A 115,343-nucleotide genomic window follows, 5' to 3' on the forward strand; every position below is an offset into this window, starting at 1 on the left:
AGCAAAAAAAAGAAAGACGCCAGTATATTCCCCCACAATCTCACCCGTGGAAACTAGAATCTTTCAAAAGATATCTTCGCAGTGTCGGAAAAACACTCGAAGAGTACGAAGCTGAACAAACAGCTTAGGACTAATTTTAACAAATTCGGTCACATTAATGCAAGCTTTTGCGAAGTAAAAGCTTGCATTAATGTGAGCCTTGGTTTTAGGACATTTTAACTTTCGCTTGACAATTGGAAGACTTGATGTAAGCAAACGAAGTTCTCTATCCGGAGCAGTAGTATGGAGAAGATAAAAGGTTTTTCATGGCTGATTTTTTAGCATAAAAAGGTTTTCAATATAAGCATAAAAAGGTTTTCAATATCAGCTTTTCTTTTAGTCTCTAATCCGATAGAATGGGATAGGGAAGATAGAATTTTGGAGAGTAGGTAATCAAATGAAGAAGAAAATCCTTTTTTTTGATATTGACGGCACACTATTAAATGACGAGAAAAAAATACTGACAAGTACTAAAGAAGCGCTGCAGGAATTGCAGTCTAATGGTCATGAAATTGCAATAGCAACAGGAAGAAACTATGCTATGGCTAAAGTCGTGATCGATGAGCTGGACTTGAAAAATTACATTGTTTGTAATGGATCAGCTGGGTTTTTCCATGATGAACAAGTATACGAAAACCCTTTAGATGCGGCTGATTTTGAAAGATTACTGACGGTAGCCGATCGAAATCAACATCAAATGGTGTATGAAACACCTTTTATGCTTAAAAGACGAGATGAATTTGTCGATGCGAATATCAAAACCGCTATGGAAGCAGTAGGCTTTGGAGTACCGGAATACAACAGTGACTTTTACAAAACGAATAAGCTTGTTCAAGCGCTGTTGTTTTATCGTGAAGAAGATCAAGCAATTTATGAAAATGGACAATTTCCTAAATTCAAATTTGTCCGTTGGCACGATGCTGGAGTGGATATATTGCCTCGTGGTGGATCAAAAGCTAAAACCATTCTTAAATTATCTGCTGATCAAGGTTTTGAGAGAGAAGATATCATTGCTTTCGGAGATGGATTGAACGATTTAGAAATGATCACAGAAGTAGGCACAGGTGTGGCAATGGGAAATGCTCTTGAAACGATCAAACTACGTGCAAATAAAGTAACGGCTAATAACAATGAAGATGGCATTGCGATTGCATTAAAAGAAATGAACTTGATTTAGCTGAAACAGTTATTTTCCTATCGGAGATGACTAAAAAGGGGACAAACATTATGAAGATGGTTGCTTTGCTTCGAGGAGTCAATGTTGGCGGTAAAAACAGAGTGCCGATGCAAGAGTTGAAGAAGTGCTTTTTGGATGCAGGCTTTACAGAAGTCGCTACATATATCAACAGTGGAAACATCGTATTTGAAGCGGATTGGAAAAGTAGAGAACAAACGCTTCAAGATTATTGTCAGCAGATCATTGAAGCAGCATTTGTTTTTCCGGTGATCGTTGCGATTGTTACAGCTGACGAATTAGCGGAGGCAATTCAACATGCTCCATCATGGTGGGGAACAGATCCTGCTATGAGACACAATGCTTTATTTGTCATTTATCCGGCCTCGGCAGAAGACGTATTGTCTGGAGTGGGGCCTATAAACAATGATCTCGAAAAAGTGTCTTACGTAGGCACTATCCTTTTTTGGAGTGCTTCAGTAGAAAAATACAGGCGAACGCGGTTTTCAAAAATCATTGGGACAAAATCCTATCAACAGGTAACGATCCGCAATGCAAATACTACTCGAAAATTATGGGCTATGTCCCAAGAGCAGATAGAAAAATAAAGACTTTATGAGCAAAAAACAAGTGTACAAAAACAACATCAGTGGTATAATAAGGGTGTTGTTTCTGGGGGTATAGCTCAGCTGGGAGAGCGCTACGCTGGCAGCGTAGAGGTCAGGGGTTCGAGCCCCCTTATCTCCATACTATCATTTAAAAGAAGCCGTTAAAACTTGGGCAGGACTAATGTGCTGCATGTTTTAGCGGCTTTTTTGCTTCTCCTGTTAAAAGATAAAGTAATTTAATCGCAATTATGCTACAATTGAACGTGTGTTCCCTCGTGTAAAAGAGGGATTTCTTTTGTTGAGCGAAGACATTTTTGTGTGCAGGTATTTATCAACGAGACCTAGCCGCAAATGATTATTTTTAGACATCCTCCCTGAATAGTAAGAATGAGAATTTTTTTGTTTAGTGTTAAAGGTGTTTACTTTTTGAAAGGAGAAAAGATGCAGTACAAAACACATTTAGTCGTTACTTATGCGGCTGCTTTACCAATGTTGGCCTCTTCAGATTCTTTAACGATAGGAAATCTGGCTGTTTTAGGCATAGGAGCGCTATTTCCTGATATTGACCATCCGGGATCTTTTATAGGTAAAAGACTGCCGATAGTGAGTGACGGAATGAGGAAATTATTCGGGCACAGAGGAATTGTCCATTCTTTAGCAGGAGCCGTTTTTTTTACAGCGGTTTTTCGGTTTCTGTCAGTGACGTTTGACTGGCCGATCGATTGGGCGACTTGGTTCTTAATGGGCTTTTTCGCTCATTTAGTAGAAGATTCTTTTTCGAAGTATGGTATCGCTTGGTTGCAGCCTTTATACAATAAAAATATTCAATTTGGACTAAAGCGAGTATATTATACAACTGGCAGAGGAAGTGAATGGGCTATTTTCATCATTGCTTCGGCAATTTTAGTGTATCAAATTGTGCAGACAGATTTATTTGCACAACTCACTTTTCCATTGCCCGAGATTCAAAATGTCTTAAACCAAATCAAAAATACGTATTTTATTTAATTTGTTCAACACAAAAAGGGGACGATTTTTATCGTCTCCTTTTTGCTGCATTATTTTCATATGAATAGAAAGATTAAGAAATCACGTTTGTTCCTTCTTCTAAATCAAATGGATTTTCTTCGTTGATGCGATCGTAGAACATCACACCGTTCAAATGATCAATTTCATGTTGGACTACCATAGCTGCATAATTTTTCAAACGTACTTTTTGTTTTTCGCCATTTAAATCGTAATACGTCACAGTTATTCTGCTGTGGCGTGGAACATAACCAGACACATCGCGGTCAACAGATAGACAGCCTTCACCTTCAGCTAAGCAAGAAGACTGAACAGAGTGACTGACGATTTTAGGATTGACCATAACAGTACTTAGAATATATTCATCACTATTTTCTTCGATTCCGGGAATATGAACAGCCAGCATACGGATGGATTGATTGATTTGAGGAGCGGCTAAACCTACACCAGCTCTTAACTCATATTTTTCTGCTATTTCCGGATCTTGACTATTGACTAAGAATTCCATCATTTCATGCCCCGTGTCAATAACTTCTTGTGATAAAGGGAGTTCTAGTTCTTTGGCAACGAGGCGAAGAGTAGGATGGCCTTCTCGAATAATGTCTTTCATTGTAATCATTACTATTTCACTCCTACTAAATATAGGGATTTCGTACCCCTTAAGATTATTTTCAACTCTTTCATTTTAACAGGAATGAAGGGATATTGCACGAGTATTTGTTCTTTTTATCTTTGATGAAATGTGCGATAATAAAAAAGTCATCTTTTCAACAAACTTTTATATTTTAATGGATAGGGGAAATTTTATGTCAGATGCAAAAAAATATATTGAAGAAGTGTACCAAGAAGTAAGCGAAAGAGATTTTTATCAGCCGGAATTTTTACAAGCTGTTCGCGAGTTTTTTGACTCTATTGAACCTGTCTTGGCGTCACATCCCGAATTGATGCAACAAAATATTTTAGGACGTTTAGTGGAGCCTGAGAGAATTATCCAATTTAGAGTTCCCTGGGTAAATGATCAAGGGGAAGTTGTTGTCAATCGAGCTTTTCGTGTTCAATTCAATTCAGCGATTGGTCCTTATAAAGGTGGTATGAGATTTCACCCTACAGTGAATCAAAGCATCGTCAAATTTTTAGGTTTTGAACAAATCTTTAAAAATAGTTTAACAGGATTACCTATCGGCGGAGGGAAAGGCGGCAGCGATTTTAATCCAAGAGGCAAGTCCGATGGAGAAGTCATGCGTTTTTGCCAAAGTCTAATGACTGAATTGCAAAAATACATTGGTCCAGACACGGATGTTCCTGCAGGAGATATTGGTGTAGGAGCAAGGGAAATCGGTTATTTGTATGGACAATACAAAAAATTGAATGAATCTCAAAACGGTGTATTAACTGGAAAACCTCTATTGTATGGCGGAAGTATCGGAAGAACTGAAGCGACTGGTTATGGATTGGTTTATTTTACTAAAGCTATGTTAAAAGATGCAGGAAAAACGTTTAAACACCAAAAAGTAGTCGTTTCCGGAAGCGGAAATGTAGCCATTTATGCGATGGAAAAAGTGAAGGAATATGAAGGTGTCGTAATCGCTTGTTCTGATTCTGACGGTTACATTATTGATGAAGCAGGAATTGATATCGAACTTGTAAAAGAGATTAAAGAAAAGAGACGTGGCCGTATCTCTGAATACGTTGCTCAACGTCCTGAAGCAGAGTACTTTGAAGGAAATGTATGGAACCACAAAATAAACTATGGTATTGCCTTGCCATGTGCTACTCAAAATGAAATATTTGGTGAAGCTGCAGAAACCATTATTGCAAATGGAGTTTATGCGCTTGCAGAAGGTGCTAACATGCCCACAGATTTAGAAAGTTCTAAGAAATTGCAAAAAGCTGGTATCTTATTTGGACCGGCTAAAGCGGCAAATGCTGGTGGAGTAGCTGTGTCTGCTCTGGAGATGTCCCAAAACAGCCAACGATTAAGCTGGGAATTTGAAAAAGTGGATGCTGAATTAAAATCCATTATGAAAACTATTTACCGACAAATTAGTGAGACTGCTAAAGAATATGGTATTGAAGGTGATTTTGCAGCTGGTGCAAATATTGCCGGATTCAACAAAGTGGCTTTTGCTATGTTAAGCCAAGGGATAGTCTAAATAGAAAGAAGCAAAAGGAAGCGGAATAAAAACCGCTTCCTTTTCTTGTGCGCCGTTTCGTGTAATAAATATTAACGAAAAAAGCAGAGTGTTTTTCATTCAGCTGTAAGATTGGATCGGAAAGTATAGACAATTTAAGGTTTTGGAATGAAAAAAATCTTGAAACGCTAGTAAATGGTACAGGAATTTCCTGTTTATATAACAGATATTGTGAACAGGCGTACTAATTATCTGCGCTCTTAAGTCATGCCTTGAATGAATGGAAGAAAAGCGTTACCACTCCTTATTACGAGGAAGTTTTCTATAAAACAGAAAAAGAGATTTGTTTTAATAAAGAGGAAACCTTCTTGTTTTAGATAAAAGGACCATTTAGTTTATTAGTGTAATATAAAGTGCTTGCAAAATAGTTTAAAGAGTGATAAATTTGTAGAGTAAACGGACTGAATTAATACAGTTTTTGAAATCTGTATTAATGGTTTGGAAATTAGATTGTTATAAAAGAGAGGAATGGGTATTAAATGGCTAACAATAAACAACCTGTAGATTATGAAGCGTTGTTAAGTGCAATTGATGCTGCTTATCCAATGGTACAAATCTTAGACAAGGACGGAAATGTCGTAAACGAAGACATTATGCCTGATTTAACTGATGATCAGTTAGTAGAATTAATGGAGAAAATGGTGTGGTCTCGTATCTTACATGAACGTTCAATGGCATTAGCTCGTCAAGGACGTTTAGGTTTCTATGGACCTACTGCTGGTCAAGAAGCATCTCAACTTGCAAGTCATTATGCATTTACTAAAGAAGACTGGTTGTTCCCAGGCTACCGTGATATCCCGCAATTGATTCAACACGGGCTTCCTGTTAGCAAAGCATTCTTATGGTCAAGAGGACATGTTGAAGGAAACAATTATCCAGAAGATTTACACGCTATGCCTCCACAAATCATTATCGGGGCTCAAATCATTCAAGCGATGGGTAGCGCTGTTGGTCAAAAATTAAACGGCGATAACGCTGTAACATTCACCTATACTGGTGATGGTGGTTCTTCACAAGGAGACTTCTATGAAGGAATCAACTACGCAAGCCGTTACAAAGCTCCAATCGTATTTTACATTCAAAATAACGGATATGCTATTTCAACTCCTCGCGAAAAACAAACTGGCGCTAAAACATTGGCCCAAAAAGCTGCAGCAGTTGGAATTCCAGGTATCCAAGTAGATGGTATGGATCCATTAGCAGTTTATGCTGTATCTAAACAAGCTAGAGAATGGGCTTTAGCAGGAAATGGTCCTGTTTTAATTGAAACAATTACTTCTCGTTTCGGTCCTCACTCAACTTCTGGAGATGACCCAACTCGTTACCGTGAGCAAGAAAGTTTCGATTACTGGGCACAACGCGACCCATTAATCCGTTTCCGTAACTTCTTGACTGCTAAAGGTCTATGGACTGAAGAAAAAGAAGAAGCTTACATTGAAAAAACTAAAGAAGAAATCAAAGAAGCTGCTAAAGAAGCAGACAAAGCACCTAAACAAAAAATCTCTGGTTTCTTGAAAAACATGTTTGAAGAACCAGGACAAGTAACGCAAGAGCAAATTGCGAAGTACGAAGCAAAGGAGAGTAAATAAGCATGGCACAAAAAACAATGATTCAAGCAATCACTGAAGCCTTAGATCAAGAAATGGCACAAGACAATAAAGTGATGATTTTCGGTGAAGACGTTGGTAAAAACGGTGGAGTTTTCCGTGCTACTGAAGGACTAAGCGATAAGTATGGTGAGGACCGCGTAAGCGATACTCCACTATCTGAATCAGCAATTGGTGGAATGGCTATTGGTTTAGCTCTACAAGGTTTCCGTCCAGTACCTGAAGTTCAATTTATTGGATTTATCTTTGAAGTAATGGATTCAATCGTTGCTCAAGCAGCTCGTACTCGTTACCGTATGGGCAGCACTCGTATTATGCCGATTACTTTCCGTATGCCGTTTGGTGGAGGAGTTCATACTCCAGAATTGCACGCCGATAACCTTGAAGGATTATTTGCTCAATCACCAGGTTTGAAAGTAGTTGTTCCTTCTAACCCGTACGATGCAAAAGGTCTATTGATTTCAGCTATTCGTGACAACGACCCAGTTGTTTTCTTAGAACACATGAAACTTTACCGTTCATTCCGTGACGAAGTTCCTGAAGAACAATATACAGTTCCTCTAGGAAAAGCTGCTGTGGCTCGTGAAGGTAAAGATGTTTCTGTTATCACTTACGGCGCAATGGTTCGTGAATCATTGAAAGCTGCTGATGAATTAGAAAAAGAAGGCATTTCTGTAGAAATTATCGACTTGCGTACTATATCTCCATTGGATATTGAAACAATCGTTGCATCAGTTGAAAAAACTGGACGCGCGGTAGTTGTTCAAGAGGCTCAACGCCAAGCAGGTGTTGGTGCAACCGTTATTTCTGAAATCTCGCAACGTTCTGTTTTATCTCTTGAAGCTCCTGTAGGATTTGTAGCAGCTCCTGATACAATTTTCCCATTTGGTCTTGCTGAAGACGACTGGAACGTTAACGCAAAAGATATCTTGGAACAAATTAAAGAAACTGTAAACTTCTAATATAGAAGAGTAATTACTTTATTAAAAAGAAGATTTTTAATAAAATATGAATGAATGGACTTTGATAAAAAAGGACATTCATTCATGTGTTTGTTATCAAAAAGTGATTTAACAACTACAGTGAGAGAAAGAAAGGAAGAAATAAAACATGGCTTTCAAATTTAAAATGCCAGATGTTGGCGAAGGAATGGCAGAAGGCGAAATCGTAAAATGGTTAGTCGCTGAAGGAGATACAGTAGAGGAAGAAGATTCAGTTGCTGAGATCCAAAACGATAAATCTGTTGAAGAAATCGCAGTTCCAGTTTCTGGAACAATCAAAAAAATCTTAGTAGCTGAAGGAACAGTAGCAAGTGTTGGTGACGTATTGATTGAAATCGATGCTCCTGGATACGAAGATGACAGTGAAGAAGCAGCAGCTCCATCTACTCCAGCTTCTCCTGCAGTAGAAGAAAAAGCTGTTGACCCAGCAACTTCTGGATCAACTGGTTCTTCAATCTACAAATTCAAAATGCCAGACGTTGGTGAAGGAATGGCAGAAGGGGAAATCGTAAAATGGTTGATCGCTGAAGGAGACACAATTGAAGAAGAAGATTCAATTGCTGAAATTCAAAACGATAAATCTGTTGAAGAAATTGCTTCCCCAGTATCAGGAACAATCAAAAGCATTTTAGTTTCTGAAGGAACAGTAGCAAGTGTGGGCGATATTCTTGTTGAAATCGATGCTCCAGGATATGTTGATGAATCAGCTCCTGCAGCTGAGGCTACTGCTTCAACTTCAACTGAAAGCAAACCTGCTGCATCAACACCTCAAACTGGTGAACGTAACGAGCGCGTATTGGCTATGCCATCTGTACGTCAATTTGCACGTGACAACGATGTAGAAATCGCATTAGTTACTCCATCTGGTAAAGGCGGACGTACAACTAAAGCTGATGTACAAAGCTTTATGGCTGGTGAAACTGCTGCTCCAGCTAAAGAAGAAACAGCTGCAGCAACTCCAGCTAAAGAAACAGCAAGTAAAAAAGAAGCAGCTCCAGCTGCACAACCTTTCTCTTCTTCTATGGAAGAATCAGAAACTCGCGAAAAAATGACTGGTATGAGAAAAGCTATTGCTAAAGCTATGGTAAACAGTAAACAAACTGCTCCTCATGTTACATTACATGACGAAGTGGAAGTTTCTAAATTATGGGATCACCGTAAGAAATTCAAAACAATTGCTGCTGACAAAGGAACGAAACTTACGTTCTTACCGTATGTTGTTAAAGCATTGTCGGCAACAGTTAAAGCTTTCCCAGTAATGAATGCATCAATTGATGATGCAACACAAGAAATTGTGTACAAAAACTACATTAACATCGGTATTGCAACAGATACTGATAATGGATTGTACGTACCAAACGTTAAAAATGCTGATGCAAAAGGTATGTTCACTATCGCTGATGAAATTAATGAAAAGGCAGCTCAAGCTCACGAAGGTAAATTAGCTGCTGCAGATATGAGAAACGGTTCAATCTCAATCAGTAACATTGGTTCAGTAGGCGGCGGCTGGTTTACTCCAGTAATCAACTACCCAGAAGTAGCTATTTTAGGTGTTGGAACGATTGCGCAACAACCAGTTGTGAATGCTGAAGGCGAAATTGTTGTTGGACGTATGATGAAACTTTCATTAAGCTTTGACCACCGTATTGTCGATGGAGCTACCGCTCAAAAAGCAATGAACAACATTAAAAGATTATTGGCAGATCCAGAATTGTTATTAATGGAAGGTTAAGGTGAAAATTACATGGTAGTAGGAGATTTCGCAGTAGAATTAGACACAGTTGTCGTAGGATCAGGCCCCGGCGGATACGTTGCGGCTATTCGTGCAGCACAATTAGGACAAAAAGTAGCGATTGTTGAAAGAGAATACATTGGAGGCGTTTGTTTAAACGTTGGATGTATCCCTTCAAAAGCATTAATAAGCGCGGGACATCGGTACCAAGAAGCTCTAGATTCATCAGTTTTTGGTGTTTCTACAGAAAACGTCACTCTTGATTTTACTAAAACTCAAGAATGGAAAGACAACAAAGTAGTGAACACGTTGACTAGCGGTATCGAAATGTTGCTTAAAAAGAACAAAGTAGAAATTTTACGCGGAGAAGCATATTTCAACAATGATCACACAATGCGTGTGATGACTGAAATGAGCGCACAAACTTACACGTTCAAAAACGCTATTATCGCAACTGGTAGTCGTCCAATCGAAATCAAAGGATTTAAATTTGGTGGACGCGTGATCGATTCAACTGGCGGTTTGAACCTGAAAGAAGTACCTAAAAAATTAGTTGTTGTAGGCGGAGGCTATATTGGTAGTGAATTAGCTGGAGCTTATGCTAACTTGGGTGCTGAGGTGATTATTCTTGAAGGAGCAGGTTCGATCTTAGGCGGTTTTGAAAAAGACGTCGTTAAATTGGTTGAAAAGAACTTCAAATCTAAAGGGGTTACTGTTGTTACAAAAGCAATGGCTAAAGAAGCTGTTGAAACAGACAACGGAGTTACAGTTAAATATGAAGCAAATGGAAAAGAAGAATCTGTTGAAGCTGACTATGTAATGGTAACTGTAGGCCGTCGTCCAAACACAGACGATTTAGGTCTAGAAGCTGTTGGAATCAATATGACTGACCGTGGCTTAATTGAAGTTGACGCACAAGGGCGTACTAACGTTGATCACATTTATGCTATCGGAGACATCGTTCCTGGGGCTGCGTTAGCTCATAAAGCAAGTTATGAAGCTAAAGTAGCTGCTGAAGCTATTTCTGGTAAAAAAGTTGCTGTTGACTATCGTGCTATGCCAGCAGTTGCGTTTACAGATCCTGAAATTGCCATCGTTGGTTTGAATGAAAAAGAGGCTAAAGAAAAAGGATTAGATGTTAAATCAGTTAAATTCCCATTAGCAGGTAACGGTCGTGCTCTCTCTCTAGACGCGACAGAAGGATTTGTTCGTTTAGTAGTTACTAAAGAAGACAATGTTATTGTCGGAGCTCAAGTTGCTGGAGTTAGTGCAAGTGACTTGATCGCTGAATTAGGTTTAGCTGTTGAAAGTGGTATGAATGCGGAAGATATTTCTCTTACCATTCATGCTCACCCTTCTTTAGGCGAAGCTGTAATGGATGCTGCTGAAGCAGCATTGGGTATGCCAATTCACATGTAAAATTGTTGCAGTTTCGGTATTTGTGTAAACTACCGAGTTGAAATTTTTGCTTGAATCTATCAAAAAGAAGCTGGGACCTTGTCTCAGCTTCTTTTTGTGTAAATTAATTCTCGTCTTGCTACATCAATAAATACCCTCTCGTGTTTATCGACAAATATAGGAGAAAGCTGAGTAAAGCAATATCATTCCTTTTTTGTTATAATAAAAAAGAAGAAAAACGATAAAAATGAGTAAATGAGGATAGTAATATGGAAAAAAATTATGAGTATCCATTAGATTTAGACTGGTCAAAAGATGAATTGGTAGATGTGGTTCAGTTATGGAGGTTAGTAGAGTTGGCATATGAAAAGGGCGTTGAACGAGAAGTGTTTTTAGCGCAGTATGCATTGTTTAAAAAAGTAGTTCCCTCTAAAGGGGAAGAAAAAAGTTGGGGCAATAAATTTGAGGCTGCTTCCGGTTATTCATTATATCAAGTAGTCAAAGCTGCAAAAGAAAGCGAAAAAAAAATCATTCGCTTATAATGTAATAAACAATAGTTGAAATTTGAAAGGCAGAAAATAAGCTGCGCTATTCTAAATCAAATGAGAGGATGTAATCAGTTGGATCAAGTAGAAAAAAGAGATCGGCTCATAACAGAATGGATTTTAGAAGCAGGGGAAAAAATTAAGCACTCTTTTAAAGAGACGATTCAAGTAGAAGAAAAAACAAACCGCAATGACTTAGTAACAGAGATGGATAAAAAAACAGAAAAATTTTTGATTGATAACATTCAACAACATTTTCCAGGTGAACGTATTTTTGCGGAAGAAAGCAATAATAAAGACATTCAAGACTTGTCAGGAAACGTTTGGATTATTGATCCAATTGATGGAACACTTAATTTTGTCAAACAGCACAATGATTTTGCTATCATGATTGCATTATATAAAGACGGCGTAGGACAGATGGGTTATATTTATGACGTTATGAAAGATGAATTGTATTCTGCAATCAAGGATAATGGAGTTAGTTGTAATGGACAACCAGTGGGTGAAATCAGCGATATAGGGCTGGAAAATGGATTGGTAGCTATCAGCAGTCTTTTATTGTCTGGGAATAACGATACTGTCCGTAAGATCGGTCGTAAAAGCAATGGTGTTAGAATGATAGGATCAGCTGGTCTTGAAACCATCTATGCAAGCACTGGGAGAATTGTGGCATATATAGCTGCGTCATTAGCGCCATGGGATATTGCCGCTGGAAAATTGATTGCTGAGGAACTCGGTTTAATCTACACTCAACACGATGGAAGCACTATTGATTTGTTGAAAAAAAATCCGGTTGTCGTTGCTACTCCTGCAGCCCATCAAACAATTATTGAGATGCTCAATAACGAATCGTAAGCAGCTTGATAAATGTTTTTCATAAAAACGGTCACGAAAAGTTTTCTTTTGTATACGTTCCTTAAAAAAATGAAAGTTTTTCTTTTCAAAGCCCCGTTAAAGTGTTACACTATGAAAGTTGAAAGTTGAACATTGCACGTTTTCATAGCGTTTTCATTAGCGGGGACGATGAGAAATAAGACAATCTAAAAATGATTTCAGTCATTAGAAAAGTTTGGCTTTTTAATTTTTGCTCAATGGATGTTGAACAAAAAGTAGTACATGATTTAAAAAGAAATCTTGGAGGAATATATCAAAATGAATAGAAGAGAAAATCTTAGAAATATCGCAATTATTGCCCACGTTGACCATGGTAAAACAACATTAGTAGATGAGTTGTTAAAACAGTCTGATACTCTTGACGCGCATAATGAACTAGCAGAACGTGCTATGGACTCTAATGCCATCGAACAAGAGCGTGGTATCACTATCCTTGCGAAAAATACTGCTGTTAAATACAAAAATCACCACATTAATATTATGGATACACCAGGACATGCGGACTTTGGTGGAGAAGTAGAGCGTATCATGAAAATGGTTGATGGTGTAGTTTTAGTTGTTGACTCATATGAAGGAACAATGCCTCAAACACGTTTTGTATTGAAAAAAGCTTTGGAGCAAAAATTAACTCCAATCGTTGTTATCAATAAAATCGACAAACCATCTGCACGTCCAGCTGAAGTTGTAGATGAAGTTTTAGAATTGTTTATCGAATTGGGAGCAGACGATGATCAATTAGAATTCCCAGTTGTTTATGCTTCTGCATTAAATGGAACAAGTAGTTTATCAGAAGATCCAAGTGAACAAGAAGCTTCTATGGATCCTGTTTTTGAAACGATCTTAAAAGAAATCCCAGCACCAATCGATAATAGCGACGAGCCGCTACAATTCCAAGTTTCACTATTGGATTATAGTGACTACGTTGGTAGAATCGGTATTGGTCGTGTCTTCCGCGGAACAATCAAAGTTGGAGACCAAGTTGCTCTAAGTAAATTAGACGGAACAACTAAAAACTTCCGTGTAACTAAATTGTTAGGTTTCTTTGGATTGACCCGTGTTGAGATCGACGAAGCGAAAGCTGGAGATTTGATTGCAGTTTCTGGTATGGAAGATATCTTTGTTGGGGAAACAGTTACTCCTGTTGACCACATCGATCCACTACCTATCTTGCACATTGACGAACCAACATTGCAAATGACGTTCTTAACAAATAACTCACCTTTTGCAGGTCGTGAAGGTAAATGGGTAACTTCTCGTAAGTTAGAAGACCGTTTGCTATCTGAATTGCATACTGACGTTTCTTTACGTGTTGACAATACAGACTCCCCAGACGCATGGATCGTTTCAGGTCGTGGAGAATTGCATTTGTCTATCTTGGTAGAAAACATGCGTCGTGAAGGTTACGAACTGCAAGTTTCACGTCCTGAAGTTATCGTTAAAGATTTTGATGGAGTGAAATGTGAACCATTTGAACGTGTTCAAATCGACACCCCTGAAGAATACATGGGTTCTATCATTGAGTCATTAAGCCAACGTAAAGGTGAAATGATTGATATGGTAAACAATGGTAACGGACAAGTAAAATTGATTTTCTTAACTCCAGCACGTGGTTTGATCGGATATTCAACTGAATTCTTATCTATGACTCGCGGTTACGGAATTATGAATCACACGTTTGACCAATATCTTCCAGTGGTTAAAGGAAACATTGGCGGACGCCGTAATGGAACTTTGGTTTCTACTGAAACTGGAAAAGCAACCACTTATGGAATTATGGGTGTTGAAGATCGCGGAACGATTTTTGTTGAACCAGGTACTGAAATTTATGAAGGTATGATCGTTGGACAAAATAGTCGTGACAATGATATCACCGTTAATATTACTAAAGAAAAACAAAAAACAAATATCCGTTCAGCAAACAAAGATCAAACAAACGTGATTAAAACTCCGCGTAAATTAACACTAGAAGAATCACTACAATTTATTGCAGATGATGAATATTGTGAATTGACACCAGAAAGCATCCGTTTGCGTAAACAAATCCTTAACAAAAACGAACGTGAAAAATCTGCTAAGAAAAATAAAATGAAATAATAAGCCTCTTCTTATTTCATGAGGGCTGAACTGTAAAAAGTTCAGCCCTTTTTTTGCTTGTTGAAATAACCTAGATAATTAAACTCTCTTTTAAAAAAAATAGGAATCAAAGTAGCTGTCTTATTGTTGCGGGGGCTTTTTGTTGTTATAATAAACTCATTGGTTATTGGGAAGATGATAGGGTGAAGCTACAGAGAAAAAATTCAGTACAGGACACTGACGATAAGTGGTGTATAATGAATACTTATAAGCTCTGATTGAATGGTCAATGGAAGAAACAAACCACCCTATTCCTGTACTAAATAGCTTATAAAGCAATTAAGATCAGACAGACCATAATTTAAAAAGGGGGCTAAGGCTAAATTAGCCGCTTTCATGAAGAAAATAAGTTATCTTGACTATTATATCTTGATACCTTACTTGGTGTTGACCAGTATAGGAATCTTAATGGTATACAGTGCCAGTAGTTTTATAGCGTTGCAGAATTTTGATAACGCACAATATTATTTTATCAGACAAGCAATATTTGCAGGAGCTGGATTGTTCTTTTGTTTCTTCGCGTATATGCTTCGGCTAGAAATCTTAAAACATAAGGCCTTTGTTATTTCAGCCATTAGCATTATTGTAATCATGTTGCTGTCTCTTTTGGCTTTTGGAGAAGAAATCAATGGAGCAAAAGGGTGGCTCGATTTAGGACCTCTTGGAAGAATACAGCCAGCAGAATTTGCTAAAGTAGTGGTTATTTGGTATTTTGCTTTTATTTTTTCAAAAAGACAGCAAAGGTTTGTTCAAGATCTAAGAGAAACAGTCAATGCCTTTTTAGCACCTTTGTTACTGTTCGTGATTGGGATCGTATTTCCTATCATCTTACAGCCGGATATTGGGGGAGCTATTATTATACTGGCGATAGGAGTAGTAATGGTTTTAACCAGCGGAATCTCTTATAAGTTTGGGTTAGGTCTTGCAGTTGCAGGTAGTACCGTTATATGGGGCGTAATGGAATTGATTCGTCGCTTTGGGACTAGTCTGCCTTTTATTGAAGGCTATCAATATGACCGATTTTTAGCATTTTGGGATCCTTTTGCTGTTTCTGAATCGACAGGGCTGCAATTGGTCAACTCTTATTACGCGTTAAGTCGAGGTGGTTTGTTTGGGGTAGGGATTGGAGAAAGTGTCCAAAAAACTGGTTATCTGCCTGAACCTTACACGGACTTTATCATGTCGATATTAGGTGAAGAATTAGGACTTGTAGGTGTTTTAAGTGTTGTTCTGCTGTTTGGATTTTTAATTCTGCGCATTTACTTAATCGGTATTAAAACCAAGGATTCTTTTGGCTCATTGGTATGTATTGGAATTGCTACCATGTTGCTCATCCAGTCGACCATTAACTTGGGGGGGATCTTAGGATTAATGCCTATCACTGGGGTTACTTTTCCGTTTATTAGTTACGGAGGATCCAGCATTTTGATTCTTTCGGTTTCAATAGGAGTCGTATTAAATGTGAGTGCTACCTCAAAAAGAAGAGAATTGATGACAAAAACAACACAAGGCAATACATAAAAAAAATAATTGCTGGCTAGTTGTGGCAAACATTCTGCTTTAGAAAGGTTTGCTGAACAACTTGAGTCCAATAAACGAGGAGAGATAGCATGAAAAAAGTCTTAGTAGCTAACCGAGGAGAAATTGCAATTCGTATTTTCAGAGCTCTTACAGAATTGCAAATAGATACGGTAGGGATTTATGCGCAAGAAGATGAAAAATCAGTCCACCGCTTCAAAGCGGATGAAGCTTACCTAGTGGGAAAAGGAAAAAAACCGATTGAAGCTTATTTGGATATTGAAGATATCATCCGTATTGCTAAAGAAAGCGGCGCAGAAGCTATTCATCCAGGTTATGGATTTTTATCTGAAAATATTGATTTTGCTCGTCGTTGTGAAGAAGAAGGCATTATATTTATTGGCCCTCAATTGCATCATCTGGATATCTTCGGAGATAAGATCAAAGCTAAACAAGCCGCTTTAGAAGCAGGACTGCAAACCATTCCTGGTACAGATGGTCCAGTAAACAACTTAAATGAAGTAAAAGAATTTGGAGACCAACATGGTTATCCAATTATTATTAAAGCTGCTCTTGGAGGCGGCGGACGTGGGATGCGTGTAGTCTATGATAGCTCAGAATTAGAAGAAAGCTTCCAACGCGCTCAAAGTGAAGCTAAAGCCGCTTTTGGTAGTGGAGAAGTATATGTCGAAAGATATGTACAAAATCCAAAACATATTGAAGTGCAAATATTGGGAGACAAACAAGGGAATATTGTTCATTTATATGAAAGAGATTGTTCTGTCCAAAGACGTCATCAAAAAGTTGTGGAGGTGGCACCGTGTGTGTCCATTTCTGAAGAATTGCGTCAAGAAATGTGTCAATCTGCGGTTCAATTGATGCAACATGTTGGATATGAGAATGCTGGTACAGTGGAGTTTTTACTAGAAAATAATCAGTATTATTTTATTGAAGTTAATCCACGTGTTCAAGTAGAACATACAATTTCAGAAATGATCACAGGAGTAGATATTGTCCAAGCCCAAATCTTGATTGCTCAAGGATTGGATTTGCACAAGGATATCCATATCCCTCAACAAGCTGATATGCCATTAATGGGAGCTGCTATCCAATGCCGTATTACGACTGAAGACCCATTGAACAACTTTTTACCGGACACTGGTAAAATCAATACCTATCGTTCTCCAGGTGGTTTTGGAATTCGTTTAGATTCAGGCAATGGGTTCCAAGGAACAGTTGTAACACCGTTCTTTGATTCTCTATTGGTAAAAGCTTGTGTCCAAGCGAGTACTTTTGAATTAGCTGCTCAAAAAATGATGCGCGCTTTAAAAGAATTCCGTATTCGCGGAGTAAAAACAAACATTCCGTTTATGCAAAATGTGATTGCGCACGAAGAATTCCTTTCTGGAAATGCTAAAACAACGTTTATCGACTCTACTCCAGAATTGTATCAATTTTCAGCAGTTCGTGACCGTGGAAACAAAACGATGGCATATATTGGAAATATCAGTGTAAATGGATTCCCGGGAATCGATCATGGTCAAAAACCATTCTTTGAAGAACCACGGAAGCCTAAACAACTGATTTTACCGAAAGAACCGATGATTACTGCCAAACAACTGTTGGACACAAATGGTGCAGAAGCGGTTAGTTCATGGTTAAAAGAACAACAAGCTGTCCAGTTGACGGATACTACGTTTAGGGATGCTCACCAAAGCTTATTGGCCACTCGCGTACGTACTCAAGACTTCTTAGAAATCGCTGCGGATACTCAAAAAGCTTTGCCGCAACTCTTTTCTACTGAGATGTGGGGCGGAGCTACCTTTGATGTGGCTTACCGTTTCTTAAATGAAGATCCATGGGATAGATTAAAAAAACTGCGTAAAGAAATGCCGAACGTATTGTTTCAAATGTTGTTTAGAGGCTCTAATGCGGTAGGATATCAAAATTATCCAGACAACGTGATCGAAGCTTTTATCAAACAAGCAGCTGCCAACGGTATTGATGTGTTTCGTATTTTTGATAGTTTAAACTGGATTCCGCAAATGGAAAAAAGTATTCAAGCTGTAAGGGATAACGGGAAAATTGCTGAAGGAACGATTTGTTATACCGGAAACTTCCTAGATCCGGCACAAACGAAATATACATTGAATTACTATAAAGAAATGGCTAAAGAACTTGAACAACTGGGTTCTCACATGATTGGAATCAAGGATATGTCGGGCATTCTAAAACCGCAAGCAGCCTACCAGTTAATCAGTGAATTGAAAGAAACGATTGATCTGCCGATTCATTTGCATACTCACGATACTAGTGGGAATGGTATTTTCACTTATGCAGAAGCCATTCGAGCAGGCGTTGACGTCATTGATGTTGCTACTAGTGCAATGAGCAGCAGAACGAGCCAACCAAGTATGAGCAGCTTGTATTACGCGACTGAATCAAGCGACAGACGTCCAAAAATTGAGATTGATAACGTGGAACAAATTGATCACTACTGGCAAGATGTCCGCCGATATTACAAAGACTTTGAGATCAAAGTTACCGGGCCTCAAACGGAGGTCTACCAACATGAAATGCCTGGTGGTCAATACACCAACTTGCAACAACAAGCAATCGCCGTTGGTTTAGAATCGCAATGGGATGACATCAAGAAAATGTATACCATAGTGAACCAGATGTTTGGAGACATTGTTAAAGTAACACCGTCTTCTAAAGTAGTCGGTGATATGGCTTTATTCATGGTCCAAAACAAGCTTTCTCGTGAAGATGTATTTGAAAAAGGAATGGAGATCGATTTTCCAGATTCTGTCATCAACCTGTTCATGGGAAATCTAGGTCAGCCTACAGGAGGTTTCCCTGAAGAGTTGCAACGCATCATTCTAAAAGATAAGAAACCTTTTACAGAAAGACCAGGAACACTGGCAGAAAATGTCGATTTTGATACAGTTAAACAAGAACTGCAAGAAGCGATCGATAGAGAACCAACGATGGAAGAAGTCTTGAGTTACTTGATGTATCCTCAAGTGTTCTTAGATTATACGCAATCATACAATCGTTATGGGGATGTGACATTGTTAGATACTATGACATTTTTCCACGGAATGCGTACAGGTGAAACAATTGAAGTCCAAATTGAAAAGGGGAAAACGCTGATCATTACGTTAAATCAAATCGGTGAACCTAATTCAGAAGGTATGCGCGTATTGTACTTTGAATTAAATGGTCAAGGCAGAGAAATCGAAATCAAAGACTTGAGCATTACCAGTACCACAGCATTACGCAGAAAAGCAGAGCCTACAAACAAACAACATGTAGGTGCGACAATGTCTGGATCTGTTTTAGACATTTCTGTGAAAAAAGGCGACCGTGTAATAAAAGGCCAGTCTTTGATCACTACAGAAGCCATGAAAATGGAAACGACAATTAAAGCAACCACAGAAGGTGTTGTCGATCAAATTTACGTTGAAGTGGGCGATGTGATCGATTCGGGTGACTTGTTGATCGAAACAGTAGCTAGATAAGCATCCAAAATAAAAAGTGATTTAATGGAGGGAAATAGAGATGAAAACAGTTAGAAAAACGTTCGTATTATTTATTGTTTTTCTATTGGGATCTTATCTTTTCCCTCTTATTTTTCATTTTGACCGAGCAGAACCGATCGTCATTCCGGAAGAGTCTTCTAGTGAAGAGTTGGAATCTGCATCTGGATTAGAACCATCAGACTTGGAACAGACGCTTGTTCCAGCAGCTGGTTTTTCTAATTATGTAGGCATGGCTGTAGATGATTTTATAGTAGACTATGGAGATCCTTCTGTAATCAAAACTATAGCGGATGACAGCGAATTATGGATCTATGGCACCGAAAATACCCATTATCTGCAACTGACAGTCACTAATTATGTTATCGCTGAAATCTTAGTATTGGGTTCAGCTGTTGAGATCCCTCCATTTGAAATGGGGATGGAGCGAGCGGATATGTATCAAGTAGCTTCATTTGATCCAACATTTGAAGTCCGGTATGAGAATCAGCTGGTTCAAATCAATCTAAATGAAGACGAACTGAATAATCAGCCTTTAGTAGCCTTTGACAATCAAACGTATGCAATTTTGACGATGGACAGTCACACGAATACCATTGTGGGAATCCACTATATGAACAATGAAAGTTTGATTCATTCGGGATTATATGAAGTCAGTACTTTTTCATCACTTACTGAAGAGGCATTTGTTCAAATGAATCAGGCTATTCAAGAAAAGGTTAAGTCGGATCAAATTCTTCAATACATCAACATTCTGAGAGAAAAAATGGGCTTAGAGGCATTGGAATACAGTCTCGTTTTATCTGCTGTGGGAAATGAATTGTATGACTTTAATGAACTCACACAGGAGAACGAAGAAGCTGCTATGGAACCCGCTTCACAGCAAGAATCTAGTAATGATGCATTAGTCATTAATGAAGAGGCATCGGTAGAAACCGTTGAGGAAAAAGAGCAAACTGCCGGTACAGATTCTGAAAATAAACAATCTACACAAGAGACTCCTCAAATCAATCTGCTAGATGAAAGTACCATTCAAGCCTATTTAAATGAAGAGGAGATCCAATTAGATAATGTCAGATTGTTGTACCAGCCTGTTCAAACAAATCCTTCTATTTATGTGCTGCAGTGGTTTACTTTAGCTGAATACCGTGAAATTGTGATGGATAAAGCTATGAAACGAATAGGTATTTCATTTAGAGGAGACGAATTATTGCTGATACTAGATGACGGTTCTGAAATCGAGTTGTAGTAGTGTGACTAGAGTTGTATAATGTAGAAAAATAAAAACACTTTATCATTGAAAAGATCGTGTCAGGGATTGGAGGTACATTATGGAATTAAATATTAATGAAAGACAAGGGATCATCGTTTGGGTATATAGTTTAAAACATATGAAAACTTTGAAGAGACAAGGATTAATACATTATGTTTCCAAGCGGATGAAGTATGTCGTACTTTACGTAAACCGATCAGAAATCGATTTAACTGAAAAGAAGCTGAACAGTTTTCACTTTGTGCGTAAAGTAGAACGTTCTTACCGGGCGAATGTCAATATGGACTTTGATCATGTTTTAGGTGAACTCAGTCAAACAGCTGAAGATAAAACAACTGAAGAAGCCTTTAGCGGGTTAGGACAAGCTACCCCGTAATGTATAGAACTAAGGAATACATCGTTTTACGGTATTCCTTGTTTTGCATTTGCCAAATACCATTGAGAGGAATAAATTGTGTATGAGAGTGATTTCTGGAGAGTATGGAGGAAGAAGATTAAAAGCGGTACCTGGTAATAGTACCCGACCAACAACAGACAAAATAAAAGAATCCTTGTTTAATATGATTGGTCCTTATTTTGATGGTGGACAATGCTTGGATTTATTTGCCGGGTCGGGTGGATTGTCTATTGAAGCAGTCTCAAGAGGGATGGATGGAGCGGTGTTGATTGATAAAGCTCCTATGGCGATCAAAACGATTCAAGAGAATATTGCTGTTACTAAAGAAGAAGAAAAATTTACAGTGATTCGCAGTGATGCGACTAGAGCTTTAACAACGCTGAAAAGCAAAAAAATGCGTTTTGATTTAGTTTTTTTGGATCCTCCGTATGCAGAACAACAAATCCCCGCACAAATAGCTCAAATGCTTAAAAGGGAGCTGCTCTCTTCGAATGCATTGATTGTGTGTGAAGTAGACAAAAATGTTGCTCTGCCAGAAGAGATTCATCAGGCAAAACTGTATAAAAAAGCACAATATGGAATCACCACTATAGGGATTTACGAACTAATGATAGAAACGGAGGAAAAAGATGTCTAAAATTGCGTTGTATCCAGGAAGTTTTGACCCTATTTCTAACGGGCACATTGATATAATCAAACGTGCAGCTACATTATTTGACCGTGTTATCATTGCAGTAGCCACCAATACTTCGAAAAAAGCGTTGTTTACAGAGGATGAAAAAATCCAATTGATCCTGGAGAATGTAGCATCTTTATCCAATGTTGAAGTTGTTAAACACTCTGGAGGTCTGACTGTTGATTTGGCGGATGAGTTGAATGTTGATATTCTGCTCAGAGGCTTACGAAGTGTGAAAGATTTTGAATACGAAGCGGATATTGCGGCAATGAATAAAACGCAAAACAGCCGAGTAGAAACTGTATTTCTAGCATCAGATGAACGGTATCGGTTCGTCAGTTCAAGTTTGATTAAAGAAGTGGCTATGTTCGGAGGAGATATATCGGGTTTAGTACCGGATAATGTCAACGTGGCGATGAAGAAAAAATATGAAATAGAGTAGTTTTTGGTAAATAACGGGCACAGGATGTGTGGGAATGAATAAAAAAATCATCAAAAGTATCAGTGTAATCCTCATTGTAGCAGCTGTATTTTGGGCGTTGTTTATGCCTATGCCATACTATATTGAATCTCCAGGATCAGCTGTTCATTTGAATGAACTGGTCCAAGTCGATAATGAAGCGGACCAAGAACCAGGGAGTTACATGCTGACCACAGTGGCGGTTCGCAGAGCGACGCCTTTGACGTACTTAACAAAATTTTTGCCTTTTCATGATGGTTACACTGAAGAAGAATTGTTCGGGACAACCACGACATCTGAAGAATACAATAACCTTCAGCAATATTATATGACCAGCTCCATCAATAGTGCTGTTCAAGCAGCATTTGAAGTAGCCAATGAACCGTATGAATTTTCATATAATGGAGTGTATGTCATGTCTGTTTTAGAAAATTCCCATTTTGAAGGGCTGCTTCAAGTCGGAGATACGATCATTGCTTTAGACGGGAATACTTTTAAGAGTTCACAAGAATTTATTGAATACGTTCAAAACCAAGAAGTTGATCAAGCTATCGAAGTGACTTACCAAAGAAACGGAGAAGAAAATACCGTTTCTGCTCCATTGATGGAAATGGAAGAAACTAAATATCCTGGATTAGGGATCAGTTTGGTGGACAATACTTCCATTACTACTGATATTCCAGTAGAAATAGATTCTGACGGCATTGGCGGTCCATCTGCCGGCTTTATGTTTGCTTTACAAATTTATACGCAACTCGTTAATGAAGAGTTAAGGAACGGCCATGAAATTGCCGGTACTGGAACGATAGCAGCTGATGGAACCATTGGGAGAATCGGCGGGATCGAGAAGAAAGTTGTTGCTGCAGACGATGAAGGAGCTACCATTTTCTTTGCTCCAGATGATGAAATTGATCCAGTGATCCTAGAAAATTATCCTGATCTAAAAAGCAATTATGAAGAAGCTTTAGCGGCTGCAAAAGAAATAGACACTGACATGACAATTGTACCGGTAAAAAATATTCAAGATGCGGTCGATTACTTGAATCAACTAGATTAAACCAAGAACAACCAAAAAGAAGAGGTTTGTAAAGAGCGAAGACGACAAAGGTCTCTGCTCTTTTTTTGCTTTAAAAATTTTAATGAAAAGAAGCTCTTTTTCGTATAGTTAGAAAAAGGAGAAATTATGGGACAAAAACGGAAAGTCAGGTGCTAAAAGATGTTGCAAAAGTTCAAAGAAAAAATAATGACAGTTCCATTATGGAACGGTGCAGCTGTTGGTATAATGGGACTCCTATTTTTTGTTGTTACGTTATTTCTATTCATGAACTCAAAAGATGAAACGACATCAGAGATGGGAGTGGAGGAGACGACTGAACAATATTTGATGGAGCCTATGCAAGAGGAAGAATCTATGAAGGCAGAGAGTGCAGAAGGGATAACTGAAGAGGGACAAGATCTATATGTAGATGTAAAAGGAGCTGTGAGCAATCCAGGAGTTTATCAAGTAACCTCTGATATGCGGCTGATGGATGCAATTGAACTAGCTGGAGGATTTTTGATCTCCGCGGACCAATCTCAAATCAACTTAGCTTTAAAATTAACAGATCAAATGGTGGTGTATGTACCTCTCATAGGAGAAGAAGCAAAAGAAATCACTGATGAAACCAGCTTAAGTGGAAATTTAAACGGAAATGAGAGTGAAGAAAAAGAAGGAACTGTAAATATCAACACAGCGGATGCAGTAGAGTTGCAAACTTTAAATGGCATAGGAGAAAAGAAAGCAGAAAAGATCATTCAGTATCGTGAAGAAAATGGTTCATTTCAATCCACTGATGAATTGAAAAACGTGTCTGGAATCGGAGACAAAACTTTTGAAGCACTGAAAGACTTTGTAGTAGTAGGTTCTCAGTAACGAAGACTAAAAGTCTTGTTGCAACTCATTTTGGGCTTTTGTATACTTGAAGTAATTATTTGTATGTTCCGCATGAGATAAGGGTCGCGTGCAGTGAATGGAAAGTAGGAGGATTAGAATGATAGAAAGAATTCCGTGGAATGAATATTTTATGTCTCAAAGTGTATTGTTAGCGCAAAGGAGTACTTGTACGCGCTTAATGGTGGGGGCAACGATCGTTCGAGAAAAAAGAATCATTGCAGGCGGTTATAATGGTTCTGTAAGTGGAGACAGCCATTGTATTGATGAAGGGTGTTATGTAGTAGATGGCCATTGTGTGCGTACAATCCATGCAGAAATGAATGCTATTCTCCAGTGTGCCAAGTTTGGTGTAGAAACAGAAAACGCAGAAATTTACGTGACTCATTTCCCTTGTCTGCAATGCACAAAAATGGTTCTGCAAGCAGGAATAAAGAAAATTTATTACTTAGAAGATTACCACAATAATGAGTATGCAAAGAAATTGATTGAACAAGCCCATGTTCAATGCGAAAAAGTAAGTTTACCGACAGATTTTTTTGGAAAATTAGACCTTCTCGTAAAAGAACAGTCTAAAACCAATCAATCTGGACACATCCATGAATCTTAATTGACAGGATACTACCTTTATTCTGCTCTTTTCTCATTGCTACTGGTTTGTATGGTGGTAAGCGAATTTTATTGGCTGACAGTCTTGTTGGTTTTATACGGTTTAGTCCGTCTCTATTCATTAAAGAATAGAAAGGTACTGGTTTGTTCACTAGCTATAGGTGGTATGATAGGTTTAGCGACTTGTTGGCATCATTATTCAAACCATACCGAGTTGTTAAACGAAGCCGGACAATTTGTAGTCGATGTCCAACCAACGGATATCAAATACGATGGCAATCAGATGCAATTTTACGGTACCGTTCAAGAAACTGATCAGCAGAAACAAGTATCTGAAGAAGTGGTCGTGTTTTATTATGCTGAGACTCTTGAAGAAAAAGAGTGGTGGCAGTCTCAAGAATCATTCGAAAAAATAAAGATTGAAGGGATTCTGACAGAACCAGAAAGCAATCGCAATCAATATCAATTTGACTACCAAGAATACCTTTTTAATAGACGGATCCATTGGGTACTTTCAGCAGATACTTTATCGTTGGTCACTAGTCCAAAAACGAACAGCTATTGGCAACAATTTTCTTTACTCCATTTAAAGCAGCGGCTGGTGCGGCATATTGAGGAACAAGTCACACCTAAAGTAGGAAATTATATGAAAACACTTCTTCTTGGGGATGTGGGATCATTTGAGACGGAACTCTTGCAGGATTTTAAAGACTTGGGGTTGTTGCACCTATTGAGTATTTCTGGTTTACATATCCAATTCTTATTCGCTGGATTGTCGTACCTTTTATTGCGGTTTGGGGTAACGAAAGAAACGAGTTATTTTATAATAGTGCCGATTCTTTTTTTATACGGCAGTTTGATTGGTTGGGGAACAAGTGCTTTTAGAGCTGTGGTCGTTAGTTTTATGACATTGAGCGCTCACCGTTTTCAATGGAAACTCTCCAGTTTTGATGCTTGGTCGATCACACTATTGCTGGCCTTGTTGATCGATCCTTATCAAATCAGCAGTGTAGGGTTTCAATTGAGCTATTTATTGAGTTTATTATTGATTTTATTTTCTAAGACGTTTTTAGCTCCTCAACACTCGTATTTAAAAAACAATTTATTGATTTCATTTGTGATGACGGTAGCATCGATTCCGGTGCTGATGTTCCATTTCTTTGAGTTTCCCTGGATCGGAACGATAGCGAATCTTATCTTCATTCCTTTTTTTTCGTGGGTTCTGATACCTTTGCTGATCTATTTGGTATTCTCCTTTTTGATTGGAGATACTGTCTTATTCTCGGGCTTGTTAGCCGTATTTGAAAAAGTGCTGAGTTTTCCTGAATGGATAGCCAAAAGTTTCTCTAAGATACCCTTTAATCTGATCGTGACGGGAAGAATACCGCTGATTTTAATGATCGTATTCTGTGTTGTCCTTACAATCTGGTTTATTGCTCTTGAGACAAAAAAAGGCATTGGAAAAGCATCTGTTGTTGCATTGGTTGCTTTAATAGTCGTGGCTCAATACCAAGCGTATTCTCCTATAACAGAAGTGATCGTTATTGATGTGGGTCAAGGAGATGCGATTCTTATTAAAGAACCTTTCGGAAAAGGAAACTACTTAATCGATACTGGAGGGACGGTTTCTTTTGAACGAGAAGAATGGACCGAAAAACAACAACCGTCAACTGTTGCCAATAGAAATCTGATCCCTTTGTTGAAAGCAAAAGGCATTAGACATTTAGATCGTGTTTTTGCAACGCATGGTGACGCCGATCATATTCAGGCATTAGCTGAATTAGCCGATGAGCTGCCCATTGAGGAAGTAATTTACTCGGCAGGAACGGAGCAAAAAGAATTGTTTTCTGATACAGCTCAAGTCCTCAAGAAAAACGGAGTTGCTCTTACTGGTGTATTAGCTGACCGCGAGACACCATTCAAAGTGACTTCCTCTTTATATGTGGTGTGGCCATTTGAGACGGGGACGGGGGAAAATGAAGATTCACTTGTATTGTATGGCAAGATTGGCGCTTACAATTGGCTGTTTACTGGAGATATGGGGATCGAGGAAGAGAAAGAATTGTTAGATCAGTTTCCTGGGTTAAAAGCAGATATTTTGAAAGTGGGTCATCATGGCAGCAATACCTCTACGAGTGAACTTTTTGTACAGCGGTTAGAACCTCAAGTGGCGCTGATTTCCGCTAAGTTAAACAATCAGTTTGGTCATCCCCATACTGAAGTGCTTGATGTATTGGAACAAGAGAACCTAAAAATCTACCGGACAGATAAACAGGGAGCCATTCACTATGTTTACTTTCCTTATCTGTGGTTTGATCCATTAGGACGGTTTAATACGATCTTACAGAGTGCAACCAACTTCTAATGTAAAAATAGGCAAAATAGACTTGCTTTCTAGCGATGCAATTTGTACGATTAAAGAGATATAGAAAGTGGGGAAGAAGTTGAATTATACAACTGAACTGGCTAAGATAACTAAAAAAGAATTATCTGCGGTATACTTGGTGCTCGGAACGGAGAACTATTTAGCGGATAAGTTAAAAAAAGCTTTCATTGAGCATGTGATTTCTCCTGATGAAATGGATTTGAATTTCAGTTCATTTGATATGGAAGAAACACCGTTAAGTACAGTGCTGAATGATGCGGAAAGTATTCCGTTTTTTGGGGAACGCCGGTTGATTTTCGTCAACCGCCCAGTATTTTTAACGGGTGAAAAGGCCAAGCAAAAAATTGAGCATGATATCGAGGGATTAGTGGATTATTTACAACATCCGTCGCCTTCGACTGTATTGGTTTTCTTTGCCCCATATGAAAAACTAGATCAACGAAAGAAAGTCGTCAAGCAGCTCAAAAAATCAGCAACAACGATTGATATAGCAGCGTTGTCAGAAAAAGACACTCGGAAATTTTTGCAAGATACAATTGCAAACGAAGGCTATACAATTACGCCTGAAGCTTTTGATACGATGATTCAATTGACAGATGCCAATTTAAGTACGGCAGTTGGAGAATTGCCGAAGTTGTTTTTATATGCAATGGAGTCTAAAAAAATACTTAAGCCGGCTGTTGAAGAATTGATTTCGAAATCACTGGAACAAAATATCTTCGCTTTAAATGAAATGGTGTTGAAAAAACAAGCAGGATCAGCACTGGATCTGTACCAAGAATTGTTGTTGCAAAAAGAAGACCCTATTAAAATCAATGCGATCATGACGAATCAATTTCGTTTGTTGATCCAAGTATTTATTTTAACGAAACAGGGATTCCAGCAAAACGAAATTGCGACAACTCTGAAAGTTCATCCATTTCGAGTGAAATTGGCTAGCCAGCAGATTAGAAAGCATGATGAGCGTACATTAACTGAAGCGTTTGAAGGATTGATCGAAACGGAATACCGATTGAAAACGGGTCAGGGAGATCGTAAAATGCAATTTGAATTGTTTATCTTGCAATTTGCTGAGGGAAAAGGAATAGGGAGACAGAAATAAGAAAAATTCATTATTCTATCCTATCAAGTAAAAAAACTTTACACTTTAATATTGCATTCAAGAGATTCATCCGGTATAATAAACGATGTTGAAATAATTTTACAATTATTTTAGTTGTTCTATAAGGAAAGAGGGGTGTACTAAATGCCAAACATCGAATCAGCAATTAAACGTGTTCGTACGAATGAAAAAGCAGCAGTTTTAAACAACACTAAAAAAAGCTCAATGCGTACAGCTGTGAAAAAATTTGAAAAAGCAGTTGAAGCTGGAGACAGCAACACAAATGCTTTATTCAACAGTGCAGTTAAATCAATTGATATGGCTGCATCTAAAGGATTAATCCACAAAAACAAAGCAGCTCGCGATAAATCTCGTTTATCAGCTAAATTAGCTAAATAATCCAATGAATCGGGTCTGGTGTTCCAGGCTCTTTTTTGTTGTGTGGTAGCTTGATCTAGTGCTGCAAGTTCATTTCAAAACTTTTGACGATCGCCAAAAGTTCATTACAAACAACTCACAAAACACAAAAACTCTGTTGGATAGGTTGACCCTATCCAGCAGAGTTTTTGTGTTTTAGGCTTTGCCGACCAGAATTATTCGGTTAGGGAAGAGTGGGGTTATCCAACTAACGAGTGGTTGTTGTCAAAACTATGTAACACCTCATTTGTTATAACGGCCCTTTACCTTGTAAGAACATACGTTCAGTGCTAGAATATAAAGGAGATATTTGTGTTGTGAGTCATGCAGAAGCGAGGAGATTATATGTCAGAAAAAAGATTTGAACTAGTTTCTCAATATCAACCTGGTGGGGACCAGCCTGAAGCTATCAAACAGTTGGTTAAAGGGCTCCAAACAGGAGTTAAAGAGCAAACATTACTTGGTGCAACAGGAACTGGGAAGACATTTACGGTTTCCAACGTCATTCAAGAAGTGAATAGACCCACATTGGTCATTGCACACAATAAAACATTAGCTGGACAATTATATAGTGAATTTAAAGAATTTTTCCCTAATAATGCGGTAGAATATTTTGTAAGTTACTACGATTATTATCAACCGGAAGCGTATGTTCCTCAAACAGATACATTCATTGAAAAAGAAGCCAGTATCAATGATGAAATTGATAAATTACGTCATTCCGCTACCAGTTCATTGATCGATAGACGAGATGTGATTGTTGTAGCCTCAGTTTCTTGTATCTATGGATTGGTAAACCCATTGGACTATAAAGAATTTGTCTTGTCTTTACGAGTTGGGATGGAGATCAGTCGAGATGACATGCTGCGTAAATTGATCGAAATGCAATTTGAACGAAACGATATTGATTTTCAACGTGGACGTTTTCGGGTTCGGGGTGATGTCGTGGAGATCTTTTTAGCGTCTAGAGATAGTGAAGCCGTGCGAGTGGAATTTTTTGGAGACGAGATCGAGCGTATCCGTGAAGTGGATGTTTTGACCGGAGAAGTCAAAGCAGACGTAGAATTCGTAGCTGTTTTTCCGGCTACACACTTTGTGGCCAATGATGAACAAACACGTCACGCAGTAGGAACTATTCAAGCAGAATTAGATGCGAGACTCAAAGAATTGCGCGCAGAAAATAAGCTGCTGGAAGCGCAACGTCTTGAACAACGAACCAATTATGATATTGAAATGCTCTTGGAAATGGGGTATTGTCCAGGGATCGAGAATTATTCCCGCCATATGGACGGTCGGAAACCAGGAGAATCTCCGTATACATTATTAGACTTCTTTCCAGATGATTCATTATTTGTAGTGGATGAATCACATATCACGATGTCTCAAATCAGAGGGATGTACAACGGAGATAGAGCTAGAAAACAACAATTAATTGAACATGGATTTCGTCTGCCGAGCGCTTTAGATAATCGTCCGTTACGATTAGAAGAATTTGAAGAGCATGTCAATCAAATTATGTACATTTCAGCTACTCCAGGTCCTTATGAATTAGAACGGACCAATGGTGTGGTAGAACAGATTATTCGTCCTACCGGGTTATTGGATCCTGTTATCGAAATTCATCCGATTGAAGGTCAAATCGATGATTTGATTGGTGAAATTAATGAACGGATCGAGAAAAATGAACGGGTATTTATTACAACCTTGACTAAAAAAATGTCCGAAGACCTATCGGATTATTTAAAAGAGATCGGCTTAAAGGTAGAATACTTGCATAGTGATGTGAAGACTCTAGAACGAACAGAAATCATCCGGAATTTACGTTTAGGTGTATTTGACGTTCTGATCGGAATCAACTTATTGAGAGAGGGACTCGATGTGCCGGAAGTGTCTTTAGTCGCTATTTTAGATGCGGATAAAGAAGGGTTCTTAAGAAGTGAACGTTCACTGGTCCAAACTATCGGGCGTGCAGCACGTAATGAGAATGGTAAAGTAATTCTATACGCAGACAGAATCACTGATTCGATGCGGTATGCTATAGATGAAACAGATCGCCGCCGTTCTATTCAAATGCAATACAATACCGATCATGGAATTGTTCCGAAAACGATCAAAAAAGAAGTTCGTGATTTGATTTCTATTACTACTGCAGTGGACGAAACGAAAGATATTCCAGTAAGGAAAATTTCGAAATTAAATAAAGCTGAGCGAGTTCAGCTTGTAGAAACAATGGAGCTTGAAATGAGAGCTGCTGCTAAAGCATTAGATTTTGAAAAAGCGGCTAACTTACGAGATACTATTCTTGAGATTAGAGCGGAATACAAAATATAATGGTGTCAAAAAGAACTCGGTAAAATGAGGGGAATTACCAGATTAATACTTGCATTTTAAGAGAAAGTTCTGTAGTATTTAGATGTGCGCTAAGCACAGACCTTTTACTTGGTTGTACGATTCACCAACGACTTCTCAGTAAAAGGAAAAAATCAGAAAGAGGTGTTTAGAAATGGCTATTTCTAAAGAACGCAAAAACGAAATCATCAAACAATACGCAAGACACGAAGGAGATACTGGTTCTCCAGAAGTACAAATTGCTGTATTGACAGACGAAATCAACCACTTAAATGAGCACGCACGTACTCATAAAAAAGACCACCATTCTTACCGTGGATTGATGAAAAAAATCGGTCACCGTCGTAACTTGTTAGCTTACTTACGTAACAACGATGTTGCACGTTACCGTGAATTAATCAAGAGCTTAGGCTTACGTCGTTAAGATCCGTTTGTCTATATTAAAAGCGGGGTTCTAAGGAATCTCGCTTTTTTTCGAGAGAGTGACGAAAAGCGTTTAGCCTTTCGCCTATAAGAAAATACCAACAGACAGGTGCTATTTACCTGACAGTTGGTATTAGTTTATAGGACGTATAGACTGCTTTTCGCAACTCGTTTTTTGAGAGAGTGTAGCTAGGCGTTTAGCTTACCAGCTAGTTAAGCAGTAGAAATCACTTATACAAAGAGAACGTTGATCTATCCGTTATCCTACTATGCAAATGTGAGCGTTTAAACATTAAATACTGACATTTGTTTAGTAGATTGCATGGATACCAATAGTTCTCGGAAAAAAGGAGAACAACACATGACAGAAAAACAAGTTTTTACAACCGAACTTGGCGGCCGTCCTTTAACAGTGGAAATAGGACAGTTAGCTAAGCAAGCAAATGGAGCCGTTTTGGTTCGTTATGGAGACACGGTTGTTTTAACAGCTGCTGTTGCCAGCAAAGATGCAATGGATGTGGATTTCTTTCCACTAACAGTAAACTATGAGGAAAAAATGTATGCCGTAGGGAAAATCCCAGGAGGATTCATCAAACGTGAAGGCCGCCCTAGCGAAAATGCTACATTGACAGCTCGTTTAATTGACCGCCCGATTCGTCCAATGTTTGCAGAAGGATTCCGTAATGAAGTCCAAATCACGAATACCGTTATGTCTGTTGAACAAGACTGCTCTCCAGAAATGGCGGCAATGCTTGGATCATCTTTGGCTTTGGTTGTTTCTGATATTCCATTTAATGGTCCTATTGCCGGAGTAAATGTTGGCCGTGTGAATGGTGAATTGATCATTAACCCATCTGTTCAACAAGATGAAGAGTCTGATATCCAGTTAACAGTAGCTGGGACAAAAACAGCTATCAACATGGTTGAAAGTGGAGCTGCTGAAGTGTCTGAAGAAGGCATGTTAGAAGCGCTGATGTTCGGTCATGAAGAAATCAAAAAATTAGTAGCCTTCCAAGAAGAAATCCAATCAGCTGTTGGAAAAGAAAAAATGGAAGTTTTATTATTAGAAGTAGATGCAGATGTGCAAGAAGAAGTACAAGCAGCTTACAAAGAAAAAATGGTCAATGCGATCCAAATCTTTGACAAACAAGAACGTGCTGAACAAACAGAAGCCGTTAAAAAAGAAGCGGTTGCCTTTTTTGAAGCTAAATACGCTGATCATGATGAAGCAGCTCGTATCAAAAAAGAAGTCAAGAAAATTGTTGAAGATCTGGAAAAAGATGAAGTACGCCGTTTGATTACGGAAGATAAAATTCGCCCAGATGGTCGTAAAATCGATGAGATTCGTCCATTAGCTTCTGAAACAGGTGTTTTACCAAGAGCTCATGGTTCTGGTTTATTCACACGTGGACAGACTCAAGCGTTGTCTATTGCAACTTTAGCGCCTCTAGGAGAACATCAAATTATTGATGGCTTAGGCATTGAAGAAAGCAAACGATTTATTCATCATTACAATTTCCCTCAATTCTCAGTTGGTAGCACTGGCCGTGGCCGTGCGCCAGGTAGACGTGAAATTGGGCATGGTGCTTTAGGCGAACGAGCTATGGCTCAAGTAATCCCTAATGAAAAAGATTTCCCTTACATGATCCGTGTTGTTTCAGAAGTGTTGGAATCAAATGGTTCTTCTTCTCAAGCAAGTATTTGTGCAGGAATCTTAGCATTGATGGATGCCGGTGTACCGATCAAAGCTCCAGTTGCTGGTATTGCAATGGGATTAGTCAGTGATGGAAACAACCACACTGTTTTAACCGATATCCAAGGGTTGGAAGACCACTTAGGCGATATGGACTTTAAAGTTGCTGGAACTGCTGAAGGAATCACAGCATTGCAAATGGATATCAAAATCCAAGGTATCACTCAAGAAATCCTAACTGAAGCATTGACTCAAGCTAAAAAAGCTCGTATGGAGATTTTAGATGAATTAGTGTCTACTATTTCTGAACCACGCAAAGAATTGAGCAAGTATGCTCCAAAAATCGAAATGATGCAAATCAAACCAGAAAAAATCAAAGTAGTTATTGGCCGCGGCGGAGACCAAATCAATGCTATCATTGAAGAAACTGGCGTAAAAATCGATATCGATCAAGATGGAAAAGTCAGCATTGCTTCTGATGACGCTGAAATGATTCAACGTGCCAAAGAAATCATTGAAGAATTGACAAAAGATATTGAAGTAGGTCAAATCTACAACGGTACTGTCAAACGTGTTGAAAAATTTGGTGCATTTGTTGAAATTGCTAAAGGTAAAGATGGTTTAGTGCATATTTCTCAATTAGACACTAAACGTGTAGCAAAAGTAGAAGACGTGGTCAATATTGGAGATAAAATAGAAGTTAAAGTTATTGAAATTGACCGTCAAGGACGCATCAATCTTTCACACAAAGTATTGATGGCAGATGACGAACAAGAAAAAACGGAATCAAACTAATGAACCAAAGAGAAGACCGTACTGAGTTTTTCAGTACGATCTTCTCTTTTTTACTCTTCAGTTGGCGTTAGGCGGATAGAAACGCATTTGTAAGGTTGTTCTGCATAAGCTTCAAGAAAGCCGTCTTGAATAATAGTTTCTTTAGCAAGTTCTTTTTGTTTAAACGTACAACTGAAAGATTCTTCAAAAGGAAAGGGGTCGATCTCTATGGTTTTTTCATCTACCTAATTCAATTTTATCCGTTCGTCCGTTAAACCTAAAACGTCAGGAATCTCCAACCCGTCTTTGAAAAATGGGTGAGTAGTTTCCTTATCAGTTTCTGGTTCAGTGATCGCTGCAAAAAGAGAGATCCCATCTAAGAGATTAAGCAACCCAAAATGATACAAAAATTGTGCTTCATCGAAATGAGGCAAAGTCTTTTTGATCTGGAACTGACGCTGTTCCTCATGCTGCACAAATTGTTTAGCAGCAGCAGCTTTTTCTTCAGCAAAAAAGTTTTGATAATGACAGCTGCACAAGAGAGCCGCATAGGGATTTCTTTTTCTATTACATCTATCCCATGTTGATAAAGGACTAATTTTGCCATCATAGGAAAGTCGATAAAAGAATAAGGTTGCTGAGTTCGATCGTTCCAAAAAGGCTGTTTATCAAAGTTTTGCCAGCCATAATCATGCATCGAGATGGCATAATGCACAGAAGGATAGAAGGCTGAGTTTTTAATGTTCTGGTACTTCCAATGAGTTAACATCTCACCAGAAACGATGGAATGGTGGAGTTGTTCTGTTAATGTAAATGATTCTTTGTGTTCTTTTGAAATCATCTGTACTTCATCCTTTCTGTTTTTGTTTCTATAGACGAGTGATCAGAATACTTCACTGCCATTATAAAGAAAATAGAGAGAAATAAAAAAATAGAGAGTTCAAATCCTGTCAGCAGCTGCCTAAAGATTTTGTTTGGTATGATTTCGCCAGTAATTATGCTAAAATGAGTAAGGGTATTATTCGAAAGCATCAATATAAGTTAAATAGTAATCGATCAGGAGTGAAAGTTATGAATGGGTATTCAGTTGCAGTAGTTGGAGCCACTGGAGCAGTGGGAACCAAAATGATCAAAATGTTGGAAAACGCAGCTTTTCCAATCAAAGAGGTAACCTTATTGGCTTCTAAACGTTCAGCTGGGAAAAAACTACTTTTTAATGGCGAAGAAATTGAAATTCAAGAAACAACCAATGAATCATTTGATGGAATCGATATTGCATTATTTAGTGCGGGAGGAGACATATCAAAACAATTTGCTCCTGAAGCCGTGAAGCGCGGAGCAATCGTAATCGATAATACGAGTGCATACCGTATGGATCCAAAAGTTCCTTTGGTTGTACCTGAGGTGAATGCTGAAGCTTTAAAACATCACCAAGGAATCATTGCGAACCCTAATTGCTCGACCATTCAAATGGTAGCAGCCTTACATCCGATACGAAATAAATTTGGGCTGAAGCGAGTGATTGTTTCTACCTATCAAGCAGTCAGTGGTGCTGGAAATGCTGCTCTAAAAGAAATGCATGCTCAAGCACAGCACATGTTGAACGATGAGCCGTACGAAGCTCATATCCTGCCTTCTGGTGGAGACAAGAAGCATTTTCCAATCGCATTCAACGCGTTGCCTCAAATCGATGTCTTTGATGAAGAGGGGTATACAAAAGAAGAATGGAAAATGACGAATGAAACCAAAAAAATCATGGGAGACGATGCAATCAAAGTATCCGCTACATGTGTGCGGATCCCAGTGGTATTTGGCCATTCAGAATCCGTTTATATTGAAGTGAAAGATGAAACAGCTTCAGTGGAACAAATTCAATCGTTGCTAAATGAAGCTCCCGGAATCATTCTTCAAGATGACCCGACTCAACAGCTTTATCCCACCGCATTAGCTACACAGGGCGAAAAAGAAGTGTTTGTCGGTCGTATTCGAAAAGATTTAGACGATGAAGCTGGTTATCATATGTGGATCGTATCCGATAATTTATTAAAAGGTGCGGCATGGAATTCGGTACAAATAGCCGAAAAAATGCATGAATTAGGTTTATTAAGCGTCAAAGCGTAAAAAAATCGCATTACAGGAAGGTGAGAGTTTGGATATTCAACGTGCAAGAATCATTACAGCAATGGTCACTCCTTTTGATCAAGAAAATAAAGTAGACAATGAACAATTAAAAAGATTTATCGAATACTTAATTTCAACAGGCACTGAAGGAATCGTGGTCGGTGGCACAACAGGCGAATCACCAACCCTTTCCCATGACGAAAAATTGGCTTTGTATCAAAAAACGGTTGAATATGTTGCTGGACGTATTCCCATTATTGCAGGGACTGGTTCAAACAATACTGCTGAAACGATTTCTTTTACGCAAGAAGTGGAAAAAATCAACGGTATCGATGCAGCATTGGTTGTTACTCCATATTATAACAAGCCGAATCAAGCTGGATTATTCGCTCACTTTGAAGCTGTAGCCAAAAGTACCGCATTACCAATCATGATCTACAATGTTCCAGGCAGAACCAGTGTGTCGATAGATCCAGAAACGACTATTCGTTTATCTGGCATTGATAATGTGATAGGGATCAAAGAATGTGCAGGGTTGGATGCGATGAGCCAAATCATCTCACATACGTCTGAAGACTTTTTGGTTTACACCGGTGAAGATAATTTATCCCTTCCAGCTAAAGCCATTGGAGCCAATGGGGTGGTTTCGGTAGCCAGTCAAGTATTTGGTAAAGAAATGTCCGAGATGTACGACGCTTTAGAAGACGGGCAATTGAAACGAGCGGCTGAACTATCTGCTGAGCTGTTACCAAAAATGGACAGTTTGTTTTCTGTTCCTTCTCCGGCACCCACAAAATGTGTGTTGAATCACAATGGGGTAGCTGTTGGAGGATTGAGATTGCCTTTAGTAGAATGTACGCCTGAAGAAAAAGAAAGTATCTTAGCAATTTGTTATCCATAAAAGTATCAACAATGTAATGAAAGAAAACCAAAGAGGTGAAGTAATGAGTAAAGTTAAAATCATTCCACTTGGTGGCGTGCGTGAAAATGGTAAAAATATGTACGTTGTGGAAGTAGATGAAGAAATTTTTGTTCTGGATTGCGGATTGATGTATCCAGAAACAGAATTATTTGGAATCGATGTTGTCATTCCAAATTTTGATTATTTAGAAGCAAATAAAGATCGTGTTACTGCAGTGTTCTTAACACATGGACATGAAGATTCTATAGGAGCTTTACCGTATTTTCTGCAAAAATTCAATGTGCCGGTATTTGGTACTGAATTAACAATGGCGTTAGCTAAAATGAGTGTCGAAGAAAAAGGACAAGTGGCTCATTTTGATGATTACCATGTAGTCGATGAGCATACCGAAATTGAATTTGGCAACGCAGTAGTGAGTTTCTTTAGAACCACTCACTCTATCCCTGATTCTGTCGGAATCGTTGTTAAAACGGATGAAGGCAGCATTGTCTATACAGGAAACTTTAAGTTTGATCAGAGTGCTAAACCGATGTATAAAACAGATTTAAACCGCATCAGCGATATCGGCAGAAGCAATGTATTGGCACTGTTAAGTGATTCTAGTGAAGCTGAAAGTCCTGTTGAAAATGTGAGTGAATTGAAAGTTGCTGAAGAAGTATTGGATACTTTCCAAAATACAAATGGACGAATCATTGTGGCCGCTGTGGCCAGCAATATTCTAAGAATCCAACAAGTATTGGACGCAGCACATCGTTCCAATCGTAAAATCTTTATTACCGGAAAACATTTGGAAGAGATTGTCGACAAAGCATTAAAATTAGACAAATTGCAATTGCCAAGCGATGAATTGATCGTTTCTGTAAAAGAGATTGAAAAATACGAAGACCAAGAAATCGTTGTACTTGAAACAGGGAGCACCGGCGAACCGATCCAAACCTTACAACGTATGGCAAAAGGCAAGCATCCGCAAGTGAATATCAAAGAAGGCGATCTAGTTTATATCGTGACTAGCCCTTCAAATGAAATGGAAGTTACAGTAGCCACTACTGAAAATATGGTTTACCGTGCTGGTGGAGAAGTGAAACAAATCACCGATAATCTGAAAGCTTCTGGACATGCTACACCGAACGATCTGAAGTTGATGATTAACTTGATCCAACCGAAGTACTTCATCCCTGTAACGGGAGAGTACCGTATGTTAGCAGCTCATGCTGACTTGGCTCATGAAGTAGGGATCTCATATAAAAATATCATTATTCCTGGCAAAGGAGATATCATGGAATATTCTCATAACCGCTTGACAATGTCTGGTCAAGTAGAATCTGGGAATACTATGGTAGACGGTATTGGAATCGGGGATATTGGAAATATTGTCTTGCGTGACCGTAAGCTATTGTCTCAAGATGGGATTCTGATCGCTGTGGTGACAATTAATCGTAAAACAAAAGAAATTACGTCTGGTCCACAAGTCATGACTCGTGGTTTTGTATACGTCAAAGAAAATACGCAATTGATTGAACAAAGCAGCGAAATGGTCCAAAAAGTCGTTGAAGAGAACTTACAGCAAAATGAATTTGAATGGGGAGCTTTGAAGCAAGACATCAGAGACTCATTAAGCAAATTCTTGTTCGATAAGACACGCAGAAGACCGGTTATCTTACCGATCATTATGGAAGTCAGCAATTCAAAACGCAGAAGATAAATTAAGGCATAGGCTAGGACATTTGTCCTAGCCTTATTTAAAACCCTTAATGGGTCGTTCAAAAAGTGGTTCTACAATATTTGACGTTGGTAAGTAAAAAAATTAATTCTAAACTTTTTAGAAGCTCATTCCTAGAAATTTATGGAGGACTATGGGGTTGCTTGTAGCCATGGAAAAGGAAGCAATGGGAATTACTTAGCGTTAGGCTTTAGCCGTTACGCTAAGTTTGAAGCTTGCAAGTCTTGAGATGTGGTTTTCAGCTCAAGGCGGTCCCATGGCGGTCCATAAGCAACCCCATAGGCTGGAGGAAATTTCTCTACCAACGCTAGAAGATGAAGAACCCAAAAAGTTTAGAGAGGACAAAATATGAAAACAGACCTTCAAAAAGAGATTTTAAAGCAGACAGAACAGTTTGTCTTTCAGTTATTGAAGAAAGACGCTTCCGGACATGATTGGTGGCATATTCATCGTGTACGTAATCTAGCCTTGCAAATGGCAGCTGAAGAACCCGGGGAAGTAGATGCTTTTATTTGTGAGATGGCTGCATTGCTGCATGATGTCCCAGATGAAAAATTAAATGAGACACCTGAAGCAGGAGAAAAAAAATTAACCGATTGGTTGAATCAGCTATCTTTAACCCACGCCGAAAAAGAGTCTCTTTTATTTATTGTGCTGAACTTGTCCTATAAAGGTGGAACCAATAAAATAGAGATGACTTCTATAGAGGGAAAACTCGTGCAAGATGCAGATCGGTTAGATGCCATTGGAGCAATCGGTATTGCCAGAACAATGGCTTATTCGGGTTCCCGTGGTCGGTTGATTCATGATCCTTCTAAAATGCCGAGAGAAGGGGTATCTTACGAAGAGTATCGATCTGGAGAAGATACAGCGATCATGCATTTTTATGAAAAATTATTAAAGTTGAAAGACACGATGAATACTCAAACAGGAAGATCTTTTGCTGAAAACAGACACCAGTTTATGGAACAGTTTTTGCAAGAATTTTATTTGGAGTGGGATGGGTTGAAGTAATCAGAGTATTGCAAATCAGAGAAATTAAGAACGTTTCAAGAGACATTTATTAGTCCTGTCTGTTATTCTTATACTGAAAAAGAATAATGAAAAAGGCAAGGTGAAGGGCTATGGAAAAGATAATTCTAAGAGAAGCGGTTATAGAAGATGCTCCAAAATTAGAAAATTATGCCATTGATTCAAATTCTTATATTGTTAAGCCAATGGATGCTTTAACCGAGAGTATGCATGAAACTGAAAAACACCCGATTTTGATTTTAAAGGGGCAGGAATTGATTGGTTTTTTTATCCTTCAACTTGGAGTAGGGGTGTCCACTTTTACAGACAATCCAAAAGCAATTCTATTTAGAGCACATTCGATTGATTTGAATTATCAAGGAGAAGGATATGCTAAAAAGTCTTTAGAACTGCTGCCCGACTATGTGCGCTATCATTATCCCATGATCAACGAAATTGTGTTGTCTGTCTCTATAGACAATATCAGCAGTCAAATGCTGTATATTCAATCAGGTTTTTCAAATACTCAACAACGGATCAACATAGGGGACAGTATAGAATTTGTATTAGCTAAAAAGTTAGACTAATCAAATCGTTTCAACCCGGAGAGCAGTATTGACAAGGGTTGAAATATTCGGTATAGTGAATAGGTAAAAACTGAATGAACGTCCATCACAAAGGGGTGCTTTTTTAAGCTGAGATTGAATCGATGATTCTGACCCTTCGAACCTGTTCGTTAGCACGAGCGTAGGAATTGTGACAGAGCACAAAAGTATGTAGTCTAATTACTCAAGTGATCTCCTCCTTTGTTGTTTGGCATTGTTCAAATTATAAAGGAGGTTTTTTTATGCGCAACAAAAAGTTTGGTGTGTGGATAGAAGGGACGATTATAGCTGCTTTAGCCATTGTATTATCGCTTATCCCAACAAATATCGGTCCGTCTTTTACAGTTTCATTAGGGATGGTGCCTCTCACGCTTTATGCGTTTAGGAGAGGTTTTGTTCCAGCAGTTTATGCTGGTTTTTTATGGGGGATCTTGCATTTTGTAATTGGTAATGCCTATATTCTAAGTCCTTTACAAGGATTTATTGAATATTTTATTGCCTTTGCCTTTGCAGGTTTCGGAGGATTATTTGCTGCTAAAATCCATTCGCTCAGTCAAACCGATCAGACGGTTAAATTGAATCTGTATATTGTTCTGGGAACATTTTCCGGTACGATGGCACGGTTCTTCTGGCATTTTGTAGCAGGTTATTATTTCTGGGGCAGCTACGCACCAGAAGGGATGAGTGCTTTATTGTATTCTTTCGTGACACAGATTTTGAGTGGAGTAATCACAGCGGTCGTAGTCAGCATCTTACTGATAGCGATCAAAAAAACAGCCCCACAATTATTTTCATCCGCAACACTTTAATACAAGATCAAAGGACGGGATATTACTATCTCGTCTTTTTTTGAAGCTAAAAAGGGTTGTCGGTCAAAATTATGATTGACTTTTTTTTCGACTAGTACATACTAAATAAGTAATGTTATCCTTTTTAGGAGACTGCATCAACCAACCCATAAGGAAGTGAAGCACATATGACAAAAAATAAAAGTGAAAGAAAGAAATCCCAGTGGAGTACCGTGATTCTTGTAATGGGAGGTTCAGCAATTGTCGGTTTAACAATTGGCTTTGTTGCAGGAGTATTTTTGGAAACTGATGCAATTGAATTAAATTTAAGTCTGTTGTTTATTGGGTTCATAGCTTTTTTTATCAGTTATTTGATACATATTTTACTTCATGAAATGGGTCATTTGGTATTTGGGTTGATGACCGGCTATGCTTATGTTTCTTTCCGAATAGGTTCCTTGACATTTGTCAAAGAAGAAGGAAGTATCCAACAAAAACGAATGAACTTACCTGGTACAGGAGGGCAATGTTTGATGTCCCCTCCTGCATATAACGAGGGTGATTTTCCATTTGTGTTATATAATTTAGGCGGAGTTTTAGTGAATGCAGTGCTTTCTATCGCACTATTTGGGCTAATCTTTAACGGTGTATTTTTTTCACCTGTCTTGACGATAATTTGGAGTGCTTTTGCATTGGCAGGTTTGTTTACAGCAGCAACCAATGGAATTCCGATGAAAATGGGAGGCATACCAAATGATGGCTACAATTTGTATTTGTTGTTAAAAAATCAGAAAAATAAATACGCTTTTTACACCCAACTCAAAATAAATGCTTTGATGACACAAGGAAAACGAGTGAAAGATATTCCGCTAACAACTCTTCAATTAGAAGGAGAAAAAGACTATTCCAATCCTTTAAAAGTCGCCATGTATTTATTGGAATATAACTGGTATATAGATCAGTTGAAATTTGAAGAAGCGAGACTATGCTTAACAGCTTTTGATCCGTATATAGAAGAAATGTCAGTGTTATATAAGAATGAATTAACTTGTGAACGCTTGTTTTTAGAGTTGATTCAAGATGCTGACCCGTTCATAGTGAAGAAATTTTATACCAATGAATTACAGAAATACATTAAAATGACGACTTATTTGCCGAATAAGAAACGGTTAATGATGGCTTATGAAGCTTTCCATCAACGAAATTACTCTAAAGCTATAGAATATTATAATGAATTGCAGAAAACCGCAACTATGTACCCTGTAAAAGGCGAATCAGCTATGGAACGGATGCTGGGAGAGTGGATAAAAGAAAAAATGTCCTTTCTTACTATGGCTGATGAGAAAAAAAGAGTATGATAGCTAAGGTGATGACACGACAAGTCGATATCTATGTGTTCAATGAGTAGTGTTTTTATTTGAAGAATAAGAATGTTGGAAAGAGATGTGAGCTTTAATGAACTACGTTTTTTATTTTATTTCATTGTTATTAACGGTCAATACTGTATTTGCAGCTGTTACAGTGTTTCGAGAAAAGAGAGATATTGCAGCTACTTGGGCGTGGTTGCTGGTATTAAACTTTTTGCCGGGTATAGGATTTATCATTTATTTTTTTATTGGCAAAAAGATCTCCAGAGAAAAGATTTTTGATATACAAGCTCAAGAAAGTATCGGTATGCCAGAGTTGGTGGAAGCTCAGAAACAAATGCTGATCGAAGAAGAAAAATTGTTGTCTAGCCAACAGTCCACTGAGGATTCGAAAGAAATTACCAGTTTGTTTTTGGAAAGCAGCGAATCCATGTTAACAAAAGGAAATGTCGTAGAAATGTTTACAGACGGCAAAGAAAAATTTAAATCGCTGATTCGCGATATTTACAAAGCAGAAAATCATATTCATATGATTTATTACATATTTCATAATGATCAGATAGGAAATATGGTGTTGAAAGCTTTAGAAGATAGAGCAGCAGCAGGCGTAGAAGTCTTGGTCATTTACGATGCATTAGGCTCTCGCGCTTTGAAACTGGCTTCATTTAAAAAATTAAAAGAATTAGGCGGACAAGTCGAGACCTTTTTTGGATCAAAATTGGGCTTGATCAATTTTCGAATTAACTTCCGAAATCATCGCAAAATTGTCGTTATCGATGGAAAAATCGGGTATATCGGCGGCTTTAATGTAGGAGACGAATACTTGGGCAAAGACAAGAAATTCGGCTATTGGCGAGATACTCATTTAAAAATAATCGGAAATGGAGTGCTGGCCTTGCAAAGTAGGTTTATCATGGACTGGAATGCAGCTGTACCTACCAATAAAATAGAATATGAAGAGAGGTATTTTCCTTATATCCAACGAAAAGGGAAAACCAACCTGCAGATCGTATCCAGTGGTCCAGATACAGAGATCCAACAAATAAAAAAAGGGTACATCAAAATGATCAGTATGGCAGATAAAACTGTTTATATCCAAACCCCTTATTTTGTGCCAGATGATGCACTGATTGAAACGTTGCAAATAGCTATTATGTCGGGAATAGATGTTAAAATTATGATTCCCAATAAGCCGGACCATCCTTTTATTTACCAAGCTACGTTATCGTATGCAGCGCAAATGGTAGATGCGGGAGCAGAAGTGTACATCTATGATAATGGATTCCTGCACAGTAAAACGATCGTCATCGACGGAGAAATCTGCTCAGTGGGTACAGCCAACTTTGATATCCGAAGTTTTAAACTGAATTTTGAAGTAAATGCTTTCATGTATGACCCGGCAATAGCCAAGCAACAAGAAGCTTATTTCTTTAAAGATATGGAAAAAAGTTATTTATTTACGAGGGAATTAATCGAAAAACAATCTTCATGGGTCAAATTCAAACAAAGTTTCTCACGTTTATTGTCACCGATTTTATAATAAGTAAAGGCTATCAAAAGGAAGCAGGTTAATCAACTACTTCCTTTTTTTGCATCCTTGTAAATGAAGCAGTTTATTTTGAAAATGTTATGAAAACTTGTGTTTGAGCAGATTATTTGTAATTTCTTTCCATTTATGCAACACTTGTATAAAGTACAATTAAAAATAAAACCTAAAGAGGTGGACTAAATTGATCGAATTTAAGAATGTATCTAAAATATATAAAGACGGCACAAAAGCAGTAGAAAATATAAATTTAACCTTTAATGATGGGGAGTTTATTGTTTTTATTGGAACGAGTGGGAGTGGGAAAACAACTTCTATGCGGATGATCAATCGCATGATCGAACCTAGTAAAGGCCAAATTCTGATTGATGGGGAAGATATCATGAAGAAGGATGCAGTTGAACTGCGTAGAGGAATCGGCTATGTGATTCAACAAATCGGACTTATGCCGCATATGACGGTTTATGAAAACATTACTTTGGTTCCGAAATTGTTGAAATGGCCAGAGGAAAAGAAAAGGGAAAGAGCAGAAAGATTGATCAAACGAGTGGATCTGCCTAAAGAGTTCTTAGATCGTTACCCTAATGAACTTTCTGGAGGGCAACAACAACGGATTGGTGTTATTCGGGCATTAGCTGCTGATCAGGATATTATTCTCATGGATGAACCTTTTGGTGCGTTAGACCCGATCACGAGAGATGCTTTGCAAGAATTGGTCAAGCACCTTCAAGAAGAGATGGGACGCACCGTTGTTTTTGTTACTCACGATATGGACGAAGCATTGCAATTGGCTGACCGTATTGTCATTATGCAGAATGGTCAAGTGGTGCAATTTGACACTCCTGAAAATATTTTAGCCAACCCCGCAAATCAATTTGTTGAAGATTTCCTCGGAGAAGACCGCTTATTGCAAGCTAGACCTTCCATTCAGACTGTTGACCAAATCATGATCAAAAATCCCGTTTCTGTAACTCCAGGGAAATCTTTACAAGATGCTATTCGATTGATGCGCGACCGTAAAGTAGATACCTTATTTGTTACTGATGACTCAGGTGTTTTAAAAGGAATGGTAGGACTGGAAGACATTGACCGTTACCGCAGAACAGCGACCAGTGTTGGTGATGTGATGCAAGGTGAAATCCGCTTTGTCCGTTCGGGCACATTGTTGCGTGATACTGTTCAACGTATGTTGAAAATCGGATTTAAAAATATCCCGGTCGTAGATCAAAAAGGGAAATTGATTGGATTGGTAACAAGAGGTTCTCTTGCAGAAATCGTGTACGACAATATTTGGGGAGATCTGGAAGAAGCAAAAGATATTCCCTTGGGAACTACTCCTGAAATAAGTGGAGAGCAATAGAAAGGACGGGTATGCATGATAGATTTTTTAACTGACAATGGTTCGCAACTTCTATTATTGACATGGGAGCACCTATATATATCCGCTATTGCTTTAGTTTTAGGGATACTTTTAGCTGTACCCATCGGAGTTATACTGACTAGATATAAACGAATCGCAAGTGGATTCATTAGTGCAATCACAGTGTTGCAGACTATACCATCACTGGCTTTATTGGCCTTAATGATTCCATTGTTCGGAATTGGAAAATTCCCAGCTATTATTGCGTTATTTTTGTATTCTTTGATGCCAATATTGAGAAATACGTATATTGGGATGGAAGGAGTAGACAAAGATTTGATCGATGCAGCTAAAGGGATGGGAATGACTAATAGGCAATTGATTTTCTCTGTTGAGTTGCCGCAAGCAGCTCCTGTTATCATGGCTGGCATACGTTTATCTGGTGTGTATGTTATTGCATGGGCTACTTTAGCTTCTTACATTGGCGGAGGCGGTTTAGGCGACTTTATCTTTAACGGCTTAAACTTATATATTCCCGAGTTGATTATTGGTGGAACGATCCCTGTTACCATACTAGCGTTGCTGGTAGATTTTCTTTTAGGAAAAGTAGAAGAAAAAGTCACTCCAGTCAACTTGCGAACTGCGAAATAGGAGGATACAACATGAAATATTTGAAGAAGAAAAAAACGATTGCCTTGTCGCTTTTTAGCGCGTTGGCTTTAGCAGGGTGTTCTCTACCAGGTCTTGGAAGCGGGACATCTGGTGAAGGAATCACAGTAGCTGGTGTAACTTCGACAGAAGGATTGATCATGAGTTATGTAGTTGAGGGAATGGTCGAGCATTATATGGATGATATAGATGTTCAAGTCATCAATAATTTAGGTTCTTCAACAGTAAGTCATCAGGCTTTATTAAATGGAGATGCAAATATTGCTGGTGTTAAATATACTGGGACTTCATTGACGGGAGAATTAGGTCATGCGCCGATCACAGATTCTGAAGAAGCCCTGAAAGTAGTTGTAGAAGGGTTCCAAACGGAATTTGATCAAACGTGGTTCCCTTCATATGGGTTTGCTAACTCATATGCCTTTATGGTGACACAAGAAACAGCTGATGAATATGATTTGGAAACAATCAGTGATTTGGAACCATACGCTCAAGATATGCAGGCTGGTGTGGACAATTCGTGGATCGAACGAGAAGGAGACGGGTACGATGCTTTCTTAGATACTTATGGATTTGACTTTAACAGAGTTTACCCTATGCAAATCGGTTTGGTTTATGATGCTTTGGCCGCTGGGGAAATGGATATCATCTTAGGTTATTCTACAGATGGACGTATTGCCAGTTATGATCTGGTAGTTCTAGAAGACGATTTGAGGTTATTTCCTCCTTACGATGCAAGTCCTGTTGCTACTAATGAGGTATTAGAAAATTATCCCGAATTAGAAGAAATTTTATTGAAACTAGAAGGAACGATCAGTGAAGAACAGATGCAAACAATGAATTATGAAGCAGACAACAATTTAAAAGAGCCGCAAGTAGTTGCGGAAGAATTTTTACAAGACAACAACTATTTTGAAGATACGTCAGTTTCTACGAACGGAGGGGAATAGCATGAATATTACAGACATGAATGTTTTCGAGCAATTGATTTATTATTTCTCTCAAAACGGTGCTTATGTGTGGAGTCAATTTATTCGGCATTTTTTGATGTCGATATATGGCGTTTTATTTGCAGCCATCATTGGTATCCCAATCGGTTTTTGGATTTCCAGACATGGAAATTTAGCTAAATGGGTAATCGGGATAGCCAATGTGCTTCAAACGATCCCTTCCTTAGCTATGCTGTCGATATTGATGTTAGGTTTTGGTTTAGGAGCTACAACCGTAGTCGTGACGATTTTCCTTTATTCTCTACTGCCGATTCTAAAAAATACCTATGCGGGAGTCCGAAGTGTAGATGACAGTTTGCTAGACACTGGAAAAGGTATGGGAATGACAAGAAGGCAAGTCACTACAATGGTAGAATTGCCGTTAGCTTTATCGGTTATCATGGGTGGAATTCGTAATGCCCTTGTAGTTGGTATTGGTATCGGAGCCATAGGAACCTTTATTGGTGCTGGAGGATTAGGGGACATTATCGCAAGAGGGGTTAATGCCACTGATGGTGGAGCGATTATCCTAGCTGGTGCTATTCCAACTGCTTTAATGGCTGTTATTGCCGATGTCGTTTTAGGATGGATCGAAAAAAAATTAGATCCGACACAATCCACCCGATTGTTCGAGTCAAAGGTAGCGCAACCAAAAAATTAAGCACTAAAAAACAAAAGATACAGGGTTCATTTATACGGAATCCTGTATCTTTTGTTTTTTTTTTTTGAGTTATTTAGCAGTGCGTTTTGTCAATTGGATATAGCGAATTTCATCCATTTTGATCATAGAGATTGTTTTTTTATCTAAACTAGACAGAATAATTTTCTCGTTATCTTTAGGAGAGATCATTAGTTTTCCAGTGTATTCATGAAAAGCGAAACTGTTGCTTCGATCAGTGGTTTGAATGATAATGGGTTTGGATTTTAAGTGAGCCTGTTCTAAAAAATAAAGGATTTGTTCCATTGGCATTTGGGGCAGTAGAGTGGGTGAAGCGGCATCTGTCAAAAATAATTTTGTTTTTTGCAAAAAGCTAAAAGCAGATAATGTTACGGCACTATTTTTTTCCATGTGTGCATCCTCCAAACATTTGTTCGTTTTCTATATTATACGAACAAATGTTCAATAATGCAATCTTTTATTTTCTCTTTTTAATTTTCGCAAAACCTGTCATAATAAAGAAGGAATAAAATACTAAAGGTCGGAGTGAGTTGAATGAGTTATAAATTGATCACAGATTCTTGTTGCGATTTGCCTTATACGTTTATTGAAGAACAAGACATCGATGTAGTGAATTTAACTGTTCATATGAATGGAAAAGAATTGGTTGATGATATGGGCAAAATATTTGACCGCAATCAATTTTTTCAAGAATTAAAAGAAGGAGCTATGGCTACTACTTCTCAAATCAATATTGGTACATATATCGATGTGTTTGAAAAGTACGTAAAAGAAGAGATTCCTGTTTTGTATATAGCTTTTTCTTCAGCTTTAAGTGGTTCTTACAATAATGCTGTTGCGGCTGTAGAACAATTAAAAGAAGACTATACAAATGTGAATATCACTATTGTAGATTCCAAAGCTGCTTGTCTAGGAGAAGGTTTACTAGTTTATGAAGCTGCGATGCGCAAATCAGCAGGAGCTTCAATAGAGGAAGTTGCTAAATGGCTGGAAGACAATAAAATGAAGCTCCATTCGTGGGTCACTGTTGATGACATTAAACATTTGGAACGCGGAGGAAGAGTCTCTGCGTTATCAGCTACTTTAGGAACGTTATTGAACGTAAAACCTATCATAGTTGTTAATCCGGCAGGAGGTTTAGTACCAGCTGGTAAAGTCCGAGGACGTAAAAAGTCTTTACACCATTTAGTGAGTAAAACCGTTGAAGGAATTATAAACCCTGAACAACAAACAATTTTTATTGGGCATGTAGGTGTACCAGACGAAGCTGAGATGGTAAAACAAGAACTCCTAGAGCAAATCACTGTAAAAGATATCAAGATTTATCCGTATGGACCAACGATTGCGTCTCATACTGGGTATGGTTCACTCTCGATTTTTTCTATGGGAGAAGAAAGAGTATAAGAGACGTTCGTTATTATTGATTAAATATTTTTAAGCGTGTAAAGTTGGTATATGTTATACTATATATATTGTTGTAACAGTAAAAAAGTGCTATTATTTTTAGTATGTAGGAAATGTCCAGAGTAAGATAAATTCTATATAGAGTAATGCAATTGTTACTCATTATTAAAAAAAACTTAACGCCCTGATTGAATAACCGATATAGATCTTGCATGCTTAGTCTATATTGACGAAATAATTCGATTGTGTTAATGTTTTATTAGTTAAATAAGCAAAATCGGTTGGGCATTAGCTTTCAAGAAGACGTCTTCTAGGGTGAGAAGATTCTTCTTTGCTGATGTCTTTTTTTGCACTTTTAAGGGGGTGAAGGAATGGGACTCGAAGCTGTTGAATATGTTAAACAAGCTGAAGAAAAAATTGAAGAATTGCGAAAAAATAGTCAATCTGAAGCAGGGAAAATTGTTTCAGATGCTGAAAAAACAATTCAACACAATAAAGAAATCCTTGAACAAGATTTAACGAAATTTGAAGAGGATGAAAAAGAGAAATACAGCACATTGTTAGCAAATGATAAACAGGTTATTGCAGAGGAAGTTGCTCAAGAAAAAGAGAAGATTCAACAAGTTGTTGAAAAGAATAAAGATGAAGTTGTCAATGAACTATTGAAGGTGGTGTTTAAACGTTATGGCAATAGCTAAAATGAAACAAATAACACTTTTAGCGGAACAAGCCAATAAAGAGCAGCTTTTAAAAGCAGTACAAGAGTTGCAAAAGCTTGAACTATTTGATTTGTCAACTTTAGAAGAAACTGAATTACTTGATTATTATTCTCGTGAAACTCTACCTCAAAACAGAGGCATCTATGAGGAAAATATGAAAACGATTCAAAGTACATTGGCTTATCTAAATCAATACGTCAAACAACCCAGTGCTTTGAAAAAAATGCGACAAGGAAGAAAAGAGTATACACTAAAAGAATTGGAACAAAAAGTGGCTGATTTTCCTTTAGATCGAGTAATTGATGAAGTTAGACAAATTGAAAAAGAAATAATTGATATTAATCAACAGCGGAAAAATTTGACGGATACTGAAAATTTCTTAAGAAGATGGGAACGATTAGACTTTAATCCGAATGATTTAGAGGATTTTAAAGTTACAACCGGAAGAATCGGGACTATTTCTTCAGTAAATGCTGAAGATTTTAACGATGCTGTAAAAGAATCTGGTTTTGCTTATGTTGAAGAAATATTCCGATATAAAGATGAAGCAGCGTATTTAGTCATCGCACCATCGGCTTCATTTGCAGAAGTAAATGAAGTGTTGAATCAATTCCAGTTCACAAAATTGAATTATCCATACCAAGATGTGCCTAAAGAAGAATTGAAATCAGTTTTAGGCTCATTGAATAAACTTTCTGAAGAAGAAAATAAGTTGAAAGAGAAACTTCGCGCTTATAGTTCTGATATTGACAATCTAAAGTTGTCAGAAGAATATTATTCTAATTTAGTACAGCGTGAGAACGCTAAATCTTTATTATTAAATGGAAGCAGTTTGTTTATTTTAAATGGGTGGCTTGAAGAAGAAGAAGTTGCTGACTTAACTATCATATTAGACAAACATGTGGGGCAGGAAAATTATGCTCTCATGTCAGATGAAATCCGCATGAGAGATTATGATTTTGTTCCCACAGTATTAAAAAACAACTCTGTAGTTGAGCCTTTTGAAAGTGTAACTGAAATGTACAGTTTACCAAAATACAATGATATAGATCCTACGCCTTTAATGATGCCTTTTTACCTAGTATTCTTTGGTATGATGAGTGCTGACTTAGGTTACGGACTTGTGTTGATGGCTGCGACATTTGCTGCACTGAAGCTCTTTAATTTAGACAAAGGTACAGCAAGATTTATACGCTTTTTCCATTTGCTATCTTACTCAGTCATCGTATGGGGACTCATTTACGGAAGTTTCTTCGGGGCCGCATTGCCAGTACAGTTATTATCGACAACGAATGATGTCATCACTATTCTCATTCTTTCTGTTGTCTTTGGTTTTGTTCAATTGGTGTACGGCTTAGTGATAAACGGAGTTGTAAAATGGAAACAACAACAACGTGCATCAAGTTATGTCGATGGATGGGCTTGGGCTGGTGTATTAATCGGTTTAGTTCTATTAGTTGTAGACATGATGGTTATGCCGAATGATATCATTCGTATAGTATCCTACGTCTTAATCTTTGCAAATGTTATCGGAATTATTCTTATTTCTACTTTGGCATCTAAGAAAAAAGGCCTAGGATTTGCGTTAGGTTTGTATAATTTATATGGTGTCACAGGGTATGTAGGTGACTTGGTAAGTTATACTAGACTGATGGCTCTTGGAATATCAGGTGGGAGTATTGCTGTCGCTTTCAACTCAATTGTACTCTATCTTCCTGTGGCTGCTAGATTTACTATAGGGATAGTGTTGATTGTTGCATTGCATGCATTAAATATCTTCTTAACTTATTTAAGTGCTTATGTGCATACCGCACGTTTGCAATACGTTGAGTTTTTCGGCAAGTTTTTTGAAGGTGGCGGTAGAGCTTTATCCCCACTGAAAACTCTCGAAAAACACATTTATCTAAAGAAAGACACAAAATAGTTTAAAAAAATTGATATATTTATAAATGGAGGAATTACAAATGGAAAACTGGTTAACTTTTTTTGCTGAAAATAATGGTGGTTTAATGTTCGCTGCATTAGGAGCAGGTATGGCAACAATCTTCGCAGGTATTGGTTCGGCTAAAGGTGTTGGGATGACAGGGGAAGCTGCTGCAGCTTTAACAACAGAACAACCGGAAAAATTCGGTCAAGCATTGATTCTTCAATTGCTTCCAGGTACTCAAGGACTTTACGGATTCGTTATTGCATTCTTGATTTTCTTAAATTCAGGAGCAGATACTACTTTAGCTCAAGGTCTGTATATGTTTATGGCTTCTTTACCAATTGCTTTTACTGGTCTGTTTTCTGGTATGTATCAAGGACGCGTTGCTTCTGCAGGTATCCAAATTTTAGCTAAAAAACCTGAACATGCAACTAAAGGGATTATCTATTCTGCCATGGTAGAAACTTATGCTATCTTAGGGTTTGTTATTTCATTCTTACTTGTATTAAATGGCTAATGACTCATTCTATAGTCTATAAAGTAAAACAGAATGGAGGGAAAACATGGCTGACTTAAAATTACTCACAGATCGATTAATGGAAAATAAACGATCAGAAATTCAAGTCGTTATTCAAGAAGCAGAGAAAGAAGCGCAACAATTAATTCAAGCTTCAACTGAGGAATTGGCAATGGAAAAGCAAAGACGTCAAGAACGAATTCAAGCTGAGCAAAAAGCTCAATATGAAAAAGATAAAAATGCCTTATCCAATCAAAAAAGAAATCAATTGTTAGCTGAAAAACAACAAGCTATAACTGCTGTATTCGATTCAGCTAAAGAACGAATGGAACAATTGAATCAAGAGGAATTCCAACAGTTTCTAGCTGCTGTTTTGGAGCAATACGAAAACAAAGAAGTAGAACTAGTGGTTGGAGAAAAATCTCGTTCATTTGTTTCTTCTCAATGGATAGAAAAGCAAAATCAAGCAGGAAACAATGTTCGTCTGAGTGATGAGCAAGTTTCTAAAAAAGCAGGATTTGTTATTCGTCACAAAGGTATCGACTACAACTACATTTTTGATGCTTTAGTAGATGATACGAGAGAAGATGTCTTACCAACTGTATCACAAAAATTGTTTCAATAAGGAGGAGGAGAATAAATGAAAGATACAGCATTTGCTGGATCGAATGCAAGAATTCGCGTTTATGAGAGCAGTCTCCTTCAAAATGATCAATTTGAACGTATGTTGCAAGCCAATAGTTTTGAAGAAGCAACTCTGGTCTTAAAAGATACTCCTTACCGTAATGATGTAGAAGAACTTTTAGAAACAAGAGATTACGATGCCTTGCTGACGAAAGAATTGCAACGTGTCTATGCAGAAATGTTTGCACTAAGTCCTGATCCTGACTTAGTGGAACTGTTTTCATTGCGGTATACGTATCACAATCTAAAAGTTTTATTTAAAGCTAAAATCACAGGAGAAGACTTTGACTCAATGCTGATTCCGATCGGGAAGGCACCAATGTCTGCTTACCGACAAGCTGTTGAGGTGGGTACCTCAGAAGACTTGGATCAAGCGTATATCGACAGCATACAAGAAGTCTTAATTGCAGAGGAAGAATACCACAATATTCAATCTGTAGACATTATCTTGGATCGTCGTTATTTTACTCATTTAAGATGGTTGGCTGAAAGAATAGGTAATGCAAAAATTCTTGATTTTGTGAAATATTACATTGACTTGAATAACTTATCTACTTTATCCAGAGCCATTAAACAACAAAAAAGCCGTAATTTCTTAGTCACTATTTTGTCCAGCTCTGGTAATATTCCAAAAGAAGAATTAGTAGAGTTAGGCAAAGAGGATCTAGAAAGTGCTGGGAAAATCTTATCTGAAGGTAATTTTGCTTCTATTGTGCAAGCTTCATTGGACACTGAAACACATGAGTTATCTCCAGTAAAAGTTGATTTAGAAACAGATAATGCTGTGATGGAAACGATGCAAAAAGCTAAATTACAGCCTTTTGGTCCGCTCCCATTATTAGCCTTTATTCACGCTAAAGAAACAGAAGTTAAAAACTTGCGGATGATTTTGGCAGGGAAAGAAAACGGCCTGCCAATAGAGAGCGTAAGAGAAAGGATGCGTATGAATTATGGCTCATAAAATTGGAGTAGTTGGAGATAAAGACTCTATCTTACCATTTAAAATGTTGGGCTTTGATGTTTTCTACGCATCTGAAGCCAAAGAAGCCAGAAAAACGGTTGATCACTTAGCCAAAAATGAGTATGGCATTATTTACCTCACTGAAGCATTGGGGGAAAAGATACCAGATACGATTAGTCGTTATGACAGCAAAATACAACCCGCAATTATTTTGATCCCCAATCATACTGGAACATTGAATATTGGGAAAAAACGCATTCAAGATAATGTTGAAAAAGCAGTGGGACAAAATATTTTATAGGAGGTAACCAGTTTGGATAAAGGAAAAATTGTAAGTGTCTCTGGGCCGCTTGTTACGGCTGAAGGCATGGAACATGCCAATATTCAAGATATCTGTAGAGTCGGGAATCTTGGATTGATTGGTGAAATTATTGAAATGCGAGGAAGCATTGCCTCCATTCAGGTATATGAAGAAACTTCAATGGTAGGACCAGGAGAACCAGTAGAAACAACAGGAGAAGCTTTATCTGTTGAACTTGCACCTGGGATTATGTCACAAATGTTTGATGGAATCCAAAGACCCTTAGATACTTTCTTGAATCGCGCAGAAAGTAACTATCTAAGTCGTGGTGTTTCTATTGAACCCCTAGACCGTGAGAAAAAATGGGAATTCAAACCAGCAGTTACTATTGGAACTATAGTATCTACTGGAGATGTTATTGGACATGTTCAGGAAACACCAGTTGTGGACCATAAAATTATGGTTCCTGTGGGAGTAGAAGGAACAGTAACAGCTATTGAAGCTGGACAATTCAACATTACAGAAACGATCTACGTACTTGAAACAGAAGAAGGCAAAAAAGAATTTACGATGACTCAAAAATGGCCTGTTCGTAAGGGACGCCCAGCAGCTCGTAAATTAAACCCTACAACGCCTTTAAAAACAGGACAACGTGTTATCGATACGTTATTCCCAGTTGCTAAAGGTGGTTCAGCTGCTGTTCCAGGTCCTTTCGGTGCTGGAAAAACAGTTGTACAACACCAAATCGCAAAATATGCCGATGTAGATATCGTAGTATATGTTGGGTGTGGAGAACGTGGAAACGAAATGACGGACGTTATCAACGAATTCCCTGAATTGATTGATCCGAATACAGGCGAATCGATTATGGCACGTACGATTTTGATTGCCAATACTTCAAACATGCCCGTTGCAGCTCGTGAAGCTTCTATTTATACAGGGATTACGATTGCAGAATACTTCCGTGATATGGGATATAGTGTGGCTATCATGGCTGACTCTACTTCTCGTTGGGCAGAAGCGTTGCGTGAAATGTCTGGACGTTTAGAAGAAATGCCAGGGGATGAAGGTTATCCAGCTTATTTAGGAAGTCGTTTAGCTGAATTCTACGAACGTGCTGGAAAAGTTGTTGCTTTAGGTAATGAAGGCAGAGAAGGGAGCATCACTGCTATTGGGGCTGTTTCGCCTCCGGGTGGAGATACTTCTGAACCGGTTACTCAAAATACTATGCGTGTAGCAAAAGTATTCTGGGGACTAGATGCAGGTCTATCAAGAAAACGTCACTTCCCAGCCATTAACTGGTTGGACTCTTATTCACTTTATGTAAATGAAATGACAGCTTACATTGGTGAAACATTAGGTGTTGACTGGAACAAAATGGTTACTCGCAGTTCTTCTTTACTACAAGATGAAGCAGAACTACAAGAAATCGTTCAATTAGTTGGGGCAGAATCATTATCTGAAAGAGACCGCTTGAAATTAGTTATTGCACGTATGATCCGTGAAGACTACTTGCAGCAAAATGCTTTTGATGATGTAGATTCCACCACTTCTATCCAAAAACAATACGAAATGTTGCACACAATTCTGACTTTTGAAGAAGAAGCGAAAAAAGGAATGGAATTAGGCGCCTACTTTGATGAAATCATCCAAGGCACGGTAGACGTAAGAGAACGTATTGGTCGCGGTAAGTTCTTACCTGAGAATAAAATTGCTCAATTTGCAGACATACGTAACTCTATTCAAGAAACCATTCACCAAGTTGTTGAAAAAGGAGGAATGGATACAGATGCTTAAAGAATACCGTACAATCAATGAAGTTGTAGGTCCTTTGATGACTGTTGAAGGTGTCGAAGGTGTTAAATTTGATGAATTAGTAGACATTCAAATGCAAAACGGTGAAAAACGCAGAGGCCAAGTTTTAGAGATCAATGGCGACAAAGCCATGGTTCAAATCTTCGAAGGTCCTTCTGGAATCAACTTACGTGACACCAAAGTCCGTTTCACCGGTAAACCTTTATCTTTGGGAGTTTCTGAAGACATGGTTGGTCGTGTGTTTAACGGGATGGGTGAAGTAAACGACGGTGGCCCAGAAATTATTCCGGAAAAAACCTTAGATATCAATGGTGAAGCGATTAATCCTATGGCTCGTGACTACCCGGATGAATTTATTCAAACCGGTATTTCAAGTATTGACCACCTGAACACATTAGTTCGTGGACAAAAATTGCCCGTATTTTCTGGATCAGGTTTACCACATAAGGAATTGGCTGCTCAAATCGCTCGTCAAGCTTCAGTATTGAATTCTGACGAAAAATTTGCGGTTGTCTTTGCTGGTATCGGGATCACTTTTGAAGAAGCTGAATTCTTTATGGAAGACTTCCGTAAAACAGGTGCTATTGACCGTTCAGTAGTTTTCCTTAACTTAGCAGATGATCCTGCTATTGAACGGATCGCTACTCCACGTATGGCTTTGACAGCAGCTGAATATTTGGCCTATGAAAAAGGAATGCACGTGTTGGTTATCATGACGGACATGACAAACTATTGTGAAGCATTACGTGAAATTTCTGCTGCTCGTCGTGAAGTTCCTGGGCGTCGTGGATATCCTGGATATTTGTATACCAATTTGGCAACATTGTTTGAACGTGCTGGCCGTTTAGTTGGTTCAGAAGGTTCTGTAACACAAATTCCTATTTTAACTATGCCAGAGGATGATATTACTCATCCAATCCCTGACTTGACTGGTTACATCACTGAAGGACAAATTATTCTTTCTCGTGAGTTGTACAACAACAATGTTGAACCTCCAATCGATGTATTGCCTTCATTGTCTCGTTTGAAAGATAAAGGGACTGGGGAAGGTAAAACCAGAAAAGACCATTCTGCTACGATGAACCAATTGTTTGCTGCTTATGCAGAGGGAAAACAAGCTAAGGAATTAGCAGTTGTTTTAGGAGAATCTGCTTTATCCGATACAGACAAAAAGTTTGCAGCATTTGCGACTCAATTTGAGGAAGAATATGTAAACCAAGGATTCTATACAAACCGTACTATCGAAGATACGCTGGACTTGGGATGGAAATTGTTGTCAATCTTGCCTAGAACTGAATTGAAACGGATTAAAGATGATATGTTAGATGAATACTTACCAAAAGGGGAGTGAACCTAAATGGCTAAGTTGAACGTTAATCCGACACGTATGGAACTGGCGAACTTGAAAGACCGATTGAGTCTGGCAAGTCGTGGGCACAAATTATTAAAAGATAAACAAGATGAATTGATGCGTCAGTTTATTGAATTGATCAAAAAAAACAATCAACTGCGTACTGTGGTAGAAGACAAGCTGATTTCTGCAATGCAATCTTTCGTCATGGCGAAATCATTGCTGAATGAAAAATACATTGAAGAATTGGTGGCAGTTCCTCCACGTACGGTTAATTTAAGTGTTTATGAAAAAAATATTATGAGTGTTAACGTTCCGGTAATGAATTTTGATTACTCCGAAGAAGATGACAATACCAGTGATATTTCTTATGGTTATTTAAATTCCAATAGTGAATTAGATGTTTCTATCGAAGAAATGTCAGCTGTTATGAAGGAACTTTTGGAGTTGTCAGAAATCGAAAAAACGTGTCAATTATTGGCGGATGAAATTGAAAGCACAAGACGTCGAGTGAATGCATTGGAATACCGCACTATTCCACAATTGGAAGAAACCATTTATTTCATTCAAATGAAATTAGATGAAAGCGAACGTGCTGAAATCACTCGATTGATGAAAGTGAAGGATATGGGGTAATCGGTAGTTGTTTACTGCTCATCCTTTGGTGCTAGTCTGTAAGGAGAAGAAAGAAGACCAATTTGGTTTTCTTTCTTCTCTATTTTTTTGACCCATAAGGAGGTAAAATGCGCTTTTCTTTCAGATAAGACTGAATTCCAGTTATACTGTAAGCAATACGTACTATAGGAGCGGATTAGTTTATGAAGGAAGCAGAAAACTTATTACAACCTCAACCAGAAGACAAAAAAATAGCCCTGGTTCTTGGTGGAGGCGGTGCGCGTGGTTCTTATCAAGTTGGCGTTTGGAAAGCATTGAAAGAGTTGGGAGTAGCGTTAGATATTATTACAGGTACCTCTGTAGGAGCTTTGAACGGGGCGGTGATTTTACAAGGAGATTATGAACTAGCTGAGCGGATGTGGAAAGAATTAGAAGTCAATCACGTTGTAGAGTTTGAGTTGTCTTCCAAGCCGTCTAATTTTAACGAATACAGTGAGATATTAAGTAAATTCTTATTAACGGCCATAAAAAACAGAGGGATAAGTTCTAAGCCGCTGCTGACTTTAATTAGAGAGTACATCATTAAAGAAAGTGAAATTCGAAAGAGCGGGATTGAATTTGGACTGACAGTTACTGAAATGGTCAGCAGAGAAAGACAGATTTTTTACCTTGAAGATATTCCGGAAGGGCAGTTGGATCTTTATCTTTTAGCGAGCGCATCCCTGTATCCTGCTATGTCTGCTACAATGATTGAAGATAAAGAATATATAGATGGAGGCTATAGCGAAAATGTTCCGGTAGATGTGGCTCTTAAACGGAATCCCACACACCTCATCATTGCAGACATCAACATCAACGGGAAAGTCCGAAACTATTCTGTCCCTGATAATGTTGAATCGTATCATATTACCAGCAAGTGGCCCTTAGGAGATATGTTGTTGTTCGACGGAAATCGAGCTGAAGTCAATATTCAACTAGGCTACTTGGATGCCATGAAAAAATTTGGCAAGTACGAAGGTTCGTGGTATACATTTGACAAAAGAAGCTTTCAAGATCATTATAATCAGTTTTATAAAGAAGTGGCTTTATTTCTTGAACAGTCACAGCAGCAGATAAAAAATTATTTGCTAGACGAAAAAAATCAGCGGTTTTTATTGGAACAATTGAATATCAACTGGTATGGCAGAGTTCAAAAAGAAGCATTTACTTATGCTTTTCATGAATTGACAGGTAAGATGTTTCATCTGCACCCAACAAAAGTTTATACGTTTGATGAATTTGAAAAAGAAGTTAAAGCGAAATATGAACAAATGACTCAAAAAATGTCTTTTGATGATGTCATCGCAGTTATTCAAAATTCGGGAACGAGTGATATCATCAAGACAGCTAAAGAATGGCAAGAAGAATTTAGAGAAAGTATTCCTTTATTATCCAATCTTAAAGTATGTTTTTATTTCTTATCGATTTTAGAAAACCAGCATAAAAATGAATTGAACGATTGGAAAGTCCAATTGATAATTCGTGTTCGTCCATATCCTTTTTTAATTGCGTTATTTCTATTCTTTTTAAACAAAAGAGGCTAGTTTCTATTTATAACTAGGTAAAATACCAAATAAAGCCTTTAAAAGTTAAAAAGTAGTACAGTAAGTTACTGTTTTATGTTAAACTAGAAGATAAGCAAAAAAAATCTAAAAAGACTTTTTCAATTTTCTTAATCGAGGTGAACGAAATGGCACAAAAAATCTCTTTTGACATCAAAGAAGAAATTTTAGTACTTTCTCAGAATGCAAAGGGTTGGCAGAAAGAATTGAATCTAGTTAGCTGGAATGGTAATCCACCAAAATTTGATTTACGCGAATGGTCTCCTGAACATGATAAAATGAGTAAAGGGATTACGTTAACCAATGAAGAAATGAAAAAGTTGACAGATTTTTTAAAAGAGTCTGAATTCATGTAATGAGGATCATCTTTAGGTGTAAACTGTGTAGATAGGAAGGGTAACATATGACTGAACGTGGTTTATTGATTGTTCTTTCTGGACCGTCCGGAGTAGGAAAAGGGACAGTAAGAAAAGCAATTTTTGATAGTGGAGAAATCGATTTTGAATATTCAATCTCTATGACGACTCGTAACCAACGAGTTGGTGAAGAAGATGGAGTAGATTACTTTTTTAGATCTAGAGAAGCCTTCGAAAAATTGATTGAAACTGGCGGCTTGTTAGAGTATGCTGAATATGTAGGCAATTACTACGGAACACCGCTTGAGTATGTAGAAGAAACGTTGTGCAAGGGTAAAGATGTTTTCCTTGAGATCGAGGTCAATGGAGCAAGGCAAGTACGCGAAAAAATGCCTGACGGAATTTTTATTTTCTTAACTCCCCCCGATATTATGGAGCTCAAAACCCGTATTCTTAATCGAGGCACTGAAGAAATAGCTTTAGTCGAAAAACGTTTGGAAAAAGCTGTTGAAGAAATCAAAATGATGGATCACTATGATTACGCTGTTGTGAATGATCAAGTAGAGAATGCAGTCGCTAAAATCAAACATATTATCGAAAGTGAACATTTAAAAGTACCTAGAGTCATAAACAGATATAAAAAAATCGTTGAGGAGATGTGAGAATTATGATGTTGGATCCTTCTATAGATGCATTATTGGAAAAAATAGATTCAAAATATTCTTTAGTAATCGTAGCTAGTAAAAGAGCGTATGAATTGGAAGCAAAAGCAATGCCAATGCTGGAAGAATATAAATCATTTAAAAATGTTGGACGAGCTTTAGAAGAAATTTCAAGTGGGGATTTAGTGATTGATCCTACTACAGTAGAACCAGAAGCTTAATCAATCGATAAAGGAGTGGAACAGCGTAAAAATGTTCCACTCTTTTGTTTTTTTTATAGTGCGAAATCTTTAAGACATAGCGTATATTCAATGCGGCAATCGCTTTATTCCATTCTCTTTAAAGACAAATGGGTTGTTTTTTAGTAGAATAGAGAAGAATGCATGGTTAAAAATGCACTAAAGATCGGGGGAAATCAGAGTGTTAAATGGGAAGAAAATAGCGGTATACATTACTGGCGGTATCGCTGCCTATAAAGCAGCAGACTTGGTAAGACGATTGATCATAGGAGGTGCTGAAGTGAAAGTAGCTATGACATCAGCAGCGACAGAATTCATAACGCCTTATACGTTACAAATATTAAGCAAACACGATGTGTATACAGATATTTTTGACGAAAAGGATTCTGCAAATGTCAGTCATGTTCATTTAGCAGATTGGACTGAGTTGGCTGTTGTAGCACCTGCTACAGCCAATATCATGGCAAAAATGGCTAATGGAATCGCAGATGATTTTGTGACCACTACATTGTTGGCGACAACTGCTCCGATAGTGATTGTTCCTGCAATGAATACGCATATGTTAGAAAATGCAGCTACGGTACGCAATTGGCGACAGTTGGAGAACGATGGGCACTTTATTATGGAACCTGATACAGGATTTTTAGCAGAAGGTTACGATGGAAAAGGACGTTTTCCAGAGCCGGAAAATATTGTAGAGACTATTCAAAGCTTCTTATTAAAACATCAACAAGACTTGCCTTTAAGCGGAAAGAAATTTGTAATAACTGCCGGGGGAACTAAAGAGCGGCTCGATCCTGTTCGCTACATTACCAATGATTCTTCTGGGAAGATGGGATACAGCTTAGCAGCCGCAGCTAGAGATATGGGAGCAGATGTGACGTTGGTATCTGCATCTTCTGCGTTAAAAAAACCTTTTGGGGTCCAGCTGGTCCCTGTAGATTCTGCAAGAGAAATGTATGATGCTGTTTTTGATCAATTTGAACAAGCGGACGCAGTCATTATGGCAGCGGCCGTGTCCGATTACACTCCTATAGATCAAGCCAGACAAAAAATTAAAAAAAGTGAAGCTGTTCTAACGATTTCTTTAGCTAAAACAACAGATATTTTAGCTACAATGGGTCAAGAAAAAACGCATCAATACTTAGTAGGGTTTGCGGCCGAAACGCATGATGTAGCAAGCTATGCGAAAGGAAAACTGGAAAAGAAGAAGGCTGATATGATCATAGCCAATGACGTTTCCAAACCGCATGCCGGATTCAATAAAGATACGAACGAAGTGACCATTTTTTCAACGGATGAAGAACCGGTGGAAGTATCCGTTAGATCCAAAAAAGAGGTTGCTGAGGAGATCATTCAGCAAGTGATTAAGAAAATGAGCAAGTAAAGGTGTGAAGTGATTTTGAATTTAATCGCTAAAGTGATCGTTGATGTTCCAACGATGCAAACAAATCAACCATATGATTATCAAATACCAGAAGAATTTGCAGAACAAATTTTTCCGGGAATGAGAGTAGAAGTTCCTTTTGGACAAGGGAAAAGAGTTGTCCAAGGATTTGTCGTTTCAGTAGTTGAAGAAGCTTCATTTAGCGGGAAATTAAAAAGAATATCAGGTGTAATGGACTTACATCCCGTTTTGAACGATGAATTGATTCAATTAGGAAAAGACATGGCAGACAGAACATTCAGTTTTCAAATAACGTGTTATCAAACGATGCTTCCGGCAGTATTGCGGGCCAAGTATGAGAAAAGTATTCGTCTCATTGATGAACTGGATGAAGATCAGTTTTTTGAATTGTTCAAAGGAAAAGATGAAATTACCTGGGATGATGCCGTAAACCGCGGAATTTTACCAAGATTGACGCAACTCAAGAAACAAGATGTTGTTGAAGTGGTCTATTCTGTAAAAAATCGTGCCAGTAAGAAAAAAAGAAGAATGGTAAAGCCAGCTCTGTCTTTTGAACAATTGGAAGAGGAAAAAATGAGTTTGCGAAAAACAGCTAAAAAGCAGCTGCGTTTATTAGATATCCTGCAGTCATTATCTTTGTCTGAGCAATCCATCAGTACTCAAGAACTGAGCAAACTGTACGAGCTGCTGTCTCCGGTCATTCGTGAAGCGGAAAAGAAACATTGGCTGACAGTGTTTGAAGAAGAAGTGTACAGAGATCCATTTAAAGAGCAGACCTTTGAAAAAACTTCCCCTCATATACTGACTGAACAACAGCAACAAGCTTTTGAAGCGATTCAATCAGCAGTCACTCATCAGCGGTCAGAGACTTTTCTGTTAAGAGGAGTTACAGGCAGCGGGAAAACGGAGATTTATTTACAAACCATTGCTTCCGTATTGGAAAAGGGCCAAACGGCATTGATGCTGGTCCCGGAAATTGCATTGACACCTCAAATGGTGACGAGTTTTAAAGGTCGTTTTGGAGATGAAGTAGCTGTTTTGCATAGTGGGTTATCTGACGGTGAAAAATTTGATGAATGGCGCAAGATTGAACGAGAAGAAGCAAAAGTAGTCGTTGGTGCTCGTTCGTCTATATTTGCACCGGTGAAAAACTTAGGGGTCATTATCATGGATGAAGAACACGAGAGCAGTTACAAGCAAGATGAAAATCCACGTTACCATGCTCGAGACGTCGCTGCGTGGCGTTCTGAATTTCATAATTGTCCATTGATTTTAGGGAGCGCAACACCTTCTTTAGAATCTCGTGCCAGAGCTCAGAAAAAAGTATATACATTAGTGGAATTGCCTGATCGAGTCAATCAGAGAATGCTGCCGGAAGTGGCTATTGTAGATATGCGTGATGAAGGGAAAAGCGGAAATCGCAGCAGTTTTTCATTAGTATTGCAAGAAAAAATTCGCGATCGCTTGGCTAAAAAAGAGCAGATTGTATTGATGCTCAATCGAAGAGGGTATTCCTCATTCGTGATGTGCCGAGATTGCGGTTTTGTGCTGCCGTGTCCAAACTGTGATATTTCTTTGACACTCCACATGGATACTAAAAGTATGAAATGCCATTATTGTGGACACGAAGAAGCGATCCCTCACACTTGTCCTGTTTGCAAAAGTTCTAAAATCCGGTATTATGGTACCGGGACGCAAAAAATCCAAGAGGAATTAGAGCAAGTGATTCCTGAAGCTAGAGTTATTCGGATGGATGTGGATACGACTCGTAAAAAAGGTGCCCATGAGAAAATTTTGAGTGCTTTTGGAAACCAAGAAGCCGATATTCTATTGGGAACACAAATGATCGCTAAAGGATTAGATTTTCCGAACATTACTTTAGTAGGGGTGTTGAATGCCGATACCTCTCTGGGATTGCCGGATTTTCGATCCAGTGAAAAAACCTTTCAGCTGCTGACTCAAGTGAGTGGTCGAGCAGGACGGGCTGAATTGACAGGTGAAGTGATTGTTCAGACGTTTAACCCTGAACATTATTCCATTCAATTGGCTAAAAAACACGATTACGATCATTTCTACCAAAAAGAAATGATCATTCGTCATCGTGGGAATTATCCGCCCTATTATTTTACAGTCTCAATCACAGCTAGTCATACAGAAGAAAAAGTAGCCGCCAAAAAAATGTATGACATCGTCAATTTTCTGGCGCCGCAATTGAACCAAAACACGATCCTGTTGGGTCCTACGCCTAAGTCTATTGCGCGGGTCAATAACCGTTTTTATTACCAAGTATTGATAAAATATAAATCAGAACCCACATTGATTCCTTTGCTGCACCAAATCTTAAACGAATCACAAAAAGAAATGGCTAAAGGTTTAACAATTGCGATAGATAAAGAACCGCAGCAATTTATGTAATGAAAAAACAGCAAAAAATAATCACAGTATGTTATCAAGCGAGATAAAGGAGTTTTGCTCAATGAAAATAGTATTTATGGGAACACCAGCTTTTTCTGTACCTATATTAGAATCTTTGGTGGAATCAGATTACGAAGTAATAGCTGTAGTAACACAACCAGATAGACCAGTAGGCCGAAAAAAAGTATTGACGCCTACGCCAGTGAAAGAAGCGGCCTTAAGACACCGTATTGAAGTTTTACAGCCAGAAAAAATCTCTGGATCTCCAGAAATGGAAAAAATTATGGAAATGAATCCTGATATAATCGTCACAGCTGCATTTGGACAATTTTTGCCTACAAAATTATTGAATGTTCCTCACCTCGGTGCGATAAATGTTCATGCCTCTTTACTGCCTAAGTATCGTGGCGGCGCTCCTGTTCATTATGCTTTGATCAATGGAGAAACCGAAACTGGAGTTTCGATTATGTACATGGAGAAAAAAATGGATGCGGGAGATATTATTTCTCAAAAATCATTGCCGATCACTAGAGCGGATGATGTCGGAACTTTGTTTGACCGCTTGAGCATCTTAGGAAGAGATTTATTGATGGAAACGATCCCTCATATCATTGATGGGACTATTCATCCTATCAAACAAGAGGAAGAAAAAGTAACTTTTTCACCTAATATTACTCGTGAACAAGAAGTATTGGATTGGCACAAAGAAGCCGCAGCCATTGATCATCAAGTCAGAGGCATGCGTCCTTTCCCAGGAGCCTATACGTTTTTAGAGGGCGAACGGTTAAAAATCTGGGCAGTGACACCTTTGTCCAATCAAACCGATCAAGCACCTGGAACGATGATCGATATTCAAAAAGACTGTATATTAGTTGCCTGTGGAAACCATACTGTGGTGCAGCTGGACGAGGTGCAACCAGCTGGTAAAACAAGAATGTCAGCAGCTGCATTTGTCAGTGGGATAGGCAGTAAACTTAATACGGGAGAGGTCTTAGGATAACATGGCAGAACAACCTTCAGCTAAACGAGCGGTGAAGAAAAGCAGCCGCTACCAAGCTATGCAAATTTTAGATAAAACTGAAAAAAGTGGTTCTTATTCAAATCTTCTTTTGAATGAAGCCATTCAAAAAAATAATTTAAGCTCTGCTGATGCACGTTTAATGACAGAATTGGTTTATGGTGTCTTGCAACGTAAAATCACATTGGATTATTATTTGAGTCGATTCTTGAAAAAAAATCAAAAAGTAGATACATGGGTAAGAAACTTATTGCGATTATCCATTTATCAAATGGTTTATTTGGAAAGAATACCAGCGCATGCTATTTTATTTGAGGCTGTGGAGATAGCAAAAACACGTGGTCATGTAGGAATCAGTAAATTTATCAACGGTATTTTACGAAATGCTGAGAGAAAAGGATTCCCAACTGTTGAAGACATAGCTGATCCAGTCGAGTGTCTAAGTGTTTCGTATAGTCTGCCTAAATGGCTGGTAGAGAAATTCATTGCGGAGATCGGATACGAAGAAACGGAATTGCTGGGAGAATCATTATTGTCTCCCAGCCATTCCAGTGCCCGCGTGAATGAAAAATTGACGACCCTGCAAGATGCACTCGATTACATGGAAGAAGAAGGGTTTTATGTGCGCAAAAGTGAACTTTCAGCACATGGAATCGTTAGCGACAGTGGACATTTTGCGTCTTCTGAACTTTTCAAAAGTGGAAAGATCACGATTCAAGATGAGACCTCTATGCTGGTCGCTCCTGCGTTGCAAGTAGAACCACACCATCAAGTTTTAGATGCTTGTGCCGCTCCAGGCGGAAAAACCACGCACATTGCCTCTTTTCTTTCTAAAGAAGCAGGTGGTAAAGTAACAGCACTTGATCTGCACAAACACAAAGTCAAATTGATCAAAGAAAATGCGGAAAGATTGCAAGTAGCAGATGTTGTTGAAGGGTTTGAACAAGATGCTCGTAAGGTCGACGAAATATTTGCCGATGACACTTTTGATCGGATATTAGTAGATGCTCCTTGTTCCGGCTTAGGCTTGATGAGAAGAAAACCCGATATCAAGTACACTAAGAAACCACAAGATTTTGAACAATTGCACACCATTCAATTAGATATTTTAAAACATGTCGCGCCTAAATTAAAATCTGGTGGACTTCTAATCTATAGTACGTGTACAATAACTAGAGAAGAAAATAGTCAAACCGTGGAAGCCTTCTTAACAGGGCATCCTGAATTTGAAAAAGAAGAGGTTTTTGTTGAAGGACCTGCAAAAGAGTGTCTAACGGATGGTTTTTTAACAATCTATCCTCATGCTTTTGAATCAGATGGTTTTTTTATCAGTGCGTTAAGAAAGAAATAAACGTGGAAATCTCACAGAAAAGACATCTTTTCTGAGAGATTGTCCTTTTTAGTGTCTTATATTTTCCTTACATAGAGAAAAAGCCACAAGACTTAGATTTGAAACAGGCGAAAAAGAGGTGTCGGTATGAGATTGGTTGTAAAGACCGATAAAGGTAGAAAAAGAGGAACAAATCAGGATTTTGCAAATACATACAAGAATCAAAACGGCTTAACACTAGCTGTATTGTGTGATGGTATGGGAGGACATCGGGCTGGAGATATTGCCAGCGAGATGGTTGTATCCCATTTAGGAAATAATTGGGAAAAAACCGAGTTCGACTCTGCAAAAAATGCTGCGGAATGGCTGGAAGTACGTATCAATCGAGAAAATCAGCGATTGGTCGAAAAAGCCCGTCAGTACCCGGACTTAAATGGAATGGGAACGACTTTAGTAGCAGTCGCAGAAGCTGTGGACGGTTATGTGATTGCAAACATAGGAGACAGTCGTGCCTATCGTTTGATCGATGGTCGCTTAGTTCAAATTACGGACGATCACTCGTTAGTAGGCGAATTGATGAGGAATGGTCAATTGACCGAAGAAGAAGCCTTAAATCATCCTCAAAAGAATGTATTGACACGTTCATTGGGTGTTGAGGAAACGTTGGGAATCGACATCGATACGTATGCATACGGGTCCAATAACCCTATTTTATTGTGTTCGGATGGATTGACCAATATGGTAGCAGATAAAGAAATTGAAAAAATCTTGAATATAACTGAACCGTTGGAAAGCCAAGCGACTATGCTGATTGATTTAGCCAATGAGCGCGGCGGAGTAGACAATATTACTGTGATCATTATTGATTTAAATGGAAGAAAGGAGGTTTAAAGAATGGAAAACGGAAAAAAATTAAATGGTCGTTATAAAATAATAAAACCAGTTGGCAGCGGCGGAATGGCTAATGTTTACTTAGCTCATGATTTGATTTTAGATCGAGATGTTGCCGTTAAAGTCTTGAGATATGATTTTAGAAAAGACCAAGATACTATCCGTCGCTTCAAGCGTGAAGCTTTATCCTCCACTGAACTGGTCCACCCGAACATTGTCAGTATTTATGATGTAGGCGAAGAAAACGATACACAATATATTGTCATGGAATACATTGAAGGTATGGATTTAAAAGATTACATTATCAATAATTTCCCGATTGCATATCGTAAAGTCTTGAATATCATGAGTCAAATTTTGTCAGCTGTTTCTTATGCCCATCAAAATCAAATCATCCATCGAGATTTAAAACCGCAGAATGTATTGATAGATGAAAGCGGCGTTGTAAAAATTACCGATTTTGGAATAGCCGTTGCTGTTTCACAATCTTCTATTACACAAACTAATTCATTACTAGGGTCCGTTCATTACCTTTCTCCAGAGCAAGCTCGCGGAGGAATGGCTACCAACCAATCGGATATCTATTCGTTGGGGATTATTTTATATGAGTTGCTGACTGGCAGTGTACCTTTTGAAGGTGAATCAGCTGTTTCGATCGCATTAAAACATTTCCAAGAAAGTATCCCTTCGGTTAAAAAGTTTGATCCCAGAATACCGCAAGCATTAGAAAATGTGGTATTAAAAGCTACTGCTAAAGAAACAGCTGACCGGTACAAATCAGTTCGTGAAATGGAAATGGATCTTGAAACAGCTTTATCTCCTAGTCGAGTGGATGAGCCGCCGTATGCTCCTGCCAGCATGTTGCAAGAGACGAAAGTCATTACTCCCATATCAGTCACAAAAGAAACGGATTTGGAAGATACCATGGTTATTCCAGTCGTGACAGAAGAACCGAAAGAAGAGTCGGTTCCGGAAAAGAAAAAGAAAAAACGAAGATGGATATGGATAGTCTTGTTAAGTCTTTTTTTCATAGCCATTGGAGTTGCCATCGCGGCTTATTTATTAACGCCTAAAGATGTCACTATCCCAAACTTGGAAGAGATGACGCTGGAAGAAGCAGAAATGGAACTCTCAAAAGTGAATTTAAGTGTTGATGAAGTGGTTGAAGAACCGAATGAAGAGATCAAAGAAGGATTTGTTGTTCGATCAAACCCGACTATCGGCAATAGTGTCAAAGAAAACACACAAGTTGATCTGTTTATCAGTTCAGGAAAAGCAACAGTTGAATTCATGGATTACACGAACGAAGATTATCAGGAAATTCGAGCTGAACTGACTGAGATTGGATTTACAGTAGAGAGTGTGGGAGAAAACAGTGAAGAGATTCCAGAAGGAGCTATCATTTCACAAGACATCGGGGAAGATGAAGAAGTAGTACCATCGGAGACGACGGTTACGTTTACTGTCAGCAGCGGAAGAGCTGGAACTGAGATGAGAGATCTTAATGGATATTCTCAAAAGAGTGTAGAAGATTTTGCTTCTGAAAATGAATTGAGTCTGCAGATTTCGGAAGAATATTCTGAAGAGGTCCCAGTCGGATATGTGATCTCGCAAGATATTGATCCTGGAACGATCGTTTACAAGGGGGATTCATTAAGCATTGTAGTCTCCCTTGGAAAAGAAGATATTCCGGCACGTCAATTTACGGTTCCTGTAACGATTCCGTATCAAAATGCGGCTGAATCTTCCTCGGAAAGTGAATCCTCAGAAAACGAATCCTCAGAAAATGAATCCTCAGAAAACGAATCGGAAGAAAGTTCGACTGAATCACAGCCTGTACCGAATACTATTGAAATCTATATTGAAGATGCTGAACATAACTTGAACACATTGTTCCAGCAATTTACGATCACAGAAGACCATGATTTAGAAATACCTTTTATTTTAGAAGAAGGAACAACAGGAAGTTACCGTGTTGTACGTGATGGCGAAACGATTGAAGAAAACACCAACGTTGCTGCTCCTGATACAGACGAATAGAATAACCTGCTGTGTAAAATCAACACACTCTCTACGGACAAGCAAAATTATTTTGCCCTAGTCCATGGAGAGTGTGTTTTATTCTTTTTTAAGTTTTTGAAAGCATGAGATTAATGGACGTTTCTGATTTTAGGTTTGCATTCTGGTTCAGAGTTGAGTAAAGTTAAAGAGAAAAGAGAGTTGAGGAGGGCGCCTATTTGCCACAAGGACAGATCAGGAAAGCATTAAGTGGATTTTATTACGTCTATTACCAAGGAGAAACCTATCAGACTAGAGGGAGAGGAAACTTCAGAAACCGCAATCTAACCCCTTTAGTGGGAGATTTTGTAGAATTTGAGAGTGGAAACAAAGAGGAAGGTGTCGTTCAAGAACTTTTAGAACGAAGAAATGAATTGGTACGACCGCCAATCGCAAATATTGATCTAGGAGTAGTCGTGACATCAGCGGTAGAACCGGATTTTTCTACTCAATTATTAGATCGGTTTTTAGTGACCTTAGAGAATAAAGGAATAGAAGCGATCATTTACATTACGAAAACTGATTTAATCGATGATGAGACGTACCAATCTTTAAAAAAATACCAACAGTACTATGAATCAATCGGTTATACAGTGTATTTGCCGACAAATGCTGAAAAAGACCAAGCTGTGCAAGATCTATGCAGTCATTTTGCAACTCATTTGACCGTCTTTATGGGACAATCTGGAGCAGGGAAATCTACACTGCTGAATACGATCTCGCCAGAATTAGTGTTAAAAACAGCTGCGATATCGATGTCTTTAGGACGTGGTAAGCATACCACCAGACATGTGGAATTGATTCCTCTATATGATGGTTTAGTAGCAGATACTCCAGGCTTCAGTGCGATCGACTTGGCAGAGATTGAGTTGGTTGATTTAAGGGAACTGTTTCCAGACTTCGTTCAAGTCCAAGATCAGTGTCGCTTCAGAGGCTGCATTCATCACAAGGAACCAGGCTGTAAAGTAAAGGAACTGGTTGATGAAGGTACGATTGCTGAATACCGCTACGCCAGCTATCTCCAGTTTTATGAAGAAATTAGTCAACGCAAACCCGATTACTCTAAAAAGAAATGAGGAAAACAAATGAAATTAGCTCCATCGATCTTGAGTGCAGATTTTGCCAACTTAGAAAGAGATATTAAACTGGTTGAAACTGGAGGTGCCGATTACATCCATATCGACGTGATGGATGGGCATTTTGTGCCAAATATTACATTTGGGCCGAATGCTGTCAGTGCGATTCGTTCGACGACAAAGTTAACTTTGGACTGCCATTTAATGATTGAAAATCCAGAAAATTACATTGCCGATTTTGCTAAAGCAGGGGCAGACATCATCAGCGTGCATGTCGAAAGTACGCCTCATATCCATCGGACGATCCAATTGATCAATGATGCAGGAGTCAAATCCGGAGTAGTGATCAATCCAGGCACGCCGGTTTCTGTAATCGAACCGTTATTAAGCGATGTAGATTTGATTTTAGTCATGACCGTAAATCCAGGATTTGGCGGACAAAGTTTTATTGAACCGTCCCTTGAAAAAATTCGTCAGTTGAAAGCACTGAAAGATACCAACGACTATTCCTATGAAATTGAAGTGGACGGGGGAATCAATGATGAAACAGTCAAATGGTGTCATGAAGCAGGAGCGACTGTTTTTGTAGCTGGTTCTTATATTTATTCAGCTGATAAACCCTTAGAACGCATGAAACAATTGAGAGAAGCGGTTCAAAAATGACACACATAAAAATTATGGTCGGAGGTCCGGAAACAGCTCTTCCGACGGATGTTTACGCTGCTGAAAAAGAAGCTGTGATGTGGATTGGTGTGGACCATGGGGCTATTCGGCTGTTAAAACAGAAGATTGTTCCCGCCATCGCAATAGGTGATTTTGATTCAATTACGAAAGAAGAAATGAAGTTTTTAACCACAAAAGTAACGGATGTCCGTTCATTTCCTTCTGAAAAAGACGATACAGATACAGAATTGGCTATCCAATTAGCATTAGAAGAATACTCAGCCGATAAAATATCCGTTTATGGGGCCACAGCTGGACGTTTAGACCATTTAATGAGTAACCTGTTTTTTATCTTCCAGCCAAGATTCCAGCACCAAGCATCAAAAATTTATTTGTACGATAAATTGAATACAGTTTCGTTTTATCTTCCTGGTGAATATACGGTTACGAAAGAAAACGATAAAAAATACATCGCTTTTGTTTGCATGACACCGGTTAAGAAGTTGTCTTTAAGAGAGGTCAAGTACACCTTGGAAGAAAAAGATTATGCTTATCCAATTTCGTTGGCTAGTAATGAATTTAAAGAACAGACTGCTTCTTTTTCATTTACAGAAGGGTTGATTGCCGTAATTCAAAGCAAAGATTGATAGGTATAAACAAAATAAAAAAGCCTAAGCTTGAATGCCTAGGCTTTTTTTATCTTCTTTATAAGTAGAAAAATTATACACGTTCAACTTTTCCAGATTTAAGAGCACGAGCAGAAACCCATACACGTTTAGGTTTTCCGTCAACTAAAATACGAACTTTTTGCAAGTTAGCGCCGAAACTTCTTTTTGTTTTGTTTACTGCGTGAGAACGGTTGTTACCGCTTCTTGCTTTACGTCCTGTTACATAACATACTTTTGCCATTTTACTTTCCTCCTTTGCCAATAACTGAAGCAAAGCTTCAATCTTCATACCTAAACAATTTAGCATATCTTTATCTTATTTGCAAGATAATTCTTTCAAGTATTTTTACTTGACACAATTAATTTACGATTAGCAAAATAGGGAGAAAAATGAGAGAATAGGTCTATAGATAAGCTGGTTTTCGCTTTTATCTTTTATTCTTCAATATGCTATGCTACAATGTAAGGTAGTTATTTATGACTTTTTAAGTCAAGAGGAGGATTTTAAACATGGCAGTTAAAATCAAAACACAATATGGACTAGTGGATATTTCAAATGAAGTGATTGCTACAGTAGTAGGCGGAGCAGCAACCGAAATTTTCGGGATCGTTGGAATGGCTAGTAAAAATCAAATCCGTGATAATTTAAACGAGATTTTGAAAAAAGAAAATTATTCTAAAGGTGTGATTGTTCGCCAAGAAGATAATGGCGTAGCTGTAGATGTGTATATTATTGTCAGCTATGGGACAAGAATTTCAGAAGTTTGTCGTAATGTACAAGAAAAAGTAAAATACAACTTGGAATCTATGTTAGGTATTTCTGCGAATGCAGTAAATATTTTTGTTCAAGGTGTACGTGTAATACAAGACTAGAAATAGAAGGTTAATGTCACCGTTTCTTGACGTAGTGACATAAGGAGGAAATTAACGGTGAAAGTTGAAAATATTGAAGCGAAACAGTTCCGTTTAATGGTAGCTAGTGGAGCAAAACGATTAGAAAAAAATGCAGAATACGTGAATTCTTTAAACGTATTCCCAGTGCCGGATGGCGATACTGGAACAAACATGAACTTATCCATGACAAGCGGAGCAAAAGCGGTAACGTCAAATCATTCGGATCATGTCGGAGAATTGGCTGGAGCATTAGCTAAAGGACTTTTAATGGGAGCCAGAGGAAACTCTGGAGTTATTTTGTCTCAACTATTTAGAGGATTTGGTAAAGCTTTAGATGGGAAAGAAACGATCAATGCAACTGATTTAGCGAGTGCCTTTACAAGAGGAGTTGAAATTGCGTATAAAGCTGTAATGAAACCTGTTGAAGGAACAATCTTAACAGTGGCCCGTGAGTCTGCAAAAGCTGGTGAGAAAAAAGCTGAGCAAACTACCGATACGATCGAGGTCATGGAAACTGTCTTGTCTTCTGCTAAAAAATCTTTGGCTAAAACACCGGATTTACTACCTGTCTTAAAAGAAGTAGGCGTTGTGGATAGTGGCGGACAAGGACTAGTTTATGTTTTTGAAGGCTTTTTAGAAGCATTATCTGGTAAAGTCGTTGAAGAAGAAGTATATCAACCTACTGAAAGTGAAATGACAGATATGATCAATGCTGAACACCACAGGGGAGTTCACAATCATATCGCAACGGAAGATATTCAATATGGTTACTGTACTGAGATCATGGTTCATATTGGAAAAGGAGAAACTGTCGATAGTGAATTTGATTACGATACTTTCCGCAATCATTTGAGCGAAATCGGTGATTCTTTACTAGTTGTCAATGATGATGAGATTATTAAAGTTCATGTGCATACTGAAAAACCAGGTGAAGTGATGAATTATGGTCAAAAATTTGGTTCACTGGTCAAAATCAAAGTAGACAATATGCGTGAACAACATGACGCATTGATGGACAATGATCAGCCTGCTAAACCGACTAAAAAAGTTCCTTACGGTATTATTGCTGTAGCAGCTGGTGAAGGTATCCAAGACCTATTCAAAAGTTTAGGGGCTAATTACATCATCAATGGCGGACAAACAATGAACCCTAGTACAGAGGATATTTTAAAAGCGATTGATGCAGTAAATGCAGAACAAGTTTTGGTGTTGCCAAACAATAAAAATATCTTTATGGCTGCAGAACAAGCTGCTCAAGAGAGTGAGATTCCTGTAGCTGTGATTCCAAGTCGTACGATTTCTCAAGGAATGACTTCTATGTTGGCCTTTAATGAGCAAAATGATTTAGAGACTAACAAAGCAGAAATGAGCAGTGAGTTGGAAAATGTCATCAGTGGACAAGTTACTAACGCTGTACGTGACACTGAAATCAACGGTGTTAAGATCAAAAAAGATGACTTTATGGGACTTGTAGACGGAGATATTGTTTTGTCTAAAGAAAAGCGTAAAGAGGCTGCTATTGAAACGTTACAACAAATGCTTACCGAAGATAGCGAAATTGTAACGATTCTTTTAGGTGAAGGTGTGCCGCAAAAAGAAGCTGAAGAAATTGCGTCAGAAATTGAAGCTCAATTCTCAGATATAGAAGTTGAAATTCATGAAGGTAAACAGCCTGTTTATCCTTACCTTCTTTCTGTAGAATAAAATCAAGAGTAGACAAAAATAAATCGATTTTCTATTTTATTTCTGTCTACTTTTGATTGATTTAATTCAGTCAGGAAGCATGATAAAGCACTACATAGAGAAAGAGGATGAAAAACACCTAAAACTACACAAGTATTATTCATCCTCTGATTGCTACTGTTGGTTTTTAAAACTCAACTCAACTAAACAGTATGATGTGTAGTATAAAAGGAGCTTGGATTCTATCCCGGCTCCTTTTATAGATATTACCTAATGAAAGGAGGCTTGAGACAATCTGAAGAAAAGTGATTTTTTCATCCTTAGATTGTCAGATATGATGGAAAAAACAATCTATGACTCTGTCTCGGTACTTCAACATGTGGGGGAGAAAAGAGTAGAAGCCTTACAAGATTTAGGAATCCATACTATTGCTGATTTGCTCAATCATTTTCCGTTTCGATATGAAGATATTCAAGTAAAGGATCTCTTTGAGCTGGTCGATCAAGAAAAGACAAGTCTAAGAGGAGAAGTTCTTGCGGATGCAGTTGTTTCTCGCTTTGGTTACAAAAAAAGTCGGTTGTCTTTTCGCATGAAAATCGACCATGCAGTTGTTGTAGTGACTTTTTTTAATCAGCCCTATTTGGCAAATCAAATAGTCGCTGGAAACGAAATAACCGTTTATGGGAAATGGGATGACAAACGAAAAAGTTTATCTGGAATCAAAATAGTCGGACAGTCCTCTGCTCAAGAAGATTCGGATTTCGAATCCGTTTATCATGTCAATAAAAAGATCCGGCAGAAAACCCTTATGAATCTAGTAAAGCAAGCCTACGAAGAATATAAAGATGTGATCCCTGAAAATATTCCTCAAGAATTGCGGCAAAAATATCGGTTGATCTCACATAAAGAAGCCATTTATGCGATGCATTTTCCTGTTTCGCCCGAACAAACAAAGCAAGCACGTCGAGAAGTGGTCTTTGACGAATTTTTGGTTTACCAAACAAAAATGCAGCTCCTAAGAAAAAAACAGAAAAAAACGGGTTATGGTACAGCGATCGATTACGATATCCATCGGTTGAAACAGTTTATTGCTACCCTTCCGTTTGAATTGACCAATGCTCAAAAAAGAGTCGTTAATGAAATCTGTAAAGACTTAAAACAGCCCGTTCATATGCATCGTTTATTACAAGGAGATGTAGGAAGCGGAAAGACTTTAGTAGCGGTCATTGCTATCTATGCGGCTGCTACTGCCGGATTTCAATCGGCTTTAATGGTACCGACGACGATTCTGGCTGAACAACATATGAAAAGCTTGAACAGCTTATTTGATCCATTGGAAATCAAAACAGCGCTTTTGACGGGTTCGACAACAGCAAAAGAAAAACGGATTATTGAAGAGCAATTGCGTACGGGTGAAATAGATGTGATTGTTGGTACGCACGCGCTGATTCAAGATAATGTTGAATTCGCCCGTCTGGGAATAGTGATTACCGATGAACAACACCGCTTTGGAGTCAATCAAAGAAAAAAATTGCGTAGTAAAGGAATCGAACCAGATGTGCTGTTTATGACGGCAACCCCTATTCCAAGAACACTAGCCATCACGGCCTTTGGAGAAATGGATGTTTCTATCATTGACGAAATGCCCGCTGGACGAAAGCCGATTCAGACTACTTGGGTAAAACCAAAACAATTTGAACATACATTGGAGTTCATTGAAAGACAATTGAATATTGGTTCGCAAGCTTATGTGATTTGTCCGTTAATTGAAGAATCTGAAAGTTTAGACGTGAAAAATGCTACAGAAGTTTACCGCAAACTGTCACAGTTTTACGAGGGTAAATACAAAGTGGGATTATTGCATGGTCAAATGAAGCCGGCTGAAAAAGAAGCTGTCATGCATTTGTTTCAACAAAATGAAGTGCAAGTCTTAGTTTCTACAACGGTTATTGAGGTAGGAGTAGATGTACCTAATGCTACTACTATGGTGATTTATGATGCTGACCGTTTTGGTTTGGCTCAACTGCACCAGCTTAGAGGTCGAGTAGGAAGAGGAGACAAAGCATCTTATTGTATTCTTGTTTCTGACCCTAAAGGTGATGCTGGAATAGAACGCATGAAAATAATGACCGAAACAAATAATGGTTTTATCTTGAGTGAAAAAGATTTAGAATTAAGAGGTCCAGGTGATGTGTTTGGAAATAAACAATCAGGAATACCAGACTTTAAAATAGGAGATATTGTGAACGATTTTGCAGCCTTGGAAACGGCACGTTTAGATGCAGCAGAGTTGGTCCAACGCTCTGATTTTTATACTCATCCGGATTTTGCAGCATTAAGAAAAGCAATAGAGATGGAATCGGTGGATTCTGACACTTTTTATTAACTAAGAATGTTAAATAGAAGCTGATGAAGTGGAATCAGCCTAAGAGGAGGAAAAGTAACATGAGAATTGCAGTAGATGCAATGGGCGGCGATAATGCGCCAAGAGCAATCGTGGAAGGGGTAGTGCTGGCTGCTCAAGAATTTAAGGATATCGAGTTTCAGTTGTATGGAAAAGAAAGTGCGATACGTGAATATCTGATTAATGAAACAAACATTACTATTATTCACACGGATGAAAAAATCAATAGTGAAGATGACCCCGTACGTTCAGTACGTAGAAAAAAAGAGGCTTCGATGGTATTGGCTGCCAAAGCTGTTAAAGAAGGCCGGGCAGATGCTTTATTCTCAGCTGGTAATACCGGAGCTCTACTAGCTTCGGGTTTATTAGTAGTAGGGAGAATAAAAGGGATCGATCGTCCAGGATTGATGGTTACATTGCCTGCTCTTGGCGGCGGGATTGATGCGTTCAATATGATGGATGTTGGAGCAAATGCGGACAGCAAGCCGGAAAATTTGAATCAGTTTGCAACACTTGGAAGCTATTATGCTCATTTTGTACGTGGAATCGACAAACCAAGAGTCGGTTTGTTAAACAATGGGACAGAAGAAAATAAAGGGAATGAACTGAGTAAACAGGCCTATGCATTATTAAAAGAAAACAAAGACATTCACTTTATTGGAAATGTTGAAGCACGCGATTTGTTGAACGGTGTAGCTGATGTAGTGGTGGTAGACGGCTTTACGGGGAATGCTGTGTTGAAAACTGTGGAAGGAACAGCACTGAGCATGATGAAATTAATTAAAAAATCCATCATGGAAAATGGAACCAAAGCTAAATTAGGCGGAATGCTGTTAAAAGATAGCTTAGCCAATCTGAAAGATGTCTTGGATTATTCCAAACATGGGGGTGGAGTTCTGTTTGGATTGAAAGCTCCCGTTGTAAAAACACATGGCTCTACAGAAAAGGAAGCTGTATATTATACCATCAAGCAGATTCGTGAAATGTTGTCTTCAAACGTTATGGAAGATTTAGTGACTACTTTTGAAGCAAAAAATGAAGCTGAAAAAAGCATAGAGGAATAAAATCCCTAAAGACAAAAAGAACGTTTTCTAAAAAAAGATAGACATGTTTTAGGAATAAAGTTAAAATAGTAAAGGATAAAGTTAGAATACTATAGTCATAGACTGTAAATGAGGGTTGGAGGTGTATTGATTGTCTAACGAAGAAACCTTTGAAATGGTAAAGAAAATTATTGTAGAACGATTTGGTATTGATGAAGACCGCGTAACGGCAGAAATGACGTTCAAAGATGATTTGGGAGCTGATTCATTGGATATTGTGGAATTAGTGATGGAGATGGAAGATGTTTTCGGAACTGAAATATCAGATGAAGATGCTGAACAAATAACCACAGTTGGAAATGCTGTTACTTATATCGCAAATAACCGTAAATAATTATAAATGAACAGACGATGAACCAGAAAAAAATTTCTGGTTCATTTTGTATAATATCAGCTTTTGGTAAATTAGAAGCTTGAATTATAGGAAGCTTGAATTATAAGAAGCTTGAATTTGCAAATGAAATGCTCATATTTTATATTTTAAAGACATTTTTATGATAAAATGATTAAAAAACTATTGCAATGTAAGTTTTCGCTGTGTATAATTCAATTATGTTATTAAATTAGTTATTATGCAAGTTTAATACTTTTCTCATATTTGATGGGATGTAATGTTTTTAGGAGGTATAATTTTGGCCGTAGAACGTTCTTTATTAGAAATCAATCATTTAGAAACCGCGTTTAGAATTAATGATCAATATTACAATGCCGTTGATGATGTTTCATTAACATTAGAAAATAATGAGATCTTAGCGATCGTTGGAGAATCGGGTAGTGGGAAAAGTACGTTAGCTACCTCCATTGTTGGACTTCACGATCCACTAAATACTCAGATCAAAGGGGAAGCGCTATACAAAGATTTGAATTTATTAAATTTAAATGAACAATTGTATAATCGCATCCGCGGAAATGATATCGGGATGATTTTCCAAGATCCCCTGGGGTCACTAAATCCTTTGATGACCATCCATGATCAAATTGCTGAGGCGTTGATCTATCATACTAAATTAGATAGTGAAGCCCGAACAAATCGTGTTTTAGAATTGCTGAATCAAGTTGGTATCCCAAATCCGCCACGCGTGATGAAACAATACCCTCACGAATTATCGGGTGGAATGAGACAACGGGTAGTGATCGCGATTGCGTTATCATGTAAACCGCCGATCATTATCGCTGATGAGCCAACTACAGCTTTGGATGTGACCATCCAAGCACAAATCTTAGATTTATTAAAAGACTTGCAAGAAGAAACCGGAACTGGAATCATCCTGATCACTCATGACTTAGGTGTTGTGGCTGAAATGGCTGACCGTGTGGCTGTAATGTATGCAGGGGAAATCGTTGAAGAAGCTACTGCACTGGAACTGTTTGAAAATCCAATGCATCCTTATACGCGTTCTTTACTAAATTCAATGCCGCAAAACAGCGATGAATTAGAAGATGAGAACAAAGAATTGCATGTAATTCAAGGAACGGTACCTTCACTTTCTAAAATGAAACGTACAGGATGTCGATTTGCTCCGCGTATTCCGTGGATCGCAGATGAAGAACATGAAGAAAATCCTACCTTGCATGAAGTAGCACCAAATCATTTTGTCAGATGTACTTGCTACAAACATTTCCATTTTGAAGGGGAGGATGAGTAGCATGGGGTTTATTGAAATTAAAGATTTAAAAGTACATTATCCAATACGCGGCGGTTTTTTTAATACGATCCAAGATCACGTACGTGCAGTGGACGGTGTTTCTTTTGAAATAGAAACTGGGAAAACATATGGCCTTGTCGGAGAATCCGGTTCTGGAAAAACGACTATTGGAAAATCCATTATTGGATTAGAAAAGATTACTTCTGGTCAAGTATTTTATGATGGAGAAGATGTCACCAATAAAGCTAGAAAGCGATCTGGAAAGTATGAAGAATACAACCGTGAAGTTCAAATGATCTTCCAAGATTCTGCTTCTTCTTCTAATCCAAAGAAACGTATTATTGATGTGATTGCAGAACCTATCCGCAACTTTACTAAATTGACTCCAGGAGAAGAGAAAAAACGAATCCTTGAGTTGTTAGATATTGTCGGTATGCCGGAAGATGCGCTGTATAAATACCCGCATGAATTTTCAGGTGGTCAACGCCAACGTATCGGTGTTGCGCGAGCAGTTGCTTGTCAGCCTAAATTGATCATTGCAGATGAACCTACGTCAGCGTTGGACTTGTCTGTTCAAGCTCAAGTATTGAACTTTATGCGCAACATCCAAGATCAATATCAATTAAGTTACTTATTTATTTCACATGACTTGGGTGTTGTAAAACACATGTCTGATGACATTGCTATTATGCACAGAGGAAGATTTGTTGAAGTAGGAAGTAAAAATGAAATCTTCAACAATCCTCAACACATTTACACGAAACGTTTACTATCTGCGATTCCGGATATCAATCCCAGAGGTCGTGAAGAGCATAAAGCCATTCGAAAAGCAGTGGAGAAAGAATACACTGAATCTGAAAGTCACTATTATGACGAAAACAATCGTGTATATGATTTGAAATCTCTGACAGACACTCATCTTGTCGCGTTGAAACCAGACGATAAAGGAGGAGATTTCTAATGTGGAAAACAATATTAAGACGTGTTCTCGTCATGATTCCTCAAGTTTTTGTTCTGAGCATTATAGTTTTTGCTTTAGCTCAAGCGATGCCGGGGGACCCATTTACTGGATTAATTACTCCGCAAACAGATCCTGCTGTTATTGAAAACTTACGTGAACAAGCTGGATTGAATGATCCTATTCCAGTTCAATATGTTCGTTGGTTGGGAAATGCTGTTCAAGGGGACTTTGGACAAAGCTATACGTATAAGATTCCTGTTTCCTCTATCATAGGACAGCGTGCAGGGAATACCGTTCTGTTATCTTTATTATCCTTTATTTTGACGTACTTGATCGCTATTCCACTAGGAATGCTGGCTGGTCGGTACAACAACTCTTGGTTGGATAAGATAGTGGTAGTCTATAATTATGTGAGTTACGCTATTCCAACTTTTGTTCTGGCATTGCTAATGTTGTGGCTGTTTGGCTATACGCTGAATTGGTTCCCAACTAGTGGATCGGTTGATGTTACTCTAGCTGCTGGTTCAATGGACTATTATTTAAATAAAGGCTTCCACTTGATATTGCCAGCTATCACCTATGCTTTACTTGGGACAACAACGATCATTCAATACTTAAGAAGTGAAGTAGTAGATGCTAAAACACAAGACTACGTTAAAACTGCCCGCTCAAAAGGGGTTCCTGAAAAAGTGGTTTATAGTCGTCACATCTTTAGAAACTCTGCATTGCCGATTGCATCGACAATGGGGTATCAAATCACCGGTTTAATCGGCGGATCAATATTTATTGAAAAAATCTTTGCTTTTCCAGGAATGGGGCAATTGTTTATTAGTTCCTTAACTTCTCGTGATTACAGTGTCATTGTGGCGTTGACTCTGCTGTTTGGGGTAGCTACTTTAGTAGGTACGCTCTTGTCGGACATTATCATGACAATTGTAGATCCTCGTATTCGCATTGACTAACAGCGGGAAATCAGATGAAAGGAATGAAATAAATGGCTGCTAATACAAATACAGAAGCACAAACTCAAGATATGAAAACCAGTGTCCCGCCTATGGGAGTTAAAGTTATTGTTAGAGAATTTGCTAAAGACAAAGGTGCTTTGATTGCTTTAGTTCTTTTGGTACTTTTGATTGTCGGCGTTATGATAGGATCTTATGTTATTGATCAAGATAAGATCATGTGGGTCAGTTTATTAGACCAGTATGCTCCACCAGGAGATAAGTTTCTGCTTGGAGCAGATTCCGGTGGACGGGATATATTCGGTCAATTATTAATTGGTGGTAGAAACTCTATTTTAATAGGGATCGCGGTTACTTTTATCACAACAGTGATTGGGATTACAGTTGGTTTAATCGCTGGTTATTACGGAGGATTAGTAGACAATATTTTAATGCGTATCATTGACTTTATTATGGTATTGCCTACAACAATGTTGATCATTGTATTTATTACCATCATACCAAACTATAATGTTTGGACATTTATTTTTATTATGAGTGCGTTCTACTGGACTGGACAAGCACGACTCGTTCGGAGTAAAGCTTTATCTGAAGGCAGACGTGATTATGTTAGTGCCTCTAAAACAATGGGGACCAGTTCTTTAAAAATTATGTTCCGAGAAATTATGCCTAACTTAAGTTCAATCATTATTGTTGATTTGACCTTGAATTTTGCGGCAAACATCGGAATTGAAACTGGCCTTTCTTATCTTGGTTTCGGGCTACCGTCCAGTACACCAAGTTTAGGAACTTTGGTCAGTTACGCTACTTCTCCAGATATTTTGGAGAATAAAACATGGGTTTGGTTGCCAGCATCGTTATTGATTTTAGTATTGATGTTGTGTATAAACTATGTCGGCCAAGCATTGAAACGTGCGGCAGACTCTAAACAACGATTAGGATAAGAAAAGGGGAGAGTTACATGAGCAAAAGAAAATTAGGTTTATTAACAGGTTCGGCTGCACTTGCGTTAATTTTAGCTGCATGTGGTGGTGGAACGGATGACACGACAGAATCATCCGCAGATGGCGGGGACGCTTCTGAAGGCACTGAAGAAGCAGGAGTTGTTGAGTTTGAATCTGCTGTAACAAACGAAGGCGAAGTTATGGACGGCGGAACTTTAAACGTAGCTTTAGTTACTAGTTCTCCTTTCCAAGGACTCTTCAGTTTGGAACTTTACGAAGATGCATACGATGCTGATTTAATGCAATTCGCTGTGGAAGAAATTTTTTCTACAGATGAAAATTTCCAAATTACAAATGATGGAGCTGTTAGTTTAGATTTTAATCAAGAAGCAAAAACAGCGACACTAACAGTTAATGAAGGTGTAACATGGTCAGATGGGGAACCTGTTACTGCTGAAGACTTACTGTATTCATATGAAGTAATCGGAAGTCCTGATTATACAGGAATTCGTTACGACTCTTCTTTTACAAATATTGTAGGGATGGAAGAATACAATAGTGGTGCTGCAGATACCATCTCTGGAATTACTGTAAATGATGATAAAAGTATTACAATTGAATACCTAGAAGTTCACCCAGGAATGCTTCAATCTGGTGGTGGAATTTGGGCTGGCGCAATGCCTAAGCACCAATTAGAAAATATTGCTATTGCTGATCTGGAAGGTTCAGAAGAAATCCGCAACAATCCAATTGGCTTTGGACCATTTGCTGTTTCGAACATCGTTCCGGGAGAGTCAGTTGAATTTGTAGCTAACGAACATTACTACAAAGGCGCACCTATTTTAGACAACGTTATTGTTGAAGTTGTTCCTCCAGAAAGTATCGTTGCTGCTCTTGAAAATGGCGAATACGATCTAGCTTTATCTATGCCGACTGATGAATACCCAACATATGCAGATCTTCCTGGATACACGTTATTAGGTAGAGAAGAATTAGCATACACTTACATTGGGTTCAAATTAGGAACTTGGGATTCTGAAGCCAGCGAAGTTGTGCCAAATCCTGATGCTAAAATGGCAAGTAAAGAATTGCGCCAAGCTATGGGATACGCTATCGATAACAATGCTGTAGCGACTCAATTCTATAACGGATTGCGTTCAAATGCGAATACGGCTATCATCCCTGCATTTGGAGATTTCCATAATGCGGACGTTGAAGGTTACACATATGATCCAGATATGGCAAATAAATTGTTAGATGATGCTGGATTTGAAGATACAGATGGAGATAACTTCCGTGAGGATCAAAATGGTGAACAATTGGTCATCAACTTTGCTTCTATGGCTGGTGGAGATACAGCAGAACCAATTGCTGAATATTACATGCAATCATGGGCACAAATTGGCTTGAACGTACAATTAACAGATGGGCGTTTGCTTGAGTTCAACAGTTTCTATGACCGTCTTGAAGCAGATGATGAAGGAATCGATATCTATCAAGGAACTTGGGGAACAGGTACTGATCCTAACCCAGAAGGCTTGTATGGAAGAAATTCAGCATTCAACTACACTCGTTGGAGTAGTGATGAAAATGATGCCCTTCTTGACAAAATTTCTGGAAGAGCGGATGATGCAGACGGTAATGCTTGGGATAGCGAATGGATCACGACTCAATACCACGATTGGCAAGAGTACTTCTCTGAAGAAGCACCAATCATCCCGACATTGTTCCGTAATGAAATCTTACCAGTAAACAACCGCGTAGCTAACTACGACTGGGGTTATGATGCAGATCCAGAATTTGGATGGCATGCAGTTGGAGTTACTCAAGAAGAAGCAGTAACTGAATAATTCCAGTTTTTCTAAAAAGAAGTAAGAGTGTCATGCTCTTGCTTCTTTTTTGTATAGGCTAAAATCGAATTTCATCACGTCATACGCATGAAAAAAATGAAATAGAAAATAAGATTACGAATCCTCACATCTCTAGTCTGCTAAAAGAAAAATGCGGAGGTGGGCGACATGAACGAGATTTTTCATCTGTTGAGTGAAGAGGAAGACTTGCTTTTTTGAATTTCTCAAAATACTGAGACACGCTTTTTAAGCTGTGACTCATTTGAGACCAGTGATATTTCTGGAGGAAATTTCACCTCATAGAGCCGCCCCTACTTATTAAGAGCGCGTTTTAAAAAGAAGACCTTAATTTTTAGGAGAAAATTACTTTTCATGCGTATGACGTGGGATTTCATGAATAAACGTTTATTTTTGTTGCAAAAACCAGTATAATAAGGCAGTAAGAGTATTATGATGGAAAAAGGGGAATCACAAATGAATAAAGAGTTCTTAGCAAAATTGAAGTCAACGTTTCAAATAGAATTTAACAACACTGACTTTTTAAGTGAAGCATTTACCCATTCATCATATGTGAATGAGCACCGGGAATTGGATTTGAAGGACAATGAACGTATTGAATTTTTGGGAGACGCAGTACTAGAGTTAACCGTAACGAAGTACTTGTTTAGAGAATACCCAAATCTTCCAGAAGGCAAATTGACTCGTTTGAGAGCTGCTATCGTTTGTGAAGCCAGCCTTAGCCAGTTTGCTAAAGAATGTGGATTCGACCAATACATTCTTTTAGGTAAAGGCGAAGAGCGCATGAATGGAAGAAAAAGACCTTCTTTATTATGTGATTTGTTCGAGTCATTTATAGGAGCTTTGTATCTAGACCAAGATCTAGTAGGCGTGATAAGTTTCTTAGATAAAACAATCTTTCCGCGGATCAAGTCCGGTGCTTTTTCACATGTGATGGATCATAAAACCAATTTGCAAGAGTTTTTACAACGCAATGGAGAAGTTGCCATAGACTATTTATTGGTAGAAGAAGTCGGACCTGCACACGAAAAAGAATTTTTGGTGGAAGTCCATGCAGAAGGCAATATTCTTGGGCAAGGAAAAGGAAAATCCAAGAAAGCTGCAGAGCAAGTAGCTGCTGCTAACGCCTTAGAGAATTTAAAGAGCGTAGAATAAAATGGGGATCTTTCTATACATTACACAAACAACGAAAGTTAGGTGTTTTTGCTAACGTTCGTTGTTTGTGTAATGATAGAAGGACATCAAATTTTTAAGTGTATGATAAAAATAAACATATGTATATGGATAAAAACTGTATTTTATCCAGTGTGAGGATATAGGAAGGAGCCAGTCTTCGTGCAATTGAAGAAAATAGATATTAGTGGTTTTAAGTCTTTTGCTGCTAAAACGACTATCGAATTTAACGAAGGCGTAACGGCTGTTGTTGGACCAAACGGAAGTGGAAAGAGCAATATTATTGAAGCCATTCGTTGGGTTATGGGAGAACAGTCCGCAAAAAGTTTACGTGGTGGGAAAATGAATGACATCATTTTCGCCGGGTCAGATTCACGTAAACCAGTTAATAGAGCAGAAGTAACACTGGTATTGGATAATCAAGATCAATTTTTGCCGCTTGATTTTTCGGAAGTCAGTATTACCAGATGCTTGAATCGATCAGGAGATAGTGAATTTTATATTAATAAACAAGCCTGCCGCTTAAAAGATATCGTCGATTTATTTATGGATTCGGGGTTAGGAAGAGAATCATTCTCTATTATTTCTCAAGGGAAAGTCGAATCCATTTTTAATAGCAAGCCAGAAGATCGACGCGCAATCTTTGAAGAAGCAGCTGGCGTGTTGAAATACAAAACGAAAAAGAAAAAAGCGGAACAGAAATTGATCGAAACAAAAGATAATTTAAATCGTGTGCAAGATATTGTCTATGAATTGGAAACGCAAATTGAGCCGTTGAAAATTCAAAGTACCATTGCAAAAGATTATCTTCAACAAAAAGAACAACTAAGAGATGTAGAAATTGGGCTTGCAGCGGTTGAGATCAATCAGTTCAAATTAGAATGGCAAGAACAACAGCAAAAAATGGAACAGCTCGACAGCCAATTAGTGGAGATGAAAAAAAATACTCAAGGAATGGAAACTGATTTAACCGTTTTTCGTGAACAGAAGCAGCAACTGTCTCAACAAGTAGACTTGTATCAGGAAAAATTAGTTCATTCTATTCAGTCTATTGAGCAGTTGGAAGGAAAGAAAAATGTTTTAAGTGAACGTACGAAACACACGCAAGAAAACAAAGAAAAAGCCCTTCAATCCAAAGAACAATTGGCTCTTCAATTGCAAGAAACATTAGGTCAATTAGATGGAGTTACAGCCAGTATCAAGTTGAAAGAAAACGAACAGAAGCAGTTGTTAAAAGAGTTGAAAGAAGTTAAAAAAGAACGCGAATTATTATCTGGTAATCAAAAGCAAATGGAAGATAATTTGCGTGATGAGTACATTGATATGATGCAACAAGAGACATCTTTAAAAAATGAACAAACGTATTTGTTGAAAAATTCTTCTCAGTACGAACTGCGGAATGTGAGGTCTCAGTCGTCTAAGCATCATCTGCAAAATGACGTTCAACAATTGACAGAGCAATCGCGTATTAAAAAAGAACAGTTAACACTTGTGCAACAAGAGATTGCAGAGAAACTACTGCAATTCCAAGAAAAACAAGCTCAGCTGCAAGCCTTAAAAAAAGATCGAGAAGTTAAAGAAAATCAGTTATACGATGCTATGCGTGTGTTGCAGCAAGCTAAAGCAAAACGAGACAGTTTAAAAGAATTAAGCGATGACTATACTGGCTTCTATCAAGGGGTTAGGGAAGTGTTGAAGCAAAAAGATCGGATAGGCGGAATAGTTGGAGCGGTTACAGAATTGATTGAAGTACCTAAACAACTGGAATTAGCTATTGATATAGCTCTAGGAGCCGCTGGACAACATATCGTAGTCCAAGACGAGACAAGCGGGAGACGCGCTATCCAATTTTTAAAACAAAAACATTCAGGAAGAGCTACTTTCTTACCTTTGACATCGATCAAACCAAGATTTTTACCCGAATCCATTCAAACACAAGCTAAATCTATTGCAGGATACATTGGCATCGGAAGCGAGATCATCCAATACCCAGAACAAGTGAAAACGATTTTGCAAAACTTACTGGGAACGACATTGATAGCTGAAAATTTAGAAGCTGCTAATCAATTAGCTAAACATTTCCATTACAAGTATCGAGTCGTTTCTCTGGAAGGAGATGTGATGAATGCTGGAGGTTCAATGACGGGTGGTTCGAACAAAAAAGGCAATAAAGGCAGTTTACTATCTAGAAAAAATGATTTGCAGTCTTTAAAAGGACAAATCCAACAGATGGATGAATTGATGCAGCAAAAAGAAATCGATATACGCGGTATTAAACAATCTGAAAGAAAAGAAGAGCAGTTATTAAACGAATACCGTGAAATCGGTGAGCAAAAAAGATTGGAAGAACAAGAATTGAAGAGCAAGTCCAATCACCTAGAAGAGGAAATTCACCGATTAACGAGAGAATTGAAAGCTCAAGAATATGAAGCATCGGCTGCTAAACAAGAAGCCGACGAAACAGCTGAACGATTGAACGCTATCCAAACAGAATTGACAGCTGTGCAAGAAAAAATGACCGTTTTAACGAAGCAAATGGATATGGTCTCTTCTCAAAACGAAGAAAAAGAAGTGAAAAAAACACAATTAACTGAAAATTATCAGCAATTGATCGCTCGATCAGCTACTCTTCAGGAGCATTTAAACGGGTTGGCGAAAGAGCAAGAGCGTTTAAGTCAATATACCAGTCAACTTGAACAACAACTGACTATCTTGGAAAATCAGCTGAAAGAAACGAATCAATTTGACGGCAATCATCAACTGACCAAACAAGAGATCGAAGAAACGTTGAAACAGCTGAAAACTGATAAATTAGAGGTCGAAGAGCTGTTGAAACAGCACAAACAAGAGAAACAACTAGTGGAAGAAAAAATGGAGGCATTGGATCAGCAAATGTCCATTAAACACAATCAACGTCAATCTGTGTTAGAAAAAAGAGCGACTATCGAAATCGCAATGAACCGCTTAGATGTAGCTATTGAGAGCCGACTGACTCTTTTGAGTGAAGGATATGGATTAACGTTTGAAGCTGCTAAAGACTTTACAATCACCGTATCTTTGGAAGATGCCAAACGGACAGTCAAACTGTTGAAGCAAGGTATCGAAGAATTGGGTACAGTGAATCTAGCAGCTGTAGATGAGTATGAACGTGTTAATGAACGGTATACCTTCTTATCAGAGCAAAAAGCCGACTTGGAGGATGCCAAAAACAGTTTGTTTGAGACGATGGATGAGATGGATGCGGAAGTGACTAAACGTTTCTCAGAAATGTTTGAAGCGATACGCGGTCAATTCTCCGCTGTTTTCCAACAATTGTTTGGTGGTGGTACAGCTGAATTAAAATTGACGGATCCATCTAACTTATTGACTACTGGAATCGAGATTATCGCTCAGCCTCCTGGTAAAAAGCTGCAGCAATTGAGTTTGCTTTCGGGTGGAGAACGTTCATTGACAGCTATTGCCCTTCTTTTTTCTATCTTACTTGTTCGTCCTGTTCCATTTTGTATTTTAGATGAAGTAGAAGCGGCTTTAGATGAAGCAAATGTGGTTCGTTTCGGACGTTATTTGCGTAAATTTGAAAAGGACACGCAGTTTATTGTGATCACTCATCGAAAGGGTACGATGCAAGAAGCAAACGGCCTTTACGGAGTTACGATGCAAGAATCAGGAGTTTCAAAAATTGTTTCTGTCCGTTTGGAAGAAATCGGAACTATGCCTTCAGGTAAGTAATATTGGAAAATAGAGGAGCGTATCCTAACATGATGAAATTAATCGCCGTTGATTTAGACGGGACACTTTTAAAGAGTGATGGAAGTATATCGTTAGAAAATAAAGAAGCTTTAAATCGTGCAAAAGATCTAGGCATTAAAGTCGTGATTTGTACAGGACGTCCGTTACTGAGTGTAGCGACCATCCTGGATGAAATGAATTTAAGAGAGCCTGGAGATTATGTGATTACTTATAATGGCGGTTTAGTCCAAAAGGCAGACACAGGGGAAATTTTATCTGAGAAGTCACTGACCAAGGCAGACGCTGTAGAATTATACAACTTGAGCAAGTCGCTTAATTTGCCGTGTAATCTGTTAGATTTGGACAATATTTATGAGCTTCCCTATCCGAAAGACAGAGAGTCATGGTACAGCAGCACTAAACCAGCGTTGCCGTTTGTGACGACTACTTTGGAAGAACTTCCAGATGACAGTCGATTCAATAAAATTATTTTCTGTTACGAAGAAAAGGTATTGAACGAAGAAATCAAAGGTATCCCACCCGAATTCTATGAAAAATTCACGATCATGAAATCTCGTCCTATTTTGATTGAAATGATGAATAATGAAGTCGATAAAGGAAAAGGAATCGAAATTTTATGTCATTTACTAGGGTTCCAAGCAAATGAAGTAATGGCCTTTGGAGATGAAGCTAACGATCATGCTATGATTGAGTTTGCTGGGATGGGTGTTGCGATGGGCAACGCTACTACAGCTTTAAAAGAGGTTGCCGATTACATTACAGATACAAATGATAACCATGGGATCGCCCAAGCTATTAAGAAATTTATTTTGACGAATACAGATCATGCTTAACTGAACAAGTGAGGACATGAAGAAAAGGGGATGAAGATATGGGATTATTTGATCGTATTAAACAAGCGTTTACTGGTGAAAAACCAGAAGAAAAACAGGACCAAGCACCAGTTGAACAAAATGAAACCACGGAAAAATACGAAAAAGGATTAGAAAAAACAAGGAAATCTTTTTCCAGTCGAATGAACGAGTTATTTGCGAATTTCCGCACTGTTGATGAGGATTTTTTCGAAGAATTGGAAGAAGTCTTAATCGAATCGGATGTTGGGTTTGAAGTAACGATGGAAATCACAGAAGCATTGAGACAAGAAGTGAAATTGAGAAATCCTAAAGGAAAAAAAGAAGTCCAACAAGTGATTATTGAAAAAATGGTAGATATTTACGAAGAAAGCGAAACAGGAGACCGTTCTATTGCATTGAACGAGGATGGGCTTACTGTGGTATTATTTGTCGGAGTAAATGGCGTAGGAAAGACAACAACTATCGCTAAAATGGCTCATCAGTACATTACTGAAGGTAAAAAAGTGATCCTTGCTGCTGGTGATACGTTTAGAGCAGGAGCAATCGAACAGTTGGAAGTATGGGGAGAAAGAGTTGGAGCGCCTGTAGTTTCCGGTAAAGCGGGTGGAGATCCAGCTTCTGTTGTCTTCGATGCTGTCAAACGTGCTAAAGCAGAAAATGCAGATATTCTTTTTGTGGATACAGCGGGACGTTTACAGAATAAAGTTAACTTGATGAAAGAATTAGAAAAAATGAAACGAGTGATCTCTAAAGAAATTCCAGACGGTCCTCACGAAGTTTTGTTGGTCTTAGACGCTACAACTGGGCAAAATGCCTTGATCCAAGCGCGTCAATTTAAAGAAACAACCGACGTTACAGGATTGGTGCTGACTAAGTTGGATGGAACAGCCAAAGGTGGTATCGTATTGGCTATTCGTAAGGAACTAGGTATTCCGGTTAAATATGTAGGTCTTGGAGAAAGTATGAACGATTTACAAGAATTCGAACCGAATGATTTCGTCTATGGTTTATTTAGTGAAATGATCAAAGACAGTCTTTAAGAAGAAAATTACCTAGAAGATGCAGACGTTTCCAATGTTGAAACGTCTGCTTTTTTTAGTTTTTTTTATTTTTATTCATCCTTAATGAATATTGATTGGGTATTTTTAATGTGTTATCATCTACTTTGGTTACAAGGACTGTTCCATCGAATGATGGAACAAAGCTCCTTATAACCAAAGGAGTTTAGATTTAAGGAGGAATTTTTTGTGAAAGACAAGGTTTTTGAAACTCTGCAAAAAATGGGTAAGACATTTATGCTTCCAATTGCATTATTACCTATTGCTGGGTTACTTCTTGGTATCGGAGCATCATTTACCGGGGACGCATTTATTAATTTATACAAATTAGATTGGTTATTAGGGGAAGGTACAGTCCTTAACAAAATTTTGACCATTCTAAACGACTGTGGACAAATTATTTTTGATAATCTGCCCTTATTGTTTGCAGTCGCAGTTGCTTTAGGATTCGCTAAAGCGGCGAAAGAAGTTGCTGCTATTTCAGGAGTTGTAGCGTATTTTATGATGTATGCTGCATTAACCAGTACAGTAGAGAATTTTAGAGATATGGATGCATTATCATCCATTCCTGGACTGATGAGTAGTTTCCTAGGGTTTGAAAACACTATGAATACAGGAGTGTTTGGTGGGATCATTATTGGTTCGGTAGTAGCCTTTCTACACAACCGCTATTATAAAATCGAACTGCCAGATGCGTTATCATTCTTCGCGGGTACTCGTTTTGTCCCAATTGTTTCAGCTTTAGGCGGAATTGTTACCGGTGTTTTGTTGGCCTTCTTATGGCCGTTTGCGGCGCAATTTATTGCTTGGTTAGGATCATTGGTTGCTGACTTGGGATATGTCGGAACTTTCTTATATGGATTCATTTATCGTGCATTGATTCCGCTTGGTTTACATCATGTATTTTACTTACCTTTCTGGCAAACAGCATTGGGTGGAACTGCCGTAATTGCAGGACAAACTGTTGAGGGGGCGCAAAATATCTTATTCGCTCAATTAGCAAATGGACTTCCTGTAGGTGCAGAAGCTGGGAAATTCTTCTCAGGTATGTTCCCTTTCATGATTTTCGGATTCCCGGCTGCAGCTTTAGCGATGTATCACACTGCTAAGCCAGAACGTAAAAAAGATGTCAAAGGATTGATGACGTCATCTTCTTTAACCTCTGTTTTTACAGGAATTACTGAGCCGCTAGAATTTTCATTCTTGTTTGCTTCTCCATTCTTGTACTTTGGAGTACACTGTGTACTTGCGGCATCTTCATTTGCGTTGATGCACTTTTTAAATGTCGGAGTAGGGTTGACTTTCTCTGGTGGATTAATTGACTTCGTATTGTATGGCGTTTTACCAGGTCAATCTGTGACGAACTGGATCCCTGTGGTGCTTGTTGGGATAGTTTATGCATTAGTTTATTACTTTGTATTCCGTTTCTTTATCTTGAAGTTCGATTTGAAAACGCCTGGACGCGAAGATGAAGTAATAGAATCTAAAATGTATACCAAAGCCGATTATCAAGCTAAAAAAGCTGGTGAAAAGCAAGGGACCTCTCCTGAACCAGAAGATTCATTATCTAAAGATATCATTGAAGGTTTAGGTGGAAAAGAAAACTTAGTAGATGTAGACAACTGTGCGACACGCTTGAGAGTAACGATCAAAGACGGAGAATTGGTCAATCAAAATCTGTTGAAGTCAACAGGAGCTGCGGGAGTAGTCGTTAAAGGAAATAATGCTCAAGTCATCTATGGTCCAAAAGTATCGAATATCAAATCAAATATCGATGAATATTTAAATAAATAGAGTCATGTAAAAATCATCTTGCCTCTGAAAGCAGAACTCTTATGGAATTGCTTTTTTCAGGACATTTGCAAGCTCCAACTAAATAACTAATCAAAACAGGGAGTGGAACTTTAGTTCTGCTCCCTGTTTTCATGACAAAAAATGCCTAGCTTCATGACAAAAAAAGCCTAGCTTCTATTGACTAAACTAGTAAAAATAGGTACTCTTAAGTAGTGTGTAAAAGGAAAATACTTTACAGTGAGTGCTAGGAGAGAACAGATAATGGAATTAGAAAAAACAAATCAAATGAATGCGTTATTTGATTTTTATGGTGCTTTACTGACTGAAAAACAAAAAGAATACATGCAGTTGTATTATGGTGATGATTATTCATTAGGTGAAATAGCCGATGAATTTAATGTCAGCCGCCAAGCAATTTACGACAATATCAGGCGTACAGAGAAAATCCTTATCGAATACGAAAACAAACTCAGCTTATTTAAAAAATTTAGTGAAACTACTGCCATTATCAATCAGCTCGAAGAATATGCAGCTGCTCACTATCCAAAAGATGAAGAGTTGAGAGCAGAGATCGAAAAACTTAGAAAAACAAATGATGAAGAGTAGGAAAGGTGAAGAAATATGGCATTTGAAGGATTAACAGAAAGACTCCAAAATGCAATGACAAAATTACGTCGTAAAGGAAAAGTTTCTGAAGCAGACGTTAAAGAAATGATGCGTGAAGTACGATTAGCTTTATTGGAAGCCGATGTAAACTTTAAAGTTGTCAAAGAGTTTGTCAATAAAGTAAGTGAACGTGCTGTTGGAACAGAAGTATTAGACAGTTTATCTCCAGGACAACAAATCATCAAAATCGTAAATGATGAATTGACTGAATTGATGGGTGGAGAAACAGCTACAATCAATTTTTCTGTAAAACCTCCGACTGTTGTCATGATGGTCGGGTTGCAAGGAGCCGGAAAAACTACTACTGCTGGTAAGATAGCGAATTATGTACGCAAAAAGGAAAACAAAAGACCTTTATTAGTTGCTGCGGATATTTATCGTCCGGCTGCTATCCAACAATTGCAAACTATCGGTGATCAGTTAGATATGCCGGTATTTTCAATGGGAGATCAAGTCAGTCCGGTAGAGATCGCTCAAAAAGGGATTGAAGAAGCTGTACGAACAGGTCGCGATGTTGTTTTAATCGATACGGCTGGACGCTTGCACATTGATGACAATTTAATGACAGAGCTGGCTGATATCAAACAAACAGCAAATCCTTCTGAGATCTTTTTAGTCGTTGATGCTATGACCGGTCAAGATGCTGTCAATGTAGCGAAATCATTTAACGAACAACTAGATATCACAGGTGTCGTGTTAACCAAATTAGATGGGGATACTCGTGGTGGGGCGGCTTTATCTATCCGTTCTGTCACAGGAAAACCGATCAAATTTGTTGGTCAAGGAGAAAAGCTTGATGCCTTAGACCCCTTCCATCCAGATCGTATGGCGAATCGAATCCTGGGCATGGGAGACATGTTGACCCTGATCGAAAAAGCGCAACAAGATATTGATGAGAAAAAAGCCGAAGAAATGGCTGAAAAACTGCGTGAAAATACGTTTGACTTCAATGACTTCATTGAACAGATGGATCAAGTAAGCAACATGGGGCCATTAGAAGACATCATTAAAATGATTCCCGGTATGAACAACATGCCAGGTTTGGATCAACTGCAGGTCGATCCTAAAGATACGGCTCGGATGAAAGCTATTGTCCTTTCGATGACAACCAAGGAAAGAGAAAATCCGGATATCATTTCTCAAAGCCGGAGAAAACGGATCGCTAAAGGTTCAGGGCGTCCATTAGTAGAAGTAAATCGGTTGATCAAACAATTCAACGAGTCGAAAAAAATGATGAATAAAATGTCCAAAGGCAATTTTGAAGGCATGGATGGTCTATTCGGAAAAGGTGCTAAAGGTAAGCTAGGTAAAATGGCTATGAACCAAATGGCCAGAAAAAACAAGAAGAAAAAGAAAAAAATCATCCGTAAAAAGAAATAATCGCAAAAAAAGGCAAAAAAAAATGAAGTGTAAAGAAAAAACACTTTACAAGCTTCGAAATAACTGATAAACTATCTTTTGTGAGATTGTTAATGGAGGTGTTAAAGTATGGCAGTAAAAATTCGTTTAAAACGCATGGGTTCTAAAAGAAATCCTTTTTATCGTATCGTAGTCGCAGATTCACGTTCTCCACGTGACGGACGCTTTATCGAAGAAATTGGACACTACAACCCAGTTGTTGAACCAGCTCAAGTAAAAATCGATGAGGAATCTGTATTAAAATGGTTAAGCAATGGTGCTCAACCATCAGATACTGTTCGTAATATCCTTTCTCGTGAAGGTATTATGAAAAAATTCCACGATTCTAAATACAGTAAATAAAAGGGATGATTAAATGAATGACATTAGTGAATTGATTCTTGCAATCGTTCATCCCCTAGTCAGCCATCCGGAAGATGTTCAACTGGAAACTGACGAGTCAGATGAATTTATTGAATACCACTTAAGCGTTCATGAAGAAGATGTTGGACGCGTGATCGGTAAAAAAGGACGCGTAGCGAAAGCTATTCGTACGATTGTATACAGCGCAAAGATCGATGGATCCAAGCGTGTGAGATTAACCATTGTCGACAATTAATTATCCATTTATAAGACAAAGCCGTTTCTTTTTAGAAATGGTTTTTTCTTTTATTTAGGAAAGAAAAGTCTGCTGTAGACATATTCATAATTCCTAGTACAATAAGACTGAGGAAAGATAATTTGGCATAAATGAGGGATGATATGGAAAAACTGTTTAATGTTGGAAAAATCGTCAATACGCATGGGATTAAAGGTGAAGTTCGAGTCATTTCCGTAACCGACTTCCCTGAAGAAAGATACCAAAAAGGTTCAGTATTGATTTTAGAAAGAGAAAAAGCAGCACCTATCGAGTTGGTAGTCGCTAGTCATCGAAAACACAAAAATTTTGATTTGTTGACGTTTGAAAATCACCCAACGATCGAGTCTGTAGAAGTATACCGTGACGGCATCTTAAAAGTTACAGAAGAGCGATTGACAGAATTGCCAGAAAACGAGTTTTATCTGCATGAAATCGTTGGGCTGATGGTAGAAGACGAGACTGGAAATGAAATTGGTAAAATCAAGGAAGTGCTGCAACCTGGAGCAAATGATGTATGGGTCATCCAAAGACATAAGAAAAAAGACTTGCTGATCCCCTATATCGCTGAATGTGTGCTGAATGTTGATTTAGAAGCCGGTAAGGTTACGATACACTTAATGGAAGGGTTAGACGACTAATGAGAATAGATGTACTCACATTGTTTCCTCGGATGTTTGAGGGGCCTATGTCGGAATCGATTATTGGAAAAGCCGTTGAAAAAAACTTGCTGTCTATTAATGTGAAGAATTTCCGTGATTTTTCAGCTAATAAACACCAGAATGTAGATGATTATCCTTACGGCGGCGGAGCTGGGATGCTGTTAACAGTTCAGCCGATTCTGTCTGCGTTTGATCACATCCAAGAACAAACTCCAGAAACTAAAAAAAGAGTGATTTTATTGGATCCGGCTGGAAAACCATTTGATCAAAAAAAAGCAGAAGAGTTAGCAGAAGAAGAACACTTGATCTTCATTTGTGGGCATTATGAGGGGTACGATGAACGTATTCGCTCTATTGTGACTGATGAGATATCGATTGGAGATTATGTCTTAACAGGCGGTGAATTGGGCGCTATGGTAGTTATTGATGCTACTGCCCGTTTATTGCCGGATGCTTTAGGAAATCAAGAGTCGGCAGTCACTGATTCTTTTTCAACAGGTTTATTGGAACATCCTCATTATACAAGACCAGCATCTTATAAAGGAATGGATGTGCCGGAAGTTTTATTGAGCGGCAATCATAAACGCATTGAAGAATGGCGAGAAAAAGAATCTTTGAAACGGACGTATGAGAGAAGACCTGATTTACTGGAAGAGATCGAATTGACAGAGCAACAGCAAAAATGGTTGAAAGAAATCAAAGAATAAAGAAAAAATACTTTACAGTCATTATAGAATATGATAAAGTTATTTGGTGAGTGGGAAAACCACTTAATTAACGATATTCCGCTGTATCCAAATGGAGATATATGAATGTTTGTTGGAAGGAGATAAAAATCATGAGTCAATTAATTGAAGCCATTACTAGCGAACAATTACGCAATGATGTTCCTACTTTCCGTCCTGGAGATACAGTTCGTGTACACGCGCGTATCGTTGAGGGTGAAAGAGAACGTATCCAATTATTTGAAGGTGTTGTAATCAAACGTCGTGGAGCAGGAATCAGCGAAACTTATACAGTTCGTAAAATTTCTTACGGTGTTGGTGTTGAACGTACATTCCCTGTACACTCACCACGTGTTGCAAAACTTGAAGTAATTCGTCAAGGTAAAGTACGTCGTGCTAAATTGTACTACATCCGTGCATTACATGGTAAAGCTGCTCGTATCAAAGAAGCTCGCCGTTAATACCAAAACAAAAAGTCTGGACAATCCATTGATTGTTTAGGCTTTTTATTTTGTCTATTTTATACCATGGGCAGAGAAATTCCTTCCGGAATCGGGGTTGCTTGGTGAGAGCCATGGGAACGCCTGGAGCCAAGGTCTCCATGCTTGCAAGCTTCAAACAAAGCATAAGCGCTGAAGCGCAAACGCTTTGTAATTCACATTGCATCCTTTACATGGCTACCAGCAACCCAATTTCTCCAGGAATTTCTAGAAGTTGGTGTTTAATCATTTTAGATTTTCTTCTATCAATGTTGCATCATAAAAGAATCATCTTTGTTTACCGTTAAATAAAATTGTTTTCAAGTTTATATTTCATCGGTTTTAAAATTAACTGAGTTCATAGTTATCATCTTTAATTTTCTAATTCTAGTATTTAATTTATCTCAATGCGCAAAAATATAAGTTTTCTTTATTTAGCAAAATTGTTAGTGCAGAAAATCAGATTCTATGATTTACTTGTAAGTAGTTAAAAAATTGGGGTGATTTTTATGGGAGAAAAATGGGATGCTACAAAAGGTTTTTTTACTGAACATATAATTTCAGTTGCAACTGATTATGGTAAAGAAGTTGCGAAGGAGGGAGCAAAGGAATTAATTGTTGATCAAACTGCAGAGCTTGCAACTACTGTCGGGATTGATATGATTAGTTCAATGATTCCTGCTATTGGTGGGGCAATTTCATCTTTTAGAACCCAAAGAAGTATCAATAATTTGAAAATTACAATTGATGAGATTTCTAAAAGAGCAGAAGAATTAGAAGAGAATTTTCAAAAACAAACCAAAGAGAATAAAAAAATTTTAGATGATATTTTCGACTTCGTTTTAGAAAAGTCAATTCAAACAGCACAACAAAAGAAAATTAAATTTATGGTTCAAGGTTTTTTGAAAATAACAGAAGTTGAAAATGTTTCATTTGACGTAGCTTATTTGTACTATGACACTTTAGAAAGACTTACGTTATTAGATTTAGATTGTTTGAAATTATCTTATACAGTAAGAGTTCCATTTGATGGCACTCTCAATATTTCCTATGAAGATATACTGGAAAAATACGATATAAGTCATGATCAATATATTTCGATTAGGGAAAATCTTTCTCGTATAGGTCTGTTAGAAAATCAATATGATGAGAGTTTGGGTAAAGATTTAAAAAAATTGACTGATACAGTTAACGAGATTCGAGACTCAGTAATTTCCACTCAAACTGCTTTACAAAACCCAAAAAAGAAGTTCACCACTTTGAGAAAGAATAAGTTATCCATCAAAGCCAAAGATCAATTGAAAATTTCTAAATTTGGAAGACAATTTATCCAGTTTTTTATAGAAACCAATGAAAAAATATAGGTTTTAATAATGCAGAATCTAAATTTGCATTGTGTAATTACCTTCTAAAAAAACAAACAAAATAAAGTCTAGTATTAGATTAGTATCAAAGAAGCTCGCCGTTAATTCGCAAAACAAAAAGTTTGGACAATTCATTGATGGTTTAGGCTTTTTATTTTGTCTATATATTCTGTTAGGTTTACGTTATAATAGACGTGAAACATATGAAACATATACTGACTACTTTAGCTAGGGGGAAACAAAAGTGACAAAAACAATTGAAAATTTTGAAGCATTGATCAAGGAAAAAAAGATTCCTTTGAAAAAAAGTGAGCTTAAAAACGGACAAATCTTATTTAATGGAAGTTTTCGTCTAACGAAGACAAAAGTTTTGCCATTCGGGATCGTGTTTGACAGCAAAGATGCCCAATCTGTTGATTTTCAAATTACATATCATAAATTAGCTTACGTACAAGATTTTTCTAAGAAGGCAGCTATCTTAGAGTTGCTAAATGAGTTAAACCAAGTGAAAGCAGGGTATTATAGCGTGATTCTTGCTGGAGACGGGGAAGTTTATTTAAAACTACTCAGTCGAACTACAAACGATGTTTTAGCTGCATATGAAATGATGGTTTTCGGTTCTACGATCGCTAAAGTACTGATTAAAGAGATTGAAAAAATATTGGAACCCGAAAACGCTGCAGAGTAAAGATAGACTGTTCAATAGAAAGCAGGGATTAAATGGCTCATCCAAATAGTTTATTTCACACAGAAGTTGTAAATGATAAAGGTTTACACGGGGAAGCTTTTGTAAAAAATGGAGGACTGAAAGTTACTATTTCTGATCCGCTAGATTCAACACCTGGGACTAATCCTGAAGAACTATTGGGATTGTCTTTAAGCACTTGTTTAAATGCGACCATTCAAGCTTTATTAAAAGGCAGAGGCTTAAAGAATAAAAGTCGAGTGGAAGTTCAAGTAGACATGGTACCTGAAGAAAAAGGCGGGTATTTTTTTGAGGTAGTCGTACTGGCTACGATAGAAGATATGCCATTTGAAAAAGCGGACCGTATTGTACAATCTGCTGAAAAACGCTGTCCAGTAGCTAAACTAATCAATGGTAGTAAAACGGTATCTGTAAAAACCATCGCATCCTAATGGGTGATTAAGTCTGATAAGTGTAAAAGGAACGGGATAAAAATCCTGTTCCTTTTTTTACTTAACGGAATCTTATCGTGAAGCGGATTCAATGAGACTTTTCTTATTGTATAAAGATTCTTCTTTCTTTCTGAAACCTTTGTTGCTATCCTTATTTAGAATTATATTGTGGAGGTGTAGTGGTGAAAAAATTTAAGTCGCCAGTTGTCTGGTGGGAATATTTGAAGATAACGATTGTATTGATCTTTTCAGCTATAACAGGAGCGGTGTCGTTTAACTTTTTCTTTATTCCAGCAAATGTTTATGCATCTGGATTAAATGGTTTTGCGCAATTATTTACAGGTGTTTCAGCTGAATATTTCAATATTCAAATGGAAACCGGGCTAATTATATTATTATTGAATATCCCCATTGCTATTTTAGGATGGTTTAAAATTGGAAAAACTTTTACCATGTTAAGTTTTATGTCTTCTTTTCTAGTGTCAATCTTAATGGTTTTTCTTCCAGTCGTGCAGTTAACTCCTGATCCCATTATGAATGCATTATTTGGTGGTGTCATTGGAGGAGCTGGAGTAGGGTTTGCGTTAAAATACGGCTTCTCAACTGGCGGGATGGATATCATCGCCATGGTACTGGCCCAAACAACGGGCAAAACAATCGGTAATTTAATGATGGTGATGAACGCGATTATCGCCATCACTGCCGGAGCATTATTTGGGTGGGAGTATTCATTCTATACGATCTTATCTATTTTTGCTTTTACAAAAGTCGTGGATGCCATTCACACAAGTCATCAAAAAGTGACGGCCATGATTGTGACTACAGATCCGGATACATTAGTCGATGCAATCCACAAACAATTGGTAAGAGGGATTACCGTGCTGCCTGCTACAGGTGGATACAGCAAAACAAATCGTGCAGTATTAATGGTGGTTATTTCTCGCTATGAAATATATAGTCTAGAACAAGCTGTTAAAGAATCCGATGCAGCTGCATTTGTCAATTTTATGCAAACAAACAGTGTTTTAGGAGAATTCTTGAACAGTGACCAGCAAAAACAACGTAGAGCCAGCGAAGTACGTTGAGTTTTATCATTCCAAAAAGAACCTCTATTCACTCCAAGTTACTGTGGAGTGAATAGAGGTTCTTTTTATGGAGCAATAAAAGGCTGTTTCAGTGTTCCAACAGTTGTTCAAACTCATGGTATTGTTTTAACGTTTCTGCTAGCAGCTCCGACGAATCATTCGATAAACGGGTTTGCCATTTTTGTGCTTGCTGAAGATACTGAACAGCCGAGTCCTCATTTCCTAGCATAAGAAAGCTGTCCACTAATAAAACAAAAGCTTGGAACATTAAGTCAGGGGATTCAGCTTTTAAGATCAGACAGCTTTAATCCTCGTTCCATCATTTTTTTAGCTTCGATCGGACTTTCATGAGAATAGAGAAGAGTATAACTTTTCCAGTATAATTTTTCGAAGCGGTTATCTTTACTGCGTTTTTGTTTGGTTAGGTTGCAGAACGATAAAGATGTTTCCATTACTGCATAGGCTGAGGAGCGTTCGTTACCCTTGTAGATGTTCTTAAAAACTAAGTCTTCAAAGAAAACTTCTGTTTCTTTTAGGGAAATTACAGGTAGCAATGGAATACTGGCTTCTAATTGTATCTGTTCCATAACTATCTCCTTTTCGTTATAGTAGATGCAACAGTGCTCATTTTAGTATAATTGAAATGTATTATTGAAACTTCTAGAACCATGAAACAGAGTACAACTCACAAAGTGATATGTAACTTATGGAATGGTATATTCTGGAGTCATGCGGAAATTCTCTTAAGAATAAACTGTTAATAGACTGGATGAAGAAATTTACAGAAAACGAATGTTGTTCTTTTTTTTTGAATTCACGCTTGGAAAACAATCAAAACTACTTATATCTATCAATAAACTTATTTTCAAATGGAGGGGAATTATGCGGAGTGAAGAAGAAGTTTTTGCATTGCTAATAGGATTTGCCAAGTCGGATGAGCGAATACGCTTAGTGAGTTTAGAAGGTTCTAGAGCCAATCCAGCAATAGCGGATGACGAGTTCAAAGATTATGATATCGCTTTTTTCGTAACAGATATGGAATCGTTCCTCTCAAAGGATGATTGGCTAGATTTTTTAGGTAAAAGACTCATTCTTCAAAAGCCAGAAGATATGGAGCTTTATCCACCACAACTGGGAAATAAATTTTCTTATTTAATGCTTTTTGAAGACGGGATAAAAATAGACCTCACGCTAGTTCCAATAAGTGAACTTCAATCATGCTTAAAAATGAATGATGGCTTATTGAAGATTTTGTTGGACAAGGACAACACAGTTAAAGAGGAAATCGTTGCTACCGATCAACACTACTGGATGACTAAACCGACTGCTCAGAAATTCACTGATTGCTGCAACGAATTTTGGTGGATAAGTACTTATGTCGCAAAAGGATTAGCACGACAAGAATTCCTTTTTGCTCAAGACCATCTCAATCAAATTGTTCGACCAACGTTATTGTTGATGATGTCTTGGAAAATTGGTGCTGAAAAAGGAAGTAGTTTTAGCTTGGGCAAAAATTACAAATTTATTCAACATTACCTTGCTGCCGAAGAATGGGAACTACTTCTCCAGACTTTCCAAGGGTCGGGTTATAGTGAAACGTGGGAAGCATTGTTTCTTTGTCAGAAGTTATTTCGAACTATCTCAAAAAAAGTAACTTTAGCATATGGGTATGATTATCCAAACTATGATGAAAGAGTTACTCCTTATATCCAAGGTCTCCATACTAAATGTTCCTGAATAGAAATGAAAACAAAGAAGCTGAATTCGATACTTGATCGGATTCAGCTTCTTTGTGAAATGATATTAGTTTAATTTGAAATAGCTCTCTAGATAATTGGCCAATCCATTTTCGTGATTTGTAAAATCTGTCACGTCATTAGCAATTGCTTTCAGTTCATCAATCCCGTTCCTCATGGCAACGCCGTGTCCGGCATATTGGATCATTTCATAATCATTGGCTTCATCGCCAAATGCTAGAATATCTTGTTGTTGGATACCGTAAACCTGCGCAATTCTTTCCACACCCAGTGCTTTTTGGACGCCGGCAGCGACTACTTCCAAGCAAGGTGTTTGTCCACCCCAAGTGCGCACTTCTACTGCATCGCCGTAGCGGTTGACGATTTTGTCGATGATCACTTGTTGATTTTCATGTCCAGTGAATACACTGATAGCAGTCGGTTCTTCTTTTAATGTATCTTCAGATAATTTGAAAGACATATTTTTACCGGTTGCAAAAAAGTCTGCGTAAGGAATAAAATCGTCATCGACGTAGACTGTGTCGCGTAATTCTGCAGCAATCAATTGGATATCCATTTCTTTTCGTAAGGAAAGCATGTCGATCGCAATTTCTCTGTTCAATGTTTTATGGTATTGAGATTCCCAAGCTAATTCGTTCGGTTTGTGGCATAATGCACCATTGAAGTTCACGATAGGAGTGTCTAAATCTAACTCCGCATAATATTGACGACTGCTGCGATATGGTCGACCAGTAGCAATCGAAACGATATGACCAGCTTTTTTTAAGGTGGTCAAGACTGCATTCGTTTTTTCTGAAATAAGGGATTGATTGTTTAAAGTAGTTCCGTCTAAATCAAGTGCGATTAACTTTTTATTCATCTGTATCCTCCAAGGTTTTTATGCTAAACTAATTAAAGTATTTAAGTACACGATAACACAAAATGAAAAATAAAAAAATATGTAAAACGAGGTGTCCGTATGATTTCAATCAAAACGGTAACGATAGCAGGACTTCCTTTGCTAGAAATTGCTCCAGAAGCAACTTTTTCTGAAAAGCTGCCGACAGTATTTTTCTATCATGGCTGGACGAATGTAAAAGAAAGTTCTTTAGTCAATGGCTATGAGTTAGCTAAAAGAGGTTTTCGCGCGTTGCTTCCTGAAGCTCATTTGCACGGCGAAAGAAAGACTGATGAATCAACAAACGGAAATGTTGATTTTTGGAATGTTGTAGTACATAACTTATCTGAAATCAATACGATAAAAGAGTATTACGTGGAACAGCAATTAACGGATCCTGATCGTATCGGTGTCTCTGGTCTGTCTATGGGTGGGATTACTACTAGTGCCATGTTGACTCAGTTCCCCTGGATAAAAGCAGCGGGAGTATTGATGGGCACTCCTTCACCGATTTCCTTTTCCAAATGGATTCTGAACTCTCCATGGACTGAAGGACTGGACATTGAATTAACGGAAGAACAAATCAATCAAATGACTGACCCCTTAAAAGCCATTTCGCTAGCGTTGCAACCTGAAAAAATTGCTGGACGTCCGGTTTATTTTTGGCATGGAACAAATGATGAACTCGTACCGTATTCGTTGACGAATGAGTTTATCCAAACCATACAAAATGAGTCATACGCTAAAAATGTCCAATTTGAAACAACTGTGAATGGTACTCACAAAGTACCTTACGCTATTTCTGTTGAAATGGCAGATTTCTTTGAAGAAAACCTTAAATAAACGGCAATAAAAAGGAGAATAGCTATGTCTGAACAACTTTCTTCTTGGTCCTCTGAAGAACAAGAAAGAATCAAGCAAAATATTATGGGGGCATTAGAACAAGTCATTGACCCTGAATTAGGGATTGATATCGTCAATTTAGGATTGGTGTATCGAGTTGGCCTGTTTGAAGGCGGACATTGTGTAATCAATTTGACGTTGACCACAATGGGGTGTCCGTTGGCGGATGTTATCACAGAGGAAGTCATAAACGCTCTCAAACCCATTCCAGAAATAGAAACGAGTGAAGTGAAATTAGTATGGTATCCAGCTTGGGATACTTCCAAGATGTCTCGCTATGCGCGGATCGCGTTGGGAATACGTCAATAGAATACTAAAAGTATGAAAAGATAGCTAGTTTAATTACCTAACCCTGTTAAATTCTAAAAAAGAAGGTTAAGATCATCAATGAACTGTCTATGGTAGAGAAGGGAAATTCATTCAAGCTATATTCAAAAAAATAAGCCGATAATAGTGCTATGAGGATATTATCGGCTTATTTTTTCACCTACTAGTATTCGTAAAAGACGACTAGAAGAATGATAATAAAAAAAGAGTATGACGCTGTTATTCGCGAAACAGTGTTTAGCATACAGCTTATGAGAAAATATTCAGGAGTGTGACGGTATGCGAAAGACGTTTATCATTTCTTTCCTCGTTATTTTATTCAGCTTGCTAAGTATAGGGTGCGGGAAGGAAAAAACGGATCCAGTTAAAGAAAGCCGCACATCTGTTGTATCAAATGTAACGAATACTAGTGATGCTGTTTTTTCCCACAGTGTTTCTCTAACCAGAAATCAGACAACCATTCCCACTTTGTTCATACATGGATATGGAGGAACAGAGGGAAGCTTTAATGGGATGTTGTCTCGTTTTGAATCCAACTATTTTGGAAAGAAGGTATTAACTGTAACCGTTCAGCCAGATGGAACAGTTTCTGCTGCAGGAACTTGGGATGACCAGGTAGTCAATCCCATGATTCAGGTATTATTTGCGGATAATAAAAATAGTGAACTGAACCAAGCCGAGTGGATCAAAGCTGTTTTAAGCTATTTAAATCAGACGTATCAGATTGAAGAAGTCAACCTAGTGGGCCACTCTATGGGTGGTGTGAGCAGTTTCCGATATTTAATTACTTATGGAAAGGATGATTCGTTGCCAGTGGTCAACAAATTTATTGCAATCGGTGCGCCGTTCAATAATTTTGTTTCAGGTAATGAAGAACAATCTGTAGATGCATTAAGTCAAAATGGCCCGCTAGTCATCAGTGAACGGTATAGCGACTATGCCGCTGGCATCCAAGATTACCCTAAAGCAACCAACATGCTGAATATTGTGGGGGATTTAGAAGATGGATCAGAAGGAGATGGGACTGTCCCAAGCAGAAGTGCACTCGCCATTGGTTATTTAATGCAAATGAATGGATTAGAGTACCGAACTGAAATCATTACCGGATCGCAAGCTAGCCACAGTCAGCTGCATGAAAATACTCAAGTGGATGAGCTTGTGGCGAATTTTTTATGGGATAGACCATAAAAACAAAATAAGGACAGTAGAATGTTGATATTCTACTATCCTTATTTTTGTGTTTTAGTTAATAAATATAAACAGCTATTATTTCTAACTCCTTATTTAAAAAGAACAGTTGGTAATTTGATGGAGTCACTAATTCTGTTGTTTCTGCATCAGCAGGCTGTCTAATCAAATTAAAATTTAACGTGATATTAAGGTCCTGGTTCTCTTTTATGGTGGTAGTACCTTCAGAATAGGGCAGGTTTACTTCATCAATCATGTCACTAAAGTTACCGTCTTGAAAAAGAACCTATAAAAGTTTCCTCATCATTTTTATCTCGCCATTTTTATTTTGATGATAGTCTAACGTTTTTACTATTTTTTTGTCCTACCCGAAGTAAAAAAAACAAAAAATAGCAGAACTTGTTGCTTTGATGTACACATTTATAGAAGAAGAGGGTAAAATAGACTGAATGAGCGAGAATGTAATCAACAAAAAGTGGAGTGTGAGTAGATGAAAAGAAAATTAGGGATAGCTTTAGCCGCTTTTTTGGCTGTGGTTATGATTGGTTTAGGGTTTGCAGGGAATTATTTTTATGATGTCGCAGTAGCCATCAATCAAAAGGATTTTATTGAGGCAGCTGATGTAGATGGGAATTATGATCCAGAAGATCCATGGTTGGAAGAAAAAAATGGTACGATGCAGTCGAGCGTGAAAAAGTAGCTATTGAATCAAATGATGGTTTAAAACTTTCTGGAATTTATATTGAAGGAGCCGCTAATTCTAAAAAAGTAGCTATATTGGCTCACGGATATGCGGGAAACTTGGAACAAATGGCGCCATACGTCAAATTGTATCATGACATGGGCTTCAATGTGCTGGTACCTGATGCTCGCGGACATGGAACGAGCGAAGGAGATTATATCGGTTTTGGCTGGCATGAGCGGAATGACTACTTGCAGTGGATTCAATTGATGATGGATAAGGTCGGAACAGAAGCTGAATTAGCTTTATTTGGAATTAGTATGGGTGGAGCTACGGTCATGAATGTTAGTGGAGAAGAGCTGCCAGATAATGTTAAAGTGATCGTTGAAGATTGCGGATACAGCTCTTTAACTGGGGAGCTGGCGTACCAATTAAAAGATATGTACGATTTGCCAGAATTTCCTTTGATTCCCGTAACCAGTTTAGTCACAAAAATAAGATCGGATTACTGGTTCGGAGAAGCGGACACAATAGGTCAGGTTAAAAAGAATACCGTTCCCATGTTGTTTATCCATGGTGAAAAAGATGGTTTTGTTCCAACGGAGATGGTGTACGATGTATATGAAGCTAATCCGTCACCTAAAGAACTTTACATTGCCCCGAATGCGGATCACGCAGAATCCTATGAACAGAACAAAGAAGAGTATCAGAAAAAAGTTCAAGATTTTGTATCAGAGTATATATCGTAATTCAGCACGCCAACAGAGGAACCATCATTAAAATAATACTTTTGAGTCATTAAAGAACCCCCGCTGAAGAATTTTCATTTCGAAAATTCTTCAGCGGGGGTTCTTATGCCCTAATCAGAATAACTCTGACGATTTTTATTTGCCTATCTGAACCACGATTTTTCCAACCACTCCGTGTTCTTCACTAACTCTATGAGCTTCACGCAGACCTTCCTCAGTAAAAGGAACAGTCTTACCAATGGTGACTTTCAATTCGTCATTTTTCATTAGTTCAGCTAATTCCTGCAATCTTTCTCCATCTGGTTCTAAGAAGAAATAGCCAGTCTTAATGCCTTTTTCAGCAGCTTTTTCTTCATCCGGCGGAGCAGCAATAGAGACTAATGTGCCGCCGCGTTTCAGCACCGAAAAACTCTTTTCTTGTGTTTCTCCACCTTGCGTATCTAGTACGATGTCGTAATCACTCAATAAGGTTTCAAAGTCTTGTTCTTTATAATTAATGAACTCATCCGCACCCATCGATTGAACAAAAGCTTCATTTTTTCCACTAGCGGTTGCGGCTACATAAGCGCCGAAATGTTTGGCGATCTGGATCGCTAAATGGCCAACACCACCAGAACCTCCATGAATTAGGACACGGTCGCCTTTTTTGATGTGTGCAATCTCTACTAACGCTACCCAAGCTGTTTGGCCTGTGAGCGGAATGGCTGCAGCTTCATCAAAAGAACTGTTTTCTGGAAGAGAACACACCAAATCCTCCTCAACAGCTACATATTCTGCATAAGTACCGGTTGGGTTGGTTTTAGGCCGTGCAAACACTTTATCTCCTGGTTGGAAAGCGGTCACCTGATTTCCAACTTTTTTTACGATCCCCGCTGCATCCCAGCCTAAAATGATTGGAAATTTATAAGGCAACATCTCTTTTAGATAACCTTCACGCATTTTCCAATCAACAGGATTGATGGAAGTAGCTTTTAACTCCATTAATATCTGGTCATCGTTTATTTCTGGAAGAGGTACCTCTTGTTCGACTAGTTCGTCAGCAGAACCGTATTGGTTGATAACGATTGCTTTCATAATGACATCCTTTCTATGAGTTTCTCGTAAGCTATTCGCTTGTATTTAGTATACACTTGTCATAGAATCTCCAAAAATAGTTTGTTTGAGCAATGAAAATGTTTGACCATTATTGACCAAAAGAGTAAAATAGACTTATAGTAAATCATTCAACTGAAAGTGGTGGAAAATATGGAGCTGAACAAATTAACAAGTACGATGCAAGAAGCCTTAAGCGAGGCACAACAGATCGCTGTGACTAGACAACATCAAGAGATTGACATTGCTCATTTATGGAAAATATTTTTGACACCAAATCATTTTGCAAAGAATATTTATGACCAAGTCGGCATCGATACGGATCAATTTGAACAAGTGATTGATCAGGAATTAGATAAAATATCGGTCGTTCAAGGAAGTAACCTTCAATATGGGCAATCGATGAGCCAAAATCTGTTTAACTTGATGACGGAAGCCGATAAAATCAGTGAGACCTTTCAAGATGAGTTTGTGTCTACGGAGATTTTTTTATTGGCCTTAATGAAACTTAAAAATCATTCACTGACGAAAGAATTAACGGCTCAAGGGCTGACAGAAAAAAACTTGCGCACTAAAATTGAAGAACTAAGAGGTGGGGAACGAGTGACTTCACAAAATCAAGAAGAAAACTATGAAGCATTGAAAAAATATGGGACTGATTTGATTGAAGCCGTTAAAAGCGGGAAACAAGATCCTATTATAGGAAGAGATGAAGAAATACGAAATGTGATCCGGATATTATCTCGGAAAACAAAGAATAATCCTGTCTTGATAGGAGAGCCGGGGGTAGGTAAAACGGCTATTGTAGAAGGACTAGCGCAACGCATCGTGCGCAGAGATGTTCCAGAGAATTTGAAAGATAAAACCGTTTACTCCTTAGATATGGGTGCTTTGATCGCTGGAGCGAAATACCGAGGCGAATTTGAAGAACGATTAAAAGCAGTTTTAAAAGAAGTGAAGAAAAGTGATGGACAAATTATCTTATTCATTGATGAAATTCACACCATCGTGGGAGCGGGCAAAACAGAAGGCAGCATGGATGCTGGAAACTTGCTGAAACCTATGTTGGCTCGTGGAGAGTTGCATTGTATTGGAGCAACGACGTTAGATGAATACCGTCAATACGTGGAAACGGATAAAGCGTTAGAACGTCGTTTCCAAAAAGTATTGGTTAATGAACCAACCGTTGAAGAAACCATTAGTATCTTACGTGGACTAAAAGAACGTTTTGAGATTTATCACAGTGTCAACATCCACGATAATGCTATTGTAGCGGCAGCAACCTTATCGAATCGCTACATTACGGACCGTTTTTTGCCGGACAAAGCCATTGATTTAGTTGATGAAGCTTGCGCAACCATTCGTGTGGAAATGAATTCGATGCCTACTGAACTGGATCAAGTCAGAAGACGTGTGATGCAGTTGGAAATCGAAGAAGCGGCTTTGAAAAAAGAGCAAGATGAAGCCAGCAAGCGAAGACTGGACATCATTCAAGAAGAACTGGCCGAGTTGAAAGAAGAAGCCAGTCAATTGCAATTGAAATGGGATGCTGAAAAGAATCAAGTAAATCATTTAAGAGATAAAAGAGAAAAATTGGATCAGTTACGCCATGAATTAGAGGATGCTGAAGGACGTTATGATTTAGAACGTGCAGCCGTCTTGCGTCATGGAGAAATTCCAGCGCTTGAAAAAGAATTGAAAGAGTTGGAAGACAGCCAAGCTCAACTCGATTCGAATGTGAATCGTTTAGTGCAAGAATCGGTTACGGAAGAAGAAATTGCCTTAGTCGTCGGTAGATTGACTGGTATTCCGGTTAATCGATTAGTCAAAGGCGAACGCGAAAAACTATTGAATTTGGCGGAGAATATGAAATCAAGAGTGATTGGCCAGGATGAGGCAGTAGAGAGTGTGACAGATGCGGTTATTCGAGCACGTGCAGGTATCCAAAATCCAAATAAACCATTAGGCTCATTCTTATTCTTGGGACCAACCGGTGTAGGAAAAACCGAATTGGCTAAAACTTTGGCTGAAAACCTGTTTGATTCCCAAGACCATATGGTGCGTATTGATATGAGTGAGTATATGGAGAAACACACCGTTTCCAGATTAGTCGGAGCACCTCCTGGTTATGTAGGGTACGAAGAAGGTGGGCAATTGACGGAAGCTGTCAGAAGAAGTCCGTATACGATTATTTTATTGGATGAAATTGAAAAAGCTCACCCCGATGTGTTTAATATCTTACTGCAAGTGTTAGACGATGGACGATTAACGGATTCTAAAGGTCGCGTAGTAGACTTTAAGAATACCGTCTTGATTATGACCAGCAATATTGGATCAGGTTTGCTATTGGACGGAACCAATGAAAAAGGCGAAATTGCGCAACACACGAAAGATGAAGTGTTGAACTTGCTAAGAGCCAGCTTCAAACCAGAGTTTTTAAATCGGATTGACGATACGATTCTATTTGCACCATTGAATTTTGAAGTCGTGAAGAAAATCGTGTTGAAAATGACTAAAGACTTAGAAAAACGGTTGCTACAGCAAGAGATCAGCTTGGATATCACGGAAGAAGCCCAATCTTGGATCGCTGAAAAAGCGTACGATCCAGCCTATGGAGCGCGGCCTTTGCAACGGTATCTGACAAAAGAAGTAGAAACGCCGATTGCCAAACAAATTATTGCAGGAACAATTTATCCTGGAGCGACAGCTGTATTAACTGTCAGAGAAGAGCACTTGGCCGTTGAGGTTGCCCAATTAGATTCAGAATAAGCAAAAAAGAAGCCGGGATTTAAATTCCGGCTTCTTTTTTTTGAGATGATTTCATTCAGTTGAATAGTAGATTAATGTTGTGTTTCTGGAGGTTTCGGAATAGCAGAAGTCAATAAGATAACCAGTACTGCACTCAATAAACCAATTAAAGTAGCTGTGAAAAAGGAATAAGTTCCGCTGGTTAAAGAACTTCCGATGTAATTCACTACTTGTCCTAAGCAAAATCCCCAAAATAATGTTGCGATATATTTCATGGTATCAACACCCTCTTTCTTCATCCTCATTCTACCACTTTTTTTTAAGAATGAAAGTAAAAGCTGATGATTTTTGAGGAGAATTTGCGGTTTTCCTCCACTTCAGAGTATAATAAAGAAGTGTGCAATTCGAAGACGAATCTTAGTAAAGAAGAGATGCAGTAATACATAATTGTAAAAAGGATTCAAACTTATGAAGAGGAGGATACCGGATGTCTTTTGTGCAATTACAGGTGAATAGTGCCTACTCATTGCTTCAAAGTACTTTATCTGTTGAAGAACTAGTCTTATCTGCTAAAGAAAGAGGCTATGAAGCTCTAGCTTTGACCGATCAAAATGTACTTTATGGAGCCGTCGACTTTTATAAATTGTGTCTCAAACATGAGATTAAACCCATTGTAGGGCTGACACTTGAAATGATGGGATCTGTCCAATCCGATCAAACATTTTCGCTGGTCTTACTAGCTGAAACAAACCAAGGTTATCAACAGTTGATTTCGTTGTCTACGAAAAAAATGCTGTCTCCTGATCAGCCTTTCTCTTTTGCAGAATTGGCCCCTTATATAGAAGGATTGATTGCTTTATCACCAGGAGAAACAGGGGAAATCGAACAATTATTGTTAAATGGACAATTTGATGAAGCTGGAACAGTGGCTAGGAAATACAAAGAACTATTTTCAGCCGATCAATTTTTGATCGGTATCCAACTGCACGAAGACTTGTCGTCGATCAAGGATCAGTTAATTCATTTAACAGAGGAACTAGCGATAGAGACGGTCGCTTTGAATGATGTGCGTTATTTAAATCAAGAAGATGCATTCAGTTTAAAAGTACTTCGATCGATTGATAAAGGAGAACAGCTGACAAGCCAAGACGGAACTTTATTTGGTACGCGCAATTTACCAGAATGTTCAGCGATGGAGCAGCAATTCAGAGAAGCTGGTCTAGAAGAAGCAGCTCAAAATACAGCTAAGATAGCTAAGCGTGTTGCAATGGACATCCCTTTGCAGCAACGATTGCTGCCTAAATATCCGATTGAAAATGGAAAAGCTACGACAGCTTACTTAGAAGAGTTATGTCAAAAAGGGCTGAAAAAAAGAGTTCCACATGCAGATGACCGCTATAAAAAACGATTGGCTTATGAATTGAGTGTGATTCAAAAAATGGGCTTTGAAGATTACTTCTTGATTGTTTGGGATGTCATGGCTTACGCTCATCAAGCTAAAATCGTTACTGGGGCAGGCCGAGGATCCGCAGCTGGTTCTCTCGTTTCGTTTGTACTTGAGATAACAGATGTAGATCCTATACGCTACAACTTGCTGTTTGAACGGTTTTTAAACGAAGAACGATACAATATGCCGGATATCGATTTGGATTTTCCCGATAATCGACGAGATGAAGTTTTACAATACGTCAAAAACAAATATGGAAAAGACCATGTCGCACAGATTATTACATTCGGTACGTTGGCAGCAAAAATGGCACTTAGAGATACGGCCCGTGTATTTGGGTTGAAACAAGAAGAGTCTAACCAATGGTCAAAAGCGATTCCTAGTCAGCTGGGCATTACTTTAGAAGAAGCTTATCGACAGTCTTCTGCTTTACAGCAGCTGGTCAATAAGAATAATCAAAATCAATTGATGTTCGAGACAGCTAAAAAAATCGAAGGGCTGCCCCGACACACTTCCACACATGCGGCAGGTGTAGTGATCAGCGACCAGAAGCTAGAGTCTGTTATTCCGCTTCAAGAAGGCAGCAATTCAATAGCATTAACACAATATCCGATGGGAAATGTAGAGGAAATTGGTTTATTGAAAATGGATTTTCTAGGATTGAAAAACCTGACGATTTTAGGAGAAGCATTGAAAATCATTCAACAAGACACCGGAACACCTCTCCAGGCTCAAGACATTCCGATGGATGATCCAGAAACACTGAAATTGTTCCAACGAGCAGATACAGTAGGGATTTTCCAGTTTGAGTCTGGTGGTATCAAAAATGTATTGCGAAAACTCCATCCCGAATCGATAGAAGACATTGCAGCGGTCAATGCTTTATATCGTCCAGGTCCAATGGAACAGATCGATGTATTTGTCAAACGGAAGAAAGGCGAATTGCCGATTGAATATCCGCACGAAAGTTTAAAAGAGATTTTAGAAGTGACTTATGGAGTAATGGTTTATCAAGAGCAAGTTATGCAAGTGGCTTCTAAAATGGCAGGGTATTCTTTAGGACAAGCTGATATCTTACGCAGAGCTATCGGGAAAAAGAAAAAAGAATTGATTGATGCTGAAAGAGTCCATTTTGTAAAAGGGGCTAAAGAACAGGGGTACGCTGAACAAGACGCTAAAAAAGTGTACGATTATATTGAACGCTTTGCCAACTATGGTTTTAACCGTTCCCATTCGATCGCCTATTCTTTTATCGGGTATCAAATGGCCTATATCAAAGTGCATCACCCACAAGCTTTCTATATCGCGCTGTTAAATTCAGCGCTGCACAATACCACTAAAATGAAAGATTATTTGTTGGAAGCGAAAAAAAGGAAAATCCCTGTATTTAATCCAGACATCAATCAAAGTTATTCGCATTTTACCAAAAAAGGATCCGGCATTCTCTTTGGTTTAGCTACTATAAAAGGATTGAGAAGAGACTATGTGTCTGAAATCATCCAAAAGAGAAGAAATGAAGGATCGTATAAAGACTTTATTCATTTTTTGAGAAGAATGGATACGAAGTGGTTGAAAGAAGAATTTATCTTGCCGTTGGTTTATGTAGGAGCATTTGACGACTTCCAATATTCCAGAGGGACGTTGATCCATTCACTGGAAAATATTCTGACAAGCGTCAAATTCAGCGGTGACAATGTAGGACTGTTTGATGTATTGCAGCCTAAGTACGAAGAAGCTCCTGACATGACTGCAGCTGAAAAATTGGAAGCAGAAAATACGTATTTAGGAGTGTATTTGTCTGGACACCCTACTGAAAAATACGATGATTTGCGCAAAGTAAAACAAGCTTCTTACATTAAAGATCTGGTCAATGGAAAGACCGCAAAACTAATCGGACAAGTAAAAGAAATCAAAAAAATCACCACTAAAAAAGGTGAACCGATGGCTTTTGTAGAAATCAGTGATACTTCCG

The 115,343-nt window shown here is 38.2% G+C and carries 101 protein-coding genes, 1 tRNA gene, 2 pseudogenes, 1 riboswitch and 1 other annotated feature (1 of these 106 running past the window's edge); of the genes and pseudogenes, 95 read left to right on the forward strand and 9 right to left on the reverse strand.

What is annotated here, in order from left to right:
- Positions 1 to 436: 436 nt before the first annotated feature.
- The 4 genes from ACEN4I_RS02150 (at position 437) to ACEN4I_RS02165 (ending at position 2,829) form a co-directional block, all read left to right on the forward strand.
- On the forward strand, positions 437 to 1,216 hold the full coding sequence (locus ACEN4I_RS02150) for a Cof-type HAD-IIB family hydrolase (protein ID WP_407095451.1): 780 nt from the start codon (positions 437 to 439) through the stop codon (positions 1,214 to 1,216).
- Positions 1,217 to 1,266: 50 nt separating this feature from the next.
- Entirely contained in the window at positions 1,267 to 1,821 is a 555-nt protein-coding gene (locus ACEN4I_RS02155; RefSeq protein ID WP_407101674.1) for a DUF1697 domain-containing protein, read from the forward strand.
- A gap of 66 nt (positions 1,822 to 1,887) precedes the next feature.
- A tRNA-Ala gene (locus ACEN4I_RS02160) sits at positions 1,888 to 1,960 on the forward strand.
- A 302-nt stretch (positions 1,961 to 2,262) separates the two neighbouring features.
- Positions 2,263 to 2,829 (forward strand): metal-dependent hydrolase, encoded by a 567-nt coding sequence (locus ACEN4I_RS02165; RefSeq protein WP_407095449.1) that lies wholly within the window; start codon positions 2,263 to 2,265, stop codon positions 2,827 to 2,829.
- 73 nt (positions 2,830 to 2,902) lie between these two features.
- Here ACEN4I_RS02165 and def read toward each other — a convergent pair whose 3' ends face one another.
- Positions 2,903 to 3,466 (reverse strand): peptide deformylase, encoded by a 564-nt coding sequence (gene def / locus ACEN4I_RS02170; RefSeq protein ID WP_407101678.1) that lies wholly within the window; start codon positions 3,464 to 3,466, stop codon positions 2,903 to 2,905.
- A 187-nt stretch (positions 3,467 to 3,653) separates the two neighbouring features.
- Here def and gdhA point away from each other — a divergent pair, with 187 nt between their 5' ends.
- The 23 genes from gdhA (at position 3,654) to pnp (ending at position 33,922) form a co-directional block, all read left to right on the forward strand.
- Positions 3,654 to 5,000: an NADP-specific glutamate dehydrogenase gene (gene gdhA, locus ACEN4I_RS02175; protein ID WP_407101680.1), complete on the forward strand. Its 1,347-nt coding sequence runs from the start codon at positions 3,654 to 3,656 to the stop codon at positions 4,998 to 5,000.
- 518 nt (positions 5,001 to 5,518) lie between these two features.
- On the forward strand, positions 5,519 to 6,628 hold the full coding sequence (gene pdhA, locus ACEN4I_RS02180) for a pyruvate dehydrogenase (acetyl-transferring) E1 component subunit alpha (protein ID WP_407101682.1): 1,110 nt from the start codon (positions 5,519 to 5,521) through the stop codon (positions 6,626 to 6,628).
- 2 nt (positions 6,629 to 6,630) lie between these two features.
- Positions 6,631 to 7,608, forward strand: a complete 978-nt coding sequence (locus ACEN4I_RS02185; RefSeq protein WP_407101684.1) for an alpha-ketoacid dehydrogenase subunit beta — start codon at positions 6,631 to 6,633, stop codon at positions 7,606 to 7,608.
- A gap of 148 nt (positions 7,609 to 7,756) precedes the next feature.
- Positions 7,757 to 9,379, forward strand: coding sequence for a dihydrolipoyllysine-residue acetyltransferase (locus ACEN4I_RS02190; RefSeq protein ID WP_407101686.1), 1,623 nt, complete (start codon positions 7,757 to 7,759; stop codon positions 9,377 to 9,379).
- A gap of 12 nt (positions 9,380 to 9,391) precedes the next feature.
- Positions 9,392 to 10,798 (forward strand): dihydrolipoyl dehydrogenase, encoded by a 1,407-nt coding sequence (gene lpdA, locus ACEN4I_RS02195; protein WP_407095443.1) that lies wholly within the window; start codon positions 9,392 to 9,394, stop codon positions 10,796 to 10,798.
- Positions 10,799 to 11,046: 248 nt separating this feature from the next.
- Complete coding sequence (locus tag ACEN4I_RS02200) at positions 11,047 to 11,319, forward strand: UPF0223 family protein (RefSeq protein WP_407095442.1); 273 nt, start codon at positions 11,047 to 11,049, stop codon at positions 11,317 to 11,319.
- Between the two features lie 78 nt (positions 11,320 to 11,397).
- Positions 11,398 to 12,180, forward strand: a complete 783-nt coding sequence (locus ACEN4I_RS02205; RefSeq protein WP_407095441.1) for an inositol monophosphatase family protein — start codon at positions 11,398 to 11,400, stop codon at positions 12,178 to 12,180.
- A gap of 297 nt (positions 12,181 to 12,477) precedes the next feature.
- The gene (gene typA / locus ACEN4I_RS02210) at positions 12,478 to 14,313 is read left to right on the forward strand and encodes a translational GTPase TypA (RefSeq protein ID WP_407095440.1); all 1,836 of its coding nucleotides are present in this window, start codon (positions 12,478 to 12,480) and stop codon (positions 14,311 to 14,313) included.
- A gap of 375 nt (positions 14,314 to 14,688) precedes the next feature.
- The gene (locus ACEN4I_RS02215; protein WP_407101688.1) at positions 14,689 to 15,873 is read left to right on the forward strand and encodes an FtsW/RodA/SpoVE family cell cycle protein; all 1,185 of its coding nucleotides are present in this window, start codon (positions 14,689 to 14,691) and stop codon (positions 15,871 to 15,873) included.
- An 89-nt stretch (positions 15,874 to 15,962) separates the two neighbouring features.
- Complete coding sequence (locus tag ACEN4I_RS02220; protein WP_407101690.1) at positions 15,963 to 19,394, forward strand: pyruvate carboxylase; 3,432 nt, start codon at positions 15,963 to 15,965, stop codon at positions 19,392 to 19,394.
- Between the two features lie 40 nt (positions 19,395 to 19,434).
- Positions 19,435 to 20,661, forward strand: coding sequence for a CAP-associated domain-containing protein (locus ACEN4I_RS02225; RefSeq protein ID WP_407101692.1), 1,227 nt, complete (start codon positions 19,435 to 19,437; stop codon positions 20,659 to 20,661).
- Between the two features lie 82 nt (positions 20,662 to 20,743).
- Positions 20,744 to 21,061, forward strand: coding sequence for a YlbG family protein (locus tag ACEN4I_RS02230; protein WP_407101693.1), 318 nt, complete (start codon positions 20,744 to 20,746; stop codon positions 21,059 to 21,061).
- Positions 21,062 to 21,143: 82 nt separating this feature from the next.
- The gene (rsmD, locus tag ACEN4I_RS02235) at positions 21,144 to 21,719 is read left to right on the forward strand and encodes a 16S rRNA (guanine(966)-N(2))-methyltransferase RsmD (protein WP_407095435.1); all 576 of its coding nucleotides are present in this window, start codon (positions 21,144 to 21,146) and stop codon (positions 21,717 to 21,719) included.
- Positions 21,712 to 22,200: a pantetheine-phosphate adenylyltransferase gene (gene coaD, locus ACEN4I_RS02240; protein WP_407101695.1), complete on the forward strand. Its 489-nt coding sequence runs from the start codon at positions 21,712 to 21,714 to the stop codon at positions 22,198 to 22,200. The genes rsmD and coaD overlap by 8 nt, the downstream gene beginning before the upstream one ends.
- Positions 22,201 to 22,234: 34 nt before the next feature.
- Positions 22,235 to 23,275, forward strand: coding sequence for a SepM family pheromone-processing serine protease (locus tag ACEN4I_RS02245; RefSeq protein WP_407095432.1), 1,041 nt, complete (start codon positions 22,235 to 22,237; stop codon positions 23,273 to 23,275).
- A 159-nt stretch (positions 23,276 to 23,434) separates the two neighbouring features.
- Positions 23,435 to 24,130, forward strand: coding sequence for a helix-hairpin-helix domain-containing protein (locus ACEN4I_RS02250; RefSeq protein ID WP_407095430.1), 696 nt, complete (start codon positions 23,435 to 23,437; stop codon positions 24,128 to 24,130).
- Between the two features lie 121 nt (positions 24,131 to 24,251).
- A complete protein-coding gene (locus ACEN4I_RS02255; RefSeq protein WP_407095565.1) occupies positions 24,252 to 24,758 on the forward strand; it encodes a ComE operon protein 2 in 507 nt (168 codons plus the stop codon).
- 51 nt (positions 24,759 to 24,809) lie between these two features.
- On the forward strand, positions 24,810 to 27,122 hold the full coding sequence (locus ACEN4I_RS02260) for a DNA internalization-related competence protein ComEC/Rec2 (protein ID WP_407101697.1): 2,313 nt from the start codon (positions 24,810 to 24,812) through the stop codon (positions 27,120 to 27,122).
- Between the two features lie 67 nt (positions 27,123 to 27,189).
- Entirely contained in the window at positions 27,190 to 28,245 is a 1,056-nt protein-coding gene (holA, locus tag ACEN4I_RS02265; RefSeq protein WP_407095428.1) for a DNA polymerase III subunit delta, read from the forward strand.
- A gap of 144 nt (positions 28,246 to 28,389) precedes the next feature.
- Positions 28,390 to 28,644, forward strand: coding sequence for a 30S ribosomal protein S20 (gene rpsT / locus ACEN4I_RS02270; protein WP_407095426.1), 255 nt, complete (start codon positions 28,390 to 28,392; stop codon positions 28,642 to 28,644).
- A gap of 363 nt (positions 28,645 to 29,007) precedes the next feature.
- Positions 29,008 to 30,993 carry an excinuclease ABC subunit UvrB gene (gene uvrB / locus ACEN4I_RS02275; RefSeq protein ID WP_407095424.1) on the forward strand — a complete coding sequence of 662 codons (1,986 nt, stop codon included), beginning with the start codon at positions 29,008 to 29,010 and terminating at the stop codon, positions 30,991 to 30,993.
- 172 nt (positions 30,994 to 31,165) lie between these two features.
- Positions 31,166 to 31,435 (forward strand): 30S ribosomal protein S15, encoded by a 270-nt coding sequence (gene rpsO / locus ACEN4I_RS02280; protein WP_407095422.1) that lies wholly within the window; start codon positions 31,166 to 31,168, stop codon positions 31,433 to 31,435.
- Between the two features lie 360 nt (positions 31,436 to 31,795).
- A complete protein-coding gene (gene pnp, locus ACEN4I_RS02285) occupies positions 31,796 to 33,922 on the forward strand; it encodes a polyribonucleotide nucleotidyltransferase (RefSeq protein WP_407101699.1) in 2,127 nt (708 codons plus the stop codon).
- Between the two features lie 224 nt (positions 33,923 to 34,146).
- Here the strand turns inward: pnp and ACEN4I_RS02290 are convergent.
- Positions 34,147 to 34,742, reverse strand: a pseudogene (locus ACEN4I_RS02290) (DUF3891 family protein).
- Between the two features lie 230 nt (positions 34,743 to 34,972).
- On the opposite strand from ACEN4I_RS02290, the gene ACEN4I_RS02295 reads away from it, so the two are divergent.
- The 12 genes from ACEN4I_RS02295 (at position 34,973) to ACEN4I_RS02350 (ending at position 47,657) form a co-directional block, all read left to right on the forward strand.
- Positions 34,973 to 36,022, forward strand: coding sequence for an aspartate-semialdehyde dehydrogenase (locus ACEN4I_RS02295; protein ID WP_407095418.1), 1,050 nt, complete (start codon positions 34,973 to 34,975; stop codon positions 36,020 to 36,022).
- Between the two features lie 28 nt (positions 36,023 to 36,050).
- The gene (dapA, locus tag ACEN4I_RS02300; protein WP_407095415.1) at positions 36,051 to 36,923 is read left to right on the forward strand and encodes a 4-hydroxy-tetrahydrodipicolinate synthase; all 873 of its coding nucleotides are present in this window, start codon (positions 36,051 to 36,053) and stop codon (positions 36,921 to 36,923) included.
- 43 nt (positions 36,924 to 36,966) lie between these two features.
- Entirely contained in the window at positions 36,967 to 38,646 is a 1,680-nt protein-coding gene (locus ACEN4I_RS02305) for a ribonuclease J (protein ID WP_407095413.1), read from the forward strand.
- A gap of 366 nt (positions 38,647 to 39,012) precedes the next feature.
- The gene (locus ACEN4I_RS02310) at positions 39,013 to 39,678 is read left to right on the forward strand and encodes an HD domain-containing protein (RefSeq protein WP_407095411.1); all 666 of its coding nucleotides are present in this window, start codon (positions 39,013 to 39,015) and stop codon (positions 39,676 to 39,678) included.
- A gap of 110 nt (positions 39,679 to 39,788) precedes the next feature.
- Positions 39,789 to 40,262, forward strand: coding sequence for a GNAT family N-acetyltransferase (locus ACEN4I_RS02315; RefSeq protein WP_407095410.1), 474 nt, complete (start codon positions 39,789 to 39,791; stop codon positions 40,260 to 40,262).
- 81 nt (positions 40,263 to 40,343) lie between these two features.
- A riboswitch (TPP riboswitch) is annotated at positions 40,344 to 40,446 on the forward strand.
- Positions 40,447 to 40,522: 76 nt separating this feature from the next.
- Complete coding sequence (thiT, locus tag ACEN4I_RS02320; RefSeq protein ID WP_407101701.1) at positions 40,523 to 41,089, forward strand: energy-coupled thiamine transporter ThiT; 567 nt, start codon at positions 40,523 to 40,525, stop codon at positions 41,087 to 41,089.
- Between the two features lie 167 nt (positions 41,090 to 41,256).
- Positions 41,257 to 42,426, forward strand: coding sequence for a hypothetical protein (locus tag ACEN4I_RS02325; RefSeq protein WP_407101703.1), 1,170 nt, complete (start codon positions 41,257 to 41,259; stop codon positions 42,424 to 42,426).
- Between the two features lie 97 nt (positions 42,427 to 42,523).
- Positions 42,524 to 43,975, forward strand: a complete 1,452-nt coding sequence (cls, locus tag ACEN4I_RS02330; protein WP_407095406.1) for a cardiolipin synthase — start codon at positions 42,524 to 42,526, stop codon at positions 43,973 to 43,975.
- 190 nt (positions 43,976 to 44,165) lie between these two features.
- Positions 44,166 to 45,341, forward strand: a complete 1,176-nt coding sequence (locus ACEN4I_RS02335; RefSeq protein ID WP_407101705.1) for a betaine/proline/choline family ABC transporter ATP-binding protein — start codon at positions 44,166 to 44,168, stop codon at positions 45,339 to 45,341.
- A 15-nt stretch (positions 45,342 to 45,356) separates the two neighbouring features.
- Positions 45,357 to 45,992: an ABC transporter permease gene (locus tag ACEN4I_RS02340; RefSeq protein WP_407101707.1), complete on the forward strand. Its 636-nt coding sequence runs from the start codon at positions 45,357 to 45,359 to the stop codon at positions 45,990 to 45,992.
- A 20-nt stretch (positions 45,993 to 46,012) separates the two neighbouring features.
- Positions 46,013 to 46,957, forward strand: a complete 945-nt coding sequence (locus ACEN4I_RS02345; RefSeq protein WP_407101790.1) for an osmoprotectant ABC transporter substrate-binding protein — start codon at positions 46,013 to 46,015, stop codon at positions 46,955 to 46,957.
- 1 nt (position 46,958) lies between these two features.
- The gene (locus ACEN4I_RS02350) at positions 46,959 to 47,657 is read left to right on the forward strand and encodes an ABC transporter permease (RefSeq protein ID WP_407101709.1); all 699 of its coding nucleotides are present in this window, start codon (positions 46,959 to 46,961) and stop codon (positions 47,655 to 47,657) included.
- 69 nt (positions 47,658 to 47,726) lie between these two features.
- Here the strand turns inward: ACEN4I_RS02350 and ACEN4I_RS02355 are convergent, their stop codons facing one another.
- Positions 47,727 to 48,065: a hypothetical protein gene (locus tag ACEN4I_RS02355; RefSeq protein ID WP_407095397.1), complete on the reverse strand. Its 339-nt coding sequence runs from the start codon at positions 48,063 to 48,065 to the stop codon at positions 47,727 to 47,729.
- A 144-nt stretch (positions 48,066 to 48,209) separates the two neighbouring features.
- Here ACEN4I_RS02355 and ACEN4I_RS02360 point away from each other — a divergent pair, with 144 nt between their 5' ends.
- The 23 genes from ACEN4I_RS02360 (at position 48,210) to ACEN4I_RS02470 (ending at position 72,333) form a co-directional block, all read left to right on the forward strand.
- On the forward strand, positions 48,210 to 49,079 hold the full coding sequence (locus ACEN4I_RS02360) for a DegV family protein (RefSeq protein ID WP_407095396.1): 870 nt from the start codon (positions 48,210 to 48,212) through the stop codon (positions 49,077 to 49,079).
- 279 nt (positions 49,080 to 49,358) lie between these two features.
- Positions 49,359 to 49,404 (forward strand) — a sequence feature (sodium ion sensor (DUF1646 type); this cis-regulatory element may regulate processes involved in with the transportation of sodium ions).
- A 46-nt stretch (positions 49,405 to 49,450) separates the two neighbouring features.
- A complete protein-coding gene (locus tag ACEN4I_RS02365; protein ID WP_407095395.1) occupies positions 49,451 to 49,777 on the forward strand; it encodes a hypothetical protein in 327 nt (108 codons plus the stop codon).
- Entirely contained in the window at positions 49,764 to 51,722 is a 1,959-nt protein-coding gene (locus tag ACEN4I_RS02370) for a V-type ATP synthase subunit I (RefSeq protein ID WP_407101711.1), read from the forward strand. Before ACEN4I_RS02365 ends, ACEN4I_RS02370 begins: the two co-directional genes overlap by 14 nt.
- Positions 51,723 to 51,762: 40 nt before the next feature.
- Positions 51,763 to 52,242, forward strand: a complete 480-nt coding sequence (locus ACEN4I_RS02375; RefSeq protein ID WP_407101713.1) for a V-type ATP synthase subunit K — start codon at positions 51,763 to 51,765, stop codon at positions 52,240 to 52,242.
- 46 nt (positions 52,243 to 52,288) lie between these two features.
- Positions 52,289 to 52,867: a V-type ATP synthase subunit E gene (locus ACEN4I_RS02380; RefSeq protein ID WP_407101715.1), complete on the forward strand. Its 579-nt coding sequence runs from the start codon at positions 52,289 to 52,291 to the stop codon at positions 52,865 to 52,867.
- 15 nt (positions 52,868 to 52,882) lie between these two features.
- Entirely contained in the window at positions 52,883 to 53,887 is a 1,005-nt protein-coding gene (locus ACEN4I_RS02385) for a V-type ATP synthase subunit C (RefSeq protein WP_407101717.1), read from the forward strand.
- Positions 53,877 to 54,188: a V-type ATP synthase subunit F gene (locus ACEN4I_RS02390; protein ID WP_407095388.1), complete on the forward strand. Its 312-nt coding sequence runs from the start codon at positions 53,877 to 53,879 to the stop codon at positions 54,186 to 54,188. Before ACEN4I_RS02385 ends, ACEN4I_RS02390 begins: the two co-directional genes overlap by 11 nt.
- Positions 54,189 to 54,200: 12 nt before the next feature.
- Positions 54,201 to 55,985, forward strand: a complete 1,785-nt coding sequence (locus ACEN4I_RS02395; protein ID WP_407101719.1) for a V-type ATP synthase subunit A — start codon at positions 54,201 to 54,203, stop codon at positions 55,983 to 55,985.
- Positions 55,978 to 57,354 (forward strand): V-type ATP synthase subunit B, encoded by a 1,377-nt coding sequence (locus ACEN4I_RS02400; protein ID WP_407095384.1) that lies wholly within the window; start codon positions 55,978 to 55,980, stop codon positions 57,352 to 57,354. Before ACEN4I_RS02395 ends, ACEN4I_RS02400 begins: the two co-directional genes overlap by 8 nt.
- 6 nt (positions 57,355 to 57,360) lie before the next feature.
- On the forward strand, positions 57,361 to 57,990 hold the full coding sequence (locus ACEN4I_RS02405) for a V-type ATP synthase subunit D (RefSeq protein ID WP_407101721.1): 630 nt from the start codon (positions 57,361 to 57,363) through the stop codon (positions 57,988 to 57,990).
- Between the two features lie 182 nt (positions 57,991 to 58,172).
- Entirely contained in the window at positions 58,173 to 59,552 is a 1,380-nt protein-coding gene (locus ACEN4I_RS02410; RefSeq protein ID WP_407101722.1) for a patatin-like phospholipase family protein, read from the forward strand.
- Between the two features lie 146 nt (positions 59,553 to 59,698).
- Positions 59,699 to 59,926 carry a YdbC family protein gene (locus tag ACEN4I_RS02415; protein ID WP_204210730.1) on the forward strand — a complete coding sequence of 76 codons (228 nt, stop codon included), beginning with the start codon at positions 59,699 to 59,701 and terminating at the stop codon, positions 59,924 to 59,926.
- A gap of 47 nt (positions 59,927 to 59,973) precedes the next feature.
- Positions 59,974 to 60,588: a guanylate kinase gene (gmk, locus tag ACEN4I_RS02420; RefSeq protein ID WP_407095378.1), complete on the forward strand. Its 615-nt coding sequence runs from the start codon at positions 59,974 to 59,976 to the stop codon at positions 60,586 to 60,588.
- Between the two features lie 5 nt (positions 60,589 to 60,593).
- Complete coding sequence (gene rpoZ, locus ACEN4I_RS02425) at positions 60,594 to 60,809, forward strand: DNA-directed RNA polymerase subunit omega (RefSeq protein ID WP_304511187.1); 216 nt, start codon at positions 60,594 to 60,596, stop codon at positions 60,807 to 60,809.
- Positions 60,810 to 61,008: 199 nt separating this feature from the next.
- The gene (gene coaBC, locus ACEN4I_RS02430; protein WP_407101724.1) at positions 61,009 to 62,214 is read left to right on the forward strand and encodes a bifunctional phosphopantothenoylcysteine decarboxylase/phosphopantothenate--cysteine ligase CoaBC; all 1,206 of its coding nucleotides are present in this window, start codon (positions 61,009 to 61,011) and stop codon (positions 62,212 to 62,214) included.
- Between the two features lie 15 nt (positions 62,215 to 62,229).
- A complete protein-coding gene (priA, locus tag ACEN4I_RS02435) occupies positions 62,230 to 64,650 on the forward strand; it encodes a primosomal protein N' (RefSeq protein ID WP_407101726.1) in 2,421 nt (806 codons plus the stop codon).
- A gap of 61 nt (positions 64,651 to 64,711) precedes the next feature.
- Positions 64,712 to 65,650, forward strand: a complete 939-nt coding sequence (fmt, locus tag ACEN4I_RS02440) for a methionyl-tRNA formyltransferase (protein WP_407101728.1) — start codon at positions 64,712 to 64,714, stop codon at positions 65,648 to 65,650.
- Between the two features lies 1 nt (position 65,651).
- On the forward strand, positions 65,652 to 67,019 hold the full coding sequence (gene rsmB / locus ACEN4I_RS02445; RefSeq protein WP_407101730.1) for a 16S rRNA (cytosine(967)-C(5))-methyltransferase RsmB: 1,368 nt from the start codon (positions 65,652 to 65,654) through the stop codon (positions 67,017 to 67,019).
- Between the two features lie 126 nt (positions 67,020 to 67,145).
- On the forward strand, positions 67,146 to 67,889 hold the full coding sequence (locus tag ACEN4I_RS02450; RefSeq protein ID WP_407095371.1) for a Stp1/IreP family PP2C-type Ser/Thr phosphatase: 744 nt from the start codon (positions 67,146 to 67,148) through the stop codon (positions 67,887 to 67,889).
- A gap of 3 nt (positions 67,890 to 67,892) precedes the next feature.
- The gene (gene pknB, locus ACEN4I_RS02455) at positions 67,893 to 69,929 is read left to right on the forward strand and encodes a Stk1 family PASTA domain-containing Ser/Thr kinase (RefSeq protein ID WP_407101732.1); all 2,037 of its coding nucleotides are present in this window, start codon (positions 67,893 to 67,895) and stop codon (positions 69,927 to 69,929) included.
- Positions 69,930 to 70,126: 197 nt separating this feature from the next.
- Positions 70,127 to 71,023, forward strand: coding sequence for a ribosome small subunit-dependent GTPase A (rsgA, locus tag ACEN4I_RS02460; RefSeq protein ID WP_407101734.1), 897 nt, complete (start codon positions 70,127 to 70,129; stop codon positions 71,021 to 71,023).
- Between the two features lie 9 nt (positions 71,024 to 71,032).
- The gene (gene rpe, locus ACEN4I_RS02465; RefSeq protein WP_407101736.1) at positions 71,033 to 71,686 is read left to right on the forward strand and encodes a ribulose-phosphate 3-epimerase; all 654 of its coding nucleotides are present in this window, start codon (positions 71,033 to 71,035) and stop codon (positions 71,684 to 71,686) included.
- Positions 71,683 to 72,333, forward strand: a complete 651-nt coding sequence (locus tag ACEN4I_RS02470; RefSeq protein ID WP_407101738.1) for a thiamine diphosphokinase — start codon at positions 71,683 to 71,685, stop codon at positions 72,331 to 72,333. Before rpe ends, ACEN4I_RS02470 begins: the two co-directional genes overlap by 4 nt.
- Positions 72,334 to 72,406: 73 nt before the next feature.
- On the opposite strand, the gene rpmB is transcribed toward ACEN4I_RS02470, so the two are convergent.
- Positions 72,407 to 72,595 carry a 50S ribosomal protein L28 gene (gene rpmB, locus ACEN4I_RS02475; RefSeq protein ID WP_204210741.1) on the reverse strand — a complete coding sequence of 63 codons (189 nt, stop codon included), beginning with the start codon at positions 72,593 to 72,595 and terminating at the stop codon, positions 72,407 to 72,409.
- Between the two features lie 269 nt (positions 72,596 to 72,864).
- On the opposite strand from rpmB, the gene ACEN4I_RS02480 reads away from it, so the two are divergent.
- The 26 genes from ACEN4I_RS02480 to ACEN4I_RS02605 all read left to right on the forward strand — a co-directional run bounded on the left by ACEN4I_RS02480 (position 72,865) and on the right by ACEN4I_RS02605 (position 101,601).
- Complete coding sequence (locus tag ACEN4I_RS02480) at positions 72,865 to 73,227, forward strand: Asp23/Gls24 family envelope stress response protein (protein ID WP_204210742.1); 363 nt, start codon at positions 72,865 to 72,867, stop codon at positions 73,225 to 73,227.
- Positions 73,228 to 73,284: 57 nt separating this feature from the next.
- Positions 73,285 to 74,952, forward strand: coding sequence for a DAK2 domain-containing protein (locus ACEN4I_RS02485; protein ID WP_407101740.1), 1,668 nt, complete (start codon positions 73,285 to 73,287; stop codon positions 74,950 to 74,952).
- A 316-nt stretch (positions 74,953 to 75,268) separates the two neighbouring features.
- The gene (gene recG / locus ACEN4I_RS02490; protein ID WP_407101742.1) at positions 75,269 to 77,317 is read left to right on the forward strand and encodes an ATP-dependent DNA helicase RecG; all 2,049 of its coding nucleotides are present in this window, start codon (positions 75,269 to 75,271) and stop codon (positions 77,315 to 77,317) included.
- A gap of 59 nt (positions 77,318 to 77,376) precedes the next feature.
- Positions 77,377 to 78,399 (forward strand): phosphate acyltransferase PlsX, encoded by a 1,023-nt coding sequence (gene plsX / locus ACEN4I_RS02495; RefSeq protein ID WP_407101744.1) that lies wholly within the window; start codon positions 77,377 to 77,379, stop codon positions 78,397 to 78,399.
- Between the two features lie 130 nt (positions 78,400 to 78,529).
- Positions 78,530 to 78,772 carry an acyl carrier protein gene (acpP, locus tag ACEN4I_RS02500; protein ID WP_407095362.1) on the forward strand — a complete coding sequence of 81 codons (243 nt, stop codon included), beginning with the start codon at positions 78,530 to 78,532 and terminating at the stop codon, positions 78,770 to 78,772.
- Between the two features lie 277 nt (positions 78,773 to 79,049).
- Positions 79,050 to 80,084: an ABC transporter ATP-binding protein gene (locus ACEN4I_RS02505; protein WP_407095361.1), complete on the forward strand. Its 1,035-nt coding sequence runs from the start codon at positions 79,050 to 79,052 to the stop codon at positions 80,082 to 80,084.
- A 1-nt stretch (position 80,085) separates the two neighbouring features.
- A complete protein-coding gene (locus ACEN4I_RS02510) occupies positions 80,086 to 81,045 on the forward strand; it encodes an ATP-binding cassette domain-containing protein (protein WP_407095359.1) in 960 nt (319 codons plus the stop codon).
- Positions 81,045 to 82,007: an oligopeptide ABC transporter permease gene (opp4B, locus tag ACEN4I_RS02515; RefSeq protein ID WP_407095357.1), complete on the forward strand. Its 963-nt coding sequence runs from the start codon at positions 81,045 to 81,047 to the stop codon at positions 82,005 to 82,007. Before ACEN4I_RS02510 ends, opp4B begins: the two co-directional genes overlap by 1 nt.
- A 32-nt stretch (positions 82,008 to 82,039) precedes the next feature.
- On the forward strand, positions 82,040 to 82,951 hold the full coding sequence (locus ACEN4I_RS02520) for an ABC transporter permease (protein ID WP_407095356.1): 912 nt from the start codon (positions 82,040 to 82,042) through the stop codon (positions 82,949 to 82,951).
- 17 nt (positions 82,952 to 82,968) lie between these two features.
- On the forward strand, positions 82,969 to 84,801 hold the full coding sequence (locus ACEN4I_RS02525) for an oligopeptide ABC transporter substrate-binding protein (protein WP_407127505.1): 1,833 nt from the start codon (positions 82,969 to 82,971) through the stop codon (positions 84,799 to 84,801).
- Between the two features lie 474 nt (positions 84,802 to 85,275).
- A complete protein-coding gene (gene rnc / locus ACEN4I_RS02530) occupies positions 85,276 to 85,974 on the forward strand; it encodes a ribonuclease III (RefSeq protein ID WP_407095353.1) in 699 nt (232 codons plus the stop codon).
- Between the two features lie 180 nt (positions 85,975 to 86,154).
- Positions 86,155 to 89,721 carry a chromosome segregation protein SMC gene (gene smc, locus ACEN4I_RS02535; RefSeq protein ID WP_407101746.1) on the forward strand — a complete coding sequence of 1,189 codons (3,567 nt, stop codon included), beginning with the start codon at positions 86,155 to 86,157 and terminating at the stop codon, positions 89,719 to 89,721.
- Between the two features lie 29 nt (positions 89,722 to 89,750).
- A complete protein-coding gene (locus ACEN4I_RS02540; protein ID WP_407095349.1) occupies positions 89,751 to 90,575 on the forward strand; it encodes a Cof-type HAD-IIB family hydrolase in 825 nt (274 codons plus the stop codon).
- Between the two features lie 38 nt (positions 90,576 to 90,613).
- Complete coding sequence (gene ftsY, locus ACEN4I_RS02545; RefSeq protein WP_407101749.1) at positions 90,614 to 91,636, forward strand: signal recognition particle-docking protein FtsY; 1,023 nt, start codon at positions 90,614 to 90,616, stop codon at positions 91,634 to 91,636.
- A gap of 207 nt (positions 91,637 to 91,843) precedes the next feature.
- Positions 91,844 to 93,448, forward strand: a complete 1,605-nt coding sequence (locus tag ACEN4I_RS02550; RefSeq protein WP_407095347.1) for a PTS transporter subunit EIIC — start codon at positions 91,844 to 91,846, stop codon at positions 93,446 to 93,448.
- Positions 93,449 to 93,709: 261 nt separating this feature from the next.
- A complete protein-coding gene (locus ACEN4I_RS02555; protein WP_407095346.1) occupies positions 93,710 to 94,054 on the forward strand; it encodes a putative DNA-binding protein in 345 nt (114 codons plus the stop codon).
- Between the two features lie 15 nt (positions 94,055 to 94,069).
- Positions 94,070 to 95,494, forward strand: a complete 1,425-nt coding sequence (ffh, locus tag ACEN4I_RS02560; RefSeq protein WP_407095345.1) for a signal recognition particle protein — start codon at positions 94,070 to 94,072, stop codon at positions 95,492 to 95,494.
- Positions 95,495 to 95,602: 108 nt separating this feature from the next.
- Positions 95,603 to 95,875 (forward strand): 30S ribosomal protein S16, encoded by a 273-nt coding sequence (rpsP, locus tag ACEN4I_RS02565; protein WP_407095343.1) that lies wholly within the window; start codon positions 95,603 to 95,605, stop codon positions 95,873 to 95,875.
- Between the two features lie 13 nt (positions 95,876 to 95,888).
- Positions 95,889 to 96,131 carry a KH domain-containing protein gene (locus ACEN4I_RS02570; RefSeq protein WP_407095341.1) on the forward strand — a complete coding sequence of 81 codons (243 nt, stop codon included), beginning with the start codon at positions 95,889 to 95,891 and terminating at the stop codon, positions 96,129 to 96,131.
- A gap of 143 nt (positions 96,132 to 96,274) precedes the next feature.
- Positions 96,275 to 96,790 carry a ribosome maturation factor RimM gene (gene rimM, locus ACEN4I_RS02575; RefSeq protein WP_407095340.1) on the forward strand — a complete coding sequence of 172 codons (516 nt, stop codon included), beginning with the start codon at positions 96,275 to 96,277 and terminating at the stop codon, positions 96,788 to 96,790.
- The gene (gene trmD / locus ACEN4I_RS02580; protein WP_079650514.1) at positions 96,790 to 97,518 is read left to right on the forward strand and encodes a tRNA (guanosine(37)-N1)-methyltransferase TrmD; all 729 of its coding nucleotides are present in this window, start codon (positions 96,790 to 96,792) and stop codon (positions 97,516 to 97,518) included. The genes rimM and trmD overlap by 1 nt, the downstream gene beginning before the upstream one ends.
- A gap of 131 nt (positions 97,519 to 97,649) precedes the next feature.
- Positions 97,650 to 97,997 (forward strand): 50S ribosomal protein L19, encoded by a 348-nt coding sequence (gene rplS, locus ACEN4I_RS02585; protein WP_079650518.1) that lies wholly within the window; start codon positions 97,650 to 97,652, stop codon positions 97,995 to 97,997.
- Positions 97,998 to 98,524: 527 nt separating this feature from the next.
- Positions 98,525 to 99,379, forward strand: a complete 855-nt coding sequence (locus ACEN4I_RS02590; RefSeq protein ID WP_407101751.1) for a hypothetical protein — start codon at positions 98,525 to 98,527, stop codon at positions 99,377 to 99,379.
- 244 nt (positions 99,380 to 99,623) lie between these two features.
- Positions 99,624 to 100,067, forward strand: a complete 444-nt coding sequence (locus ACEN4I_RS02595) for a hypothetical protein (RefSeq protein ID WP_407101752.1) — start codon at positions 99,624 to 99,626, stop codon at positions 100,065 to 100,067.
- Between the two features lie 32 nt (positions 100,068 to 100,099).
- Positions 100,100 to 100,516, forward strand: coding sequence for an OsmC family protein (locus tag ACEN4I_RS02600; RefSeq protein ID WP_407101754.1), 417 nt, complete (start codon positions 100,100 to 100,102; stop codon positions 100,514 to 100,516).
- Between the two features lie 182 nt (positions 100,517 to 100,698).
- On the forward strand, positions 100,699 to 101,601 hold the full coding sequence (locus ACEN4I_RS02605) for a YitT family protein (protein WP_407101756.1): 903 nt from the start codon (positions 100,699 to 100,701) through the stop codon (positions 101,599 to 101,601).
- An 88-nt stretch (positions 101,602 to 101,689) separates the two neighbouring features.
- Here the strand turns inward: ACEN4I_RS02605 and ACEN4I_RS02610 are convergent, their stop codons facing one another.
- Positions 101,690 to 101,830 carry a hypothetical protein gene (locus tag ACEN4I_RS02610; RefSeq protein WP_407101758.1) on the reverse strand — a complete coding sequence of 47 codons (141 nt, stop codon included), beginning with the start codon at positions 101,828 to 101,830 and terminating at the stop codon, positions 101,690 to 101,692.
- Between the two features lie 52 nt (positions 101,831 to 101,882).
- Positions 101,883 to 102,188 (reverse strand): hypothetical protein, encoded by a 306-nt coding sequence (locus ACEN4I_RS02615; protein WP_407101760.1) that lies wholly within the window; start codon positions 102,186 to 102,188, stop codon positions 101,883 to 101,885.
- 295 nt (positions 102,189 to 102,483) lie between these two features.
- Here ACEN4I_RS02615 and ant(6) point away from each other — a divergent pair, with 295 nt between their 5' ends.
- Entirely contained in the window at positions 102,484 to 103,338 is an 855-nt protein-coding gene (ant(6), locus tag ACEN4I_RS02620; RefSeq protein ID WP_407101762.1) for an aminoglycoside 6-adenylyltransferase, read from the forward strand.
- 66 nt (positions 103,339 to 103,404) lie between these two features.
- Here the strand turns inward: ant(6) and ACEN4I_RS02625 are convergent, their stop codons facing one another.
- Entirely contained in the window at positions 103,405 to 104,217 is an 813-nt protein-coding gene (locus ACEN4I_RS02625; RefSeq protein ID WP_079650534.1) for a Cof-type HAD-IIB family hydrolase, read from the reverse strand.
- Between the two features lie 99 nt (positions 104,218 to 104,316).
- Between ACEN4I_RS02625 and ACEN4I_RS02630 the strand changes: the two genes are divergently transcribed.
- The 4 genes and pseudogenes from ACEN4I_RS02630 (at position 104,317) to ACEN4I_RS02645 (ending at position 108,084) form a co-directional block, all read left to right on the forward strand.
- A complete protein-coding gene (locus tag ACEN4I_RS02630) occupies positions 104,317 to 105,078 on the forward strand; it encodes a prolyl oligopeptidase family serine peptidase (RefSeq protein ID WP_407101764.1) in 762 nt (253 codons plus the stop codon).
- A gap of 24 nt (positions 105,079 to 105,102) precedes the next feature.
- Positions 105,103 to 105,447: a metal-sulfur cluster assembly factor gene (locus ACEN4I_RS02635; protein WP_407095314.1), complete on the forward strand. Its 345-nt coding sequence runs from the start codon at positions 105,103 to 105,105 to the stop codon at positions 105,445 to 105,447.
- A gap of 297 nt (positions 105,448 to 105,744) precedes the next feature.
- Positions 105,745 to 106,653, forward strand: a complete 909-nt coding sequence (locus ACEN4I_RS02640) for an alpha/beta fold hydrolase (protein ID WP_407095313.1) — start codon at positions 105,745 to 105,747, stop codon at positions 106,651 to 106,653.
- Positions 106,654 to 107,143: 490 nt separating this feature from the next.
- Positions 107,144 to 108,084, forward strand: a pseudogene (locus ACEN4I_RS02645) (alpha/beta hydrolase).
- Positions 108,085 to 108,219: 135 nt separating this feature from the next.
- On the opposite strand, the gene ACEN4I_RS02650 reads toward ACEN4I_RS02645, so the two are convergent.
- The gene (locus ACEN4I_RS02650; RefSeq protein ID WP_407101768.1) at positions 108,220 to 109,158 is read right to left on the reverse strand and encodes an NADP-dependent oxidoreductase; all 939 of its coding nucleotides are present in this window, start codon (positions 109,156 to 109,158) and stop codon (positions 108,220 to 108,222) included.
- A 171-nt stretch (positions 109,159 to 109,329) separates the two neighbouring features.
- Here ACEN4I_RS02650 and clpB point away from each other — a divergent pair, with 171 nt between their 5' ends.
- Complete coding sequence (gene clpB / locus ACEN4I_RS02655) at positions 109,330 to 111,945, forward strand: ATP-dependent chaperone ClpB (protein WP_407095310.1); 2,616 nt, start codon at positions 109,330 to 109,332, stop codon at positions 111,943 to 111,945.
- A gap of 71 nt (positions 111,946 to 112,016) precedes the next feature.
- Here the strand turns inward: clpB and ACEN4I_RS02660 are convergent, their stop codons facing one another.
- Entirely contained in the window at positions 112,017 to 112,199 is a 183-nt protein-coding gene (locus ACEN4I_RS02660; RefSeq protein WP_407095309.1) for a YjzD family protein, read from the reverse strand.
- 212 nt (positions 112,200 to 112,411) lie between these two features.
- On the opposite strand from ACEN4I_RS02660, the gene dnaE reads away from it, so the two are divergent.
- Positions 112,412 to 115,343 carry the 5' portion of a DNA polymerase III subunit alpha gene (gene dnaE, locus ACEN4I_RS02665; protein WP_407101770.1) on the forward strand. 398 nt of this gene lie beyond the right edge of the window, so only the first 2,932 of its 3,330 coding nucleotides appear in the window; it begins with the start codon at positions 112,412 to 112,414; its stop codon lies beyond the right edge, outside the window.

Origin of the sequence: Desemzia sp. FAM 23990 (assembly GCF_045528485.1) — a bacterium.
In the GTDB taxonomy this organism is placed as follows: Bacteria; Bacillota; Bacilli; order Lactobacillales; family Carnobacteriaceae; genus Desemzia.

What these genes read in the sequence shown, in the direction of transcription:
- ACEN4I_RS02150 (WP_407095451.1), top strand. Translation starts at nt 437, where the DNA reads ATGAAGAAGAAAATCCTTTTTTTTGATATTGACGGCACACTATTAAAT.
- ACEN4I_RS02155 (WP_407101674.1), top strand. Translation starts at nt 1,267, where the DNA reads ATGAAGATGGTTGCTTTGCTTCGAGGAGTCAATGTTGGCGGTAAAAAC.
- ACEN4I_RS02165 (WP_407095449.1), top strand. Translation starts at nt 2,263, where the DNA reads ATGCAGTACAAAACACATTTAGTCGTTACTTATGCGGCTGCTTTACCA.
- def (WP_407101678.1), bottom strand. Translation starts at nt 3,466, where the DNA reads ATGATTACAATGAAAGACATTATTCGAGAAGGCCATCCTACTCTTCGC.
- gdhA (WP_407101680.1), top strand. Translation starts at nt 3,654, where the DNA reads ATGTCAGATGCAAAAAAATATATTGAAGAAGTGTACCAAGAAGTAAGC.
- pdhA (WP_407101682.1), top strand. Translation starts at nt 5,519, where the DNA reads ATGGCTAACAATAAACAACCTGTAGATTATGAAGCGTTGTTAAGTGCA.
- ACEN4I_RS02185 (WP_407101684.1), top strand. Translation starts at nt 6,631, where the DNA reads ATGGCACAAAAAACAATGATTCAAGCAATCACTGAAGCCTTAGATCAA.
- ACEN4I_RS02190 (WP_407101686.1), top strand. Translation starts at nt 7,757, where the DNA reads ATGGCTTTCAAATTTAAAATGCCAGATGTTGGCGAAGGAATGGCAGAA.
- lpdA (WP_407095443.1), top strand. Translation starts at nt 9,392, where the DNA reads ATGGTAGTAGGAGATTTCGCAGTAGAATTAGACACAGTTGTCGTAGGA.
- ACEN4I_RS02200 (WP_407095442.1), top strand. Translation starts at nt 11,047, where the DNA reads ATGGAAAAAAATTATGAGTATCCATTAGATTTAGACTGGTCAAAAGAT.
- typA (WP_407095440.1), top strand. Translation starts at nt 12,478, where the DNA reads ATGAATAGAAGAGAAAATCTTAGAAATATCGCAATTATTGCCCACGTT.
- ACEN4I_RS02215 (WP_407101688.1), top strand. Translation starts at nt 14,689, where the DNA reads ATGAAGAAAATAAGTTATCTTGACTATTATATCTTGATACCTTACTTG.
- ACEN4I_RS02220 (WP_407101690.1), top strand. Translation starts at nt 15,963, where the DNA reads ATGAAAAAAGTCTTAGTAGCTAACCGAGGAGAAATTGCAATTCGTATT.
- ACEN4I_RS02225 (WP_407101692.1), top strand. Translation starts at nt 19,435, where the DNA reads ATGAAAACAGTTAGAAAAACGTTCGTATTATTTATTGTTTTTCTATTG.
- ACEN4I_RS02230 (WP_407101693.1), top strand. Translation starts at nt 20,744, where the DNA reads ATGGAATTAAATATTAATGAAAGACAAGGGATCATCGTTTGGGTATAT.
- rsmD (WP_407095435.1), top strand. Translation starts at nt 21,144, where the DNA reads ATGAGAGTGATTTCTGGAGAGTATGGAGGAAGAAGATTAAAAGCGGTA.
- coaD (WP_407101695.1), top strand. Translation starts at nt 21,712, where the DNA reads ATGTCTAAAATTGCGTTGTATCCAGGAAGTTTTGACCCTATTTCTAAC.
- ACEN4I_RS02245 (WP_407095432.1), top strand. Translation starts at nt 22,235, where the DNA reads ATGAATAAAAAAATCATCAAAAGTATCAGTGTAATCCTCATTGTAGCA.
- ACEN4I_RS02250 (WP_407095430.1), top strand. Translation starts at nt 23,435, where the DNA reads ATGTTGCAAAAGTTCAAAGAAAAAATAATGACAGTTCCATTATGGAAC.
- ACEN4I_RS02260 (WP_407101697.1), top strand. Translation starts at nt 24,810, where the DNA reads ATGGTGGTAAGCGAATTTTATTGGCTGACAGTCTTGTTGGTTTTATAC.
- rpsT (WP_407095426.1), top strand. Translation starts at nt 28,390, where the DNA reads ATGCCAAACATCGAATCAGCAATTAAACGTGTTCGTACGAATGAAAAA.
- uvrB (WP_407095424.1), top strand. Translation starts at nt 29,008, where the DNA reads ATGTCAGAAAAAAGATTTGAACTAGTTTCTCAATATCAACCTGGTGGG.
- rpsO (WP_407095422.1), top strand. Translation starts at nt 31,166, where the DNA reads ATGGCTATTTCTAAAGAACGCAAAAACGAAATCATCAAACAATACGCA.
- pnp (WP_407101699.1), top strand. Translation starts at nt 31,796, where the DNA reads ATGACAGAAAAACAAGTTTTTACAACCGAACTTGGCGGCCGTCCTTTA.
- ACEN4I_RS02295 (WP_407095418.1), top strand. Translation starts at nt 34,973, where the DNA reads ATGAATGGGTATTCAGTTGCAGTAGTTGGAGCCACTGGAGCAGTGGGA.
- ACEN4I_RS02305 (WP_407095413.1), top strand. Translation starts at nt 36,967, where the DNA reads ATGAGTAAAGTTAAAATCATTCCACTTGGTGGCGTGCGTGAAAATGGT.
- ACEN4I_RS02310 (WP_407095411.1), top strand. Translation starts at nt 39,013, where the DNA reads ATGAAAACAGACCTTCAAAAAGAGATTTTAAAGCAGACAGAACAGTTT.
- ACEN4I_RS02315 (WP_407095410.1), top strand. Translation starts at nt 39,789, where the DNA reads ATGGAAAAGATAATTCTAAGAGAAGCGGTTATAGAAGATGCTCCAAAA.
- thiT (WP_407101701.1), top strand. Translation starts at nt 40,523, where the DNA reads ATGCGCAACAAAAAGTTTGGTGTGTGGATAGAAGGGACGATTATAGCT.
- ACEN4I_RS02325 (WP_407101703.1), top strand. Translation starts at nt 41,257, where the DNA reads ATGACAAAAAATAAAAGTGAAAGAAAGAAATCCCAGTGGAGTACCGTG.
- cls (WP_407095406.1), top strand. Translation starts at nt 42,524, where the DNA reads ATGAACTACGTTTTTTATTTTATTTCATTGTTATTAACGGTCAATACT.
- ACEN4I_RS02340 (WP_407101707.1), top strand. Translation starts at nt 45,357, where the DNA reads ATGATAGATTTTTTAACTGACAATGGTTCGCAACTTCTATTATTGACA.
- ACEN4I_RS02350 (WP_407101709.1), top strand. Translation starts at nt 46,959, where the DNA reads ATGAATATTACAGACATGAATGTTTTCGAGCAATTGATTTATTATTTC.
- ACEN4I_RS02355 (WP_407095397.1), bottom strand. Translation starts at nt 48,065, where the DNA reads ATGGAAAAAAATAGTGCCGTAACATTATCTGCTTTTAGCTTTTTGCAA.
- ACEN4I_RS02360 (WP_407095396.1), top strand. Translation starts at nt 48,210, where the DNA reads ATGAGTTATAAATTGATCACAGATTCTTGTTGCGATTTGCCTTATACG.
- ACEN4I_RS02365 (WP_407095395.1), top strand. Translation starts at nt 49,451, where the DNA reads ATGGGACTCGAAGCTGTTGAATATGTTAAACAAGCTGAAGAAAAAATT.
- ACEN4I_RS02370 (WP_407101711.1), top strand. Translation starts at nt 49,764, where the DNA reads ATGGCAATAGCTAAAATGAAACAAATAACACTTTTAGCGGAACAAGCC.
- ACEN4I_RS02375 (WP_407101713.1), top strand. Translation starts at nt 51,763, where the DNA reads ATGGAAAACTGGTTAACTTTTTTTGCTGAAAATAATGGTGGTTTAATG.
- ACEN4I_RS02380 (WP_407101715.1), top strand. Translation starts at nt 52,289, where the DNA reads ATGGCTGACTTAAAATTACTCACAGATCGATTAATGGAAAATAAACGA.
- ACEN4I_RS02385 (WP_407101717.1), top strand. Translation starts at nt 52,883, where the DNA reads ATGAAAGATACAGCATTTGCTGGATCGAATGCAAGAATTCGCGTTTAT.
- ACEN4I_RS02390 (WP_407095388.1), top strand. Translation starts at nt 53,877, where the DNA reads ATGGCTCATAAAATTGGAGTAGTTGGAGATAAAGACTCTATCTTACCA.
- ACEN4I_RS02400 (WP_407095384.1), top strand. Translation starts at nt 55,978, where the DNA reads ATGCTTAAAGAATACCGTACAATCAATGAAGTTGTAGGTCCTTTGATG.
- ACEN4I_RS02405 (WP_407101721.1), top strand. Translation starts at nt 57,361, where the DNA reads ATGGCTAAGTTGAACGTTAATCCGACACGTATGGAACTGGCGAACTTG.
- ACEN4I_RS02410 (WP_407101722.1), top strand. Translation starts at nt 58,173, where the DNA reads ATGAAGGAAGCAGAAAACTTATTACAACCTCAACCAGAAGACAAAAAA.
- ACEN4I_RS02415 (WP_204210730.1), top strand. Translation starts at nt 59,699, where the DNA reads ATGGCACAAAAAATCTCTTTTGACATCAAAGAAGAAATTTTAGTACTT.
- gmk (WP_407095378.1), top strand. Translation starts at nt 59,974, where the DNA reads ATGACTGAACGTGGTTTATTGATTGTTCTTTCTGGACCGTCCGGAGTA.
- rpoZ (WP_304511187.1), top strand. Translation starts at nt 60,594, where the DNA reads ATGATGTTGGATCCTTCTATAGATGCATTATTGGAAAAAATAGATTCA.
- fmt (WP_407101728.1), top strand. Translation starts at nt 64,712, where the DNA reads ATGAAAATAGTATTTATGGGAACACCAGCTTTTTCTGTACCTATATTA.
- rsmB (WP_407101730.1), top strand. Translation starts at nt 65,652, where the DNA reads ATGGCAGAACAACCTTCAGCTAAACGAGCGGTGAAGAAAAGCAGCCGC.
- ACEN4I_RS02450 (WP_407095371.1), top strand. Translation starts at nt 67,146, where the DNA reads ATGAGATTGGTTGTAAAGACCGATAAAGGTAGAAAAAGAGGAACAAAT.
- pknB (WP_407101732.1), top strand. Translation starts at nt 67,893, where the DNA reads ATGGAAAACGGAAAAAAATTAAATGGTCGTTATAAAATAATAAAACCA.
- rpe (WP_407101736.1), top strand. Translation starts at nt 71,033, where the DNA reads ATGAAATTAGCTCCATCGATCTTGAGTGCAGATTTTGCCAACTTAGAA.
- ACEN4I_RS02470 (WP_407101738.1), top strand. Translation starts at nt 71,683, where the DNA reads ATGACACACATAAAAATTATGGTCGGAGGTCCGGAAACAGCTCTTCCG.
- rpmB (WP_204210741.1), bottom strand. Translation starts at nt 72,595, where the DNA reads ATGGCAAAAGTATGTTATGTAACAGGACGTAAAGCAAGAAGCGGTAAC.
- ACEN4I_RS02480 (WP_204210742.1), top strand. Translation starts at nt 72,865, where the DNA reads ATGGCAGTTAAAATCAAAACACAATATGGACTAGTGGATATTTCAAAT.
- recG (WP_407101742.1), top strand. Translation starts at nt 75,269, where the DNA reads ATGGAAAAAACAATCTATGACTCTGTCTCGGTACTTCAACATGTGGGG.
- plsX (WP_407101744.1), top strand. Translation starts at nt 77,377, where the DNA reads ATGAGAATTGCAGTAGATGCAATGGGCGGCGATAATGCGCCAAGAGCA.
- ACEN4I_RS02505 (WP_407095361.1), top strand. Translation starts at nt 79,050, where the DNA reads ATGTTTTTAGGAGGTATAATTTTGGCCGTAGAACGTTCTTTATTAGAA.
- ACEN4I_RS02510 (WP_407095359.1), top strand. Translation starts at nt 80,086, where the DNA reads ATGGGGTTTATTGAAATTAAAGATTTAAAAGTACATTATCCAATACGC.
- opp4B (WP_407095357.1), top strand. Translation starts at nt 81,045, where the DNA reads ATGTGGAAAACAATATTAAGACGTGTTCTCGTCATGATTCCTCAAGTT.
- ACEN4I_RS02520 (WP_407095356.1), top strand. Translation starts at nt 82,040, where the DNA reads ATGGCTGCTAATACAAATACAGAAGCACAAACTCAAGATATGAAAACC.
- ACEN4I_RS02525 (WP_407127505.1), top strand. Translation starts at nt 82,969, where the DNA reads ATGAGCAAAAGAAAATTAGGTTTATTAACAGGTTCGGCTGCACTTGCG.
- rnc (WP_407095353.1), top strand. Translation starts at nt 85,276, where the DNA reads ATGAATAAAGAGTTCTTAGCAAAATTGAAGTCAACGTTTCAAATAGAA.
- ACEN4I_RS02540 (WP_407095349.1), top strand. Translation starts at nt 89,751, where the DNA reads ATGATGAAATTAATCGCCGTTGATTTAGACGGGACACTTTTAAAGAGT.
- ftsY (WP_407101749.1), top strand. Translation starts at nt 90,614, where the DNA reads ATGGGATTATTTGATCGTATTAAACAAGCGTTTACTGGTGAAAAACCA.
- ACEN4I_RS02555 (WP_407095346.1), top strand. Translation starts at nt 93,710, where the DNA reads ATGGAATTAGAAAAAACAAATCAAATGAATGCGTTATTTGATTTTTAT.
- ffh (WP_407095345.1), top strand. Translation starts at nt 94,070, where the DNA reads ATGGCATTTGAAGGATTAACAGAAAGACTCCAAAATGCAATGACAAAA.
- rpsP (WP_407095343.1), top strand. Translation starts at nt 95,603, where the DNA reads ATGGCAGTAAAAATTCGTTTAAAACGCATGGGTTCTAAAAGAAATCCT.
- ACEN4I_RS02570 (WP_407095341.1), top strand. Translation starts at nt 95,889, where the DNA reads ATGAATGACATTAGTGAATTGATTCTTGCAATCGTTCATCCCCTAGTC.
- rimM (WP_407095340.1), top strand. Translation starts at nt 96,275, where the DNA reads ATGGAAAAACTGTTTAATGTTGGAAAAATCGTCAATACGCATGGGATT.
- trmD (WP_079650514.1), top strand. Translation starts at nt 96,790, where the DNA reads ATGAGAATAGATGTACTCACATTGTTTCCTCGGATGTTTGAGGGGCCT.
- rplS (WP_079650518.1), top strand. Translation starts at nt 97,650, where the DNA reads ATGAGTCAATTAATTGAAGCCATTACTAGCGAACAATTACGCAATGAT.
- ACEN4I_RS02590 (WP_407101751.1), top strand. Translation starts at nt 98,525, where the DNA reads ATGGGAGAAAAATGGGATGCTACAAAAGGTTTTTTTACTGAACATATA.
- ACEN4I_RS02600 (WP_407101754.1), top strand. Translation starts at nt 100,100, where the DNA reads ATGGCTCATCCAAATAGTTTATTTCACACAGAAGTTGTAAATGATAAA.
- ACEN4I_RS02610 (WP_407101758.1), bottom strand. Translation starts at nt 101,830, where the DNA reads ATGCTAGGAAATGAGGACTCGGCTGTTCAGTATCTTCAGCAAGCACAA.
- ACEN4I_RS02615 (WP_407101760.1), bottom strand. Translation starts at nt 102,188, where the DNA reads ATGGAACAGATACAATTAGAAGCCAGTATTCCATTGCTACCTGTAATT.
- ACEN4I_RS02625 (WP_079650534.1), bottom strand. Translation starts at nt 104,217, where the DNA reads ATGAATAAAAAGTTAATCGCACTTGATTTAGACGGAACTACTTTAAAC.
- ACEN4I_RS02630 (WP_407101764.1), top strand. Translation starts at nt 104,317, where the DNA reads ATGATTTCAATCAAAACGGTAACGATAGCAGGACTTCCTTTGCTAGAA.
- ACEN4I_RS02635 (WP_407095314.1), top strand. Translation starts at nt 105,103, where the DNA reads ATGTCTGAACAACTTTCTTCTTGGTCCTCTGAAGAACAAGAAAGAATC.
- ACEN4I_RS02640 (WP_407095313.1), top strand. Translation starts at nt 105,745, where the DNA reads ATGCGAAAGACGTTTATCATTTCTTTCCTCGTTATTTTATTCAGCTTG.
- ACEN4I_RS02650 (WP_407101768.1), bottom strand. Translation starts at nt 109,158, where the DNA reads ATGAAAGCAATCGTTATCAACCAATACGGTTCTGCTGACGAACTAGTC.
- clpB (WP_407095310.1), top strand. Translation starts at nt 109,330, where the DNA reads ATGGAGCTGAACAAATTAACAAGTACGATGCAAGAAGCCTTAAGCGAG.
- ACEN4I_RS02660 (WP_407095309.1), bottom strand. Translation starts at nt 112,199, where the DNA reads ATGAAATATATCGCAACATTATTTTGGGGATTTTGCTTAGGACAAGTA.